The sequence below is a fragment of the Pseudomonas sp. H2_A10 genome (assembly GCF_054680085.1).
On the sequence record NZ_CP162821.1, the window covers coordinates 1,649,728 to 1,763,696 of the forward strand.

The window sequence follows — 113,969 nt, forward strand, 5'->3', positions numbered from 1 at the left end:
ATCAATGGCTGATGGTCGCGGCCCTGGATCTCGAAGTTCAGTTCGGTGCTCACTTCGACATCGGACGCACGCCCCGCGCTGGCGTAGCTCAGGTTACGCTGGGTTTCTTTCTCGTTGGCCAGGAACAGCTTGTAGGTCGCGCCGGTGTAGACGTGCACGCCGCTGCTTTTTAGGACCTGGCGCAATTGGGTGACAGTCTCGCTGTAGGCGTCGCGGGCGCTGACGTCCAGTTCCTTGATCGTCAGGTCGGTAGTGCCGGTGCCGCGCAGCTGGAAGCCGCAAGCGCTCAGCAGTACGGCCAGGCCCATAACCAGCAGGTTGCGTTTGATCATTTTGTTGCTCCCCTTGAAACCATGTGGGCCTTATCGAGGCCCTGAAGGCTTTGTTCGGCGCAGGGCTCAAGCCCTGCGCCCGATCCGATTAGCTAGCGACGATATTGACCAGTTTGCCAGGCACCACGATCACTTTGCGGATCGTCAGGCCTTCGGTGAAGCGCAGCACGTTCTCGTTGCAGCGTGCGGCCGCTTCGACTTCTTCGCGGCTGGCGCTGGCCGGCATGTCGATATGGCCACGCAGTTTACCGTTGACCTGGATAACCAGTTGCAGCGTGTCCTGTACCAGGGCGCTGTCATCCTGTACCGGCCAGCGCGCATCGATGACCGCGTCGCTGTGGCCCAGGCGGTTCCACAGTTCGTGACTGATGTGCGGCGTGATCGGCGCCAGTAGCAGGGTGACTGTTTCCAGGCCTTCCTGTACCAGTGCGCGGTCTTGTTCGGTGACCTGCGGGGCTTTTTCCAGCACGTTCATCAGGGTCATCACCTGGGCGATGGCGGTGTTGAACTTGTGGTTCTGGCCCACGTCCTGGCTGGCTTGCTTGATGGCCAGGTGAGTGCTGCGGCGAATGGCTTTCTGCTCGTCGTTCAGGGCCGCCACGTCCAGCTTGGCCGGCAGGCCCTGGCTGACATGGGCGTGCGCCAGGCGCCAGACGCGCTTGAGGAAACGGTGCGAACCTTCGACGCCGGAGTCGGACCATTCGGCGCTCATGTCGGGCGGCGAGGCGAACATCATGAACAGGCGGCAAGTGTCGGCACCGAACTGATCGATCATCGACTGCGGATCGACGCCGTTGTTCTTCGACTTGGCCATCTTCTCGGTGCCGCCGATTTCCACCGGCAGGCCGTCGGCGATCAGCTTGGCGCTGATGACCTTGGCTTTGCTGTCGCGCTCAAGTTGGACATCCGCCGGGTTGAACCAGGTGTAGGCGCCATTGGCTTCGCGGCGATAGTAAGTCTCGGCGATCACCATGCCCTGGGTCAGCAGGTTCTTGAACGGTTCGTTGGAGGTCACCAGGCCTTCGTCACGCATCAGCTTGTGGAAGAAGCGCGCGTACAGCAGGTGGAGGATGGCGTGTTCGATACCGCCGATGTACTGATCCACCGGCAGCCAATGGTCGGCCGCGGATTTCTCGACCAGGCCGCCCTCGTAGTGCGGCGAGGCGTAGCGCGCGTAGTACCACGACGACTCGACGAAGGTGTCCATCGTGTCGGTTTCACGCTTGGCCGGCGCGCCGCATTTCGGGCAACTGCACTCGTAGAACTCAGGCATGCGCGCCAGTGGCGAACCGGCGCCGTCCGGCACCACGTCTTCCGGCAGCACGACCGGCAGTTGGTCTTCCGGTACCGGCACGTCGCCGCAGGTGTCGCAGTGGATGATCGGGATCGGGCAGCCCCAGTAGCGTTGGCGGCTGATACCCCAGTCGCGCAGGCGGAACTGGGTGCGCGAGGCACCGAGGTTTTTCTTGATCAGCGCCACTTCGATGGCGTCGAAGGCACCTTGGAAGTCCAGGCCGTCGAACTCGCCGGAGTTGATCAAAGTGCCGTGCTCGCCGTAGGCGTCCTGCCACGGGGCCGGGTTGGTGTTGCCCGAGCTGGTACGCACTACCGATTTGATCGGCAGGTTGTACTGGGTGGCGAATTCGAAGTCGCGCTCGTCGTGGGCCGGTACGGCCATGACGGCGCCATCGCCGTAGTGCATCAGCACGTAGTTGGCGACCCATACCGGCAGTTTCTCCGCCGTCAATGGGTGCTCGACGAACAGCCCGGTCGGCAGGCCTTTTTTCGCTTGGGTGGCGACGTCGGCTTCGGCCACGCTGCCGCCTTTGCATTCGGCGATGAACGCGGCAAGCTCAGGGTTGTTCTGTGCGGCTTGGGTGGCCAGCGGGTGTTCGGCGGCCACGGCGACGTAGGTCGCGCCCATCAGGGTATCCGGGCGGGTGGTGAAGACCTTGAGGGCACCGGCCTCGCCGATCGAGTCGACGTTGTACGGGAACTGTACTTCCATGCCCTTGGATTTGCCGATCCAGTTGCGCTGCATGGTCTTGACCTGTTCAGGCCAGCCCGGCAGGTCATCGAGGCCCGACAAGAGCTCATCGGCGTAGGCGGTGATCTTGAAGTAGTACATGGGGATCTGGCGCTTTTCGATCACCGCGCCGGAACGCCAGCCGCGACCGTCGATCACCTGTTCGTTGGCCAGTACGGTCTGGTCGACCGGGTCCCAGTTCACGGTGCCGTTCTTGCGATAGATCACGCCTTTTTCGAACAGGCGTGTGAACAGCCATTGCTCCCAGCGGTAGTAGTCCGGCTTGCAGGTGGTCACTTCGCGGGACCAGTCCACCGCCAGGCCCAGGCTGCGCAGTTGGGTCTTCATGTAGGCGATGTTCTCGTAGGTCCACTTGGCGGGAGCTACGTTGTTTTTCATCGCGGCGTTTTCCGCCGGCATGCCGAAGGCGTCCCAACCCATGGGTTGCAGGACATTCTTGCCTTGCATGCGCTGGTAACGGGAAATCACGTCACCGATGGTGTAGTTGCGCACGTGCCCCATGTGTAGCTTGCCGCTGGGGTAAGGGAACATCGATAGGCAGTAGTAAGTCTCCTTGCCCGGCTGTTCACTGACTTCAAAGGACTTTTGCTCGTCCCAGAAGGTTTGGGCGGCATTTTCTATTTCACGGGGCTGATATTGTTCGTGCATGGCTACTTTTGAACTGAATAGGGGTGGCCTAATCCTCTTCGGAGCATTGTCCAGGTAGATCGACACCAAAAAGCGGCGCGTCCGTGCCCAAACCTTGCGGGAAGTGGAGTTACAGGAAGCGCCGTAGCATACATGACCCCACTCTATCGAGGGAAACCCTGATTGCGCGGTCGAGGCCGTCTGTCGCGGCGCCAGGCAGGCGCAGCCACGGGGACTACGCTGTTTATTGGGGAGCAAGTCTTTCTTCAATGAGGTGAGGGGATGGTTGAATCGCAGCGAACCGCAACGAAACCGGAAATCTACGAAGGATTGATCGACCGATTGGGTCGTGCATTGGATGCAGCGAGGACTGCGGGCCGATTGCGTGATGAGCGGCCTGTGGCGTTGGAACTGCGCGGGTTGAGCCGCGCGGAGCTGGAGTTGATCAAGGCTTATCTGGAACGCAACAAGCGCAGTGCGCCTCCCTGGGTGGCAACCCCGCCAGCCAAAGAGCCCACGCACTCTGCCAAGGTGGTGTGGCTCAAGGACTTGCCGGCCGGCCGTGGCCCGGAAACACTCCGGTCCGCCCGCTACAAGTAATTCACTCCCCGCGCAGCCGCACCCGCGTGTATGTCACTGTAAAGATTGTCGCTAAACCCCGTTACACCTTAGGCTTCGGGCATCTTTGGAGATGCCCGATGCCTATTCGTTACTTCATCAAACAACTGCTCCTGCCGCCCGGCATTCTTTTGCTGCTGCTGGCGTTTGCCTGGTGGTTTCGCCGCAGTCGCCCACGGTTGGCGGGCTGTTGCTTCGCCTTGGGCCTGGGCGGCATGTGGTTGGTCAGTTTGCCGGTGATGGTGGAGTGGGGCGCGCGTGCCCTGGAGACCGAGCCGCCATTGGCGCCCGAGCAGTGGGCGACACTGGCGCAGCGTGCCGACGCCATTGTGGTGCTGGGGTCGGGGCGCGAGCGTGGGGACCCGGCGTGGGGCAGCGACCAGCCTACCGGTGTCGGCCTGGAGCGCCAGCGCTATGCCGCGCGACTGGCCAAGGCCTCCGGGTTGCCGGTGCTCACCACAGGCGGCTTGCATTACGGTACGCCGCCCAGCGAGGCGCAGTTGATGGCGGTGTCGATGCAGGACGATTTCGGCGTGAGCGTGCGCTGGAAGGAAGAGCGCAGCCGCACCACCTGGGAAAACGCGCAGATGAGCGCTGAAATCCTATTGCCGGCGGGCGTCAAGCGCGTGGTGGTTGTGTCTCAGGCCTGGCACATGTCGCGGGCGGTTTGGAGTTTTGAAAAGGCTGGCCTCACCGTGGTGCCGGCGCCTGTGGGGTTCCTGGGCGTGGACAACGCCCGGCCGCTGGGCGGCTGGATGCCGGAGTTCAAGGCGGTGTGGCAGAGCGGGCAGTTGATCAACGAGGCGGTGGGGCAGGTGGGTTATCGGTTGTTCTATCGCTGACCCTACTGATTAAAATGCAAAAAATGTGGGAGGGGGTTTGCCCCCTCCCACATTGAGTCAGACAGTTTTGGCCATCCGGGCCGCCAGCAGCGCCCAGCCAAACAGCACCAGGCACACAATAATCAACGGCCACGAACGCCATTGCAGGTACGGCGTGAGGTCGTGCATCGGCACTACTTCGCCATACAGGATGCCGCGTTCGAACTGCGGGATCTGCGCCGTGATCTGCCCAAACGGGTTGATCAGCCCGGTCACGCCATTATTGGTGGCGCGGATCATCCAGCGGCCGGCCTCCAGCGCGCGCATCTGCGCCATTTGCAAATGTTGCAACGGACCGATCGAGCGGCCGAACCAGGTGTCGTTGCTGATGGTCAGCAGCAGGTCGCTCTGGGTCGAGAGGCTGGCGGCGAATTCCGGGTACACCACTTCGTAGCAAATGAACGGCGCGATCTGATAGCCCTTGGCCTGCAACATGGCCTGGTCAGCGGGGCCGCGGGCGAAGTCCGACATCGGCAGATCGAAGAAGGCGATCAGCCCGCGCAGCATGTCCTGCAGCGGTACGTACTCACCGAAAGGCACCAGTTTCTGCTTCAAGTAGGTGCCGTCGCCTTCACCCACCACGGTGATGCCGTTGAAGTAGCGCTTCTGATGATGCACTTCCTGGCGAATGGGTACCCCGGTGATCAGCGCGGTATGCCGGTCGGCGGCGAACTTGCCCATCATGCCCAGGTAGCCCTCTACCGATTCCTTGAGCACCGGCACGGCGGTTTCCGGCCAAACCAGCAGGTCGACGGGCTTGGACGTGAAGCTCATGTCGCGGTACAGGGCCAATTGCGCGTTGAGCTGCTGCGGGTCCCATTTCATGCTTTGTTCGACGTTGCCCTGAATGGCCGCCACGGTGAGTGGGGCGCCGGAAGGGCTGGTCCAGGCGTGATGCTTGAGGGCCAAGCCGATAGCCCACGGCGCAACCAACAGCACCAGGCCCGCACCGATAAAAGCATTGCGCTTGGCGGCCAGCAGGCGCGGCAGGTTGCACAGCAAGGCGGCCGTGAGTGCCAGGGCAAAGGAAATCAGCCACATGCCGCCCACGGGCGCCAGGCCGGTGAGCGGGCCATCGAGTTGGCTGTAACCGGAATACAACCACGGGAAACCGGTGAGGAACCAACCGCGAAAGGCTTCCTGGCCCACCCATAACGCGGCGAACGTCAGCGCATCCGCCAACGGCGCTTCATTGCGACGTAACCAGCGTGCCCATAACCAGGCTGGCAGGGCGAAGAACCAGGCGATGGCGGCGGTAAACAACAGCATCAAAAAGCCAGCCAGCAGCACCGAAGCGCCACCGAAGTGGTGAATGCTGTAGTAGATCCAACTGGTGCCGGCGCCAAACAGGCCGAAACCGAAACACCAGCCACGGCCAAGCGCCTGACGCGGGGTGAGTTCCCGCAAGCCCACGTAGAACAATCCCGCCGCCACCAGTGCAAACGGCCACAGATCGAACGGCGCCAGCGCCAGGGTGGTGATGGCGCCGGCCACCACGGCCAGCAAGTTACCGGGCCAGCCGGGTGCGATCAAACGGCGCATGTCAGTCCTTAGCGGGCAATAGGTGTCAGGCGAATCAAGTGGATCCTGCGGCTGTCCGCATTCAGGATGCGGAAGCGATAGGCGCCGATCTCGGTGGTTTCGTTACGCTTGGGCAGATGGCCAAACGCATTCATCACCAGGCCGCCAACGGTGTCGAACTCATCGTCGGAGAATTCGCTGTCGAAGAACTCGTTGAAGTTCTCGATCGGCGTCAGCGCCTTGATCAGGAAGTCACCGCTGGGCAGCGGCTTGATGTAGCTGTCTTCTTCGACGTCGTGTTCGTCTTCGATGTCGCCGACGATCTGTTCCAGCACGTCTTCGATGGTCACCAGGCCCGCCACGCCGCCGTATTCGTCGATCACAATGGCCATGTGATTGTGGTTGGCGCGAAATTCGCGCAGCAGCACATTCAGGCGCTTGGATTCGGGGACGAACGTGGCCGGACGCAGCAGGTCCTTGATGTTGAAGCTGTCACCGTTCTCCTTGAGGATCAGCGGCAGCAGGTCCTTGGCCAGCAGGACACCCATGACGTCGTCATGGCTTTCACCAATGACCGGGTAGCGCGAGTGCGCCGAGTCGATCACGGCCGGGAGGAACTCCCGTGGAGTCTGGGTCGCCTTGATGCTGATCATCTGCGAGCGCGGGACCATGATGTCACGCACTTGCAGGTCAGCCACCTGGATGGCGCCTTCGACGATGGCCAGCGCTTCGCTGTCCAGCAACTTGTTCTGATGGGCCTCGCGCAGCAGCTCCAGCAGCTCCTGGCGGTTTTTCGGCTCGTGGGCAAAAGCCTGGGTCAGTTTACCCAGCCACGACTTCTGCCCGTTGCTCGATCGGTCTTCGCTCATAGCGATTACTCTGAATCCTTTATCGTTACAGTTAGTAGGTGATGTTCAAGCTTCGTCAGCTGCATACGGGTCGGGATGACCCAGTTCTGCAAGCAACGTTCGTTCCAGTGCTTCCATTTCCTCGGCTTCCTCATCGTCTATATGGTCGTAACCCAAGAGATGCAAGCAACCGTGAATGACTAGATGAGCCCAGTGGGCTTCAAGTTCCTTGTTTTGCTCCTTCGCCTCACGCTCGACGACCGCGACGCAGATCACCAGATCGCCCAGCAAGGGAATGTCCAGTAACTCATCGGGTACGTCGGCGGGGAAGGACAGCACGTTGGTCGCGTAGTCCTTCTGGCGCCAGGTGTGGTTCAGTTCGCGGCCTTCGGGCTCGTCCACCAGGCGGATGGTCAGTTCCGAGTCGGCGCTGCGCTGGCGCAGGGCCAGCTCGCACCATTGGCGAAACTGCGCTTCGCTGGGGGCGGGCGCGTCGCTGGCCAGTTGCAGGTCTAGCTCAAGCATCGCGGCGAACGTCCTTTGACAGCCCGTCATCACGGTGTTCGAAGCGCTCGTAGGCCTCGACGATGCGCTGCACCAACGGGTGGCGCACCACGTCCTTGGGCATGAAGTGCGTAAAGCTGATGCCCGGCACGTCCTTGAGCACCTCGATCACCTGGCCCAGGCCCGACTTGGTGCCCTTGGGCAGGTCGACCTGGGTGATGTCGCCGGTGATCACGGCAGTGGAGCCGAAACCGATGCGGGTCAGGAACATCTTCATCTGCTCGACGGTGGTGTTCTGGCTTTCGTCGAGGATGATGAAGCTGTTGTTCAGCGTACGGCCGCGCATGTAGGCGAGCGGGGCGATCTCGATCACCTGGCGCTCGATCAGCTTGGCCACGTATTCGAAGCCGAGCATCTCGTAGAGCGCGTCGTAGAGCGGGCGCAGGTACGGGTCGATCTTCTGGGCCAGGTCGCCGGGCAGGAAACCGAGCTTTTCACCGGCTTCAACCGCTGGGCGCACCAGCAGGATGCGGCGTACTTGCTCGCGCTCCAGGGCATCGACCGCGCAGGCCACGGCCAAGTAGGTCTTGCCGGTACCGGCCGGGCCGATGCCGAAGTTGATGTCGTTGCCGAGAATTTCCTTGACGTAGCGCTGCTGATTCAAGCCGCGAGGGCGAATCATGCCTTTTTTGGTGCGCAGGGCCACGCTGGCTTCGGCCACGGGATTGTTGGCCAGGTCTTCCACGGCGGACTCTTGCAGGTACAAGTGCACCGTTTCCGGCGACAGTTCACTGCCTTTGGTCTCGCGATAGAGACGACGCAGCAGGTTCTCTGCGGACGTGGTGTGTTGGGGTTCACCAATAAGCTCGAACTGATTGCCGCGGTTGCGGATCTCGATGCTCAGGCGTTGTTCGATCAGACGCAGGTGCTCGTCGAACTGTCCGCACAGATTGGCGAAACGGCGAGCCTCAAACGGCTCGAGGAGAAAACGATGGGGTTCTACTATGGGTGCGTTCAAGGTCGCTTTTAGCCGCCCTTTGGCTGTTGATGTGAAAGAGAGAATAACGCCAGTGGCGCGGGTGCGAAAGCACTTACGTCATCGCAAGCTGCACGGTTCCAATGTGGGAGGGGGCTTGCTCCCGATAGCAATGGGTCAGTCAGTACATTTGATACTGACACACCGCTATCGGGAGCAAGCCCCCTGCCACACTGGATCACATTTATTGCACCAGCGAGCCGCGCAACGAGTGCGGTTGCGCCGCATCGATATGCACATCGGCAAACTGGCCGATCAAGGTCGGGTTGTCGCAGCGGAAATTGACGATGCGATTGTTCTCGGTGCGGCCCTGCAATTCACCGGGGTCTTTTTTGGAGTAATCGGTCACCAGAATGCGCTGGATCGAACCGACCATTTGTCGGCTGATCTCGAAGCCCTGCTGGTTCAAGCGATGTTGCAGCGCATTTAGCCGTTCCTTCTTCAGCGCCTCCGGTGTTTCGTCCAGCAGGTCGGCCGCCGGTGTGCCTGGGCGCTGGCTGTAGACGAACGAGTAGGAAAAGTCGAAACCAACGTCTTCGATCAGCTTCATGGTTTGCTGGAAGTCTTTCTCGGTTTCGCCGGGGAAGCCGACGATAAAGTCCGAACTGATGCAGATGCCCGGCACCGCTGCGCGTAACTTGCGCAGTTTGGATTTGTATTCCAAGGCCGTGTGGTTGCGCTTCATCGCCGACAGAATGCGGTCCGAACCCGATTGCACCGGCAAGTGCAGGTGCTTGACCAGTTCCGGTACCTCGGCGTGAGCCTGGATCAGGCTGTCGGAGAACTCCAGCGGGTGCGAGGTGGTGTAGCGAATGCGTTCGATACCGTCCACCGCCGCCACCACGCGGATCAGTTCCGCCAGGTCGGCCAGGCGCCCGTCATGGGTCTGGCCACGATAGCCGTTGACGTTCTGGCCGAGCAGGGTCACCTCGCGCACGCCGTTTTCGGCCAGGTGGATGATTTCCGACAGCACGTCGTCAAACGGCCGGCTGACTTCTTCGCCACGGGTGTAGGGCACCACGCAGAACGTGCAGTACTTGCTGCAACCTTCCATGACCGACACATAGGCGCTTGGCCCGTCGATGCGTGGCTCGGGCAAATGGTCGAATTTTTCGATTTCGGGGAACGAGACGTCAACCTGCGGCAGCTTGGTAACGCGGGCGGCGTCGATCATTTCCGGCAGGCGGTGCAGGGTTTGCGGGCCGAACACCACATCTACGTAGGGGGCGCGATCGCGGATGGCGGCGCCTTCCTGGCTGGCCACGCAACCGCCGACAGCGATCACCATGTCCGGGTTGGCCAGTTTCAGTTCACGCCAGCGACCCAGTTGCGAGTACACACGGTCCTGGGCCCGTTCGCGGATCGAGCAGGTATTGAGCAGGATCACGTCGGCATCTTCGGCGCGGGCGGTGACTTCCAGGGCCTGGTGTTCGCCCAGCAGATCAACCATGCGCGAGCTGTCGTACTCGTTCATTTGGCAACCGTGGGTTTCGATATAAAGCTTCTTGGCCATGGGAATCGTCAACTGGTGGTAAAGAACCGCGCATTATAGGGGGCATGCCCATTGGTTCCTAGCGTTGTGCATCGGGTGCCATGCTATAGTTCGCGCCCTCTTTTATATCCCCGATGTGTTATTCGCCCACCATGACCAAACGTGAAGCTCCAATCTACAAGGTGATTTTCCTCAACCAGGGCCAGGTGTTCGAAATGTACGCCAAGCAGATCTATCAAAGTGATCTGTGGGGCTTCCTGGAGGTGGAAGAGTTCGTCTTTGGCGAGCGCACCCAGTTGGTCGTCGACCCGGGCGAAGAAAAGCTCAAGGCTCAGTTCGAAGGCGTTGTGCGCAGTTTTGTGCCGATGCATTCAATTGTGCGCATCGACGAAGTGGAGCGCCTGGGCACGCCGAAAATCAGCGAGGCGCGGGGCGTGAGCAATGTCATGCCGTTTCCGATGCCGATGCCTGAGAAGTAAGGCTGGTGGGTCAGGGCAGGGGCGAGAAGGGCGAGCGCCCATCGGCGCTCTGCAATTCCTGCAGGTAGTTGCGGAAAATCTGCCCCAGCACCTGGGTCGCCACTTCCAGTTCATCGCGTTGCATGTGCTCGGCGACCTCGTCGGCGGTGTCCAGCGCGTCTTCGGCGCCGTTGACCGCGGCCATTTTCAGCACGATGTACGCCTGAACGTTATTGGCCGGTACGCCTTCACCTTTGAAGAACATGGTGCCGAGCTGGAACTGTGCCTGGGCGTGGCCCTGCAACGAGGCTTTCTCGAAGTAACTCAAGGCCTTGTTAAGGTCACGGGCGGGGTTTTTGCTGTCGTGGTAGTACTCGCCCAACTCGTATTGCGCCTGCGCATCCCCACCGTCGGCCTGCTTCTGGCACGCGCTCAGGGCTTCGGCCTGGCTGTCCGGCTGGGTATTGAGGGTGCAACGACCCATCGCTGGGATTAACAACGAGTTGCCGCCTGCTTGTGCATGTGCCAGCAGCGGCTGAAGGAGCAACAGGCAGCCCAGAACCAGGGTGCGGCCGGTGCGTTTCATGGGAATCGACTTACCTCTGACGGGGCACGCGGACCCTCGTAGGGTCCAATAAGCGCGCATTATGAAATAAGCAGGCCCCTGCTTACAAAGTCTTTACTCGTTTTTCTGCTGGTCAGGCAAGTTATCTGCCGGATTACAGGTGAATTCTCAGACAAATAGGGAAATATCTGTAAGCAAGGTAGCAAATTTGACACCGCATGGGCGGTGTCAAACCTGCGCGGCTGTTTATTTCAGGGCTGCGAACGCGCGTTCAGCGGCATCCAGAGTCAGTTTCAACTCGGCATCACCATGGGCGATTGACGTAAAGCCTGCTTCAAAGGCGCTTGGTGCCAGGTACACACCGCCTTCCAGCATCAGGTGGAAGAAGCGCTTGAACAGGCCGGCGTCGCTGGCCATTACGTCATCGAACGTGACGATATCGTCGGCGCCGCTGAAGTACAGGCCGAACATACCGCCGGCCTGGGTCGTGACGAACGGGATACCGGCTGCATCCGCACGTAGTTGCAGGCCGTCGAGCAGGCGCGTGGTGTAGTCGGTCAGCTCGGCATGGAAGCCCGGGCGGCTGATCAGGCGCAGGGTGGTCAGGCCGGCGGCCATGGCCAACGGGTTACCGGACAGGGTGCCGGCCTGGTAGACCGGGCCCAGCGGCGCGATGTGCTGCATGATGTCGCGCTTGCCGCCGAAGCAGCCGACCGGCATGCCGCCGCCGATGATCTTGCCGAAGGTGCTCAGGTCCGGCGTGACGCCGTAGTGCGCCTGGGCGCCGCCGAGGGCAACACGAAAACCGGTCATCACTTCGTCGAAAATCAGCACCACGCCATACTTGTCGCACTGCGCGCGCAGGCCTTCGAGGAAGCCCGGCGCCGGCGGTACGCAGTTCATGTTGCCGGCTACCGGCTCGACGATGATGCACGCCACCTCCTGGCCCACTTCGCTGAGCATCTGCTCGACGGCGCCGATGTCGTTGAAGGGCAGGGTCAGGGTGTGTTTGGCGAACGCCGCCGGCACGCCGGCCGAGCTTGGCACGCCCTGCGTCAGCGCGCCGGAGCCGGCTTTGACCAGCAGGCTGTCGGAGTGACCGTGGTAGCAGCCTTCGAACTTGATGATGCTGTCGCGGCCGGTGAAACCGCGCGCCAGGCGGATCGCGCTCATGGTGGCTTCGGTGCCGGAGCTGACCATGCGCACCATTTCCATCGACGGCACGATTGAGCACACCAGGTCAGCCATTTCGGTTTCCATGGCAGTCGGCGCGCCATAGGACAAACCGTGTTCCAACTGTTTGCGCACCGCATCGAGCACGTCCGGGTGGCTGTGGCCCAGGATCATCGGGCCCCAGGAACCCACGTAGTCCACATAGCGTTTGTCGTCTTCGTCGGTGACGTAGGCGCCTTCGGCATGTTTGAAGAACAACGGCGTGCCGCCGACGCTTTTGAACGCACGCACGGGCGAGTTCACACCGCCGGGGATGTGCTTCTGGGCATTGGCAAACAGGGTTTCGGAACGTGACATGTGCGGGCTCTCTAAACTGAATATTTAAGAAGGTCGTTAAAGGCGCGGGCGCGGCGCGTCACTTCCTGGGTGGTGTCGGCACCGAATAGGCCGTGCACCGCCGCGAGCAGGTCGGCGCCGTGGGCCACCAGGGGTTCGGCGTTCTCCAGGGTGACGCCGCCGATCACGCAGATCGGCAGGTGCAGGCGCTTGCGCGCATCGGCCAGCATTTCAACGGTGGCGGCCGGGGCGCCGGGCTTGGTCGTGGAATTGAAGAAGCGACCGAAGGCGACATAACTGGCGCCTTCCTGTGCGGCCTGCTCGGCTAGTTCGATCCGGCTATGACAGGTGGCACCAATGATCGCCTTGGACCCGAGCAGCGCACGGGCTGGCGTCAATGGGCCGTCGGTCTGGCCCAGATGCACGCCGACGCCCAGGCGCGCGGCCAATTCGGCGTCGTCGTTGATGATCAGCTGGGTTTTATAGCGCGCGCACAACTCCTTGAGCTTTTGCGCTTCACGCAGGCGCCGGGCGTCATCGCTGCTTTTGTCGCGGTATTGCAGCAGGGTCACGCCACCTTCCAGCGCCGCTTCGACGTAGGCGAGGAATTTGCCGGCCAACAGTTGGCTGTCGGTAATGGCGTAAAGGCCACGTAATTTCATCGTGCAGGCCTCTCGGTATCAGGAGCAGAAATCCAGTGGCAGGCGGCGCGGTACAAATTGGCCCTGCCCGAGTTGCTCGGCGTCACGCAGGGTGCGCCAAGTGTAGTTGAGCGCCGATTGCACCGCGCTGGCCAGGCTTTCGCCCTGGGCGATCCGCCCGGCCAGGGCGCTGGCCAACGTGCAGCCCGAACCGTGATAGCTGCCCGGCAGGCGCTGGCAGGTAAAGGTCTGGCGCGTGCCATCGCGGCTGTACAAGCGGTTATGCACTTCATGCTCATCGCCATGGCCACCGGTGATCAACAGGTGCTTGATAAACGGCAGCAGCTTGTCGGCGCATTCGTCCGCCGTGCCGTGCGGCAGTTCGGCAAGGATGCGCGCTTCGGGCAGGTTGGGCGTGGCGATCAGCGACAAGGGCAGCAGCCGCTCGCGCATGGCGTAACCCACTTCATCCTTGCCCAGGCTGCCGCCGCCGCCGGCCCGCAGCACTGGGTCGCATACCACCGGCAGGTGCGGGTGCGCCTGCAGCAGTTCGACCACGGTGTCGACCATCGCGGTGGAGCCGAGCATGCCCAGCTTGACCGCCGCCACTTCGGAGTCGCCGAGCACGGCATTGGCCTGGGCCAGCACCCACTCGCGGTCGAGCACGCGGAAATCGCTGACATTGACGGTGTTCTGCACGGTCAGCGCGGTGACGGCCGGAGCCGCGTGGCAACCCTGCGCGAGCAGGGCTTCGATATCTGCCTGCAAGCCGGCGCCACCACTGGGATCATGGCCGGAGAGACAGAGAACAACAGGGCGAGAGCTGTAGATATTCATGGTGCGCGAGCTTACCACCAAACGCTTTTTGCGTGGCTGTCGGGCGAAGGGGGATTTTTGACGGGAAATAGTGCTTTTGGATGCGCAATTAATCGTTACAGCGCTCTGTAAGCCTTGTACTAGAGCCTTTGTGGGAAATCTTCAATGGTGTCCAATGGCCTTTGCCGGCTATGCTAGAGTGGATCCAAACAACTTAACTGTATTGCCGGTGTACGTCTGCTCAAAAGGAATGGGGGCTTTTGACACGACCGGACAGGCCACGCTGGGGCTCTATGCGCTATTTGCTGATTTTATTGTTGTGCGGGCTACCGATGCTCGCCAGCGCCATCGAGTTCAACCAGGACACGCGCAGCCTGCCGCTGGGCCGAGCCATGCAAGTGCTCGAAGACCCGACCGATGCCCTCACCATTGCCCAGGTCAGCGCACCTTCCGCCGCCCGGCAGTTCAAGCCCCACGATAAAGACACGCTCAATGCCGGCTACTCGCGCTCGGTGTTCTGGCTCAAGGTCGACCTGCACTATCTGCCTCAGAACCGCGAGGCCCAGCGCACCTGGTTGCTGGAACTGGCTTACCCGCCGCTGGACCACCTCGACCTGTACCAGCCCGACAGCACCGGCACCTATCGCCTGGCCGGGCGCACCGGGGATGCGTTGCCGTTTTCGGCCCGTGAGATTCGCCAGAACAACTACCTGTTCAAGCTCGACTTCACCCCCGGCGAGGCGAAAACCGTTTACCTGCGCCTGCAAAGCGAAGGCTCGATCCAGGCGCCGCTGACCCTCTGGTCCAGCACGGCGTACCTTGAGCAACAGCCGTTGCGCCTTTACGTCCTGGGCCTGATCTATGGCGTGCTGCTGGGAATGCTGGTGTACAACCTGTTTATCTACCTCAGCGTGCGCGACACCAGCTACCTCTATTACATCTTCTATATCGCCTCGTTCGGCATGTACCAGTTGTCGGTCAACGGCGCGGCGGTGGAGTACTTCTGGCCGAACAACCCCTGGTGGGCGAATGCCGCGACGCCTTTTCTGATCGGTGCATCGGCGCTGTTTGGCAGCCTGTTTGCGCGCAGTTTCCTGCACACCGCGCAACACAGTCGCTGGATCAACCGCCTGCTGCTGGCGCTGGTGGCCTGCGGCGCGGTGGTGATGTTGCTGTCGCTAATGACCAGCTACGCACTGGCGCTGCGCCTGGCTACGGGCCTGGCGCTGGTCTTCACCCTGAGCATTTTTGTGGCCGCCATCAATGCCTGGTACTGCGGCCAGCGGGTGGCGCGCTATTTCATCATCGCCTGGTCGGCGTTCCTGCTGGGCGGGGTGGTGAACACACTGATGGTGCTGGGCTACCTGCCTAATGTGTTCCTGACGATGTACGCCAGCCAGATCGGCTCGGCGATTGAAGTGGCGCTGCTTTCCCTGGCCCTGGCCGACCGCATCAACGCAATGCGTGAACAACAGGCGCAGATTCTGCTCGACGCGAGCCAGAAGCTCGAAGTGCTCAACCAACAGTTGGCGCGCAGCAACCGGCTCAAGGATGAATTCCTCGCCACCCTGACCCACGAACTGCGCACGCCGATGAACGGGGTGATCGGCTCGTTGGAGCTGATGCAAACCGTGCCCCTGGACAGCGACCTGGCGCAGTACCAGCAAACCGCCGCCGGTTCGGCGCGGGACATGATGCGCATGGTCAACGGCATCCTCACCCTGACCGAATTGCAGGCCGGGCGCTTGAGTGCCCAGCCTCAGGTGTTCAGCCTGCGCGGCGTGCTCGACAGCCTGCGCCAGCAATTCAATGCCAGCGCCCAGAGCAAAGGCCTGGCGTTTTCCATCGACGTGGCCGATGAACTGCCGGACCGCGTGCGCGGTGACGCCGACAAGCTGCTTCAGTGTCTGGACTGCCTGCTGGACAACGCCTTCAAGTTCACCCACCAAGGTGCCGTGCGCCTGCGTGTGGTGGGCGTGCCGGAGAGTGATGGCGGCTTGCGCCTGAGCTTTATCGTCACGGACACCGGTATCGGTTTTGCCTTTCTCGACGAGGCCACGCTGTATCAGCGCTTCTTCCAGCTTGATGGTTCCACTACCCGCGAATACGGTGGCCTAGGTATCGGCCTGGCCATCTGCCGGCAACTGATCGAGTTGTTGGGCGGGCGGCTCACCCATCACTCCGAACCGCGCAAAGGCAGCCGGTTCCAGTTGGACCTGTGCGTCAGCCCGGTGGCGTCCGAGCCTAAACCCGCGCCCGATCACCAGCGCTCGCCCCAGGAGTGCACGGTGCTGTTGGTGGATGACAACAGTGTCGGGCAACTGGTGGTGCGCGGCATGTTGCTCAAGCTTGGTTACCGGGTGAAAACCGTGGACAGCGGCCCGAGTGCTTTAGGGGCGTTGCAGGCGGGCAATTTCGACGGCGTGCTGTTGGATATGCCTGAAGGTGATTTCTCGTTGTGCTGCCAGATCCGTGCACTGCCGGGCTGCGGCGAGCTGCCGGTGATCGCTGTGAGCCCATCGCTGAACGTGGCTGAGCGTGAGCACTGCGAGGGCATCGGCATCTCCGAGCGCCTCGCCAAACCCGTACGCTTCGACGCGTTGCAGAGGGTACTGGAGCGCCGGGTTCTGGCTGTAATGGAGGGTGAAAGCGCCGTCAATTCGGCGGGTATGCCACTTTTTTAAGCCAGGTTACGGTGCTTAACTGACCTTCAGGCCCCATCCAAACGCGGCCTTTTTTCCAGGAGGCCCGTCATGCACCCGCACCCGTTTGCCGAAACCCACGACGTCACCAACCAGCCGCCGTCCCTGGACGGCACCAACCTGTACCGCATCGATCTGCCCTTGCAAGACTGGTCGCGCCGCTTTGGTGCCGGCTGGGCAGAGCCACGCATCAATGCCTACGGTGCGCTGGCCGGTGGGCCGTTGATGGCGGCCGGGTTCCTGGCGAATCAGTACAAGCCGGTGTTCAGCAGCCATGACCGCTATGGCCATCGCATTGACCTGGTGGAGTTTCATCCGGCCTACCACGAGCTGATGCGCACCGCCGTCGAACACGGCCTGCCGTCGCTGCCCTGGGCCCATCCGCAATCCGGCGCCCACGTGGCTCGCGCCGCCCTGACGTATCTGCACAGCCAGGCCGAAGCCGGCACCGGTTGCCCGCTGACCATGACCTTCGCCTGCGTCCCGGCGCTGCGCCTGCAACCGGACCTGGCGAAGACCTGGCTGCCAAAAGTCCTCAGCACCGAATACGACCCGCGCAACGTCGGCATCGCCCACAAACCGGGCGCCACCATCGGCATGGCCATGACCGAGAAACAGGGCGGCACCGACGTGCGCGCCAACACCACCCGCGCCTATCCGGTAGGCGCGAGCGGCCCTGGGCAAGCCTATGAACTGGTTGGCCATAAGTGGTTTTGCTCGGCGCCGATGTGCGATGCGTTCCTGACCCTGGCGCAGACCGACAAGGGCCTTACCTGTTTCCTACTGCCCAGGCAGCGTCCGGATGACACTCGCAACGAGTTCTACATCCAACGCCTGAAAAACAAGCTCGGCAATTGCTCCAATGCTTCCAGCGAGGTGGAATTGCGTGGCGCACTGGCCTGGATGGTGGGTGAAGAAGGCCGTGGCGTACCCACCATCATCGAGATGGTCGCCATGACCCGCTTCGATTGCATGGTCGGCTCCAGCGCCTTGATGCGCCAGGCGTTGACCCAGGCCAGCCATCATTGTGCCCACCGCTCGGTCAGCGGGCGCGTGCTCAGCGAACAACCGCTGATGCAAAACGTGCTCGCCGACCTGGCGTTGGAAAGCGAGGCCTCGCTGGCCTTGAGCATGCGCATGGGGCGCGCCCTGGACCACTTGGGCGATGAGCGGGAAGCCAAGTTCGCCCGGTTGGTGACGGCGGTGGGCAAGTATTGGATCTGCAAGCGCGCGCCGGCGATGATCAACGAAGCTGCCGAATGCATGGGCGGTGCCGGCTACGTGGAGGACAGCATCCTGCCGCGCCTCTACCGTGAGGCGCCGGTGAATTCCACGTGGGAAGGTTCCGGCAATGTGCAGTGCCTGGACGTGTTGCGTGCGCTGTCGAAAGAGCCGGGCGTGCTGGAGGTGTTGTTTGTCGAGCTTGGTGATGGACACGGCGACAGGCAACTGGCGCGGCGTATCGAGCAGCTCAAGTCGGCGTTTATGGACACTCAGGATATTCAATACCGTGCACGCCAACTGACCGAGGATATTGCCGTGGCGTTGCAGGCCAAGTTGTTGCTGGAAGCCGGGAATGCGGCGGTCAGTGATGGGTTTATTGCCAGTCGGTTGGGCGAGTCGTCCGGGCGGGTGTATGGGGCGTTGCCGCGTGGTGTGGATGTGGCAGCCATCGTCGCCCGCTCAACCCCTCATTCACCTATGTAAACACGGTCCACATTGGATTGCATTCCAACTCTGCTGTTTCGGTGAGCCCTGGATACAGGCAAGATAAAGGCCTGCACGTCAGAACACAGGATGCTTACCGTGACCGAAGCTTTTGTTGTCGTTCAAACCGCCGAAGAAGCCGTGGACCGGCTGGCCGCTCTGCATGAGCGGGCCACCGGCGCGCTCAACCAGGCCCTCAAGCAATATCTCAAGGACCGCGTCGAACCCGACGCCGCGCAACGCGCACTGTTTCGCTACCCGGAACTGCGTTTGACCTACCACTGCCACGGCGAAGTCCCACAGACCACCCGGGCATATGCCAAGGTGCAATTGCCGGGCACCTACAGCGTTACCGTCACCCATCCGTCGGCGTTCCGTAAATATTTGCTGGAGCAACTGGTGCCATTGATGCACGACTTCACCGTGACGGTCGAAGTGGGCGTCAGCCAGCAGAACATTCCCTACCCGTACGTGGTGGAGCAGGGCGACGAACTGGCCGGTTCCGGCGTGACCGCTGCGACCCTGGCCCGCGTGTTCCCCAGCACCGACTTGTCGGCCGCCACCGATGGCATCGCCGATGGCCTCTATGACTGGGAAAACACCGACCCCCTGCCGCTGGCGTTGTTCGATGCGGCGCGCGTGGACTTTTCCCTGCGCCGCCTGGTGCACTACACCGGCAGCGACTGGCGCCATGTGCAACCGTGGATCCTGCTGACCAACTACCACCGCTATGTCGACCAGTTCATCCTGCATGGCCTGGAGCAACTGCGCAGCGACCCGCGGTTTATCCGCATGGTGTTGCCGGGCAACGTGGTGATCGACAAGAGCATGGACCACGGCGAAGCGTCGGCCATCGCCGCCGGCGTGGTCTGGCACCGCTACCAAATGCCGGCCTATCACCTGCAGGCCACTGATGGCCACGGCGTGACCCTGGTGAACATCGGCGTAGGCCCGTCCAACGCCAAGAACATCACCGACCACCTCGCCGTGCTGCGCCCACATTGCTGGCTGATGATCGGCCACTGTGGCGGCCTGCGCCAATCCCAGACCATCGGTGACTACGTACTGGCCCACGCTTATATGCGCCGCGACGGAATCCTCGACCGCGTGGTGCCGCCGAACATTCCGATCCCGGCCCTGGCCGAAGTGCAGATGGCGTTGCAGCAGGCGGCGGCGAATGTCACCGGCGAAAAAGGTGAAGAGCTGAAAAAACGTCTGCGCACCGGCACCGTGCTGACCTACGACGACCGCAATTGGGAACTGCGCTGGGCCCAGGAACGGCCGCTGATCAACCTGTCCCGCGCCGTGGCCGTGGACATGGAAAGCGGCACCATCGCCGCGCAGGGCTATCGTTTGCGTGTGCCGTACGGCACGTTGCTGTGTGTCTCGGATAAACCGTTGCACAGCGAGATCAAGCTGCCGGGTTCGGCCAACGCGTTCTATGAGCGTGCGGTGAGCCAGCACTTGAAGATCGGCATTGAAGCGGTGGACCTGTTGCGCACCGAACTCAACTCGCTGCATTCGCGCAAACTGCGCAGCTTCGACGAGCCCCCGTTCCGCTAAGCGGTTGGGATGGTTATTTAACGGTCAGGCCACTAGCATTGTCGGCCCTGACCGTTAGATGTTCCTTTGCCATGTCCCGTCCTGCTCGCCCTGATTCGCGCCGCCCTGGCGTGAAACCTCCGCACTCCGCTGCTCGTCGTGTCGCCAAGGCGCCGCCGGCCGAGCCCAAGCTGATCCTGTTCAACAAGCCTTTCGATGTGCTGACCCAGTTCAGCGACGAAGGCGGGCGGGCGACTCTCAAGGATTTCATCGATATTCCCGGCATCTACCCGGCGGGCCGTCTGGACCGTGACAGTGAAGGCCTGTTGTTGCTGACCAACGATGGCCAGTTGCAGGCGCGTATTGCCGACCCCAAGCACAAGTTGGCGAAAACCTACTGGGTGCAAGTCGAGGGCGAGCCGACGGAAGAACAATTGCAACGCCTGCGCGACGGCGTGCAGCTCAATGACGGCATGACCTTGCCCGCCGAAGCGCGGCCATTGGAAGAGCCCCAGTTATGGCCACGCAACCCGCCGGTGCGCTTTCGTAAAAGCGTGCCGACCCATTGGCTGGAGCTGGTGATTCGCGAGGGGCGCAACCGTCAGGTGCGGCGTATGACGGCGGCGGTAGGGTTGCCGACGTTACGCCTGGTGCGCGTGCGCATTGGCGATTGGTCGATCGAAGGCCTCGATCAGGGCCAATGGAAAGCCGTGCCGGCGCGCTTATAAGGCGCCGGACTCGATCAGGCCGATCACCACGCTCTTGATGATAAACGCGGCCACGCCCAGCCCCAGCACAAAAAACAGGATGAACGAACCAAAGCGCCCGGCCTTGGACTTCTTCGCCAGGTCCCAGACGATAAAACCCATGAAAATGATCAGGATCGTGACCAGGCCGGTCATCATCCATTCTTCGAAGAGGGCGGGGTCGATGTTGTCCATGGGCTATTCCGTTGGGGCAGGCGGCAAGTATAGGGCAGCGCTACAGGCGCAACATTGATCTGGATCGAAGCGCAATCCAAATGTGGGAGGGGGCAAGCCCCTCCCACATTTGACCTTCACTGATCTTAGGTGCGCAGGTGGGTCAGGGGAAGCTCGGTACTGTTGAGCACCTGGTTGAGCACAAAGCTCGACCGCACGCTGGTCACCCCCTCAATCCGCGTGAGGTGGCCCAGCAGCAGTTTCTGGTAGTGATCCATGTCCGGGACCACCACCTTCAGTTGATAGTCCGCATCCATGCCGGTCACCAGGCTGCACTCCAACACCTGGGGCAGGGTGCGGATGGCCGCTTCGAAGTTCTCGAAACGCTCGGGAGTGTGCCGGTCCATGCCGATCAGCACATAAGCCGTGAGGCTCAGGCCGAGCATCTTGCGGTCGAGCAGGGCGACCTGGCGGGCGATGTAGCCGTCGTCCTCCAGTTGCTTGACCCGGCGCGAGCAGGGCGACGGTGACAGGCCGATGCGTTCGGCCAACTCCTGGTTGGAGATCCTCGCGTCGCGCTGCAATTCCGCCAAAATACTCAGATCGTATCGGTCAAGCTTGCTCATTGGGTTAGCCTTTGTCGTAACTATTGCGATGAATTATCCATGAAGGGTTAAAAATTGCGCAAGCACTGTTTATTGACGCAATCTTCGCAATCCTCTGTCGGGCGCGGGCGGGTATCTTTATCAACAGAATCACCGCCTGGACAACAGTCCACGCAGCGCGCCCAATCAGGCCCGCTGCGGCCGCCACCCCAGCAGGGTTGAGCCGGCCTCCAGGCTGCACACTGTCCACCAGACGGCGTGAGGTGAGCCAACGTCAAAAGCGTTGAGCATGGACGAAGTTCTCAAGGGGTGGCCGACGGGTCGCCCCTTTTCTTTTGCCTTAAGAAAATACTTCTCGTGACTGATAACCTGTCTCAGAACCGGGCGAGGCTTTTCCAGTCTCATCTGTAAGCCCTAACCCGCAGTGAGGAAAAGCATGAAGCGCATCTGGCGTATGGCAGGTGTTGGTTTGCTGGTGGTCAGCGTCGGCGCGCAGGTAATGGCCGATGAGCGCGATAACGCACCTCGCGAGGGCCAAGGGCCGCAGGGCCAGCATGAGCGAGGTCCCGAAGGCGGGCGACGGCCGGAAAACGCGCCGCCGCGCCCCGAGAACAATCAGCCACGCCCGCAGAACCCTCACGGTGAACGCGCCGGCCAGTGGCAAGGTCGCCCGCAAGGCAATGAGCCGAGCCGGCCGGCACCGCAACCGCAACCGTCGAACAACCTGCCGATCCAGAGCCGGCCCGACACCGTGCGTCAGACCCAGGAGCCGCGCCAGGGTTACTACCGCGACATCCCCCGGCGCAATGACGACAACCGACATTGGGAGGCTGGCGGCCCTGGCCAGCGCCCCGGCAATAACGGCGGCGGTTTCAACAATGGCCGCCCCGATGACCATCGCTGGCCCGGTCGCCCCGACGGTCATGGCAATGGCTGGGGGCCGGGCCCGCAGTATCGGCCCGGCTATGTGGTGGATCGTTTCCCCGAGCGCAATTTCCGCGTGCCGTATCGCGGGCAGGACTACTTTTTTTCCGGCGGCTACTGGTACCGTCCACAGGGGCCGCGCTACGTCGTAGTGGCGCCGCCCTATGGCATCCGCGTGCATTACCTGCCGGACTATGCGCGTGAAGTGTGGGTGGGGGGCTCGTTGTTGTTTCTTGCCGCGGGTGCCTACTACGCCTACGAAGAAAGCTCCCAGCAATACGTGGTGGTGCAACCGCCGGCGCAAGTGCCGTCGGCACCGCCCGCGCCGCAAGGCAACGGCTATGACGTGGTGGCTTATCCCGCCAACGGCCAGTCACCGGCCCAAGTGCAGCAGGACGGTTACGACTGTTATCGCTGGGCCGTGCAGCAAAGCGGTTTCGACCCGCAGGCCGCCACGTACGCCCCGGACCCGGCGGTGGTGCAAACCTACCGCCAGGCCAGGGTAACTGCCTGAGCAGTCGCGGTTACCAGGTGCAGTATTAAGCCTTGTTGCCGGTGACCACTTCCCGTGGGTCGGCGTGTACCAGCACTTCGGCGCGCGGGTAGGCGTTGTGAATGGCATCGGCGGCCTGGTCGCTGATGCCATGGGCCACAGACAGCGTCAACTCGCCCGGCAACTCCAGGTGCAGTTGCACAAACCAATGGTTGCCCGACACGCGCGTGCGCAAGTCATGGGCACCCAATACCCCCGGCACGCCACGGGCCAGTTCGAGCATGTGCTGGCTTACGTCCGGCGGCAGTTCCTCATCCATCAGCACCGCGAAGCTTTCCTTGGCGATGTGGATCGCGCTCCACAAAATATAAGCCGCGATGCCCAGGCCGAACCAGGCGTCCACCTGATGCAAACCGATGGCGGCCAGTACCAGCGCCACCAGGATGCTGCCGTTGAGCAGCAGGTCCGAGCGATAGTGCAGCGAGTCCGCGCGCACGGCGTTGGAACCGGTTTCGCGGATTACCCGGTGTTGCAGCATCAGCAGCGCAACGGTCAGCACCAGCGAAAATACGATCACCCCGATGCTCAACCACGGCGCACCGACCGGTTGCGGGTTGTGCAACCGCTCGTAGGCTTGCAGCGCGATCAACACCGCACTGCCACCAATAAACAACGCCTGGGCCATGCCCGCCAGTGACTCCGCCTTGCCGTGGCCATAGCGGTGGTCATCGTCCGCCGGGCGTAGCGCGTAATGCACCGCCAGCAGGTTCAGCAACGAGGTCACGCCATCGAGCAGCGAGTCGGTCAGCCCGGCGAGCATGCTCACCGAGCCGCTGAACCACCAGGCGATCGCCTTGGTAATGATCAGCACACAGGCCACACCGACAGAGGCGCGGGTGGCCAGGCGCAGGAGCCTGGCGTGTTCGGGACTGCTGGTCATAAGCAGTCCTTACGCGGCAGGTTGCAGGCCCAGGGTGGCGAGTTGCTGCACGCTGCCCTTGAACTGGATCAGGCGCGGGTCGTCCAGCGGCAAGCTGTGGCCGGTTTCTTTCTGGATGATCGATTGCAGCTTGGCGTTGTCGACCTGGCCGTCGGCGCCGATGGCTTCGTGGAGTTTTTCCGGCGCGACTTGGGCGGTCTTGCCCGGCTCGAAATAAATCGCGCCGGTGGCGAAGTCGACGCCAAACGCAATCAGGCCTGGGATCACATAAAACAGCAGGCCTACGGCATCGAGCACGGCGATGGTCGGGTCGATTTTGCCTTCGATCTGGCCACGGCGGTCCGGGTAGAAAATCGAACCGCAGGCGGTGAGTTGGCTCAACAGGGTGACGGCTAAAACACCGCCGATAACACGGGAAGCGATACGCATGGAAACTCTCCTGAACTCGGTTGGTACGCGACTATATAACACTGACCTTGAGACCAGCGTCGGCATGCGGCAGTTCGCCGTTATACTCGCGGCTCTGCTTTGGAGCCAGTATGAATTCGTTGCCCATTGATGATGTTTTACCCGCCCTGCGTGACGCCTTGGCGAACCGCCATGAAGCCGTGCTGCAAGCACCGCCCGGCGCCGGTAAAACCACCCGCGTGCCCTTGGCATTGTTAAATGAGCCCTGGCTGGCCGGGCAAACCATCCTGATGCTCGAACCGCGCCGCCTGGCTGCCCGCGCCGCCGCTGAACGCCTGGCCAGCGAACTGGGGGAAAAAGTCGGTGAGACAGTGGGTTATCGCATCCGCCTGGATAGCAAAGTCGGCCCCAACACGCGGATCGAGGTGGTCACCGAAGGCATCCTCACCCGCCGCCTGCAGGACGACCCGGCGCTGGACGGCGTGGGGCTTTTGATCTTCGACGAATTCCACGAACGCAGCCTCGACGCCGACCTGGCGCTGGCCCTGAGCCTGAACGGCCGCGAGCTGTTTCGCGATGAACAACCGCTGAAAATCCTGCTGATGTCCGCCACCCTCGAAGGCGAGCGCCTGGCCAGCCTGCTGGATGACGCACCGATCCTGCGCAGCGAAGGGCGTATGTTCCCGGTGCAGATGCGCTGGGGCCGGCCGTACCAGCCGGGCGAATTCATTGAGCCTCGGGTGGTGCAGACCCTCCTCGAAGCCTTGCAAGACCAGACCGGCAGCGTGCTGGTGTTTTTGCCGGGGCAGGCCGAGATCCGCCGCGTCCATCAGCAACTGGCCGACGCGCTGGGTGATCGCCAGGATGTGCTGCTGTGCCCGCTGCACGGTGAACTGGACCTCAACGCCCAACGCGCCGCCATCGACCCGGCGCCGGCCGGCAAGCGCAAAGTGGTGCTCGCCACCAACATCGCCGAGACCAGCCTGACCATCAACGGCGTGCGCGTGGTGATCGACGCCGGGCTGGCGCGGGTACCGCGTTTCGACCCCGGCAGCGGCATGACCCGCCTCGACACCCAACGCATCTCCCGCGCCAGCGCCACCCAGCGTGCCGGCCGGGCAGGGCGTTTGGAGCCGGGGGTGTGTTATCGCTTGTGGTCCGAGGACCAGCACGAAGGGCTCGCCGCCTATGGCAGTGCCGAAATCCTCGCCGCCGACCTCGCAGGCCTGGCCTTGCAACTGGCGCGCTGGGGCGTCACGCCCGCGCAACTGGTGTGGCTGGATGTGCCGCCGGCCGCCGCGTATGCCCAGGCCCAGGATCTGCTGGTGCGCCTTGGCGCGTTGAATGAGGAAAAACTCACCGCCCATGGGCACAAAATGGCCGAACTGCCGGCGCACCCGCGTATCGCGCATCTACTGCTGCGCGGGCAGGCTTTGGGGCTGGCGGCAACGGCCTGTGACGTCGCCGCGTTGTTGGGCGAGCGCGATATTTTGCGCGGTGGCGGTGCGGATTTGCACAGCCGTCTGGCGCTGTTGTCTGGTGAAGAACGCGCACGCGGCACTCAAGGTGGCGTGCAACGGGCCAAGCAACTGGCGCGGCAATATCGCGGTTATTTGCGGGGCCAGGCCGTGCAGCCCGTGGCCGATCCTGACCACCCACGCTGGCTGGGCGCCTTGCTGGCACTGGCCTACCCGGACCGCGTCGCCCAGCAACGTCGTCCCGGTGGCGCCGAATATCGCTTGGCCAACGGCCGCGCGGCGCTGTTCGCCGAAGCCGACAGCCTGATGAAACAACCCTGGCTGGTGATCGCCGACCTCGGCAGCCGCCAGGGCCAGCGCGAAGAACGCATCTACCTCGCGGCGGATTTTGACCCGGCGTTGTTTGATACGGTACTCGCCGAGCAAGTGCGCAACGTCGATCAGCTCGATTGGGATGAGCGTGAAGGCGTGCTGCGCGCCGAGCGCCAGCGCAAAGTCGGCGAACTGGTACTCAGCCGCGACCCCCTTACCGGCCTCGACGAAAACGCCCGCAGCCAGGCGCTGGTCAACCTGGTGCGCCGCAAAGGCCTGGAACTGCTGCCCTGGACCCCCGAACTGCGCCAATGGCAGGCCCGCGTGATGCTGCTGCGCCAATTGGACGCGGGTAAAACCAGCGAATGGCCGGACGTCAGCGACAAGGCGTTGCTCGCCGGCCTGGAGCATTGGCTGATGCCCTACCTGGGCAAAGTCTCGCGCCTGAGCCATTTCGCCCACCTGGATATTTCCAGCTACTTGCACAACCTGCTGCCCTGGCCGCTGCCCCAGCGCCTGGACGAACTGGCGCCGCAGCATGTGAAAGTGCCGTCGGGGTCATCGGTGCGGGTGGACTACAGCGAACAGCCGCCGATCCTGGCGGTGCGCCTACAGGAACTGTTCGGGCTGGCGGATACCCCGCGCATTGCCGGTGGGCGCCAGGTGGTGAAGCTGCACCTGCTGTCGCCGGCGCGGCGGCCGGTGCAGGTTACCCAGGATCTGGCGAACTTCTGGCGCAGTACCTACGCTGAAGTGAAGAAGGATCTGAAGGGGCGGTACCCGAAACATTATTGGCCGGATGATCCGCTGATCGCAGAGCCGACTGCCAGGATCAAACCCCGAAAGCCGTAACGCCAAAGATCCAAAAGTGGGAGGGGGCCTGCTCCCAATAGCGGTGTATCAGTCACTGCATTGTTGACTGAACCATTGCTATCGGGAGCAGGCCCCCTCCCACTTTTGGTTGTGTGTTGTTTGCTATTGCGCGGCGGGCAACAGGAACCGGGCAATCACCGGCAGATGGTTGGAGATACGCAAGGTATCCTCCTGCCGCACCTTGGTGTCCACCCGTTTGATCCGCGGGCTGTAGAACAGGTAATCCAAGGTGCGATCCGGGCCGTCCAGGCTTGGGTCATTGGGGAAGTGCGTCAGCCATTTTTCGCGATCGATACCGCTGGACTGGCTGTTGCTCGGGATCATCGGGTATTTATCCCACAGCAGGTGCAGCTCGCTGTCCGGCGAATACTGCCCGCGTTTGCTGGCGTCCAACCGCAGGAATTGGCCCAGGGGCAGCAGGTTGAAATCGCCGCCGATCAGCCAGGGCGTACCGCGGCCTTCGAATTTATCCAGCAGCTTGACCGTGGTTTTCACCTGTTCCTGCACCGCGCTGCGCCCCGGCGCGCCAGCGTCCAAACGGGTGTTGAGCACCGCCAGTTGGCCGCCGTCGCTCAGCGGCAGGTAGGTCAGCAGCAAGGCCGGCTTGGGTTGGAATTGGCGGCTGATCAGGTTGGCCTCCGGTGCCGGCAATTGCAGGCGCTCGGCGTGTTCGATCTGGTAACGGCTCAGGGTCGCGAGTTTGCGTCCGACGCTGCCGAAGATATGCAGGTCGGGCACAAAATCGGCCTTCCAGTCGAACGCCTGGGCGCTGCAGGGGTAGAGGTCGACCAGGCGCTCTTGCAACAGGGCAAGCTGGTCCTGGTAGTGGGAGGGCTTGGCGTTTTCGTCGAGTTCCTGCAACAGCAGAATGTCGGGCTGTTCGTCGCGGATCACCCGTGCCACTTCGTCCAGGCTCACGGCCATGTCTTCCACGGTGGGGCGATCATCGGGGCCGCTGCCGTCGGCGGTGTCGTACCAAAACACATAGTTCTTGCCGGCCAGATATTGCACGTTCCACGTCATCACCTTGAGCGCCTGCCCCGGCAGCAGGGTCGGCGCACGCGGCGCGACGCAGCTTACCGGCAAGGTCTCCTTGGCGGCGGGGCGCCAGGTCAGGCTGTAGATAAGGGCGGTGAGCAGGCCTGCGATGATCAACAGGCCCAGCAAGGTGATGCGCAATAAACGGGTCATCGGCTCGGCTTATGGCGTTTCAGGAATGGCACGGAGCATATCACCGTGCGTCGGCATCGCCACCGATCAACATGAATAAACGGAACAACACCACACTGGTAAACAATTGCAGGAAGCTGTGGGCGCTATCCATCAACAGGCCCAGCCATGGCGCCGGGTTGGGATAGGCCGCGACGCTGGCGCCCTTGAGCAGCCACAGCGGGGTCATCACGCACAGCAGGCACACCAGGATTCGCCAGAAATGCCCGCGTGTCAGGCGAAAGCTTTCCTTCATCGCCTCCAGCGCCGACAGGCCGCGCAGCACCAGTAAATACTCGGCAAACGCCAGCACCACCATCAGCCACAGGCCCGGCAGCAAATACATCGACAAGCCCAGCAGGATCAGCAGGGTGCTCATGGCCGTCAACACCGCAAAACGCGGCCACAGCGTGAGCGCCATGGCCCATACGTCTTTGGTACGCGGCGACTCGCCACGGGTGCGCGCGTCGAGGAACAGGATCAAGGCGCCGGTGTACAGCGGGTACACCAATAACCCCACCACCACGCTGTAACCCGGGAAGGCATCCGGGCCGAGCGTGTGGTCGAGTACCTGTTGCAACAGGGCCTCGAGGATCACCAGCGGCAGGCACAACTGCACGATGGCGCCCAGGTTATGCCGGGTAAAACGGAAGGAGTCGCGCAATACATCTAACGGATTCATCGGGTTCATCGCTGGCTTAAAAGCAAGGGCGACACTTTAACCGATCAGGGTCTGTAGGGCGCAAACGTAAACCTTGCGTAAAGACCATTGAAACAACTCGTAACACCCCCATAACTAGAGCGCACCTGGCCTGATCACAGGCAGGACCACGATTTTTACCGGCAATCTAACGAGGTCGCCATGAACAGCGAAGAGCAAACCCTGATCGATGGACTGTTTTCACGGTTGCAGCAAGCCGAAACGGACTCAGCCCCCCGCGACGCCCAGGCCGAAGCGCGGATCAAGGAGCACATGACTCGCCAACCCGCCGCCGGGTACTACATGACCCAGTCGATCCTGGTGCAGGAACACGCACTCAAAAGCCTCGACGCGCAGAACAAGCAACAGGCGCAACAGATCGAGCAATTGCAGCAGGAGCTGCAGCGCGCCAGATCCCCGCAGGCGGCCGCGCCAAGCGGTGGCGGTTTTTTGTCGAGCATCTTTGGCGGTGGCTCGCGAGAGGCGCAACCTGCGCCGAGCAACGCGGGAGGTGGCTGGCGTGAACCGGCGCGGCCGGCATTCAGCCAACCCGCACCGCAGCAGAACTATCAGCAACCGCCGCAACAACCGGCCGCCGCCGCGCCCGTGGGCAGCGGTTTCCTCGGCGGTGCGATGAAAACCGCCGCCGGTGTGGCCGGCGGTGTGTTGCTGGCCGAAGGCATCAGCAGCCTGTTCCATCACAACCAGCAGCCGCAGGTGGTGGAAGAAATCATCGAACAACCGGCACCGGCCAGCGACCAGGGTGGCTGGGGCAATGACGACCAGAAGTTCGCCGGTAATGACAGCTGGGGCGCCAACAACTCGGACAGCTTCGCCGACAGCGACTATTCCGACGACTCATCCTCCTTTGGCGACGACGATTCCTTCGTCTGACCCTCCCCACGCCCGGTGCGCTTCGTCGCGCCGGGCTGATTTTTCCCGGAAACCTTCTCGCGGCTGGCATACTGGCACCCTTTCCGGGCGCTGGCGCCTGGCTGTCATGGGGAAGTGCGGTGAAAAAAATTGCAGTGTTCGCCGATGTGCAAAACCTCTATTACACCGTGCGCCAGGCCTATGGCTGCCACTTCAATTACGCGGCCCTGTGGGCTGACATCAGCGCACGCGGGCAAATCGTCGAGGCGTACGCCTATGCCATCGACCGAGGCGACAGCAAGCAGCAGCAATTCCAGCAGATCCTGCGCAACCTGGGCTTTACGGTAAAACTCAAACCGTATATCCAGCGTGCCGACGGCTCGGCCAAGGGCGACTGGGACGTGGGCATCACGCTTGACATCATGGACGCCGCCGACCATGTCGACGAAGTGGTGCTGGCCTCCGGCGACGGTGATTTCGACATGCTGCTCGAACGCATCATCCAAAAGCATGGCGTACACGCCGTGGCCTACGGCGTGCCGGGGCTCACGGCCAATTCATTGATACGCGCCGCCAGCCGCTACGTGCCGATCGAAGGCGCGCTGCTGCTCAAGTAAGCGCTGCGGCTCAATCAATCGTTAACGGAGTTGAAACAGGTTTGGAACGTATAGCGGTCATCGACTTTGAAACCACCGGCATCACCCCGAGCAGCCACTGCCGGGCCACGGAAATTGGCGTGGTCATCCTTGAGCGCGGGCAAATCGTTGATCGCTACCAGAGCCTCATGAATGCCGGCGTACGCGTGCCGGGCTTTATCGAACAACTCACCGGCATCAGCAACGCCATGCTGCGCAGCGCGCCGTCGGCCGAGCGGGTGATGAACGAGGTCAACGAATTCGTCGGCACCACGCCGCTGATGGCGCATAACGCCGCGTTCGACCAGAAGTTCTGGGACTTTGAGCTGGGCCTGATCCGCCGCACCCGCCTGCAAAAATTCGCCTGCTCGCTGCTGCTGGCCCGGCGCCTCATGCCGGCGGCACCGAACCACAAACTCGGCACCCTCAACACCTACGCCAAACTGCCCCACACCGGCCAGGCTCACCGGGCGCTGGCGGATGCGGAAATGGCCGCCAACCTCACCGCGCACCTGGCCCGGGAACTGCGCCAGACCCACGGCCTGCGCGAGCTGTCCCACGATTTGCTATGCACCTTGCAGAAAGTGCCGGCGGCGAAGATCAATGAGCATTTGAAGAAACATCGCGGGTTCTGAGCCAGCCACGACCTCAAGAACACTGGAGGTCCAAATGTGGGAGGGGGCTTGCTCCCGATAGCAGTGTGTCAGGCAATGTATTTGTCACTGACCCACCGCCATCGGGAGCAAGCCCCCTCCCACATGAAGTTATGCGGCGCCTATCGAGGCTGCGCACAGCCCAAGGCTTGGTCCACCACGCCTTTGGCCATCTCCACCAAATGCATCACCGCCCGCTGCGGCGCCTTCATCACTTCACCCGAGGCATGCGCCGCTTCCACCGCGCAATGCAGCAAATCCGCCGCATGGGCGAGGGCGTCTTCCAGGCTCAGGTTGTCATTCAGGATGAAGGTCGGCGCATCCGGGGCGCACGCTTTGCGGTAATAGTCGATGGCACGGCGATGGAGCAGGGCGTCTTCGCTGGGGAAGTCGGCGTTGGGCTTGGGTGGATCGGGGGTGATTTTGACCATGTTGAAACTTCTCCGTCAGTTAAGAAGCTGCAACCGTTCGCTTGCACACGAATTAGGGTGGCAGCAGTACGCGGGTGTGCAAGACCGAGACGGAGTCCGGTAGATCCGAAGACCTCCCGCGTACAGCTGCCATGACACTTAGCGCCTGAGATAAACCCAGGCGTAGAGAGTTAAGGCTATGCGTATTACCGTCGTCGGACTTGCACGTCCGATCACCGAAAACTCGATGACGGAGCGAGACTAGCTACCGAATCCGACGGAAACAAGGCCGTGGAATTCTCTCGGAAACGTCCCGCAAATGAAAGGGATTGGTCTTGCTGGCCATCGAAACACTGCGCGGTGGATGGCTTTTTTATGTGTCGTCAGAACAGTCAGTAGGTTAAGTCCTGCACTGCTATCGGAGCCTTCCGTTTTTTTAATCGAGGGCGATTTCAACAGACCTTTTGAAGGAGTTCACAAGTGTGGGAGGGGGCTTGCTCCCGATCGCGATCGCTCAGCCACCACTTTTCCCATTGCCCTCCAACTGCCCCAACGGCACGCGCCGTTCTATCGCGCTCGACAAAATAATCGAAGTTTTGCTGAAGCCGAACTTGGCTATCCGGTTGATCAAATTCTCAAGCTCAGGCATCGAGCCCACCGCGGCTTGCATGATCACGCACGGGTCGCCGGTTACCCGGTGGCATTCGGTCAGTTCGGGGATTTCGGCGAGGGCGTCGTAGACCTTTTGGCTGCCATGATTGGTCAGCCGCAGTTCAATCACGCATTGAATCGGCAACCCCACTTTGGATAAGTCCACCTTGGCCTGGTACCCGGTGATCACCCCACTGGCCTCCAGCTTGGCCACGCGCTCGGCCACGGCGGGGGCGGAGAGGTTTACCGTGCGGGCCAGTTGCGCATAGGAGGCGCGGCCGTCTTCGAGCAGGGCGCTGAGGAGCATACGATCGTATTTGTCCATAATAAGGCTCCAATTGCGCGTGGCTTTCGAAAGCACGGGTTATAGCCTTCATAACCATGCTTTGAAAAGTGTATGGGCGGTTTAAACAGGTTTTGTAACTTATGTTTATTCTCCTTCGTTTCTAGAATAAGCCTCCCACTCCTGCCATAGAGCCGCCCAATGCCTGGCCCACGTCGCTTTCCCTTACCGTTGATCGCCGCCTTTTTTGCGCTGTATGTGATCTGGGGTTCCACCTACCTGGTGATTCGCATCGGCGTGGAATACTGGCCGCCGCTGTTGCTAGCGGGTATCCGGTTCTGCACGGCGGGGGCGTTGATGTACGGCTATCTCAGATGGCGCGGCGTGCCGGCGCCGACCTGGCCGCAATGGAAGGCTGCCGGGATGATCGGCATCTTGCTGCTCACCTTCGGTAATGGCGCGGTCAGCGTGGCCGAACACACGGGCGTGTCATCCGGGGTGGCCGCGCTAGCGGTGGCGACGGTGCCGCTGTTCACCTTGCTGTGCGGGTACTTCTGGGGCGCGCGTAATACGCGCCTGGAATGGGCCGGGGTGATCCTGGGCATTGTCGGCATTGCCATGCTCAACATGGGCAGCACCTTGCAATCGAGCCCGATGGGCGCCGCGTTGCTGTTGTTCGCGGCGGCCTCCTGGGCGTTCGGCTCGGTATGGAGCCGGCATTTGCCGCTGCCCCAGGGCGCCATGGCCAGCGCGGCGGAGATGCTGGTGGCCGGTGTGGCACTGTTGATCGGCAGCGCGGTGTCCGGTGAACACCTGCAGGCCATGCCGCCGCTGGAAGGCTGGCTGGCGCTGGCCTACTTGACGGTGTTCGGTTCGATCATCGCCTTCAACGCCTATATGTACCTGCTCAAGCACGTGCGCCCGGCGGCGGCGACCAGCTATGCCTATGTGAACCCGGCGGTGGCAGTGTTGCTGGGGATCGTGTTCGTGGGCGAAACCATCGGCGTGGAAGAAGCCCTGGCGATGCTGGTGATCATCAGCGCGGTGCTGCTGATCAGCCTGCCGCAGTGGCGCAAGCCGAAGCCGGAAATAAGGTAAACTGCGGCGCAATTGCGACCTTGCGCTGAATTTTCCTACGGTAACTACATGACTTTCGCCACCCTTGGCCTGATCGAACCCTTGCTGCGCGCCCTTGAGACGCTTGGCTACCAGACCCCGACGCCGGTGCAGGCGCAAGCCATTCCGGCGGTGCTGGCCGGTCGCGACCTGATGGCCGCGGCCCAGACCGGCACCGGCAAGACCGCCGGTTTCGCCTTGCCGCTGCTGCAACTGCTGACCATGGAAGGGCCGAAAGTCGCCGCTAACTCGGCGCGCGCGTTAATCCTCTGCCCCACCCGGGAGCTGGCCGAGCAAGTACACGCCAGCGTCGCCGAATACGCGCAACACCTGCCGCTGACCACCTACGCGGTGTACGGCGGCGTGAGCATCAACCCGCAGATGATGAAGCTGCGCAAGGGCGTCGACATTTTGGTCGCCACGCCTGGCCGCCTGATCGACCTGTTCCGCCAGAACGCGCTGAAACTCAACCAGCTGCAAACCCTGGTGCTGGATGAAGCCGACCGCATGCTCGACCTGGGCTTTTCCGAAGAGCTGGCGAACATCTATCGCATGCTGCCGAAAAAGCGCCAGACCCTGCTGTTCTCCGCGACCTTCTCCGACGACATCCGCCTGTTGGCCGGGCAGATGCTCAACGACCCGCTGAGCATCGAAGTCAGCCCGCGCAACGTCGCCGCCAACACCGTGAAGCAATGGGTGGTGCCGGTGGACAAGAAGCGCAAGCCGGAGTTGTTCGTCCACCTGATGCGCAAAGGTCGCTGGAAGCAGGTGCTGGTGTTCGCCAAGACCCGCAACGGCGTGGATGCGCTGGTGGACAAGTTACAGGGCTTGGGCATCAACGCCGACGGCATCCATGGCGACAAACCCCAGGCGACCCGCCAGCGTGCCCTGGACCGTTTCAAGGCCAGCGAAGTGCAGATCCTGGTAGCCACCGACGTAGCCGCCCGTGGCCTGGATATCGAAGACCTGCCGCTGGTGGTCAATTTCGACCTGCCGATCGTCGCCGAAGACTACATCCACCGCATCGGCCGTACCGGTCGTGCGGGCAACACCGGTGAGGCGATTTCCCTGGTGTGCGCTGATGAAGTGAACATGCTGTCGGCCATCGAGATGCTCACTCGTCAGACCCTGACCCGCAAAATGGAAGCCGACTTCGAACCGGAACACCGCGTGCCGGACACCGATGCCAGCGGGCAAGTGGTGAAGAAGCCGAAAAAACCGAAGAAGCCTAAAACCTCCGGTGGCGGCGGTAAGCGCAACCTGGGCAAGTGGGTGGACAGTGGGGACGCCGCGCCGGTGGAGCCGTCGATCAAGCCGGTGCGCAAGGTGCCAGTGTTTAATACCGGGCCGCGTAAGAAGAAGTGATTTTGCGGTGTGGCTGATGGCTTCATCGGGGGCAAGTCGAACCGTCGCACCGCCCCCGATGTCGGACTTGAGTTCACCGAAGTCTCAAGGGTTCAACCACTCCAACATCCCCCGTCCAGCCGCCCGCCCGCTGGCAAAGCACCCCGTCAGCAAATACCCCCCAGTCGGCGCCTCCCAATCCAGCATCTCCCCCGCACAAAACACCCCCGGCAATTGCTTGAGCATCAACCGCTCATCCAGCGCCTCAAACGGCACGCCACCGGCGGTACTGATCGCCTCATCTATCGGCCGCGTCTTCACCAGCCTCAACGGCAACGCCTTGATATCCACCGCCAACTGCGCCGGATCGTTGAAGTGCTCAGCCGGCGTCAGTTCGCGCAACAACGCGGCCTTGACCCCATCCAACCCCAACTGGCTGTGCAAATGCTTGCTCATCGACCGCGAGCCACGCGGCTTGGCCAGGGCGGCCCGGACCTTGTCCAACGGTTTGCTCGGCAACAAATCGATATGCACCGTCGCCGAACCGTCGCGGTTGATCGTCTCGCGAATCGGCGCCGACAGCGCATAGATCAGGCTGCCTTCGATGCCCGTGGCGGTGATGACACACTCGCCCAGTCGAGGCGCGTCGTCCCCCAGGCCGATGGCGACGTTCTTCAACGGCGCGCCGGCGAATTTGCTGACCATCAGTTCGCTCCAGGCAGACACGTCGAAGCCGCAATTGCTCGGCTGCAGGCGAACATAGGGCACGCCTTTGCCCTCCAGCAGGTTAAGCCACGCCCCGTCGGAGCCCAGGCGCGACCAGCTGCCACCGCCCAACGCCAACAGCACGGCAGCGCTGTGGACAACTTTTTCGCCGTCCGGGCTGTGGATAAGTAAACCGCCCTCGGCATTCCAGCCCACCCAGCGATGCCGGGTGTGGATAACCACGCCCTGGTCGCGCAGGCGTTTGAGCCAGGCACGCAACAGCGGGGCGGCTTTCATATCGGTAGGAAATACGCGGCCGGAAGTGCCGACAAAGGTTTGGATGCCCAGACCATGGATCCATTCGCACAATGCCTGGGCACCAAACCCACGCAGCAACGGCGCCATCTGCGGTGCGCGTTCGGCGTAGCGCGACACAAAAGCCGGGTAGGCTTCGGAGTGGGTGATGTTCATGCCGCCCACGCCGGCCAGCAGGAACTTGCGCCCCACCGAAGGCATGCCGTCGTACAGGTCCACGCGCACCCCGGCCTGGCTCAAGACTTCGGCGGCCATCAGCCCGGCTGGGCCGCCGCCGATAATAGTGACGTGTGGAGGTGCGGTGTGAGGCATGGGCAAGGCTACACGGGCTGTGAATAAGCCGAGCATTCTACCGGACGGAGCGGCGGCTGCCTGATCAAAAAATGTACACTTTCCTACAAGCCTTATGGCGGCTCGCTCTCAGCCGCTTACGCTCAAGTTATCCACAGGCCGTTCCACAGCCATTGTGGGTAACGCTCACAGCTCAATGACAACCTGATGACGTCCACACCCGTTGCGCGCTGTGGTGCAGGATGCCGTGGCGGCGCGCCAGGGCGGGGCGGTCCTTGCTGTAGCCGCCGCCGATCACGCCCATCACCGGAATGTCGCGGCCCAGGCAATGGCGCATCACGCTTTCATCGCGGGCGGCCACGCCGGCGTCTGTCAGTTTGAGGTAGCCCAGGGCGTCGTCTTTATGCACATCCACACCGGCGTCGTACAGCACCAGGTCGGGCTGGTAGAGCGGCAGCAGGTAGTTGAGGGCATCGTCGACCACCTTGAGGTAGTCGGCGTCGCCCATGCCCATGGGCAACGGGATGTCCCAGTCGCTGTGGGCCTTGCGTGCCGGGAAGTTCTTTTCGCAGTGCAGCGACACGGTGATCGCCTCCGGCGTGTCGTGCAGGATGCGTGCGGTGCCGTCCCCTTGATGCACGTCGCAGTCGAAGATCAGCACGCGGTTGACCCGGCCGCTGGCCAGCAGGTAGCGGCTGATCACCGCGAGGTCATTGAAGATGCAAAAGCCCGCCGGGTAATCGTAATGCGCGTGATGGGTACCGCCCGCCAGGTGACGAGGCCAGGCCGTGTTCCAGCGCCTGCTCGGCGGCCAGTATCGAACCGCCCACCGCTCGTACGGTGCGCCGGGCCAGGGCTTCGCTCCAGGGCAGGCCGAGGCGGCGCTGGTCTTCGCGGGACAACTCGCCGCTCATGTAGCGCTCGATATACCCAGGTTCATGGGCCAGGGCCAGAATGTCCGCCGGGCATAGCGGCGGGCGCAGCAGTTGGCTGTCCTGGGTCAGGCCGCTGTCCACCAGGTGGTCGCGCAACAGGCGAAATTTGTCCATGGGGAACCGGTGGTCCGGCGGGAACTCGGGGCTGTAGTCGTCGTGGTAGATCAATGGCAAAGGCATGGGATTTTCTGACGGGAAACTGCGAAGGATCTTACCAGCGCTGTACACTCACGCACATGGCAAGGGGAGGGGACCCATGGAGCCGATACTCGAATTGGAAAGCGCGCGTCTGGTGCTGCGCCCATGGCGCGACACCGACTTGCCGGAGTTTGCGCGCATGTGCGCCGACCCGCAGGTGATGCGCTATTTCCCGGCCAAGCTCAGCCACCTGGAAAGCGCTGCGCTGATCGGGCGGATCCGCGGCCACTTCGCCGAATACGGCTTTGGCTTTTGGGCGTTGCAGCGTAAGGACACGGGTGAGTTCATCGGCCTGACCGGTTTGCAGAACGTCAACTTTGAAGCCGGCTTTACCCCGGCAGTGGAAATTGGCTGGCGCCTGGCTCGCGAGCATTGGGGCCTGGGTTACGCCAGTGAGGCGGCCTGGACCGCACTGCGCTGTGGTTTCGACCGTTTGCAGTTGGATGAAATTGTCGCCTTTACCACGGAGGCCAATCAGCCCTCACAAAAAGTCATGCAGGCCATCGGTATGCATTACGATCCGCAGGCAGATTTTGCACACCCCAAGGTCGCAGCCGATGACCCGCTGCGCCCGCATGTTTTGTACCGCATCACCCGCGCCCAATGGTTGGACACGCTGCACGGATAAGCAGCCCGGAATGCCCCATAGATTGTAGGAGTTGCTCTATGAGCCAAGTATTGGAAGATCTGGTGGACTTGCTGACCCTGGAGCCGATCGAGGAAAACCTCTTTCGCGGCCGCAGCCAGGACCTGGGTTTTCGTCAACTGTTCGGCGGCCAGGTGCTCGGCCAGTCGTTGTCGGCGGCCAGCCAGACCGTCGAAGAAGCACGCCACGTGCATTCGTTGCACGGTTATTTCCTGCGCCCCGGCGATGCGGCGTTGCCGGTGGTGTACTCGGTGGACCGCGTGCGCGATGGCGGCAGTTTCAGCACGCGCCGCGTCACGGCGATCCAGAAGGGCCACCCGATCTTCACCTGCAGCGCATCGTTCCAGTACGACGAAAAAGGCTTTGAGCATCAAACCACCATGCCCGTGGTGGTCGGCCCGGAAAACCTGCCGTCGGAGCTTGAGCTGACCCAGCAGCGCGCGCACCTGATCCCCGAGCACATGCGCGAAAAGCTGCTGTGCCCCAAGCCGATCGAAGTGCGCCCGGTCACCGAAAAAGACCCGTTCAACCCGCAGCCGTCCGACCCGGTCAAATACGTGTGGTTTCGCGCCGACGGTGCGCTGGCCGACACGCCGGCGCTGCATAAATACCTGTTGGCGTACGCCTCGGACTTCGGCCTGTTGACCACCTCGCTACTGCCGCATGGCAAGACCGTGTGGCAAAAAGACATGCAGGTCGCCAGCCTCGACCATGCGCTGTGGTTCCACGCCGACCTGCGCGCCGATGACTGGTTGCTGTATGCCATGGACAGCCCGTGGGCCGGCAATTCCCGCGGATTCTCGCGTGGCAGTGTGTACAACCGCGCCGGCCAACTGGTGGCATCGGTGACCCAGGAAGGGTTGATTCGCCATCGCAAGGATTGGGCATGAGCCTGAGCGACGTTAAGCACTGGGTATTTGATATGGACGGCACCCTCACGGTGGCCGTGCATGACTTTGCGGCCATCCGCGTGGCGCTGGAGATACCGCCCGAGGACGACATCCTCACCCATCTGGCCGCATTGCCCGCCGATGTTGCGGCGGCCAAGCATGCCTGGTTGCTGGAGCATGAGCGTGAGTTGGCGCTGGGCTCGGTGGCGGCCACTGGCGCGGTGGAGTTGGTGCGCGAATTGGCCAGTCGTGGGTATCGCCTGGGGATTCTGACGCGCAATGCGCAGGCATTGGCGCATGTGACGCTGGAAGCGATTGGCCTGGCAGAGTGTTTTGCCATCGACGACATACTCGGCAGAGAGGATGCGCCGCCCAAGCCCGACCCGGGTGGGTTGTTGAAACTGGCGGCCGCGTGGGACGTGGCGCCGAGTGAGTTGGTGATGGTCGGCGATTACCGTTTTGACCTGGATTGCGGTCGGGCGGCGGGCGCCCGCACGGTGCTGGTCAACCTGCCGGACAACCCCTGGCCGGAGTTGGCGGATTGGCATGCACCAGACTGCACGGTACTGCGCCGAATGATTTAGCCCAGTCAATAAAGATCAAATGTGGGGGCAAGCCCCCTCCCACATTTTGAGCCGGTTTCTTCAGGGGTTATTGGGGAACAGCGCCTTTTGCCCCTCCGGCGAGGTAAACATCCTATCCCCGTCATGCCCCACCCCCGGCACTTCCACCAGCTTCTGGCGCAGTTGCGGATGGCGCAGCGTGAGATAGTCAAAGTAGTGGTGTCCGCGAATCAATCGATACGCGCCCTGGGTCTCGGCTTCGCAGCCTTTGTCCAGCGCCGGGTGGTTGGGGTTGGTGTCTTGCTGGCCCAGCAGGTAGGTGATGTCCCGTGACACATAGACCTGTTCCAGATGTTGCGGGCTCTGGCCATGGGCGTAGGCGGGCAGGTGCTGCATGCCGTACTTCCAGTCGTTGAAACCCGGGCACAGGGTTGCGTCGAACTGGACCGGGCGTTGCGGGCTGAAGTAGGCGTAGGACGAAGGGTTGGCCACCACATAGCGCAGGCGGATGCCTTCGGCTTGCAGAGTCGGGTGGTCGTGACCGGTGAGGGCGAAGCGCTGGACGACTTGCCCGCCGCCGGAATGCCCGGCCACTACGATTTCCTTGAGCGCCGGGAACAGTGTGCGGTTGCCCAGGTGCTTGATGAGTTGGTCCAGCACGCCGTAAGAACTGAGTTGGCCAGGGCCGACCGACGGCTCGCCAGCCATCCAGCTGTTGCCGTTCCAGCGCAATACCTGTTGACCCAACGCGTGGCGCCTCACATCGGCGTTGTTGAGAAACTGCGGTGCAATCACCAGGGTCGCGGCGCCAACCCCCGCGTGTTCAGCGGCCTCCTTGCCGCTTTGCAGGTAGGTCTGCGCATTGCGCAAGCGGCCATGCACGATGATCAACGCGCGGGTCACGCGGGGCAGCGGCTGGCGCCAGTCCTGGCTCAGGCCCAGGCTGAGGTCGCCGACCTGCAGGTGGAACCGCTCGGGGCTGACCACCGCGACGCCATGCTCGGCGGCCAGGGTTGAACACGAGACCAGAACCCCCAGCAGCACACCCCATGGTTTATTCATTTAAAGGCTCTTGGCGGCAAACGTATCGCATTGAGTGATCTGGCCCTGGGCGAAGCCGGTCTTGAACCAGCGCACCCGCTGCGCCGAAGTGCCGTGGGTAAACGAGTCCGGCACCACGCGGCCCTGACCCTGCTGTTGCAAATGGTCATCGCCAATGGCGTTGGCCGCGTTCAGGGCTTCTTCGATGTCGCCGGGCTCCAGCCAGTTCAAGCGTTTTTGCGCGCGGTTGGCCCACACGCCGGCAAAGCAGTCGGCTTGCAGTTCCTGGCGTACCAATAGGCCGCCGTCGCCTTGCATCTGTCGGCCTTGCTGGCGCGCGGCCTGGATCTTGGACGAGATGCCCAGCAGGGTCTGCACGTGGTGCCCCACTTCGTGAGCGATCACGTAAGCCTGGGCAAAGTCGCCGGCGGCCTGGAAGCGTTGCGACATTTCCCGGAAGAAGTCCAGGTCCAGGTACACCTGTTGATCCGCCGGGCAATAAAACGGGCCAGTGGCCGAGGTGGCGCCACCGCAGGCGGAATTGACCCGGCCACGGAACAGGATCAGTTTCGGGTTCTTGTAGGCCAGGCCGTTTTCCTGGAACACCTGGGCCCAGGTGTCTTCAGTGTCGCCCAGCACCGCACGCACGAAATCGGCCTGCTCATCGTTGGCCGGCGGCGCCTGGCGCGTCTGTGTGCTGACCGACGGCGCCTGTTCCATCTGGCCGGTCAATTGGCCGAGGATCTGCAGCGGGTCCTGGCCGGTCAGCCAGCCGATGCCGACGATCAGCACAATCGCCGTGAGGCTCAGGCCCTTGCCGCCACCAAAGCGCATGCCGCCACCACCGCCGCCACTGTCATCCCGCGCATCCACCACGTTGTCGCTGCGTCGGCCTTTTTTCCATAGCATGGGGCAATCCTCTTGATGAACGGTCCTACAAAGTTATGGGTGGAGTATGGCCGTTATTAGCGGCAATACCCTTCACCGGTGTTCACGATCAAACAGTCTTTTTTATCGGCCAGCCACTTCAGGCCGGTGGCTTCGCCGTCGCCGGCCCGCAGCAGTTGTGGGCCGTCCGGGCGTACGAAGGCGATGCCCTCTTCATTGGCTTCACCCTTGAAGGTGCCGCTGTCGGTGGCGTCGAGGCCGTATTGCATGGTGAGCCGATAATGGCCACGGCCGATGGCGTCGTCCTTGGCGATGGTCAGGTTCAGGCCTTCGACGCCAACCCATTGGCCGACCCACTTATCGGTGGGCGGGTGTTCCGGTACCAGGGTGGCTTGTACCGACGCCGGCGCGGGTTTTGGCGCGTCCTTGGCTTGCTCGTTACAGGCGGTAAGCAGGGCAAGGGCAGACACAACAAAGAAGATTTTTTTCATAGCAAAGCCTTGGTTGAAAAGTGTGCAGCGCGGGGGCGGGCGTGCAGGGTTGGACTCGAATCCGCTGATTTAGTGCGCTGTTCGCCCGGTGTTTGGTTATGCTCTTGGGGCAGACTCCGGCCCGGCTGCTAGATTACCGGGTTAGCGCTACCTCGTTCAGTGCTCAGTGTTCCGCTCGCCACGCAAGAGAATTCCATGACTGTCAGTACCCCACTTTCCGGCGTCAACCACCCCTTTAAAGGCATCCTGCTGATTGTGCTGGCGACGTTCCTGTTTTCCAGCCACGACGCCTTGTCCAAATACCTGGCCGGGTTCTACCCGATCGTGATGGTGGTGTGGGCGCGGTATGTGGTGCACACCTTGCTGATGGCCGGCATCTTCCTGCCGCAATCGGGCCTGCGCGTGCTGCGCAGCAAACGGCCCGGTATGCAGGTGGTGCGGGCGTTGTGCCTGTTGGGCACCAGTCTGTTTTTTACCAGCGCCTTGCATTACATCCCCCTGGCGGAAGCCACGGCGGTGAACTTCCTCGCACCGATCCTGGTGACGGCTCTCTCGGTGCCGCTGCTGGGCGAACACGTCACGCGCGGCCAATGGCTGGCGGTGATCTGCGGGTTTGTCGGCGTGCTGGTGATCATCCATCCCGGCGGCGAGCTGTTCACCCCGGCGGTGCTGCTGCCATTGTGTTCGGCGATGTTCTTCTGCTTTTACCAGTTGCTCACACGCATCCTCAGCCAATACGACACGCCCACTACCAGCAACTTCTTTGCCGGGCTGTGCAATACCCTGGTGATGAGTGCGATGGTGCCGTTCTTCTGGCAGGTGCCGACGCTGTGGCACGGCGTGTTGATGCTGGCGCTGGGCACGTGCGGGATGACCGCGCACTTGATGCTGACCCAGGCGTTCCGCTTTGCGGCGCCGGCCTTGCTGGCGCCGTTCGGCTATTGCCAGATCGTGTTTGCGGGGTTGTTGGGCTGGCTGGTATTCAGCCATACCCCCGACATGACCACGGTGGCCGGTATCGGGGTGATCTGCATGAGCGGGTTGGCCGCTGCCTGGCAGCAGCGGCGTCGTTGAATTACACGTCTACCGAAGGAATCTTGCGCGGCGCCATGAAGTACATCCACGTCAGCGCAATGAAGTACATCGCCGGAATCAGGGTGAACAACACGGTGTAGTTGTTGTTGGTCACGGTGAGGATATGGCCGACGATCTGGGTCATGAACATGCCGCCGATGGCCGCGCACATGCCGCCGAAGCCGAACACCGTGCTCATCATGTGCTTGGGCGTGTAGTCCATCACCAGGCTCCAGATGTTGGCCGTCCAGGCCTGATGCGCGCCGATGGCCAGGGAGATCGCAAATACCGCGACCCACAGTTGGCTGGAACCGGCCGCCATGATCACGCCCACGATGCAGCAGGCAAACAGCAGCATCGATAGCAGCCGCGCCTTGATTGGGTTCATCCCGCGGCCGATCAGGAATGACGACAGGATGCCACCGCCCACACTGCCGAAGTCGGCGGTCAGGTAGATGATGATCAGCGGGATGCCCATTTGGGTCACGTTGATGCCCAGGTTGTATTGCTGGTTCAGGAACGGCGGCAGCCAATACAGGTAGAACCAGAACACCGGCGCGGTCAGCGCATAGGCGATGGCGAACGCCCAGGTGCCGCGCATGCGCAGGATGCGGCTGAACGGGACGCCGGGTTGTTCCGGCTCGGCGTGCTGTTGCACGTAGTCCAGTTCCGATTGTTTGACGGTTGGGTGCTCTTCCGGGTTGTAGTATTTCAGCCCCCAGAACACCAGCCAGATCGCGCCGAGCGATGCCATGCACAAGAACGCCGCCTGCCAGCCCCACACATGCAGGATCAACGGCAGCAGCATCGGCGTCATCATCGCGCCGACGTTGGTGCCGGCGTTGAAGATACCGGTGGCCACCGCGCGCTCACCCGCCGGGAACCACAGGCGTGTGGTCTTGACGCAGGCCGGGTAGTTGGCGGCCTCGGTCAGCCCGAGGATAAAGCGGCACACCATAAAGCCGACGGCCGAGGTGGCCAGGCCGTGGGCGCCGGTGGCCAGGCTCCACAGCAGCACCGCGCAAAAGAACACGCGTTTCACGCCGACGCGGTCGATCAAGCGGCCTTGCAGCACAAAGCCGATCGCATAACCCACCTGGAACCAGAAGTTGATGTTGGCGTAGTCCATCGCCGTCCAGCTCATTTCTTTGGCGAGGATAGGTTGCATCACGCCCAACGCGGCGCGGTCGATGTAGTTGAGGGTGGTGGCGAAAAACACCAGGGCCAGCATGCCCCAGCGGGTTTTGCCTACGGCCATGGCGCCGCGGATCTTGTCGCCGATGCCGGCGTGCGGGGTGCCGGGGCGCGAGGCCAGGGCGGAGTTTTGCAGAGGCATGTGGTTGTACCCGTTTTTTGAAATTTTTATGGTGTGTTCTGGGTCTTTTTCTTACAGGTAGAAGCGAAGTCGATGGTGCGCAGTGGCTAAAAAATCGTCAATTCGCTATGGGGCATTGTGTTCGATAATCGCACTGAAAACTAACCGGTTCGTACATTTTAATTGCTGCGCGTAGGCTGGCGGCGAATAATTTGCCACAAACAACAATTGCCGGGAGTCGCCCATGCAACGTTCCATCGCCACTGTGTCCTTGAGCGGCACCCTGCCGGAAAAGCTCGAAGCCATTGCCGCCGCCGGGTTTGATGGGGTCGAGATCTTTGAAAACGACTTGTTGTATTACGACGGCAGCCCGCGCGAAGTTAAGCAAATGTGCGCCGACCTGGGTATCGCTATCACGCTGTTCCAGCCGTTCCGCGACTTTGAAGGCTGCCGACGCGACCGCCTGGCGCGCAACCTGGAGCGCGCCGAGCGCAAGTTCGACCTGATGCAGGAACTGGGCACCGACCTGGTGCTGGTGTGCAGCAACGCCGCGGCGGATTCGGTGGGCGATGAACGTATTCTGCTCGACGACCTCAGCCTGTTGGCCGAACATGCCGGCCGCCGAGGTTTGCGCATCGGCTATGAAGCGCTGGCCTGGGGCAGGCATGTGAACACCTGGCAGCAGGTGTGGAACCTGGTGCGTCAGGTCGATCACCCCAGCCTGGGCGTGTTGCTCGACAGTTTCCACACCTTGTCGCTCAAGGGCGACCCGAGTGCCATCGCCCAGATCCCCGGCGATAAGATCTTCTTCGTGCAAATGGCCGACGCGCCGATCCTGGCCATGGACGTGCTGGAGTGGAGCCGGCATTTTCGCTGCTTCCCTGGCCAGGGTGAATTTGACCTGGCGGGCTTCCTCGCGCCGATCATCAAGAGTGGCTACACCGGGCCGTTGTCCCTGGAAATTTTCAACGATGGCTTCCGCGCCGCGCCGACCCGCGCGAATGCCGCCGATGGCCTGCGATCGCTGCTGTACCTGGAAGAGAAAACCCGCGAACGGCTGGCCGAGGAGCAGCCCGCCGCGCCGCTGGATATCCTCTTCGAAACCCCGGCGGCCAGCGAGTACGACGGCATTGAGTTTCTTGAGTTCGCCGTGGATGAAAACCTTGGCGCCAAGCTGACCCATTGGCTGGAGCGTCTGGGTTTCGTCAAGGCCGGGCAGCACCGTTCCAAGAGCGTGAGCCTGTTGCGCCAGGGCGATATCAACTTGATCCTCAATTGCGAGCCCTATTCCTTCGCGCATAATTTTTTCGAAGCCCATGGGCCGTCGTTGTGCGCCACCGCCATCCGGGTCAAGGACAGTGCCAAGGCCCTGGAACGAGCGGTGGCCTACAAGGGCCAGCCCTATCGTGGCCTGGTCGGGCCCAACGAACTGGAACTTGCGGCCGTGCGCGCGCCGGATGGCAGCCTGATTTACCTGGTAGACCAAGGCGAAGGCGGGCTGTACGACACCGATTTCAACCTGCAACCGGCCGCGACCGATGGCGGTGGCCTGCTGCGCATCGACCATATGGCCATGGCCTTGCCGGCCGACAGCCTCGACAGTTGGGTGCTGTTCTACAAGAGCCTGCTGGATTTCGAAGCCGATGACGAAGTGGTGCTGCCCGACCCGTATGGCCTGGTTAAAAGCCGCGCATTGCGTAGCCGCTGCAGCTCGATTCGCCTGCCCCTGAACATCTCCGAGAACCGCAACACCGCCATTTCCCACGCGCTGTCGAGCTATCGCGGCTCTGGCGTGCACCATATTGCCTTCGACTGTGCGGATATTTTCGCCGAGGTGCGCCGCGCCAAAGAGGCCGGCGTACCGCTGCTGGACATCCCGCTCAACTACTACGACGACCTGGCGGCGCGTTTCGACTTTGACGATGAGTTCCTCAGCGAACTGGCGTACTACAACGTGTTGTACGACCGTGACGCCCAGGGCGGTGAGTTATTTCACGTGTACACCGAACCGTTCGAAGGGCGGTTTTTCTTCGAAATCATCCAGCGCAAGCACGGCTATGCCGGCTACGGAGCGGCCAACGTGGCCGTGCGTCTGGCGGCGATGGCCAAATCGCGCAGCGGTGCCTTGCGCCAGGCGCGTTTATAACGGCGAGTCGAGCGCTTCCTTCGGCAGGCGCCGCGGCCCATAATCAGCGCCTGCACAACAATGGCCGTGAGCGCACCATGACCTCGAGTCCCGAACTCCCTGCGGTGTCAGACGCACCGCGCAAGAGTCGTAAGAACAACCCGGAAAAGACCCGCGAAAACATACTCCAGGAGGCTATTGCGGAGTTTGTCCAGCAGGGCCTTTCCGGGGCTCGGGTGGACGCCATCGCCGAGCGCATTCACACCTCCAAGCGCATGATCTATTACTACTTCGGTAGCAAGGAGCAGCTGTACGTCGAGGTGCTGGAGAAGCTCTACGGCGATATCCGCAATACCGAAACGCGCATGAACCTCACCGCGCTTGAACCGCGTGAGGCGATCCGGCGGTTGGTGGAATTCACCTTTGATCACCATGACCAGAACGTGGATTTTGTGCGGATCGTCAGCATCGAAAATATCCACAATGCCGAGTACGTGAAGCGCACCGACACGATCAAGGCGATGAACAGCAAGATCCTGGAAGGGCTGGGGGAGACCTTGCGCCGCGGGGCTGAAATGGGCGTATTCCGGGAAGGGCTGGAGCCGTTGGATGTGCACTTGCTGATCAACTCATTCAGCTTTTACCGGGTGTCCAACCGCCACACGTTCAGTGAGATCTTTCAGATCGAGCTGTCGGATGAGGCGGTTAAACAACGGCATCGCGAGATGATCTGTGAGTCGGTGTTGCGGTACCTGCAGGCCTGAATTCACCGCAGAACCTCATGTGAAAACTGGCTCAAAATGTGGGAGGGAGCAAGCCCCCTCCCACATTTGGATTTGGTTTCTACAGTCAGGTATTCATGCTCTTGAAGTGCGCCAACATCCGTTGCGCATCCGCCACCTCGCCACTGAACAACTCAAACGCCTTCACCGCCTGGAACACCGCCATGTTGCCGCCATCCAGCGTGCGGCAACCCAGGGCGCGGGCGTTGCGCAGCAGTTCGGTTTCGAGTGGGAAATACACGATTTCCGCAACCCACAATTGCGCCCGCAAGAAGGCTGCCGGCACCGGCATACCGGGCAGTTTGGCCATGCCCATTGGCGTGGTGTTGACCAGGCCATCCGCCTCGGTCAGGGCGTTTTCCAAATCCTGACCCACTTGCGCGCGGCCGCTGCCGAAACGCTGGGCGAGGTTATCCACAAGCTCGCGGGCACGCTGGGCATCCACGTCAAAAATACTCAAGTGCTCCACGCCTTCGGCCAGCAGTGCATGGGCCACCGCCGCGCCCGCGCCACCGGCGCCCATCTGCACCACGCGCCGGCGCGGCGCATCACTCAGGTTGCGTCGAAACCCTTCAGCAAACCCCAGGCAATCGGTGTTGTGGCCGATGCGTTTGCCGTCTTTGAACACCACCGTATTCACCGCGCCAATGCCCCTGGCTTCGTCGGACAGTTCATCGAGCAACGGCAGGATCGCCTGTTTGCACGGGTAGGTAATGTTCAGCCCGGTAAAGTGCATCTGCTCGGCGGCGCGTAGGAGGTCGGGCAGGGCGTTGATGTCCAGGCCCAGGGGCTCAAGGTCGATGAGACGGTACAGGTAACGCAAGCCTTGGGCGTCGCCTTCCTGTTCATGCAGGGCTGGGGTGCGGGAGGCTTGGATACCGGCGCCGATCAGGCCGGCGAGGATGCGCGATTTCATTGAGCTGAACCCTTGAGCAACCGGCTGAAATGTTCCAGGGCCAGGTGGTAACCATGGCTGCCAAAGCCTGCGAGCACTGCCTTGGCGATGGGCGACACGAACGAGTGATGACGAAACGCCTCACGTGCATGCACGTTGGATAAATGCACTTCGATCACCGGCACTTCACTGGCCACCAGCGCATCGCAGATCGCTACCGAGGTGTGGGTCCAGGCCGCCGGGTTGATCACGATGCCGGCGCAACGTTCGCGGGCGCCGTGGATCCACTCGAGCAATTCACCTTCGTGGTTGGTCTGGCGAAATTCGATCTTCAGCCCGAGTTTTTCGGCGCTGCGCCCGCACAGGGCGGCGACGTCGGCCAGGGTTTCGTGGCCATAGGTGGCGGGCTCGCGGGTGCCGAGCAGGTTGAGGTTGGGGCCGTTGAGCACCAGCACGATAGGCGGCATCAGATGTATCTCCACAGGTCTTGTTCGTTGTGGGGATAAAATGTACTGAATGGTTAATTTGGTCAATTAAAGGCGGCGGATGTGTTCGATTATCGAACCTTTAATCAGCCGCCGGAACAGCGCCGCTCTCACATGTCGGGCGGCGGTGTGCGTCGGGTTTATCGCCGGGTCAGCAACACCCCGGATTCCATATGGTGCGTCCATGGGAACTGGTCAAACAGCGCACAGCGGGTAATGCGGTGCGTGTCATGCAGTTGCGCGATGTTCGCCGCCAAGGTTTGCGGGTTGCAGGAGATGTACAGGATGTTGTCGAAGCGTCGGGTCAGTTCGCAGGTGTCCGGGTCCATGCCGGCGCGTGGCGGGTCGACGAATACGCTACCGAACTCGTAACTCTTCAGGTCGATGCCGTGCAAGCGCCGGAAGGGGCGCACGTCGTTGAGCGCTTCGGTGAGTTCTTCGGCGGAGAGGCGCACCAGGTTGACGTTACCCACCGCGTTTTCATCGAGGTTGCTCAAGGCTGCGTTGACCGAAGTCTTGCTGATTTCGGTGGCTAGCACTTTGCGTACGCGGGTCGCCAGCGGCAGGGTGAAGTTGCCGTTGCCGCAATACAGCTCCAGCAAGTCATCCGGGCGCTCGCCCAACGCTTCGTAGGCCCAGTTGAGCATCTTCTGGTTTACCGTGCCGTTGGGCTGGGTGAACGCGCCTTCAGGTTGGCGGTAGCTGAAGGTGCGCCCGCCAACCTCGAGTTTTTCCACCACGTAGTCGTGGCCGATCACATCGCGCTTGCCCTTGGAGCGGCCGATGATGCTCACGTTCAGGTCGGCCGCGAGTTTGTTCGCCGCCGTGTGCCAATGCTCATCCAGCGGGCGGTGATAGCACAGGGTGATCATTGCGTCGCCCGCCAGTGTGGTGAGGAACTCCACCTGGAACAGCTTGTGGCTCAGGGCGGCGCTGGCCTGCCAGGCGGCCTTGAGCTGCGGCATCAATTGGTTGATGCGCTGGCTGGCGATGGGGAGCTCTTCGATCAGGATCGGCGTGCGCTTGTCGTCCTGGGAAAACATCGCGTAGTGGCGCTCGCCGGCTTCGCGCCACAGGCGGAACTCCGCCCGCAGGCGAAAGTGCTGCAGGGGCGAGTCGAATACCTGCGGTTCGGGCGCGTCGAACGGTGCCAGCAGGTCACGCAGGCGCGTGACCTTGTCTTGCAGTTGCGCGGTGTAGTGTGCGGCGTCAAAAGTCATGCGTTGAACCAGCCCAGCTTGATCACAAACAGAATCGACAGAATCACCAGCGCCGGGTTCAGCTCACGGTAGCGGCCCGAAAGCAGCTTGATGGCGGTCCAGGCGATGAAACCGAAGGCGATGCCGTTGGCGATGGAGTAAGTGAAGGGCATCGCCAGGGCGGTGATCACCACCGGCGCGGCCACAGTAATGTCATCCCAGTCGATTTCGGCCAGGCCCTGGGTCATCAGCACCGCCACGAACAGCAGCGCCGGCGCGGTGGCGAAGGCCGGTACGCTGGCGGCCAGCGGCGAGAAGAACAACGCCAGCAGGAACAGGATCGCGACCACGATGGCCGTCAGGCCGGTTCGGCCACCGGCACTCACGCCCGCGGCGGATTCGATGTAACTGGTGGTGGTCGAGGTGCCCAGCAGCGAGCCGGCCATGGCGGCGGTGCTGTCGGCGATCAGCGCACGGCCCATTTTCGGCATGTGGCCGTCCTTGCTCATCAGGCCGGCGCGCTTGGCGACGCCGATCAGGGTGCCGGAGTTGTCGAACAGATCGACGAACAGGAAGGCGAAGATCACGCTGACCAGGCCGATATCCAGCGCGCCCTTGATATCCAGCTGCAGGAAGGTCGGGGCCAGGGAGGGTGGCATCGAGGTCACGCCGCCGAACGGGGTCACGCCCAATACGATGGAGGCGATGGTGACCGCGAGAATACCGATCAACACCGCACCGCGCACGGCCAGGGCTTCCAGTGCGACGATCAGCACGAAACCGAGGGTGGCGAGGATGGGGGCGGCTTTTGTCAGGTCGCCCAGGCCAACCATGGTGGCCGGGTTGCTGACCACGATCTGCGCGTTGTGCAGTGCGATCAACGCGAGGAACAGGCCGATACCGGCGGCAATCGCCGAGCGCAGGGGCAGGGGGATGGCGTTGATGATCCACTCACGGATACGGAAGATCGACAGCAGGAAGAACAGCACCGCCGAAATAAAGACCGCCCCCAACGCCACCTGCCAGGTGTGGCCCATGTGCAGCACCACGGTGTAGGTAAAGAAGGCGTTGAGGCCCATGCCCGGCGCGAGCGCAATCGGGTAGTTGGCGATCAGGCCCATCACGGTGGAACCGATGGCGGCCGCCAGGCAAGTCGCGACGAACACCGCGCCCTTGTCCATGCCGGTTTCGCCGAGGATGCTCGGGTTCACGAACAGGATGTAGGCCATGGCCAGGAATGTCGTGATACCCGCGAGGATCTCGGTGCGCACGTTGGTGTTGTGTGCCTTGAGTTGAAACAGCTTTTCCAGCATGCCGGCTCCCTGTGACGCTATTTTGCGTCGTGATTTGTTGACCTCTAAGTCAAAGCACAAACTGCGCCAAGCGCCTGTGGTTTCAGAGAGGATCGGAAAAAGCGGCGCATCATACCAGCAGCCGAGGCTGTGTGGCGCATGGCCTTGAGGCATACTGCGCCGACGTTCAACAGCGGGTCATCGACAGCATGAAAAAAGCCAACGCGTGGAGTCTAGCCCTGATCCCTTGTCTCGGCCTGTGGCTGGGCGCGGCACCAGCGTGGAGCGCGACTGCACCGGCCTTGAGCGAGGTGCGCGTGTTCAAGGTCGAATCGGCGCGGTGCACGGAAACCATCCCGGAGCGCGCCGGCAGCACCCAGATGTGCACCCACCGTGGGCCTACCAAGGTGTCGGTGATGGAGGTGGGCCTGGGCAACAACCCGGTCGGCCTGTTCAACGGCGCGGTACTCAACGGCCAGCGCACGGCGGTGTGCCAGGTCGGTAACATCAGCCAGGCCTGCAATGGCGCGGGCACCTTGATGGGCTACATCTATGTGTTTGACCTGGACGTCGAGGCCCAGGGCTGGTTCGAATACAGCAACTCCTCGATCAACCCCCCGCGCAACACCCTGAAAACCCAGCTCAATATCCACTGATCAATCAGCTTGAACGCTCAAAACCCCGGGAAGTCGTACCCCTTGAGACGGCGGTTTCCCTGAACGCCGCGGACGTACACCAATCGTGAGGTGTTTATGAGCGCGACCCCCAATGGCGCGGCGGCCCAACCGTTCGTCGCCCACTCGATACGCTTGAGCTTGAATGGCCAGGATCGCCAATTGGACGTCCTGCCCTGGACCACCTTGCTCGACCTGCTGCGCGAACAACTCGACCTGGTCGGCAGTAAAAAGGGCTGCGATCACGGCCAATGTGGCGCCTGCACCGTGTTGCGCGACGGCAAGCGCATCAATGCCTGCCTGACCCTGGCGGTGATGTGCGATGGCGCCGAGCTGACCACCATCGAAGGCCTGGCCAACGGCGACCAACTGCACCCGATGCAGCAAGCCTTCATCAAGCATGACGCCTTCCAATGTGGCTACTGCACCCCCGGCCAGATCTGCTCCGCCGTCGGCCTGGCCAATGAAGGCCGTGCCCACGACACGGCGCAAATCCAGGAATTGATGAGTGGCAACCTGTGCCGCTGCGGCGCCTATTCCAATATCCGCGATGCCATTGAAGATGCCCTGGGAGGTGAGCGATGAATCCCTTCCATTACAGCAAGCCCGTTAATGTGCAGGAAGCTGTGCACCTGAGCAGCGGTGTGTCGCGCTTCATCGCCGGCGGCACCAACCTGCTGGACCTGATGAAAGAGAACATCAGCCACCCTGAGCACCTGATCGACATCACTGGCCTGCCGCTGCATGACATCCAGCAAACCGCCGACGGCGGCCTGCGCATCGGCGCGCTGGTGAGCAATGCCGACCTGGCCTGGCACCCCTTGATCGAACAGCGTTACCCCTTGCTGTCCCAGGCCATCCTGGCCGGGGCGTCGCCGCAACTGCGCAATATGGCCAGTACCGGTGGCAACCTGTTGCAACGCACCCGTTGCTATTACTTCTATGACGCCACGGTGCCCTGCAATAAGCGCGAGCCCGGCAGCGGCTGCCCGGCGCGCAGCGGTTTGAACCGCATCCATGCGATCCTCGGTGCCAGCGAGCAGTGTGTGGCCACTCACCCATCGGACATGTGCGTGGCCCTGGCGGCGCTGGAGGCGCGAGTGCATGTCGAAGGCCGCGCCGGCGCCAGGGTGATCGAGTTCGCCGACTTCCACCGCTTGCCCGGCGATGCACCGCAACGCGACAACCAATTGGCCGACGATGAACTGATCACCGCCATTGAACTGCCCGCCGATCAGTTGGCGCGGCACAGCCATTACCTCAAGGTCCGCGATCGCGCCTCCTATGCCTTCGCCTTGGTTTCCGTCGCCGCCGCGCTTGAACTGAACGGCGATGTGATCACCGATGCGCGCCTGGCCCTCGGCGGCGTGGCCCACAAACCCTGGCGTGACCGCGCAGTGGAAACCGCGTTGATCGGCCAGGCCGTCAGCCGCGAAACCTTCAGCAACGCCGCTGATGCCTTATTGCAAGACGCCGAGCCGCTGGAACACAACGGCTTCAAGATCAAGCTGGCGCGCCGCGCAATCATTCGCGCCTTGAGCGACGCCGCCGTCGCAGGAGAACAGCCATGAGTGCCATCGGCAAACCCCTGGACCGTGTCGACGGTGTGCTCAAGGTCACGGGCCAGGCGCGTTATGCAGCGGAATTTCCCGAAGACGGCCTGCTGCATGGCAGCGTGGTGTCCAGCAGCATTGCCAAAGGCCGGGTAACCCGTATCGATGCTTCAAAAGCCCTGGCACTGCCGGGTGTGGTGGACGTTATCCATCACCTCAACCGGCCGACAATCGCCAGCTACGACGACGCTTTTGCCGACGCCGATGCCGCCGATGGCTCGCCGTTTCGCCCGCTCTACAACGACCGCGTGCTCTACAGCGGGCAGCCGTTGGCCCTGGTGGTGGCAGACAACCTGGAACTGGCCCGGCATGCGGGCTCCCTGGTCGAAATCGAGTACGACCGCGACGCCTTCGAGACGGACCTGCTCACCCAGCAGGAGCGGGCCCACCCCTCACCGCAAACGCCGCCCGCGCCGCGCGGCAACTTCCAGGCCGAGTGGGCCGGCGCGGCCATCAGCCTCGATCTGCACTACAGCACGCCCATCGAACACCACAACCCCATGGAACCCCATGCCAGTACCGTGCTGTATCAGCCGGACGGCACGTTGCATATCCATGAAAAAACCCAGGGGCCGCAGAACTGCCAGGCCTATGTGCAAAAAGTCTTCGGCCTGGATAAAAGCCAGGTGCGCGTCTTCGCCGCGTTTGTCGGCGGTGCGTTCGGCTCGGGCCTGCGCCCGCAGTACCAACTGCCGCTGGCGGTGATGGCCGCGCTGGTGCTCAAGCGTTCGGTGCGTGTCACCCTCACGCGCCAGCAGATGTTCACCTTCGGCTACCGCCCACGCACCTTGCAGCGCCTGCAAGTGGGCGCGGCGGCCAACGGTCGGTTGCTGGCGCTGGGGCACACGGCGATTGGCCAGACCTCGCGCTTCGAAGACTTCAGCGAGCACGTGGTGGAGTGGAGCGGCATGCTCTACCACTGCGACAACGTGCAACTGACCTACAAACTGGTGCCGCTGGACGTGTTCACGCCGCTGGACATGCGCGCACCCGGCGCCGCCCTGGGGTTGATCGGCCTGGAATGCGCCATGGATGAACTGGCCTGCGCCCTGGCCATCGACCCGGTGCAACTGCGGCTGATCAACTATGCAGAGCGCAACGGCAACGAAGACAAACCCTGGTCGAGCAAAGCCCTGCGCGAATGCTACCGCGAGGGCGCCGAGCGGTTCGGCTGGAAGCAGCGCAACCCGGAACCGCGCAGCATGCGCGATGGCCGCCAGTTGATCGGCTGGGGCATGGCCGGCGGCGTGTGGGAGGCCATGCAAATGAAGGCCAGCGCCAAGGCGCGTATCGACACTGAAGGCAAACTGACGGTCAGCAGCGCGACCACGGATATCGGCACCGGTACCTACACGGTGATGACCCAGATTGCGGCGCAAGCCAGCGGTGTGGCCATGGGTGATGTGAGCTTCCTGCTCGGCGATTCCTCACTGCCCACCGCGCCGCTGCAGGGCGGCTCGTTTACCGTGTCGTCGGTGGGCACCGCCGTGCAGCAAGCCTGCGAAGCGTTGACGGCCAAACTGCTGGGCATCGCTCGGCAGACGTACCCGGTATTTAAGGAGGCCGAATCTGTGCGCTTTGAAGACGGCCAACTGCATACCGGTGATGTGAGTGTGTCGCTGGCGCAACTGGTCAAGGACAGTGGTCAAGCGACGCTGGAGGCACAGGTGGACAGCCAGCCCGACAAAAAACGCGAGGGCTATGCCACCGCCACTCATTCGGCGGTTTTTGTGGAAGTTCGCGTCGACGAAGACCTGGGCACTATCAAGGTCAGCCGGGTGGTCAGCGCGATTGCCGCCGGGCGGGTGGTCAATCCGAAAATGGCGCGCAGCCAGATCCTCGGCGGCGTGGTGTGGGGCATCGGCATGGCGTTGCATGAAGAAACCCAGGTCGACCACCGTTTGGGGCGCTACATGAACCACAGCCTGGCCGAGTATCACATCCCGGTGAATGCCGATATCGGCGAGATTGACGTGGTGTTTGTTCAAGAGCACGACGAGATCGTCAACGCCCTGGGGTCCAAGGGCGTGGGGGAGATCGGCATTGTCGGCGTGGCGGCGGCGGTGGCGAATGCGATCTACCACGCCACCGGCAAGCGGGTGCGGGAGTTTCCGATCACGTTGGATAAGGTGCTCTGAAAACACCGCACAACCCTTGTGGGAGGGGGCTTATTACCCAATAAGGTCGCGTGGTGACGCTCAGACTTTGGCTTCTTCCACCGGCACATGCATCCGGTCCCGATTCGCCAGCGTCGGAAACAGTTTGATCCACACCCCGGTCACCACCAGCGTACCGATGCCGCCCATCACCACCGCCGGCACGGTGCCGAACCAGTGCGCGGTGATGCCGGATTCGAACTCGCCCAATTGATTGGAGGCGCCGATAAACAGGCCGTTGACCGCACTGACCCGCCCGCGCATTTCGTCCGGTGTTTCCAGTTGCACGAACGACGCACGGATAACCATGCTGATCATGTCCGCCGCGCCCAGCACCACCAGCACCGCGAGGGAAAACCAGAACGAGGTGGACAGGCCGAAGGCAATGGTCGCCACGCCGAACACGCCGACGGCGGTGAACATCACGCGGCCCACCTGGCGGTCGACCGAGAAGCGCGCCAGCCACAATGACATCAACAACGCGCCCACCGCCGGTGCCGAACGCAACAGGCCCAGGCCCCAGGCGCCGGTCAGCAGGATGTCCTTGGCGAACACCGGCAGCAGCGCGGTGGCGCCGCCCAGCAGCACGGCGAACAGGTCGAGGGAAATCGCCCCGAGGATGTCGGGGCGGCTGCGGATAAAACGGATGCCGGCCAGCAGCGAATCCAGGGTCGCCTTGCCTTTGTTCAGCGGGGTCTGGCGGGCGGGCAGGTTGAGGGTCAGCAGGCAGGCGATGAGGTACAGCGCCACCGTGGGGCCATACACCCAGACGCTGCCGAACGCATAAAGCAAACCGCCGAGGGCCGGGGCCACGATGGTTGCCAGTTGCTGGGCTGATTGCGACGAAGCCACGGCCCTGGGGAACAGCGCGCTGGGCACAATGCTCGGCAGCAGCGCCTGGGTGGTGGGCATTTCGAACGAGCGTGCGGCGCCGAGCACGAAGGCCAGGATAAAAATCATCTCGCGGGTCACATTGCCGGTCAGGCCGCCGATGGCCAGGGACAGCGCGATCAACGCCTGCACGGTCTGGCAGATGGCCGCGACTTTGCGTCGCTCATAGCGATCGGCCACATGCCCGGTGTGCAGCATGAACAACACGCGGGGCACAAATTCCACCAGGCCGACCAAGCCTAGGTCCAGCACGTTGCCGGTCAGTTGGTAAAGGTTCCAGCCGATGGCCACGGTTAGCATCTGGAAGCCGCTGGCGGTGAAGATCCGCGCCAGCCAGAACGCGATGAAAGGGCGGTGGTGACGCAACAGCAACGCGGGTTCACTAGGCATCGGGAGTTCAGGTCAAGGCGGGAGGGAATGGCCAGATTAGCATCAAGCTGTAACAAATAGTTGCAAAGACTGATTCGATGAAAGCCCCCATGAGGCAAGCTGTCACGCGGCAAAAGACCACATAACTGCACACACAAAATGGGACTACTCTTTGAGCAATGCTTGATCCAGATCAAAACCTTCAGAGGAACTGATCGGGCGGCCGCAAGGCCAGAATCCCTACGTGGCTGGTTTAAAAAAGAAACGAATTGAAATTCGCCACACTCCATATCCGTGGGGGCAGTGGGTGCAGGCTCCCGCCAGCAGCCGGTATTACCTGACAGAGGAAAACTTATGTTCGGTTTGGAGGCGCTAGATCTCGCCCGAATTCAATTTGCGTTCACCATCTCGTTTCACATCCTGTTCCCGGCGATCACTATCGACCTGGCCAGCTACCTCGCGGTGCTGGAAGGGTTGTGGCTCAAGACCCGCAACGACACCTACCGTGACCTCTACCATTTCTGGTCGAAGATATTTGCCGTCAACTTTGGCATGGGCGTGGTCTCGGGCCTGGTCATGGCCTATCAGTTCGGCACCAACTGGAGTCGCTTCTCGGACTTTGCCGGCGCTGTCACGGGGCCACTACTTACCTATGAAGTGCTGACGGCCTTCTTCCTCGAGGCCGGTTTCCTTGGCGTGATGCTGTTCGGCTGGAACAAGGTGGGGCGCAAGCTGCACTTCTTCTCCACTGTGATGGTGGCTGTCGGTACGTTGATTTCCACGTTCTGGATCCTCGCGTCCAACAGCTGGATGCAGACGCCGCAAGGTTTCGAAATCATCGACGGCCGGGTGATTCCTACCGATTGGCTGGCGGTGATCTTCAACCCGTCGTTCCCCTACCGCCTGATGCACATGGCCACGGCCGCTTTTGTGGCCACCGCGTTCTTTGTCGGTTCCTCGGCGGCCTGGCACTTGCTGCGCGGCAAGGACAACCCGGCGATCCGCAAAATGCTCTCGATGGCGATGTGGATGGCCCTGATCGTGGCGCCTATCCAGGCCGTGATCGGTGACTTCCACGGCCTCAATACCCTTGAGCACCAGCCGGCGAAAATCGCGGCGATTGAAGGTCACTGGGAAAACAAAGGCAATGAGCCCACGCCGCTGATCCTGTTCGGCTGGCCGGACATGCAGGCCGAAAAAACCAAATACGCGGTGGAAATCCCGTACCTGGGCAGCCTGATCCTGACCCACTCGCTGGACAAACAGGTGCCGGCGCTCAAGGAGTTCCCGCCTGAGGATCGCCCGAATTCGACCGTTGTGTTCTGGTCGTTCCGGGTCATGGTCGGCCTGGGCTTGCTGATGATCTTCACCGGGCTGTTCAGCTTGTGGCTGCGTCGGGGCGACAAGATGTACACGTCCAAACCGTTCCTGTACCTGGCGTTGTGGATGGGGCCGTCCGGCCTGATCGCGATTCTTGCCGGTTGGTTCACCACCGAAATCGGCCGCCAGCCGTGGGTGGTCTACGGGCTGATGCGCACAGCGGATGCGTCCTCCGGGCATAGCCTGGCGCAGATGACCATCACCCTGGTGTTGTTCGTGGTGGTGTACTTCGCGCTGTTCGGCGCCGGCTTGGGCTACATGATGCGCCTGGTGCGCAAAGGCCCGGTGATTCACGAAGGCAGCGAGTCGACCCACGGTGGCCCTGGCCAGAAACGCACACCGGCGCGTCCGTTGTCGGCTGCCGACGATGGCACCGACCAAGACCACGACCACATCCAGCACAAGGAGCATTGAGATGGGTATTGATCTTCCGCTGATCTGGGCTGTGATCATCATCTTCGGGATCATGATGTACGTGGTCATGGACGGCTTCGACCTGGGCATCGGCATCCTGTTTCCATTCGTGAAGGGCAAGACCGACCGCGACGTGATGATGAACACCGTGGCGCCCGTATGGGACGGCAACGAAACCTGGCTGGTATTGGGCGGCGCGGGGTTGTTCGGCGCGTTCCCGCTGGCCTACTCGGTGGTGTTGTCGGCGCTGTACCTGCCGTTGATCCTGATGTTGATCGGGCTGATCTTCCGGGGTGTGGCGTTCGAGTTCCGCTTCAAGGCCAAGGACCACAAGCGGCACCTGTGGGACAAGGCGTTTATCGGCGGCTCGATTGCCGCCACCTTCTTCCAGGGCGTGGCGCTGGGGGCGTTCATTGACGGCTTCCCGGTGGTCAACCGGCAGTTCGCCGGCGGCTCGCTGGACTGGTTCACACCGTTCACGATGTTCTGCGGCGTGGCGCTGATCGTGGCGTATGCCTTGCTCGGCTGCACCTGGCTGATCATGAAGACCGAAGGCAAGTTGCAAGAGCAGATGCACAACCTGGCGCGGCCGTTGGCCTTCGTGGTGTTGGCGGTGATCGGCATCGTCAGTATCTGGACCCCGTTGTCGCACCCGGAAATCGCTTCGCGCTGGTTCACCCTGCCGAACCTGTTCTGGTTCCTGCCGGTGCCGCTCCTGGTGCTGGTGACCATGTACGGGCTGGTTCGCGCCGTGGCGCGCAATGCGCACTACACGCCGTTCCTGCTGACGCTGGTGCTGATCTTCCTCGGCTACAGCGGGCTGGGCATCAGCCTGTGGCCGAACATCATTCCGCCTTCAGTGTCGATCTGGGACGCCGCCGCGCCGCCGCAAAGCCAGGGCTTCATGCTGGTGGGCACCTTGTTCATCATCCCGTTCATCCTGGGCTACACCTTCTGGAGCTACTACGTGTTCCGCGGCAAGGTCACCCATGAAGACGGTTATCACTAGGAGGGTCGTCGCATGTCCGGCAAACCTACGTTGCACGATATCGAACAGGCCGAGAAACAGCCGTTGTGGCGGCGCCTTGGGTGGCTCGCGATGATCTGGACCGGCAGTGTGCTGGCCCTGTTTATTGTCGCCAGCCTGATGCGCATGTTTATGAATGCGGCCGGCCTGACCACGCATTGACATCCCGATCCGGGCCTCGCGGCCCGGTTTTCCAACCCTGCCGTTCGCGAGATCGGCAGGGTTTTTTTATTTGCGTGCCTTGAGGATGACGAATTTCGGCGTCGCGGCCACCTGCTCGACACCCCGGAACAGGCGCGCCAGCTTGCTGTGATAACCCAGGTGACGGTTGCCGACGATATACAGCGCGCCTCCGACCACCAGCGCTTCGCGGGCTTGCTGGAACATGCGCCAGGCAAGGAAGTCACCCACTACCTGCTGCTGGTGGAACGGTGGGTTGCACAGCACCACGTCCAGGGACTGCGGTTCCTGGCCGGCCAGGCCATCGCCGGCGCGGACCGTCACCGCGCGGTCGCCCAGCGCGGCCTGCCAGTTCTCGGCGGCGGACTGCACGGCCATATACGACTCGTCCAGCAAGGTGTACTGCGCGTCAGGGTTGTACAGCGCGCTGGCAATCGCCAACACGCCGTTGCCGCAGCCCAGGTCCGCCACGCGCGCGTTGCCCAGGCCCTTGGGCAGGTGCGGCAGGAACGCGCGGGTGCCGATGTCCAGGCCTTCGCGGCAGAACACGTTGGCGTGGTTGAGCAGTTCGATGGCGGGGGTTTCCAGGGTATAGCGCGTCGGGTAGGGCGAGACCGCCGCCGGCCGATCCGCAAGGGGCGCGATCAGCAGTCGTGCTTTCTTCACGGCCAATGAAGCATGCATCGGCCCGATATAGCGCTCCAGCAATTCACCGGCCGCCCGTGGCAGATGCTTGACCATTGCCCCGGCAATCACTTCGGCGCCCGGTGCCAGTTGGCCTTGCAGGCGGATCAGTTGCTCCTCCAACAACGCCAGGGTCTTGGGCACACGGACCAGCACGCGGTCGAAAGGGCCGGTGGGGGTTTGGCTGGCAGGTACGAACGTCACGGCATCAAACGTCTTGCCGTTGCGTACCAGGTTTTTCTCCAGCCCTTGCGCGGCGAGGAATGAGTCGCCACTGGACGTCACCTGCACCCGACCTGCCAGGCTGGCGGCCAGGGCGCCGAAGCTGTCGTTGAGCACCAGCACGCGGGTTGCCGCATCAGGCTGTTGTTCGGCCAAGTGGCTGAGCAAGTACTCATCGGCGGCATCGAAGGCTTGCAGCGGATCGTTATGCTGTTCGGGCTGGCGGATCAGATCGAGCTGGGCGAAGGGGCTTTGGAGCAGGGGCATGGCGGGGGAAACTCTGGGTAATCGAACCATCCGGGGGAACGGCGGCGCGAGATTGCTAACTGCGTCATCACCCGGAACTGGTCGAGAATGTTACGTTTTTTCCGCAAGGATTACATGAGGCGTTTAAAGAAACCCGGCCTTCGCTGCCACCATGACGGCGGCAATCTTATTATTGACGCCCAGCTTTCGCATCGAACTGCAGTTGTGAAAACCGACGGTACGTTCAGACAAACACAAAATCTTGGCGATCTCGCCCGCGGTCTTGCCCAATGCCGACCAACGGAGCACTTCGATCTCACGCGGCGTCAAGTTACCGCAGGGCTTATCAGCGGGTTCGTTCGTGTATTTGTGCGCTACAACGGTGTGCATTGCGTGGCACAGCCACAGGGCATTGCCGGCTTTTTCGTAAAGCTCCTCCGGGGTGATCTCACGTTTACTTCGGCCCAGCGTCAGCATACTGAACACGCCCCTTGGCCCGTGCAGCGGTTGGGTCCACCCCAAGTGCACACCATGGGTCTTGGCCAATGCCCACAGATTAGGAGCGCCGTTGAAAGAGGTTTCGTGCCAGACGAAAGGCAGTACGGAGCGCTGGCAGTGGGCTACAACCGGGTCGTCGTCAGAGAAGGCTGCTTGTTTATAAAGGTGGTTCCACTCATCTGGATAGTTGTTTTTTTCAAACAGATTTTTTGGGTGCGTAAGTTGATGGGTACTCATCTTAAAGGAACAGAATTGGAAGCCGAGCGCGAATGTCTCGTTGATAACCATTTCAAAAACATCGGTGATCTGGTCTTCCTCTTCCTGTCTTGGGAGCCGTGTGTTGCGCCAGTTGACCATCTATAACTCTCCATGAATGTCTGTGTGACTTGGGTACGTCCTGAATCCCAACGAAGCACGGAAATGATTGTAGGATAACGGCTACTTGTTGGTGGGAAAAAAGTTTATCTCCCCGCAGTATTTAAAAAATCTGATTTTGTACAAGGTGTTTTGTTTTGTATAAGAGGGTTTAGGCATCAGTAAAAATTTTATTTAATTTAAGGCGTTGTAAGTGATGCCAAATTGATAGCTAGTTAAAGCATTTACGTCATCTGGCGGTATAGGCCGGCCCATTAATAGCGAAATGATTAGTTGATTTTAAACAAGGTTTTTGCGGTGAATTCCCGCAAAAAAATAAAGGTTTTTACAACGTATCAGCGCGTAAAAGATGCGGGGCCGCAATACCGCACAAATCACCGGTGTTAGCCGGTGCGACTTTGAGGGACACTAGGGCTCTGTGCAAAACGGAGTTCCCCATGACGGCCAGTGCTGAAAAATTCACCCGCCAGACATTGCTCGATGTGCAATCGCTGACCCCCAGCCTGTTTACCCTGCGTACCACCCGCGATCCGGGTTTTCGGTTTACCGCCGGCCAGTTCGTGCGCCTGGGTGTGACCAAGGCCGACGGCACTACGGTGTGGCGCGCCTATTCCGTGGTGTCTTCACCCTTTGATGAACATTTGGATTTCTTCTCGATTGTGGTTCCAGGAGGCGAGTTCACCAGTGAGCTGAGTCGCCTGCGGGTAGGCGACACGCTGATGGTGGAACGCCAGGCCACGGGCTTCCTGACCCTGAACCGCTTCGTGGACGGCCGCGACTTGTGGCTGCTGGGCACCGGCACCGGGGTAGCGCCATTTCTTTCGATCCTGCAGGACTTCGAGGCCTGGGAAAAATTCGAGCGCATCATTCTGGTGTACAGCGCCCGGGAAGCCAAAGAGCTGGCCTATCAATCGTTGATCAACGAGCTGGGGCAGCGTGAGTACCTGACCGAGTACGCACATAAGTTGACCTACATACCGATTGTCACCCGTGAACAGCATCCGGGCGCGCTGAATGGGCGCATTACCGCGTTGATTGAAAATGGCGAACTGGAACGCGCAGCCGGCGTTGAACTGACCCCTGAGCATTCCCGCGTGCTGATTTGCGGTAACCCGCAAATGGTCGATGACACCCGCCAGTTGCTCAAACAACGTGACCTGCAACTGAGCCTGAGCCGCCGCCCAGGGCAAGTGGCGGTGGAAAACTACTGGTAATAAAAAAGGCGCCTGCAAACAGGCGCCTTTTTTGCTAGCTCAGGCGGATTAAAGCGGTTTGTCGTTCTGTGCCTTGAGCAGGTCGCGAATCTCGCCCAGCAGCACCTCTTCCTTGCTCGGCGTCGGCGGCAGGCTTGGCGCCACGGCTTCTTCGCGCTTGAGGCGGTTGATGGCCTTCACGCCCATAAAGATCGCAAACGCGACAATCACGAAGTCGATCACGCTCTGGATAAACTTGCCGTACGCCAGCACCACGGCGGGCGCATCGCCCTGGGCCGCTTTGAGCGTCACCGCCAGGTCACCGAAATCCACGCCGCCGATCAACAGGCCAATCGGGGGCATCACCACGTCGCCTACGAACGAGGAAACAATTTTGCCGAAGGCGGCGCCGATGATGATACCGACGGCCATGTCGACCACATTACCTTTGACCGCGAAGGCCTTGAACTCACTGATCACGCCCATAGGTTATTCCTTGTTACAGATGAGAAGGGTGGAGCCCAGTGTAAGTCAGACGTAGCAGGCTTGCCCGACACAACTGTTAACACTGTTAGTTTTTATCGACACATTAAATCGCAAATAGTTTGCAAAGTGCCATCAATCGCGCGCGGAATACCCGTCATTTCAGTGGGTTACTACACTATTTTCTCAATCGCCCTGGTGGGCTATTTCTATTTATCTTCTGACTCGCGGGTCACTAGCCTCTGGCAAGCACAACTGAATGTGCATTAAAAAAACCAGAGGAAACCTCGATGAACAAGTCAATGAGCCGCGGGCCGTTGCTGGCGCGTCACGTAGTGGCGCTGGCGACCGCCAGCCTGCTTTCCCTGTCGGTGCAGGCCGCCAACCTGACCCGCGATAACGGCGCCGCGGTAGGCGACAACCAGAACTCGCAAACCGCCGGCGCCAACGGCCCGGTGCTGCTGCAAGACGTGCAGTTGATCCAGAAACTGCAGCGCTTTGACCGCGAGCGTATCCCGGAGCGCGTGGTGCACGCACGTGGCACCGGTGCCCACGGTACCTTCACCGTCACCGATAACCTCAGCGACCTGACCAAGGCCAAAGTCTTTGCCGCCGGCGAAGCGACCCCGGTATTCGTGCGCTTCTCGGCCGTGGTGCATGGCAACCACTCGCCGGAAACACTGCGTGATCCACGCGGCTTCGCCACCAAGTTCTACACCGCCGAGGGTAATTGGGACTTAGTGGGTAATAACTTCCCGACGTTCTTTATCCGCGACGCCATCAAGTTCCCGGACATGGTCCACGCCTTTAAACCGGACCCCCGCACTAACCTGGATGACGACTCCCGCCGTTTTGACTTCTTCTCCCATGTTCCCGAGTCCACGCGTACGCTCACCGAGTTGTATTCCGATGCCGGCACGCCTGCCAGTTATCGGGAAATGGACGGCAACGGCGTACATGCCTACAAGTTGATTAACGCCAAGGGCGAAGTGCACTACGTCAAGTTCCATTGGAAGAGCCTGCAGGGCATCAAGAACCTTGACCCAAAACAAGTCACCGAGGTACAGGGCCGTGACTACAGCCATATGACTAACGACTTGGTCACGCACATCAACAAGGGCGACTTCCCCAAGTGGGATCTGTATGTGCAAGTGCTCAAACCTGAAGACTTGGCCAAGTTCGACTTCGACCCGCTGGACGCGACCAAGATCTGGCCGAATGTGCCCGAGCGCAAAGTCGGGCAAATGGTGCTGAACCGCAACCCGGCGAATGTGTTCCAGGAAACCGAGCAAGTAGCCATGGCCCCCGCCAACCTGGTGCCGGGTATCGAGCCGTCGGAAGACCGCCTGCTGCAAGGCCGGGTGTTCTCCTACGCCGACACGCAGATGTACCGCCTGGGTGCCAATGCGTTGCAATTGCCGATCAACGCCCCACGGGCCACCGTCAACAATGGTAACCAGGATGGCGCGATGAACGTCGGCAAAACCACCACGGGTGTGAATTACCAGCCAAGCCGCCTGATGCCGCGCGAAGAGCCGCAAGCCGCGCGATACAGCCAGTCGGCGCTGGTGGGCAGTACCCAGCAGGCGAAGATCCAGCGCGAGCAGAACTTCAAGCAGGCCGGTGACCTGTACCGCTCCTACAACCAGAAGGAGCGCCAGGACTTGATCGACAACTTCGGCGGCTCCCTGGCCACCACCGATGACGAGAGCAAGCACATCATCCTGTCGTTCCTCTACAAGGCAGACCCGGAGTACGGCACGGGCGTGACCAAGGTTGCCAAGGGTGACCTGGCGCGCGTGAAGGCGCTGGCTGAAAAACTGACGGACTGACCCGTTGGTTCCGGTCGACGCCCAAGGGGGCGTCGACCTCTGACAGGAGAACCCTATGCGTATTTCTATCGGTTTATTGATGGCCATGCTGGCCCTTGTCGCCCATGCCGAGCCACCCGAGCCAGCGGCACTCAAGGCACAGCTGCAGGATTATTACTTCGACGCCGCCCGCCGTGGCGACGTCGACATGCTCAATACCTTTATCGAGGCCGGCTACAGCCTCAACGTCCAGGACGACAAGGGTTATACCGCCCTGATCCTCGCCGCGTACCACGGTGAAGGCGCCTATGTGGACCGCCTGCTCGCCGCCGGCGCCGATGCCTGCGTGCAGGACAATCGCGGCAATACGGCGTTGATGGGCGCAATCTTCAAGGGCGAGCTGAAAATCGCCCGGCGCCTGCTGGCCACTGACTGCAACCCCGACCAACGCAACGGTGCCGGGCAGACGGCAGCCATGTACGCCGGCTTGTTCAAGCGCGTGGAGTTGCTCGACGCCTTGAAAGCCAAGGGCGCTGACCTGAATGCCGAAGACCCGGTCGGCAACAGTGCTTCACGATTGGCCGGCGGTGAAATCCGGACCCCGGCGTCGCGCTGAGCTATCATCGCGGTTTTTCGGTTGGAGGTTCTCAAATGGCAAAGGCCAAGCGCATGTACGGCTGCACCGAGTGCGGCGCGACCTTTCCCAAGTGGGCCGGCCAGTGCGGCGAGTGTGGGGCCTGGAACACGCTCACCGAAACCATGATCGAGAGCGGCGGCGCGGCAGCCCCTACCGGCCGTGCCGGCTGGACCGGGCAACAGGCGCAGATCAAGACCCTGGCCGAAGTCAGCGTCGAAGAGATCCCAAGGTTTTCCACCGCCTCCGGCGAGCTGGACCGGGTGTTGGGCGGCGGCCTGGTGGACGGTTCGGTGGTACTGATCGGCGGCGACCCCGGTATCGGCAAATCCACCATCCTGCTGCAAACCCTGTGCAGCATCGCCAGCCGCATGCCGGCGCTGTACGTCACCGGCGAAGAGTCCCAGCAGCAAGTGGCCATGCGCGCGCGCCGCCTGGGCTTGCCCCAGGATCAACTGCGGGTCATGACCGAAACCTGCATCGAAAGCATCATCGCCACGGCCCGCATCGAAAAACCCAAGGTCATGGTGATCGACTCGATCCAGACGATTTTCACCGAGCAACTGCAATCGGCGCCCGGCGGCGTGTCCCAGGTGCGCGAGAGTGCGGCGCTGCTGGTGCGTTATGCCAAGCAGAGCGGCACGGCGATCTTCCTCGTCGGCCATGTGACCAAGGAAGGCGCGTTGGCCGGGCCACGGGTGTTGGAGCATATGGTCGATACCGTGCTGTATTTCGAAGGCGAATCCGACGGCCGCTTGCGCTTGCTGCGGGCGGTGAAGAACCGCTTCGGCGCCGTGAACGAGTTGGGCGTATTCGCCATGACCGACCGGGGGCTGAAAGAAGTCTCCAACCCGTCGGCGATTTTTCTGACCCGTGCCCAGGAAGAAGTCCCGGGGAGCGTGGTGATGGCAACGTGGGAAGGTACCCGGCCGATGCTGGTGGAAGTGCAGGCGCTGGTGGATGACAGTCACCTGGCCAACCCTCGCCGGGTAACGCTTGGCCTGGATCAGAACCGACTGGCAATGTTGCTGGCGGTATTGCACCGGCACGGCGGCATTCCTACCCACGACCAGGATGTATTCCTCAACGTGGTGGGCGGGGTCAAAGTGCTGGAAACCGCTTCCGACCTGGCCTTGATGGCAGCGGTGATGTCCAGCCTGCGTAACCGGCCGTTGCCCCACGACTTGCTGGTGTTTGGCGAGGTTGGCCTGTCCGGCGAAGTACGCCCGGTACCCAGCGGCCAGGAACGCCTCAAGGAGGCCGCCAAGCACGGCTTCAAGCGCGCCATCGTGCCCAAGGGCAATGCGCCGAAGGAGGCGCCGGCGGGCTTGCAGATTATTGCGGTAACACGCCTGGAGCAGGCATTGGATGCACTTTTCGAATGAATCAGGAAGGCACGCTATGCAACGTTTGAACTACCGGGCAATCGCTGCCCTGTGTGTCGCCCTGGCCGTATCGCCGGCCATGGCGTGGGCGGCTGAACTGCCCGCGGGTTATCGCCTGGCGCAAAAACTGTCGATGGAAGATGGCAGCGCGTTGCAAGTGCTGGAAGACCAGCGCATCAGCGCGCAGATGCATAAAGACAGCTGGGGCAGCGGGCTGGATGCGGACTCGTTCGACGACACCGCCGATCTGCTGGAGAACCCGCTGCTTGAGGCGCAAGTACGCCTGGTATCGCCTGCCGGTGATGTGATCGCACACCAGAACCTGGGCTATCCGTTGGCCAAGGTCAAGAAAGCGCCGCTTAAAGGGCAGCCTGAACCTGTGTATTTTCTGACCATCGACCAGACCGCGCCGATGGGCAGTTACAGCGGGCCTGCCACCCAATTGCTGCTGCCGGCCAAACAGCAACTCAAACCGGTGAATTACACCGGCGCCGACGGCAAGGTCGAGCCCTTGACCCTGGCGCGAACCGGCAAGGCCGAGTGGAAGGTCGTGAGCGCCAGCGGCGGCGCGGATGAACTGTTGCAGGTGTCGTCCTTCATGGACGGCGAGGGCGAGGACGATTTTGCCACCCGATACGAGACCTATCGTTTTGTCGATGGGCAATGGCGGGGCGTGTCCAGCCAGAAAAAAGGCTATTGGGACACGGAAAGCGAGTTTCCCGCGCGTAAGGCGTTTCCCTGAGCCATCACACGTGCAGCAACGCGCCGAGTTCCCGCTCTAGCTCTTGCTGATCACCCAGGTTCAACTCGACCAGCCGCCGCAGGTGGCCGATCGAGTCCAGATCGATTTCCTTGCACTCAAAGCCTAATTGGCCGTGGTCGTCGTGGGTCAGTTTTACCCGCATCTTTATATGCGCCTTCGGGTCCAGGCGGATGTCGACTTCGAAGGGGAGTGCGTTATTGCCTTTCCAGGACTCGGGCCGTTTTATCGCCAAGCCTTTCAGCGACAGATCCAGCAATTTAACCGGCCATTCCTGGCCGTTTTGTCGAACTTCGGTCTTGGCGTCAATCGCAATCCGGCGGAAACAGCGGCGGTCGGACGGGTGATCGGTCATGGTGAAACCCTCGATGGATAGAAGCAGTGTAGCCCTGCGCCATCACTTAGCCTTTATTTCGGCTTTTTTTGCCGTTGCAAGGCTCTAGACCAACGTAGGGGGGTGGCCTTTAAAGCCAACAGCGCTAAACTCCGGATGCTGTCCTTTCTGTCCACCCTGGCTGGAATATAAAAATGAAAAATAATAATAGCCTGCTACGCCACCTACCCTGGCTGGTGCTGGCAATCGTAGGAGCGTGCGCCCTTGGCGTAGTGGCATTGCGCCGCGGCGAGGCGATCAACGCCTTGTGGATTGTGGTTGCCGCAGTGGCCATCTACCTGGTTGCTTATCGCTACTACAGCCTGTTCATCGCGAATAACGTGATGCAACTCGACCCACGGCGGGCCACCCCCGCAGTGATCAATAACGACGGTCTGGACTATGTGCCGACCAACAAACACATTCTGTTCGGTCACCACTTTGCGGCGATTGCCGGCGCAGGCCCGTTGGTCGGCCCGGTACTGGCGGCGCAAATGGGCTACCTGCCCGGCACGCTCTGGCTGATCGCCGGCGTGGTGCTGGCCGGTGCGGTGCAGGACTTCATGATCCTGTTCCTGTCCACCCGTCGCAACGGCCGTTCCCTGGGGGACATGGTTCGCGAAGAGATGGGCCGCATTCCGGGCACCATCGCGCTGTTTGGCTGCTTCCTGATCATGATCATCATCCTCGCGGTGCTGGCGCTGATCGTGGTCAAGGCCCTGGCCGAGAGTCCATGGGGCATTTTCACGGTGATGGCGACCATCCCGATCGCGATGTTCATGGGCATTTACATGCGCTACATCCGCCCGGGCCGCATCGGTGAAATTTCGGTCATCGGCGTGGCGTTGCTGCTGGGTTCGATCTGGCTGGGCGGGCAGATTGCCGCTGACCCGGTCTGGGCCAAGGCGTTCAGCTTCACCGGGATCCAGATCACCTGGATGCTGATCGGCTACGGTTTCGTCGCGGCAGTGCTGCCGGTCTGGCTGATTCTGGCACCGCGTGACTACCTCTCCACGTTCCTGAAAATCGGCACCATCATTGCCCTGGCAATCGGCATCCTGGTGACCATGCCCGACCTGAAAATGCCGGCGCTGACCCAGTTCATCGATGGCACTGGCCCGGTGTGGAAGGGCGGCCTGTTCCCATTCCTGTTCATCACCATCGCCTGCGGCGCGGTCTCGGGCTTCCACGCGCTGATCTCCTCGGGCACCACGCCCAAGTTGCTGGCCAGTGAAAGCCATGCCCGCTATATCGGTTATGGCGGCATGTTGATGGAGTCGTTCGTCGCCATCATGGCGATGGTTGCCGCGTCGGTGATCGAGCCTGGCGTGTACTTCGCCATGAACAGCCCTGCGGCGATTGTCGGGACCGACGTGGTGACCGTGGCGCAGACCGTCAGCAACTGGGGCTTTGCAATTACCCCTGAGGCGTTGTCGGCCGTGGCCCATGACATCGGTGAAACCACCATCCTGGCACGTGCCGGCGGTGCGCCGACATTGGCCGTGGGTATCGCGCAGATCCTGCACAGTGTGCTGCCGGGTGAAAACACCATGGCGTTCTGGTACCACTTTGCGATCCTGTTCGAAGCGCTGTTCATCCTGACCGCCGTTGACGCCGGCACCCGTGCCGGTCGCTTCATGTTGCAGGACCTGCTGGGTTCCTTCGTGCCGGCGCTCAAGCGCACCGAATCCTGGACCGCCAACCTGATCGCAACGGCCGGTTGCGTGGCGATGTGGGGCTACCTGCTGTACCAAGGCGTGATCGACCCACTGGGCGGCATCAACACCTTGTGGCCGCTGTTCGGTATCTCCAACCAGATGCTGGCGGGTATCGCGCTGATGCTGGCGACCGTTGTGCTGATCAAAATGAAGCGCCAACGCTACATCTGGGTGACCATGCTGCCGGCGGTCTGGCTGCTGATCTGCACCACCACGGCGGGCTTCATCAAGCTGTTCGACGCTAACCCGGCGATCGGCTTCCTGTCGCTGGCCAAGAAGTACAGCGATGCCCTGGCAGGCGGCCAGATCCTGGCGCCGGCCAAGAGCATCGACCAGATGCAGCACGTGATCTGGAACGCCTACACCAACGCAACGCTGACGGCGCTGTTCCTGTTCGTGGTATTCAGCATCCTGTTCTATGCGCTCAAGGTCGGTGTCGCCGCCTGGGGCAACAAAGAACGCACGGATAAAGAAGCCCCGTTCCAGGCCGTACCGGACGCTTGATCGAGGATTGCAGCCATGTTCAATGACATCAGTCGCCTCGGTAAATACCTCGGTCAGGCCGCGCGCCTGATGGTCGGCATGCCCGACTACGACACTTACGTCGAGCATATGCAAACCAAACACCCGGACAAACCGGTGATGGACTACAAGGCGTTCTTCCGGGAACGCCAGGAAGCCCGTTACGGTGGCAAGGGTGGGCCCAAGTGCTGCTGACCCGATAGTTCGGGCCAGTGGTGATCTATTGTGGGAGGGGGCTTGCTCCCGATAGCGGTGTGTCAGTGACAGATAACTGCCTGACACACTGCTATCGGGAGCAGGCCCTCTCCCACATTTGTTTTGTGTTTCTTCAGTCATAAGGAGAACTGTCTTTGTCCTCTCCCATCCCCGTCACCGTCCTCAGTGGCTTCCTCGGCGCCGGCAAGACCACCTTGCTGCGCCACCTGCTCAAAGCCGAGCACGGCCTTAAAATCGCCGTGATCGAAAACGAATTCAGCGACGCCGGCATCGACACCCAACTGTTGGGCGCAGAACCGGTGCAAGTCATGACCCTGTCCAACGGTTGCGTGTGCTGCACCATCCACACCGACCTGACCAAAGCCCTTTACCTGCTGCTGGAGCGCCTGGACAGCGGTGAAATTGCCTTCGACCGCCTGGTCATCGAATGCACCGGCCTGGCTGACCCCGCTCCCGTGGCCCAGACCTTTTTCATCGATGAAGACCTGCGCGAGCGTTACATCCTCGACGGCATCATCACCCTGGTCGATGCGGCCCACGCCGAGCATCACCTGACCCAAACCATCGCCCAGGCGCAGATCGGTTTCGCCGACCGCCTGCTGGTCAGCAAACGTGATCTGGTAGACGACGCGACCTTCGACGCCCTCAGCGAACGCCTGACGCGTATCAACCGTCGCGCGCCGATCCGTGTGGTAAACCACGGCAACATCGACCTCGCCGAGTTGCTCGATGTGCGCGGCTTCAACCTCAACGCCGGCATGAGCCTGCGCCCGGTGAGCAAGGCGCCGTCCATCGACCGTATCTCCAGCCTGGTGCTGCGCACCAACCAACCGCTGGATATCGACCGCCTCAGTGAATTCATGAACGAGTTGTTGGAAGGCCACGGCAAGCAACTGCTGCGCTACAAGGGCGTGCTGAACATTGCCGGGGAGGATCGGCGCATGGTGTTCCAGGGGGTGTTGAAGCTCTATGGCTTCGACTGGGATACCGAATGGGCCGAAGGCGAGACGCGGGAAAGTGTGATTGTGTTTATTGCCGATGAATTACCGGAAGACAAGATTCGCCAAGGCTTTGCCAAGGTCTACCAGTCCTGATTTGGGGATTGCATTTCAAACGGGCATAAATAAAAAAGCCCGGCTCAAGAGCCGGGCTTCTTATTCAGGCAGCTACTATCAAGCGCCGTACACCGGCAGCTTTTTGCAAATGGCCTTGACCTTCTCACGGACCGCGTCGATCACGGCTTCGTTGTTCAGGTCTGCCAGGATGTCGCAGATCCAGCCGGCCAGTTCCTTGCACTCTGCTTCCTTGAAGCCACGAGTGGTCACGGCCGGGGTGCCGAAGCGCAGGCCCGAGGTGACGAACGGCGAGCGTGGGTCGTTTGGCACGGAGTTCTTGTTCACGGTGATGAAGGCTTTGCCCAGGGCAGCGTCCGCATCTTTACCGGAAATGTCCTGCTTGATCAGCGACAGCAGGAACAGGTGGTTCTCGGTACCGCCGGACACGACATCAAAGCCGCGCTCGATAAACACGCCGGCCATGGCCTTGGCGTTCTTCACCACTTGTTGCTGGTAGGTCTTGAACTCAGGCTGCAGGGCTTCCTTGAAGCAGATCGCTTTAGCGGCGATCACGTGCTCCAGCGGGCCACCCTGGGCGCCAGGGAATACGGCGGAGTTCAGCTTCTTCTCGATCTCGGCGTTGGCGCGCGCCAGGATCAGGCCGCCACGTGGACCGCGCAGGGTCTTGTGCGTGGTGGTGGTGACCACGTCAGCGAAAGGCACCGGGTTCGGGTAGACGCCAGCGGCGACCAGACCGGCCACGTGGGCCATGTCGACGAACAGGTAGGCGCCGACTTTGTCGGCGATTGCGCGAAAGCGCGGGAAATCCAGGATCTGCGAGTAGGCCGAGAAACCGGCCACGATCATTTTTGGCTTGTGCTCGACCGCCAGGCGCTCGACTTCGTCGTAGTCGATCAGGCCGTTGGCATCGATACCGTATTGAACGGCGTTGTACAGCTTGCCGGAGGATGAAACGCTGGCGCCGTGGGTCAGGTGACCGCCGTGGGCCAGGCTCATGCCCAGGATGGTGTCGCCGCCTTGCAGCAGGGCCAGGTACACCGCGCTGTTGGCTTGGGAGCCGGCGTGCGGCTGGACGTTGGCATAATCGGCGCCGAACAGCTCTTTTGCACGGTCGATGGCCAACTGCTCAACCACGTCGACGTACTCGCAACCGCCGTAGTAGCGCTTGCCTGGGTAGCCTTCGGCGTACTTGTTGGTCAGAACCGAACCTTGAGCCTCCATGACCGCAGGGCTGGTGTAGTTTTCCGAAGCGATCAGCTCGATGTGCTCTTCCTGGCGCACGGCTTCTTGCTCCATGGCGGCGAAGAGATCGGCGTCGTACTTGGCAATGGTCAAATCACGGCTGAACATGGCGGTCCTCAAGGATCGGGGGCAGAAAAGGAGGGCATTCTAACCCAATGGGTTTTAGATGGCATATGAAAGGACATCATGTCGCGGACAAGTGGGGCTCATCTGGGGGTGGGCGGTGACTGTGCCGGCCTCATCGGGAGCAAGCCCCACCACAGCAGCATGTCAGTCGAACATGAACAGCGCGTCATTGCTGAACTGCGCCTCGAACCGATTCGCCGGCATCGGTCGCCCAAACAGGTAGCCCTGTACTTCATCGCAGCCATGCTCGCGCAGGAAGTCCAGTTGTTCATGGGTTTCCACACCCTCGGCGATCACCGCCAGGTTCAGGCTGTGGGCCATGGCGATAATCGCGCGGGCGATCTGCGCGTCCTGCTCGCCGGACGGCAGGCCGTCGACGAAGGTACGGTCGATCTTCAAGACGTCGATAGGGAACTGCTTGAGGTAGTTGAGCGAGGAATAACCGGTGCCGAAGTCGTCCACCGCGATGCTCAGGCCCAGGTTTTTCAGGCTGTCGAGGATGTGCATGGCTTCGTTGACTTCGCGCATCAGGATGCTTTCGGTCAGCTCCAGTTCCAGGCACGCCGGCGGCAGGCCGGTGTCTTTGAGGATAGTGGCGATGCGCGTGCCCAGTTGCCCGTCGGAGAACTGCCGCGCCGAGATGTTCACCGACACTTTCGGCACGCGGACCTTGTTCTGATGCCAGGTCTTGAGCTGGCGACAGGCTTCGCTGATCACCCAGTCGCCGACATCCACGACCAGGCCCAATTCTTCCAGCACCGGGATAAAGTCCCCCGGCGGCACCAGCCCGCGCCGTGGATGGCGCCAGCGCAGCAAAGCCTCGGCGCCGGTGAGGCGTTTGCCGTCGCCGCTGAACTGCGGTTGGTAATAAAGCACGAATTCGTTCTGGTCCAGGGCGTGGCGCAGGTCGCTTTCCAGCTCCAGGCGTTCCAGGGCGCTGGCGTTCATGTCGGCCTGGTAGAACTGGAAGTTGTTCTTGCCGCGCTCCTTGGCGTGATACATCGCGGTGTCGGCGTTTTTCATCAGTTGGCTCAGCTCGTTGCCGTCCTGGGGGCTGAGGGCGATGCCGATACTGGCGGTCACGAAGAATTCGCGGCCTTCGAGCACGAAGGGTTTTACCAGGCTGGCGAGGATCTGCTCGGCCACGTGAATCGCACGGTTCAGCGCCATCTCGCGGCTCAGGCGCGGTTGCAGCAGCAAGGTAAACTCGTCACCCCCCATGCGCGCCACCGTATCGTCTTCGGCCACGCAGCCGAGCAGGCGGGTGGCCATTTCCTTGAGCATGCGGTCGCCGGCGGCGTGGCCCAGGGAGTCGTTGATCGGCTTGAAACGGTCGAGGTCGAGGAACATCAGCACCACCCACGACTTCTGCCGCTCCGCCGACTGCAACGCGGTGTGCAGGCGGTCCTGGAACAGTGTGCGGTTGGGCAGGTGGGTCAGGGCGTCGTAATACGCCAGGCGGTGGATGCGTTGTTCGCTGGCCTTGCGCTCGCTGATATCACTGAAAAAGCACACGTAGCTGGCCAAATCGCCTTCATCGTCGAACACGGCGGTAATGCCGACCCAGGCAGGGTAGTGCTCGCCATTGCGGCGCTTGAGCCACACTTCGCCTTCCCAGGTGCTGTGCTGGTGCAGTTGTTTGAGCACGTAGCGCAAGTGCGCTTCCTGTTGCTCGTCAACGGTGAGCATGTTCGGCAATTGGTCGAGTACGTCACTCACCTCATAGCCGCTGACCCGGCTGAACGCCTCGTTGGCCTGCACGATATAGCCCGCCGGGTCGGTGATCAGGATCGCCGACGTGGAGTGCTCGAATACCGTGGCCGCCATGCGCAGGTCTTTTTCGGCCCGGCGTTGCTGGCTGATGTCGCGGCCTACCCCCAGGATGCCCTCGAAGGCGCCGTGTTCATCCCACACCAGCACCAGGCGCAACTCGATCGGTACTTTACGACCGTCGGCGCGCAAGCAATCGAACAGGAACAGTTGGGTCTGCACGTCATCGCGCAGCTTGTTCAGCGCCTCGATATCGCCCAGCGCACGGCTGACTTGCTCCACCAGGCTATAAATGCCGGCCAGTTGCTTTGGGTTGGCGATGATCGACTGCCAGCCGTTCTTGAACACCCAGTCCACGTCATACCCCAGCACGGCATTCACCGACGGGCTGATGTAGTTGAGCGCCAACTGGCTGTCGGTGGAGCAGATCACGTCGCTGATGCTTTCGGCCAGCATGCGGTAACGCTGTTCACTGTCGCGCAGGGATTCGCTGGCTTCGATCTGGTCGGTGATGTCCTTGGCCACGCCGATGATGCGCGTGACTTGGGTGGTCGTGTCCCGCGCCAGGGCCTGTTCGCGAATATCGAAGCGTCGCCATTGATTGTTGCGATGGCGAAAGCGCAACTGGCATTGCAGTTGGGCGCTATAGCCGGCCTGGCGCTGTTGCAGGCGCAAATCGTGGTAGTGCTCGGCATCTTCGGGGTGCAGTAGGATTTCCCAGAAGTACTCGCCCATTTGCTGCAGTTCGGCCTTTGTGTAGCCGAGGGTGTGCCCGAGGTGGTGGTTGCTGAAAATCATGCGCTGGCTGATCACATCCTGTACGTACAGGTGGTCGGGCACTGTGCGTACGACGTCCGACCAGAAACCTTCACGCTCGACCAGCGACAGTTCGATCAGCTTGCGGCTGGTGATATCGCTGATGCTGAGGATCACCGCATTGAAGTCGTCTTGCTGCTCCGGCAGGCGCATGACCAGCCACAGGTATTGCTCGTTGCCGGCGATGTCCTTGCACTGGATTTCCAGCTCCAGCTGGTTCTGGTGAGTGCGCACCGCTTCGAGTATCTGATGGCCGATGGACGTGGCATTGTCCGGGCAATCATTGATAAGCCGTTCCCAGGCGTCTTCGCAGGACGACACGTTCAGCAGGCGCACCGCCACCTGGTTGACCTCGGTGATGCGCAATTCCTTGAGCAATTGCTTATGCCCATCGGGATGGTCCTGCAACCACAGACGCAGTTGCTCACGGGTCTGCATGTACGGCTTGTCAAAAAAGCTGTTCAGGCCCGAGAGGTCAAGTACACAGAGGGCGACGCCGGTGCCTTCGAAAATATCCTGGTAGCGCCGGCGGCCTTCGTGCACTTGGCGTTGGCGGCGGCGCATGTTCAGCAGCACGATCACCGGGATCAGCGAAAAAGCCAGGCCTAGCAGGCACTTGCCGATAAACGCCGGCAACAGTTGCTCCAGCACGGCCGTACGGTCGAACATCCCGCGCAGTTGCCAGTCGCTTTTGCTTAACGGGGTGACCAGCACGCTTTTATTCAGGTCGTCCGGGGTCAGGGCCCCGTCCCATTGCATCGGCATGCCGCTGTCACGGCTGACTACGCGGTGGTTCAGGCGGTTCTCGATGGCCCACATCGGCCGCTGGCCCTGACTGTCCTGGCGGGTCAGGTTGGCCAGGTAGGCGGGTGCCAGGCGCAGCGCCCAGTACACCCGCGAGCCGCCGCTGGGCTGGTGCAGGAGCAGATAAATGAGGGTGCCGTCGTCGTTGTTGCTCAGGTAATAGGACTGGCCGTGGCTGCGTTGAACCAAGTTTTCGAGCCAGGCGCCGTCCTGGCTGTCGGTGGCGCTGTCGCTGATGATCGCGCCGCTGGGGGCGAGCAGGGCGATACTGCGCAGCTCCGGCAGCGAGCGCTGCAAGGTGCGCATCAAGGCTTGTTGCTGTTCGTTGTCGCGCGGCGGTTCGAGCATCGGGAGCAGGTTGAGGGCGATTTTTGCGCTCAGGGCCATATTCAGGCTGATCTGCTCCGCCAGGTCGGCGCTGTAGTCGATGGTGTATTGCTGCTGGTTTTTCTGGTTTTGCTGCAGTTGATCCAGCAGTTGCCAGAACAATAACGCGAGCAGCATGAGGACGAGCGTCGCCAACGCGCCTTTGAGGGTGCCGTGCAGGGGCGCTCCCGGCGCTATATGAGCGGCGCGCAGAGGAGTGGGCGGCGTGACTTTGGACAAGCTGTGATCCTGCGGTTTGGCTGGATTGGCGCGCGACGTGCACTATAAGCCGGACGCCCAAAGGGCGGCTAGCATGCCTTGAGTTGTGGCAAAGTGCCAGTCCCGCTCGGCTGGACTGACCAAGCGCATTCAGGTAGCTTTGCCGGTTACGCGGGGCGTTCCAGCCCCAAACATTCAGGCCTTTTCCGCTCGCTGGCATTGATGATAGTCAAAGGCCCGCGCGGCGCATGGTCTGGCACGGGCTTCGCCCGCTCAATTCATCCGTCACTGACGCTAGGTTCACCATGGCTCAATACGTCTTCACCATGCATCGGCTGGGCAAAGTTGTCCCACCGAAGCGGGAAATCCTGAAAAACATTTCATTGTCCTTCTTCCCCGGCGCCAAGATCGGTGTGCTCGGCCTCAACGGTTCGGGTAAGTCCACGCTGCTGAAAATCATGGCCGGCGTCGACACCGAGTTCGAAGGCGAAGCCCGTCCGATGCCCGAACTGAACATCGGCTACCTGCCCCAGGAGCCGCAGCTGGATCCGGCCAAGACCGTGCGTGAAGTGGTCGAAGAGGCCGTCAGCGTGATCAAGGACGCCCAGGCTCGCCTGGATGAGGTCTACGCCGCCTACGCCGAGCCGGATGCCGATTTCGACAAGCTGGCCGCCGAACAAGCCAAGCTCGAAGCCATCCTGCAGGCCGGCGACGGTCATAACCTGGAGCGCCAGCTGGAAGTTGCCGCCGACGCGCTGCGCCTGCCGGCGTGGGACGCCAAGGTCGAACACCTGTCCGGTGGTGAAAAACGTCGCGTGGCCCTGTGCCGCCTGCTGCTGTCGGCTCCCGATATGTTGCTGCTCGACGAACCGACCAACCACTTGGACGCCGATTCCGTCGCGTGGCTGGAACATTTCCTTCACGACTTCCCAGGCACCGTGGTTGCGATCACGCACGACCGCTACTTCCTGGACAACGTTGCCGGCTGGATCCTCGAACTCGACCGCGGCGCCGGTATCCCTTACGAGGGCAACTACTCCGGTTGGCTGGAAGCCAAGTCCGACCGTCTGGCCGCCGAATCCAAGCAGCAATCGGCCCACGAAAAAGCCATGAAGGAAGAACTGGAATGGGTGCGCAAAGGCGCCAAGGCCCGCCAGTCCAAATCCAAGGCCCGTCTGCAGCGCTTTGAAGAAATGCAGTCGCAGGAATTCCAGAAACGCAGCGAAACCAACGAGATCTACATCCCGGCCGGCCCGCGCCTGGGTGACAAGGTCATCGAATTCAAAAACGTGTGCAAAGGCTATGGCGACCGCGTGTTGATCGACAACCTGTCGTTCTCCATGCCAAAAGGCGCGATCGTCGGCGTTATCGGCGGTAACGGTGCGGGTAAGTCCACGCTGTTCCGCATGCTGATGGGCAAGGAAACGCCGGACTCCGGCAGCATCGAGATCGGCGAAACCGTGCAACTGGCCTGTGTGGACCAGAGCCGCGACGACCTCGACGGCAGCAAGACCGTGTTCCAGCAGATCTCCGATGGCTCCGACCAGATCCGCATCGGCAACTATGAAATCCCGTCGCGCACCTATGTCGGCCGTTTCAACTTCAAGGGCGGCGACCAGCAGAAGTTCGTCAAGGACCTGTCCGGCGGTGAGCGCGGCCGCTTGCACCTGGCGCTGACGCTGAAAGAGGGCGGCAACGTGTTGCTGCTCGACGAACCGTCCAACGACCTCGACGTGGAAACCCTGCGTTCCCTGGAAGAAGCCCTGCTGGACTTCCCGGGCGCCGCCATTGTGATCTCTCACGATCGGTGGTTCCTTGACCGCGTCGCGACCCACATCCTGGCGTACGAAGACGACTCCCAAGCGGTGTTCTTCGAAGGCAACTACACCGAGTACGAAGCCGACCGTAAGAAGCGCCTGGGCGAAGCGGCTGCCCAGCCGCACCGCGTACGCCACAAAAAACTGGCCTGATCCGGCTGGTTTGAAACAAGCGGAGCCTTCGGGCTCCGTTTTTTTTGGGTGTTTTCAGGAATACCGCGTTCAATTCATTCGCGAGCAAGCCCCACATTTGATCGCGTTCCAACCTTGAAATGCAGTCGAATGCGGGAGGGGGCTTGCCCCCGATAGCGATCTACCTGTTGGTGCATCCCTCAGATTTTAAATCCTCTTTTAAGTGCATAAACCGCCAAAAAACTGGATACAGTTATATCCAATGCACCATTTAAATTCACAAAAGCGACATTTTGCCCTGTCGCGGTGCGACATGAATTGATAAAGTCCGGCCCAATCTCACTTAAAAACAATCAATTTGCCGAGACTGTTCATGACCGAATCCGTCGAATCCTTCCTCGCCCGCCTCAAGAAACGCGACCCAGACCAGCCGGAATTCCACCAGGCTGTTGAAGAAGTCCTACGCAGCCTGTGGCCGTTTCTCGAAGCCAATCCGCATTACCTGACCTCGGGCATTCTGGAACGCATCTGCGAGCCGGAACGCGCAATCACCTTCCGAGTGTCATGGGTGGATGACCACGGCAAGGTCCAGGTCAATCGCGGTTTCCGGATCCAGATGAACAGCGCCATTGGCCCGTACAAGGGCGGCCTGCGTTTCCACCCGTCGGTAAACCTGGGGGTGCTGAAATTCCTCGCGTTCGAGCAGACCTTCAAAAATTCCCTGACCTCGCTGCCCATGGGCGGCGGCAAAGGCGGCTCGGACTTTGATCCAAAAAGTAAAAGCGATGCCGAAGTCATGCGCTTCTGCCAGGCGTTCATGAGCGAGTTGTACCGCCATATCGGCGCAGACGTGGACGTACCCGCCGGTGATATCGGCGTTGGCGCTCGCGAAATCGGCTTTCTGTTCGGCCAGTACAAGCGCTTGAGCAACCAGTTCACGTCTGTGCTCACCGGCAAAGGCATGACCTACGGCGGCAGCCTGATCCGTCCGGAGGCCACCGGGTTTGGCTGCGTGTACTTCGCCGAAGAGATGCTCAAGCGCAATGGCCAGCGCGTTGAAGGCAAGCGCGTGGCGGTGTCCGGCTCCGGCAACGTGGCGCAATATGCCGCACGCAAGGTCATGGACCTGGGTGGCAAAGTGGTTTCACTGTCTGACTCCGAAGGGACGCTGTACGCCGAAAGTGGTTTGACCGAAGAGCAATGGTCGGCCCTGCTGGCACTGAAAAACGTACAGCGCGGCCGCATCAGCGAACTGGCCGAGCGTTTCGGCCTGGAATTTCGCAAAGGCCAAACGCCTTGGGAGTTGGCGTGCGATATCGCACTGCCGTGCGCTACCCAGAACGAGCTGGACGCCGACGCCGCCCGCACGCTGTTGCGCAACGGCTGCATCTGCGTGGCCGAAGGCGCCAACATGCCGACCACGCTTGAGGCTGTGGATATCTTTATCGAGGCGGGCATTCTGTTCGCACCGGGCAAGGCGTCCAATGCCGGTGGTGTGGCCGTCAGTGGCCTGGAAATGTCGCAGAACGCCATGCGTTTGCTGTGGACCGCCGGGGAGGTGGACAGCAAGCTGCATAACATCATGCAATCTATCCACCACGCCTGCGTGCACTACGGCGAAGAAAACGGCCGGATCAATTATGTGAAGGGCGCCAACATCGCAGGCTTCGTGAAAGTGGCCGATGCAATGCTGGCCCAAGGCATCGTCTAGGCTTCGGCGTCGATGCGCAGCACTTCGATCAACTGATCGCCGACGGGGCGCTTCCACAGCACCTCGTCACCGACCTGGGCGCCCAGCAAGGCGCGACCCAGGGGCGAACCCCAATTGATCAGGCCGGCGCCGGCGTCCGCCTGGTCTTCACCGACCAACTGGATGCGCTGCTGCTCATCCTGTTCGTTGGCAAAGGTTACCCAACTGCCAATCCGGACCTTGTCGGTGGCGGTGACCGGCGCGACTACCTGGGCGCTCTGCACCCGCTGGTTGAAATAGCGCAGGTCCCGCTCAAGGTCGGCCTGGCGCTGTTTATCGGCCTGCTCGCCCTTGGCGGATTCGGCGCCGTATTCAGACTGCAGTTGCGCAACCTTGGCCTGTAACTGCGCCAAACCCTGCGCGGTCAGGCGATTGGGTTGCTCACTGACCTGGCGCTCCACCGGCTGATCGGCCTGAGCGGCGGCGTTGTCTTCATTCACAAAAGCTCGGCTCATGGTGTTCTCCCTCTCTGGAGCTTGGGCCATGGTCGCCGCGCTTTAGTTTCGATGGATGTCTGAAAGCGACCTATTGCGAGCGATAGGCCCGCGCCGCATCGCGATCCTTCTCTTGCTGCCAGGCGCGTTCGCGGTCATCCCAGTGGTTGTTCTTGTAGTCGCGCAGTTCCTCGTTTTCGCGCATGGCCTTGCACTGGCGGAAACCGTCCTCCCAGCCTTCGGCGTATAGCCGGTCCTTCAGGTAACGCGGCACGTTCTTGCGAAACGTCCCGCTAATCACCCCGGCAGCCTGGCGACCGCTGCTGCAACCGTCGTCAAAGCCATCGGCAAAAGCGGGTGGATAACCGCGGGCGAGTAATTCCTGATGGGTGGACTGGCAACCCGACAATCCCACCACCGCACACAGCAATACCGCATACCGCCACATGACATACTCCCTGGCCGTTTCACGGCTGATAAGGGAAGTTTAGAAGGGGATTTGTCGGGAGGGTGTGAAAGGAAGGTGAGAGAGGCGTGTGTTAAAGGGGGCTGCCGGGTTTCTAAGTCATAGGTTCGCTAACCTGCGTACAGCTGCCAGCCGCGTGGGCCGGCATTATCTTTGTGGCGAGCGGGCTTGCCCTGCGCGGGGCAAGCCCGCTCACCACAGGTTTGCTGTTTGTTTGGGTGTTTGGTCTTCAGTCGTAGTAGCCAACCGTTTTTTTCAGTTGGTCTGCGTACTCGTAAATTTCATCGATGGATGAAATAGCGTGTCGGGTTTCATTTTTTTCTTTGTCGAATATCCCGAGGTACTTCTGACTCCGATTGAAGTGAAGGCGACAAATCGGCTTACGGTTGTTGTCGTCCAGCAAAATCCCAAAGTAACTTTGGGTGTCTCGCTGAACTATTCGCTTGGCATCGACGACTGATCTCACCACTGCCCTGACGATGTGATAACCCTCCAACTCTTCGAGTGTCGTCAGTATCTTGTCTTCTGATTCGTCGCGATCCTGCGTATCAGAATTTGCGCTGTTTGCCACGGGCATCGCCGCTAGGGTCGGTTGAATTACGCCGCTCATGGCTGACTTGAGTCGATCATTGATTTGATCATTCAGAAACTGCGCCAGCGCCTTCCGAGTCAGTTCAAAAAATTGCTCACGTACTTTCTGCGTGATGACACCGTCATACACGCGGGATGCGAAGAATTTCACAAACTCGTCTTCTGGTTTGCTGACCTGAGCGCTGATGATTTTCTTGAGTTGGCTGACGTACTTCAGCTCTCCGGCTGCATTGATGATTGAGTCTACGTCGAATGCTGACTTCGTAAGCTTGATCAATTCCGGTACGGAATATTCGTCAATATCCAGCAAGTCCAGTTCCAAAAATGGCTTTTCGTCCATTTTGTTGGGGGCATCCAGATCGGTAAAGAATCGGTAGACCTGGCCGTTCGTGAGGATGGAGATCCTTGCGCTTGTCACATGGAAGTATCGAAAAAGCTGAGAGGCATGATTGATACTCAGGGACTCTCCGATTTTTTTGCATTCGATGAGTATCTGAACCTCACCGTTTTTCATAATGGCGTAATCAATTTTTTCGCCTTTTTTAGTCCCTACATCGCAGATGAACTCAGGCGTCACTTCTTGGGGATCAAACACGTCGTACCCCAGAACCGTATTGATGAAAGGCATTACGAAAGCATTTTTTGTAGCTTCTTCTGTTTGAATAGCGGTGCCTTGTAACCGAACTTTTGCGGCCAGGCTGGTGAGCTTTTCAAAAAAATCCATAGCAAGCCTCTACCTATTCAGATCCGTGGATAGACGTGGTGGCAATTTGATTGCTACCCGAGACTAGCCAAAAATCCTCATAAAGCGAGGCGAGTTAAAGTAAGTGTGCAGTCATTAGAAAAAGCTAAAAAACGAGCTGAGGTTTCCTGCTTATTAATCAGTGGTTTGAAGATACCCGCAGGTTTTATACGCCAGCGAATAAATTTGCCAATTCTTACTCCGCTCGCCCGAGCGCCGCATGCTCAGCCAACTCCTGCTGGATAAACGCTGCAATCATCGCCCGATACACCTGTTCGGTAACGTCCGGATTGGCGCCCAGCGTGTGCGACAAGTCCCGCACCTTGGCGATCACCTGTTCGACCCGCTGCGGCGCCTTGACACCATCGGTGTCCTTTTTGAAGCGGGCGGCTTGGGATACGTAGTGGCCACGCTCAGCCAGCAGGCTGACGATTTGCTGGTCGAGTCGGTCGATATTGTCGCGGACTTCTTCGAGACTGCTGCAGTTAACGGCCATGTTGGTTGAACTCCTTGAGATAAAGCTGAATAAATGCAGGCCAAATGTGGGAGGGGCACCCTCCCACATTTTGGGTCCTGGTCTGGCTGTGGTCAGTAGTGATACCACTTCACTTCAAGCATCACCTCATTGACTGGCGTCGATAAGTGGCTGTACTCGCGCTGTGCGCTCAGGCGCAGGCCCAGGTTGCGGGACAATTCCCATTGTTGGTTCAGGCTGATGCTGCGGCGCACTTCGCCATTGGTGAAGAAGTCGCCCTTGGCTTCCAGGCTCAGGTTGCCCAGCGGGTTTTTCCACAGCACGCCAGTGTTGAAGCCAGCAGCGGGGGAGATGGCTTCGCTGAAGTCATTGTTGTGCTCCACCCGCACGGTGCCGAGGGCGAAGCCGAGCATGTCGTCGCTCAGTTGCCAGGTGCCGCCGGCGCCGCCATTGACGTGCGCCACCAGGGTTTCGTCGTCGTGTTTGCCCGGTACGCGTTCCAGGCCGCCGGTGACTTGCCATGACCAGGGTTGCAACAGGGCGTTGCGTGGCGTCAGGGAGCGGATGGTGGCCAGGTCCAGTTGTTGCAGTTGCCAGTGGTTGCCTTCGTACTGGCGCAACTTCATTTGCAGGATTTCGATCTGCGCACCGAGGGGGAAGCCTTCGGCGTTGTCGTTGAGGTCGTGATAGGCCATGCGCAGGCCGTATTCGCCAAAGGCTTTGTCGCCCCGGGTGCCGATGCCGGCTTGCCAGGTACGGGATTCATGGCCGTTTTCCGGCAGGCCGGGGGGCGTGATCTCAAGGTCCGGCGCGGGGTTTTGGTTGATCGCGCGTAAGAGTTCGAAGCTGCGCTGGGAGCGTGCGGTGTCGCGTTCCAGGCCATTGGCGCGGTAGCGGCCCAGGCGATAGGCGGCGTCGATGATCAGCGCCTGGCGGTCGCGAGGCAGGGCTTTGAATGCGGGCTCTTGCAATTGGTTCTGGTCGTCGCTGACCTTCAATACCCATTGTTGCTCGTCGCTGTCCAGCGGTTTGGCGCGCTCCAGCAGTTCGCGCTCGCGGGAAGGCCGGTAGTCGATTTTCTCGACCAGCCCCGCATCTTTAACGGCTTTGACCGTGTCGGTAGGAATGGCGGTCAGCGGGAACTGTTCGGTCAGGCGCAGGCCTGGGCGGGCTACTTGCAGCAGCTCCAGCAGGCGGTAGGAGCAGTTTTCGTCGAAGAAGAAGTAGTCGAACTGGATTTGCTTGAGCTCCCACACGTGCTCGACCATGCGCTCGGTTTCGACTTGGGTGAGGTTGAGGCGGTATTCCCACAGGTCGCGGTTTTCGAGGCTACGGTATTCGGAGAGTTTTTCCTGGTAGGGCACCAGCGCGAACAGGCCGGGATAGCCGCCCATCAGGCCTTTCCAGGCGTAGAGGATGCTGTTGTCCGAGCCTTCAATGTACGCGCCGAAGTTGATCGCGTAGCTGAGCAGCGCCGTATTGTTGCTTTGCACGTCGGCCTGGTCGATACGCAGCAGGGTGTGGCCGAACATCGATGACGGGCTGTTGAGGTAGGCCGCCGGGAAGATCATCACCGCGCTGTGGGGGGCGACGTCCTTGAACCATTGCTTGAATTCCTTGCAGTCCACGGCCGGCAGGTCGGCCAGGTGCAACTGGTCCTTGAGCCAGCGGGTACGTGCGGGGTAGACGCATTGGGCATGTTTTTCACCCAGGCTGGCCGGCGCATAGAGGGCGTCAACGGTGGCCTTGAGCTCCGCATCCGGGTGGTGGGCACCATCGGCTGCGAGGAAGAATTTCTGCTCGCTGACATAACTGCGCCAGCCTTTTAGCTTGCCGGCTTCGTAATGGCCCAGCGACAGCCAGAACGGATCATTGGCCAGTTGCTGCAAACGTTGATCATCAAGATGCGGTGCCGCGTACAGCGGGGCGCAGGCGAAGAGTGCCATCCAGGCAAAGCGTTTGAGCATAGGGGCAACTTAAGTCGGATATTTAGACAGACCCAAAGGGGAGGCGGGCCCAAAAATAAAACCCGCGCCTCGGGAGGCGCGGGCAGGTCGAGCTTAAGCCTGGGTAGCGTATTTCGCCAGGCGGGCATCGCCTTTGAGTACAGCCAGTGTGTTGTTGTGCACGTCTTCAGCGGTCACGTCGGCCTTGCTGAAGATTTGCTGGAAGTGTTCGTGCGCCACGGCCGCGAAGTGCGCGCGATCTTCCGGTGCAACGCCCAGTACCACGGCGTAGGTGGTCAGTGCTTCGCCATTACCCTTGGCCATGTCTTCGGACAGCTCGTTCATCATGCCATTCATGGCAATCCAGGACTTGCCGCCGTAGGTCAGCGCGCTGTTGGTGCTGCAACCGTTGGTGCCCGAGGTCATGCCGAAGGTGGCGTTACCCGAAGTGCCGTTGGTGGTGGAAGCCAGGAAGTGAGCCGGAGTACCGCGCTGGCCTTCGAACAACATGTTGCCCCAACCGCAGTTCGGGCCACCTGGTGATTCTGCCATTGCATTGAGGGAGACAACGGTGAAGAGAGTACCGAGAAGGATCCGTTTCATAGCTTTGTTCTCTTTGTGTGCAAACCAATGGACAAGGGTTCAGGCACTTCATAGCGCCCTAGGGATCGGTTATTAGTCCAACCCGCGCAGTTTGGAGTTTAGGCAGGTTCCAAGGGTTCCGTGGGTTTTTATAAAACAATCAGCATTGTCGCGATTTTTTGTAGGACGCGTCCCGTACCTGTGCTTTCCCTACGGCGCGCCTTGCCAGAGCGCGCAAGGGGGAGCCAGAATGCCGTCATCTGCCCCGCCTGATGTAAGGAAGCCCGATGCCTGATCCTGTTGCTGCCAGCTTGCGCCTAGCGCCCGAAGCGCTGACTCGCCCTTTCTCCGCTGAACAGTTCAGCTTCTCGACCACCAATGAATTGGAGCCCTTTCGCGGTGTGCTTGGCCAGGAACGCGCGGTTGAAGCGTTGCAGTTCGGTGTGGCGATGCCACGCCCCGGTTACAACGTGTTTGTCATGGGCGAGCCGGGCACTGGCCGCTTTTCGTTCGTCAAACGTTACCTGAAGGCCGAAGGCAAGCGCCTGCAGACCCCGGCGGACTGGGTCTACGTGAATAATTTCGATGAGCCTCGCGAACCCCGCGCCCTGGAATTGCCTGGCGGCGCGGCGGCGGCGTTCATCGCAGATATCAATGGCCTGGTCGACAACCTGGTGGCGACGTTCCCGGCCGCCTTCGAGCACCCGACCTATCAACAGCGCAAAAGCGCCATCGACCGTGCCTTCAACCAGCGTTACGACAAGGCCCTGGACGTGATCGAACGGCTGGCCCTGGAAAAAGACGTGGCGCTGTACCGTGACAGTTCCAACATCGCGTTCACGCCGATGCTCGACGGCAAGGCGCTGGACGAGGCTGAGTTCTCGCAGCTGCCGGAAGTGGATCGCGAACGTTTCCACACGGACATCTCCGAGCTGGAAGAGCGCCTCAACGAAGAGTTGGCCAGCCTGCCGCAGTGGAAGCGCGAGTCCAACAACCAACTGCGCCAGTTCAACGAAGAAACCATCACCCTGGCCCTGCAACCTTTGCTGGCGCCGCTGTCGGAAAAATACGCGGAAAACGCCGCAGTCTGCGGTTATCTGCAAGCCATGCAGGTGTACCTGCTCAAAACCGTGGTCGAGCAATTGGTGGACGACGCCAAGACCGACGCCCAGGCGCGCAAGCTGCTTGAAGAGCAATACTGCCCGAGCCTGGTGGTGGGCCATGCGGTCAACGGCGGCGCACCGGTGGTGTTCGAACCGCACCCGACCTACGACAACCTGTTCGGCCGTATCGAGTACAGCACCGACCAGGGCGCGCTCTACACCACTTACCGTCAGTTGCGCCCGGGCGCCTTGCACCGTGCCAATGGCGGTTTTCTGATTCTTGAAGCCGAAAAAATGCTCAGCGAACCGTTTGTATGGGACGCGCTCAAGCGCTCCCTGCAATCGCGCAAGCTGAAGATGGAATCGCCACTGGGCGAGCTGGGCCGCCTGGCCACCGTCACCCTCAACCCGCAAATGATTCCGTTGCAGGTCAAGGTGATCATCATCGGTTCGCGCCAGTTGTATTACGCATTGCAGGACGCCGATCCGGACTTCCAGGAGATGTTCCGGGTGCTGGTGGACTTCGACGAAGACATCCCGATGGTGGACGAGAGCCTGGAACAGTTCGCCCAGTTGCTTAAAACCCGCACCTCGGAAGAAGGCATGGCGCCGCTGACTTCGGACGCAGTGGCGCGGTTGGCCACGTACAGCGCCCGGCTGGCCGAGCACCAGGGGCGCTTGTCGGCACGCATTGGCGACCTGTTCCAACTGGTCAGCGAGGCGGACTTTATCCGCCACCTGGCGGGCGATGACATGACCGACGCCGGCCACATCGAGCGCGCGCTCAAGGCCAAGGCCACGCGGACCGGGCGCGTGTCGGCACGGATTCTCGATGACATGCTCGCCGGGGTGATCCTGATCGATACCGCGGGTGCGGCCGTCGGCAAATGCAACGGGCTGACGGTACTGGAGGTGGGCGATTCGGCGTTCGGCGTGCCGGCACGCATTTCCGCCACGGTGTACCCCGGCGGCAGCGGTATTGTCGACATCGAGCGCGAGGTTAACCTCGGCCAGCCGATTCACTCCAAGGGCGTGATGATCCTCACCGGTTACCTGGGCAGCCGTTATGCCCAGGAATTCCCGTTGGCGATTTCGGCGAGTATCGCGCTGGAGCAGTCCTACGGGTATGTGGATGGTGACAGTGCGTCCTTGGGCGAAGCCTGCACGCTGATCTCGGCGCTGTCGAAAACGCCGCTCAAGCAGTGTTTTGCCATCACCGGCTCGATCAACCAGTTTGGTGAAGTGCAGGCGGTGGGTGGGGTCAACGAGAAAATCGAAGGCTTCTTCCGCCTCTGCGAAGCGCGCGGCTTGACCGGCGAGCAAGGGGCGATCATCCCCCAGGCCAACGTCGCCACGCTGATGCTCGATGAGAAGGTGTTGCAGGCCGTACGCGCCGGGCAATTCCACATCTACGCGGTACGCCAGGCGGACGAGGCCTTGAGCCTGCTGGTGGGTGAACCTGCCGGCGAGCCGGATGCCGAGGGGCAATTCCCCGAAGGCAGCGTCAACGCGCGGGTGGTTGAGCGTTTGCGTGCGATTGCCGAGATGATCAGCGAGGAAGACTTGAAGGAGGCGGAGAAGGAGTTGGCGCAGCAGGCGTTGGCTGAGGCCAAGCCGAGCTGACGTGTGGTAAGTAGGATCTGTAGAACGAAGCAGATCCCAATGTGGGGGGCTTGCTCCCGATGGCGGTGGGTCAGCCAGCTTATGGGTAGCTGGTACACCGCTATCGGGAGCAAGCCCCCTCCCACAATGGATTGTCAGTGCCTTCAGACCTGTGGCCGCCATAAAATTGACTCGATTCCGGTGGCCGCCACCGTTGGTCTCTAGCGCCTTGGTTTGTTGTGTTTTTCTTCTATTCTCTGTTTTAGGGATATCCACAGGAGTCGCTGGATAGAAACAGCCTCGCCATTGGCCGGGGTTGAACACCGATCTACCGAGGGGCGCCGCCATGTCGCGCAACCTTTGCCTTACCCGCCAGTGCTTTGGCCTGGTCACCCGTATCGAATGTTCCATTCGCCCGCTCGCGGGGGATACCGGCATGTGGACCTTATTGTTTGCCGCCGGCATGTCCGGTGAACAGCCGTCCACCATCAAGTCCCAAGGCCCGTTTCATGGGCCGATTGCGGCGCAGACCATTCTGGAATCAATCGTCGACAGCCTGACCCTGCATGGCTACGAGCTGGCGGGCGATCCGCAGATCTGGTGCCTGCACATGCAGGCCCACCTGCGACAGCTCAACGGCAACCATGAGCAGCTTGCGCTGTAGGTCGGGTCATTTGCCCTCGGGCTTGTCCAGCTTGACCTCGAAGCCGTATTGCACGGTCGTCAGGTCGGTGCGCTGGTAGCTTTCCAGCACCGTCGGCTTGCCATAGAAATAATGCACGTCAAACATCGCCGTGCCGTACTCCTGCGCACGGTGGCTGACGCCGAGGATTTCCTTGAGGTAATGGCCGCTGGCGTCCTTGGCGTAGAAGCGCCAGCTGTCGGCGGGGAATGCCTTCTGGTCGACGATCAGCGCGTTGTCCTTGAGCGACAGGCCCTTGGGCAGCTTGGCCACGTCAATCTCGCCTTTCTCGATGGTCGCCAGGAACAGCGGGATCGAGCCCACCACGAACGCCGGGTTTTCCGGGAACAGGTTGAGGTCGTAGGTGAGCGTGCCGCGCGCCGGGGTCAGCTCGTAGGCTTCGCTGGGCAATTCGATGGGCTCGCCGCGTTCGCCCTTGTCGTCGGCGGTAAAGAACGTCACTGGCGATTCGCTGCTGTTGCGCTCGGCGCCCACCAATTCGTCGTTGAAGGTGAAGGGGTGATCGAAGGTGATATGCGCGGCACTGGCGTCTTCGACGGACTGGGTGATCGTCACGCTGTTTTTCAGTTGTTCCTCGCTGAGCGTGGCGCCCTTGAGCCAGTTGGCGGCGCCGTCGTCGTACACGGTGACTGGCATCGGCAAGGCTTGTACGGTTTTTTGCAGGCTGTTCTTGTCGAAACGCAGTATCGGCAGGTCGAGGTCCTTGCGGGTGACGGAGGCTGTGGAAAAGTCCAGCACGTTGACCTGCACGCTATCGATCAGGCCATTGAAATATACCTTGGCGTAATGGCTGCCCTGTTTGTGCTCGAAGGCTTTTTGTTCGTCGATAAGCTGTTTTTCGAAGGCTTCGGACCAAGTGTTCTGTTTTTGCATCTCGGCCAATTGTTTCTGGTAAAACGCCACCTGCGCGGCGCTTTCATTGATCGAGCCCGAACGTGTGAGGAATTGCCCGGTGCTATCGCGTGCCTGTACCAGCAACGGGTTCGGCGAATCGTCGCCCACTTGCGGAGCGAGCGGCTGGCTGTTGGTCAGTTCGATTTCGGCGTAGTTTTTTTCCAGGAGCAGCAGGTTGACGGTGATATTGCCCTCGGTGCGCTTATGGCCCACGTCTTTTTTCGACAGGTCGAACGTCAACACCCTGCCCGGCGCGATCACTTCCACGCGGCCCTTGAGGCTCACAGGCTGAGGCTGGCTCTTGTTTTCGGTTTCGAGGCCATCGATGAACGGATAGGTCACCGTCAGGTCATCGGGGTTGGTCAGGTTGGAGCTGCTGGGGCTCAGTTGGATACCTGGGTCGGTTTCCGACCATTCCGGCTGGAAGGGGATGACTTTGTTGTTGCTCAACGTGACCGATTGCCACTCCAGGCCATGGGGGAAGGGGAATTGGTCGGGCATGTTGAAGCTGAACGGGAAGACCGGCTGCAAATCCGTCAGGTAGTCGGAGTGAGAGGTCTTGCGCAGCACGAACAGGCCATTGATGTAGGTGTCCACCAGCGCTTGCGGCGTGGGGTAGTGCTTGAGCAGGGCCAGGGTGTCGTCGCCGTACTCGGCCTCAATGGGCTTGGTGGCGAGCTTGGCCTGGGCCCGCTCCAGCAATAACAGCGAGCCGCCGAGGTCGGCGATGGCGTCGCGCAGCTTGGGGTCCTGGATGCTGTCGAGGGATTGTTCGAACTTGGCGGTTTTCTCTTCGAGGGTCGTCTGTTTCTGCTCATCACTGGGGGAGCAACCGCTGCCCATCAGCAACGCCGCACACAGGCCAACACCGGCCAAGGGGGAGCGCACATCCATCATCTGAGTTTTTCCTGTCCGACGTCATCGAGCCGAGTTGATGGGCTCGACACTAGCAGAAAAATTCTCTTACAGAAGCCGCCTGGGTCAGTTTTCTCGCGGTTACAGGTGACTTGTGGCGGCTGGTATACTCGCCGCCATTTCTAGCCAAGCTGTGTGAGACCCCCATGGAACGCTTTATCGAAAATACTATGTACGCTTCACGCTGGCTGTTGGCGCCGATCTACCTCGGCTTGTCCCTGGACTCTGCTGATCCTGGCATTGAAATTCTTTCAGGAAATCATCCACGTTCTGCCGAATGTGTTCAGCATGCTGGAGGCGGACGTCATCTTGCTGCTGCTGTCGTTGATCGACATGGCGCTGGTCGGTGGCTTGCTGGTGATGGTGATGATTTCCGGCTACGAGAACTTCGTCTCGCAGCTGGATATCGATGACAACAAAGAGAAACTCAACTGGCTGGGCACCATGGACTCTTCGTCGCTGAAGATGAAAGTGGCGGCCTCCATCGTGGCGATTTCCTCGATCCACTTGCTGCGCATCTTCATGGATGCCAAGAACGTCGATCCGCAGCACCTGATGTGGTACGTGATCATCCACATGACCTTCGTGATCTCCGCGTTCGCGATGGGCTACCTGGACAAACTCACCAAGCACTGATGCCTTGCGCCGGCCCTACTGCTCGACGAAGTAGTAGGGCTGGCGGTTGATCGCCATGTGCTTGATCACCTTCACCTGGGGATTCAAGCCGTTGGTGTGGTCCAGCAGCGCAACGTTGCCGGGCTTGGCCGCCAGGTAACGGTGCAGCTCGGGTTCTGTCTGCAGCATCTTCAAATAGCCCTGCATGTAGAACACGCCGGCGCCGGCGATGCGTTCATTGGGCTGGAACAATACGACTTCTTTGCCTTCGGCTTGCAGTGCCTGGATCTGGCGGATGACCGGCACGAATGACTGGCGCACATCAGCCTTGGGCGCAAACCAGAAGGCAGCGATCAGGTAGCTGGCAATGGCCAGGGTGAACACGCCGCCCACCAGAGGTCGGTGGTGTTTATACAGGGCGGGTTTGTGCTCTTTGAGCCATTGCAGCAGTACCCGTGCATATTCGGCGGCCAACACGGCGGCGGCCGGGGCCAGCGTCATCAGGTACACCGTGCGCTTACTGGACGCCAGGGTCAGCAAGGTGAATTGCGCCACCAGCCATACGCTGAAAAACAGGTGATAGCGATTGCGCGCCAGGCTTTTACGCAAATGCCACAGCCCCAGGTACACCAGGATGTTCCAGGGCAGGAACGCCTCCGGCAGTTTGGCGATGTAGTAGTAGAACGGCTCGTAATGCCCGGCTTCGACAAACGAGCCGCTGAACCGGCCGACGCTGTTGGTCCACAGTACTTCGCCTACAGCCTGCATGCCGCCACGTTGGTACAGGAAGCACAGCCATATCAGCAGCGGCACCAATGCCAATAGGGTGCACAGCGCGGGTTTGAGCCAGTTGCCGATGCGCAGGCGTTTGTCCATCACGCTGGTAGCGGCCAGGTACACAAAAATCACAATGCCCGGCATGGCCAGCCCCAGCACACCTTTGCTTAGCGTGGCGATCGCCATCCCGACGGTAAACAGCGCCCAATGGCCCATGTTGGGGCCTTCGCGGTCCGGCCGCACCGCCTGATAGAACGCCAGCAGCGCAGTGGTCACGCCGAGGCTGAGCAACGAGTCCTCACCCACGCCGCGCACGTTGCTCCAGTAACTGGCCATGGTCGCCAGGATCAAGGCTGCGCTGAACGCCAATGTCTGCGGCCGGCCGAACCTGCGCAGCATTGCGTAGAGCAGCATTACGCTGAACAACCCGGCAAACGCCGACGCCAGGCGCACAGCCCAGGTGGTGCCGCCAAACAGGCGAATCGCCCCGGCATCCAGCCACAGGCTCAAGGGCGGCTTTTCCAAAAAAGGCTCGCGAAATAACTGTGGCACCACCCAGTTATTGTCCAGATGCATGGCCATGGCGATCCCGGCGACGCGGGCTTCGGTGGAGCCTTGCAGGTCGTGGCTACCTAGGGCGAAAAAAAATAAAAGACCGGCGAGCAGAAACAATAAAGAGGCGGGGCGTGTCATGGGTTGTGGCTACCGAGGCAGTGGGCCGCTCGGGGGAGCGGCCGTGGCATTCGGCTAGTATCTGTCGGCGTTTCTGAATGTTTCGTGAACGAGTGTAGGGTTTTTGTATTCAGGTATTCACGGCGCCTTCAAGCTGGGCAGCGCGGCTTTACCCTCGGCTGTCAACACGGCTGCCAATTGCTCCCAGGTAAAGCTCAGTTCGTTGTCGCACCCGTCACCGTTGGCGGGTGTCGACAGCTGCAATCCTTGGGTATTGAAGCTCAGGTCGAACGTGGAATAGCTGTTGATCGCCGGGCATCCCTCGTCGGTGGTGGTTTGTTTGGCCAGCCATGTCTTGAACGGGGTCGACAGCTTCACTTCGCCGGAATAGGCGTCATACCACTGCTGGTGCCCGCCCAGCCACGTCCAGGGGTCAACCGCTTCGCCGGTCTGCAGGTTCCAGGAATGCTGCCCCCAACTGATGCCCCGGGCGCCCATGCCCGCGGTCCAGCGGTAGAACTTCACGGTGATCCACTGCGACGACCAATACGTCGGCTCAACCGTGATTTCACTGGTGAGGGCCGAGCCGTTTCGTCCCAGATACTCGCGACGCTCGCGCAAATAGTCGGCCTGATCGTCGTCGTTGACCGCCAGCGCCGCGAGTTGCCGATTGATTTTCTGCACCGCCGGGCCATCACCCTCAAGCTTGAGCGTGACTCGGGCGCCTTGGGTCTTGAGCACGTAGCGGTGACCGCCGAAGGATTTTTCCTGCGTCTTGACCGGCAGAGGCGCCGCTTCCAGGGCGGCGTTATAAGCATCGCTGCCGCAGCCGTCGTTTGGCGTACCGACGCGTTTCAGGGTAATCGGCAGCGGTTTGCCGCCTTGCGTTTTACGCCAAGCGCCCGCCAGCGTATCGCCGGAGCGATTATCCAGCGTCCAGAACCCGGTATCGCCTTCCTCCACCCACGGCGCGCTGTCGCTGGCTTGGGTCAGTTGAATGGGGGTGAGGATGCGTTGGTAGTAATAACTGCCGTGCTCCCCGTCAGCTCCGTTGAAACAGGCGGTAATGGCGGATTTGCCCAGCGTGCCGGTCCAGACGCCGGCGAGGTCGGCGGCGTTGGCGAGCAAAGGTGTGCAGGCAAGAGCGATAGCAGCGACGGGCTTGAACACGGGTATCTGACTTCCGGTTGTCTGATGGGGCGCTCAGGGTAATGGGAAGTCGGGTGGAGTCCAAGTGGTTGCGCCTGCGTGGCGGTCAGTGCGCGCCGGTTAACACCTTAGGCTTTGACTTTAAAACGCCCCAACCCCTGCTGCATTGCATTGGCCCGCTCTGACAGGTTCCTGGCCGCGATCGCGCATTGCTGGGAGTTGGCCTGGTTTTGCTGGGTGACCTCGTCGATCTGCTCCAGCCCAATACTCGCCTGTTGCAAGCCGGACGCCTGTTCGCTGGACGCCTGATAGATCAGTGACACCAGACTTGAGACGGTGCCGGTGCCGGTGACAATGTTGCGCAGCGAGTCGGCGGTGCGGCCGGCGATGATCATGCCGCGTTGCGTCTTGGTCGACGAGTCGGCAATCAGCGCTGCGGTCTGTTGTGCCGCCTCGGCACTGCGTGCCGCGAGGCTGCGCACTTCATCGGCCACCACGGCAAAGCCGCGGCCCAGCTCCCCGGCACGTGCGGCCTCGATCGCGGCGTTCAACGCCAGCAGGTTGGTCTGCGCGGCAATGTTGTCGATGGTGGTGATGATGGCGGTAATGTCTTTGCCCGAATTATCGATCTCGGCCATGGTCGCGATCAGTTCGCTCATCAGCTTGTCACTTTCCCCCGCGTCGGCGCGCGCCGCCTGGGATTGTTCGTCGGCCTTTTTGGCATTGGCGGCGTTGTCGGTGGTCTGCGCCGCCATTTGGGTCATGACGGCACTGATTTCAGTGATCGACGACGCCGAATTGGATGCGCCGTCGGACAGCGACTGGCTCAACTGCGTGACCTGTGCAGAGCTGCCGGTGATTTGCGTGGCGCTGGCCTGCACTTGGGAAATCAAGGTGTTCAGGTTGCCGACCATTTTTTCCAAGGATTTGCCCAGCGTGTCATTGGGCGAGGACAGACGTACCTCCAGGTCCAGATCACCCTCGGAAATGCGTTCGGCCACGCGCACCTGGCGTTGCAGGCTTTCCGACATATCGTTCAGGGCAAAGGACAATTGGCCGACCTCATCTTCAGACGTTTGCACCAGCCGACGCGAAAAGTCGCCCAGGCTGATGTTAGCGGCCAGGTGGGCGGCTTCACGAATCGGGCCGACGATTTTGGCGGTAGCCAACCACAGGGTAAGCAAAGCCAGCATGGAGATGGCGATGCCCACCGCGACCTGCCAGATGCTGCTGTTGACGCCGCGCGATTGCAATTCTTGCTCCAGAGCCAGGGCCTGGCTCATGACGACCGCCTTGGGCAGGTGGATCACGATGGCCCACGGCTTGTCGGTGCGGCCCAGGTTGATGGGCATCTGCACCTCGATTTCCTGGGTGCCCTGGTTGATTTGGCTGTCGCCCTGGCCTTTTTGAACATTGGCCAACACCTTCTCCCAAGCGTCGGGCAGCAAGGCTTTGAGCGGCTGGCCGATCAGTTCCGGCCGTTTGCTGTCGGCCACCACCAGCCCTTGATGGCTGAGGATCGATACGGAGCCGTTGCCGCCATAAAGGTCGGCGGACATCTGCTCGCTGAGTTTCTGGATAAACGAGATATCGAAGTCAGCACCGACCACGCCGTAGAACTTGCCATTGGCGGTGATCGGCACCGACAGGGTGGTCAGCCATACATTCTTGCCTTGCACCACGTAGGGGAGGGGGTCGAGTACGCTTTCTTTCAGGGTATCCCGGGGGCCTGAGTACCAGCCGCCCTTCAACACACCGTTGGGGTGGCGGGCATCGGAGTCATATTCGACCAGTGGTTGCACGGCGATATGACCGTCTGAACTGCGTGTCCAATAAGGGGTGAAGCGGCCAGTCAAGGGGTTGTTACCGCCCTCGTTATTACGAAAGGCTTGATCCTGGCCGTCCAGTGCGTCGGGCTCCCAGCAGGAGTACGTGCCGTTGAAGTCGGGGTTGTCCTTGAGCACGCTGAGCAACATTGTGTTGATTGAGTCCCGACCCAATACCAGCGGGCTTTGGGCGCTTTTGCCCGCGCCCAGCGTATTGGCCAGTGTGCGTGCCGAGTCCAGCGCGTTTTGCAGCTTCGCCTGGATGGCGGTGGCACGAGACTCTGCCAGATTCTGCACTTCGCGGATGGTGGCGGTTTCAATCAATGCCGATACTTGCGTGCCCACATAGGCTTCGTTGGCCTTTGAGGAATACAGCCCATATAACACCAGACTTGCGCAGGAAATAAACAGGCAGAGTCCGGCCGTAAAACAGATTCGAGTCTGCAATGATTTGAATTTCATGATGTTTTCGCCCACGCTCATAACGACCAAAATAATCGGATGTCGACATTCCAGTGTCTTTGTATTCGCACGGCTTATTGGATCATCGGCTGCTTTGGCATTGGCATGCTGTACAGCGCTGTAAGTTGCTTAACGCGTTTTGGGTGCGGCGTCGTCGAGCCATAAACGCTCGGTATTTTTGAAACCATAACGTTGCGGCGCTACCCGCGCAATAATACGATCGTGTTGGTTGGGGGTGCCCAGGTCTATTATTTGGTAGGGGATATAGACATTTAAAGCCGGCAGGAAAAACACTTTGATTTTTGGCGTCAATAATGAGTCGGCATGTTGTTCTATCACTACACCGATACCGCCGCTTTGCAATTGAACGATAGAACCGACGGGGTAAATACCCACGGACTTTAAAAACGCGCGGAATACGTCATCGTCAAAATGCCCTTCCCATGTCGACATTTGTTGAATAGCCACGGCAGGGTCCCAGCCCTGGTTGTACGAACGGTCCGAGGTAATTGCGTCGTAGACATCGCAGACCGCGGCCATCCGAGCCACAAGGCTGATCTGGTCGCCAGCCAACTGATGGGGGTAGCCGGTGCCGTCGATTTTCTCGTGGTGATGCAGGCATACATCCACGACCATCTCGCATACTTGCGCGGTGGCCAGCAATGTTTTTTCCCCTTCAAGCGGATGCGTTCGCACCACCTGTAATTCGTCATCGCTCAAGCGGCCGGGCTTGTTGAGAATGGCACCGGGAATCGCCATTTTGCCGATGTCGTGCAGCAGTCCGGCCAGCCCGACCTTGCGAATCAGGGCGGTGGGCAGGCCTAACTGATTGCCCAGGGCGATCATCAACGCACACACCGCGACCGAATGCATGTAGGTGTAGTCATCGATGCTTTTCAGACGTGCCAGGCTGATAAAGCATTGGGATGGCGTGCAATGGAGCTTGAAATATCGTCGACCAATGCGCCGATATGCTCCAACTCCAACGCCCGGTCCATGCGGGCATGGCCGAACATTTCGACCACCGCGGACTTGGCGCGACCACAAATCGCCTGCGCGGCGATCAGTTCGTCTTTCATGGACGTTAGAGGAGCCAAGGTGGCCGGTTCTGCCGGGTCAGAGGCGGGTTGAACATCACACTCCTGGGTACACGGTGCCTCCACGCGATCTCGCCAAAATGGCTTCGCCTCGCCGGCAGCCCGATCATTGGGTCCATTGCACTTCAACATGGTATGCCCTCTGCTGATGGTCTTCTTATTACGCGTCTAGAAGAGGATGCGCGCGCCTCGGATATTGGTGACTCCACAAATATCGTTATTAGACTTTGGTAGTAGAGAGAATGTGGGGCAACGAATAACCTCCCAGGCCTGCTTAAACAGCACTGATATCGTAATGACATTAGCATGGGTGTGGGTATTTGAAATGCATTTGAAAACAAAATAACGAGGGGGTTTATCGTTAAAGCGATGGGTGGTTTGTGTTTGTCTATCCAGTTGATGGGGTGGAATAGATAGTTCGCTAACTTGCTAGTTGGATGTTGAGAATGATTAAGGTTGAAAGGGGGTTGTAATAAGTTTGCGAGGGGGGCGTTTTTTGTGGTTCGCAATGCGCCATGTTTTGGACTTATGGCGCTAAGGAGCTTGCTGAGCGTAGGCACTGTGATATCCGCGAGTGGTGTGGTTTTCAAGCGGGGAAAACATGCAGAGTGAGTGAGACACCAAATGTCTTCGGTGCAGGCTGGGGTGACGGCGTTTTTTCAACTTGAACCCGGTCGTGGCGACATTCTCGAATCTGTCTTCGGCCTCCGACAGACTGGCTTGCCTCGGCGCCTCGCGGTGAGCTTTGGGGGCAGTGCCTTGCACCAGCGGTCCACATGCCCAAAATGGGACGCCAAAATGCCTAGAGTTTAAAAAACCTAGAAAGCTCCCATAAGCGCTGAAGCCCCTGTATTTATTGGATTTCAGGCACCAAAAAAGACGTCCGTGGACGTCTTTAGAGCCGGGGGGATTTGAATTTGTTCGGTAGCCTATTGATTTATAGAATTAATATCGGATCTGATTTCTTGTTGGAATACCAATTGGAATACGACACTCCACTACCACACGTTTGCATCGATCTGAGCAGCATGTTTCGTAGCCATGATTGACAGTGAATTGCCCAACGCTGTCGGTGGCGACACGCTTAGTCGGACAGAAGTGGTTATAGGATGATATTAGGCCCGGCGTCTAGTGAGTCGAAGCACGGCTATCTTCAGCGCTCCTCTGTATTGTGGGGCAATCGTAGATCATTTGATCCTTTTGATGTCATGATGTCATCATGTGCAACTAATGGGCTTAGAAGAATGCCAGAGCGTATTTTCATTTACTGTGATGAATCAGGGGCTAAAGGATATGCTGATCAGCAAGAGACTTTTCCAGGTGAAACTGGAGTATTCGCTGGCATTTTGATTCCCGAGCAGCTTCATACGGACCTAGCGCAAAAATTTAACGCCATTGCACTGAAATTCAAGCCTGCTTTGGGAAAGCTTCATATAGCCGATTTACCTAAAGAGCAAAAAGGTGCTTTGAGGAAAGCGCTGTTCGATGAGATCCAAGCAGCAAATTTACCTTGCTTCTGGTACGCAATTCATGTTGCTGGTCTGAATGAGTTTTACTCTAATCAGCTTCAGGCTTCCCGGGACCACAGAGCGGCAATGATTGCACGGCGTACCAGTCCGGCTCGAGTCAAAACGGGTAGCGTTCGCGAAGAGTTACCTTCAATGCATGTGGAGCTTTTTGGAGGCTTCTATGCCCATATAGCAGCGTTTCTTCTCGAGCGTGATCGAAAGAATGTTGAGCTGGTAGTATGTACCGACCAATTAGATGCTCCTCTTGTGAAACAGTTTCAACAAATCGCCGTAGAGCTGCTTGATACGAACCCAAAGGTTACAATTGTCACTGGGTATGACACTCTGAAAAAAGAAATTGGTTTACAGAAAAATATCTTCAACTACGGAATATCCAGCTGAAATGCAAATACCAGAAATAATTGGCAGTCTCAACATTCAGCCAGTACCTGAAGATAATGGCCTGATCCTGGCGGCCGATGTTCTAGCAAATAGTCTTAACTATCTATTTAAAAAACGCACAGAAGCCGAGCTATATACTTCACTTAACAATCGAGAAGCTGTAGTGCGTCACCCCTTATTTACCCATCTGGATGCGTTTCAGCAATGGGGGAGTGGAGATATAATTGGTGACGGATTATACCGGCATCCTAAAGCCCCAAATTCGTAATAAAAATTAGCTAAGCATTAAAGCTGACGCCGAATAACCGACGTCAGTCATCGCAAGTTATACGCCCTCTTTATCCTGCGAAAGCTGCTGAGAAACCCATGGCTGAGAGTGGCCAGAAAAGGCTCCGAGTGTTTTTTGCGTAGTAGTAGCTTCGACCTCAGCCAGCGCCTGTTGTTGAGTGCTTCCCTCGTTTCTCAACACGATAGTTGTAGTGTGCTGGCGTTGTTCCAGCATTATTCCATCCGCGGCAAGTGTTGTTGTTTGGGTAGATTGATTGTGGTTATAATACGTGCCGGTATCAAAAGTCGCCTCACGAATCCCCAAAGATTGCAAAGCCTCTATCATCTGCTGACCTTGCTTAACCGCATCGTCTAAGCTGACGCCATTGACTTGTAAGTCAGAAAAAGGAACTACTTGCTGTTCGCTCATGCTGGCACCATTTTTATATGTTAATTATGAATTAGAACTGCTTGAAATTTAATCGATTCTTTGCGTGGCTTCAGTTTCAACTATCAGAGCAATCAGCCTGCTAGTAAGTCCGATAAGCTTCAAAGCAGATTCCTCGGACAGCGCAGCGTCTAGGAAGCGGCTCCGCTTATCGTATACCTGCCGAGTATAGCGTGCTTTTGCAGGGTGGCGAACAGCCATCTTGGCTTGGGTTCGTACTTGTTTCCTCTGGGAAGCCTCCTGCCTAGTGCAAAAAAAAGCGTCAACTAGCGCAACACCGATCCCCCCAGAGCGCGTCCAGTCCAGCGAGCGTATTTCCCCTGCGGACAACGCGTTTGTGCGATGTCGTCTTGGCGCTAGGTCTGTCGGATCGAGAACGCTTGCCCACGATCCGCCTCTGCAATCTGAACCGCAGCTAAACCGATGCGTCTGCTCCGCTTAGCTTTGGCTGCTGCGGGTCGCCATAGAAGGGAGTCGACCCAAGCTGTGTGAAAACGAATTTGAGAAAATCGGGCTAAGTCGCGTTTTTTGGTGGGGTTGGATTTCCATAAGGTGGGTTGTTGTAACGCGACTTGGCCTTTTGGTTTTTACCACCGCGGGGATAGTTGCTCGTTGTTGATGGGCACTAGTATTACCAGCGGACGCTCAATGAGTAATTCGCCATGCACGATTAATTGTTAGCTGCCCAAGAGCATTTGACGGTATGCGCCTTCGAGATCGAGCGCCAGGTCGGTGATGGTGGCGTCCGGCGATGCGAGGGTTCGCTGGCTTGGATCTGCAGGGTTTCAGGATCAATGTCTTGATCGATCGTGAAGAGAGTCTGAAGAGGGTCGCGGGGGGATTGGGGCATATTCAAGGTCACACACTATTTAAGGAGCTGCTGCCCCTTGCTGTCAAACGGGATAGGGTGCCAGCTGTACGCGGCTTGACAGCCCGGAAGTATAGGAGCTAGGCGTACAGAGGATGCCCCTCGCGCAGTCGCCATGAGTGAGAGGGAACATGCAACGCATGCTGCAAAATCAAGGGATGTGAAAAGTTACACTTTGGGGTCTGTCAATACGGTCGCTGATGAGCAGCGACCGAGGGCGGTTAGCGATGTGTTAGCGCGTGCGCCAGTTCATTCCCATCAAAATGGCGTCAAGGACGATGGAGCTAAGCATCGAGTGGATACGAGATCGAGCTCAATAGCACGAACGCCGAAAAAGGGGGGAAAGACCTCGCCAGGCGCCCAAAACCATGCGTCTAGAGTAGGTAGCTTTCTCCATATGAAGGAGGCTCTATTCCCGGGTGTGGAGCCTGGCTCAGCGAATGGTAGGCAGAGAAGGCTAGCATTTTGACCTACCGAAGCTCACCATAAATCATGTTGATTTGTTTGTTAAATCGACATGCCTTGTTTGTGTATAGGAACATAAACATGCTAAATTCCTAAGCATGACCAGTCCATTTTCCTATACGTTTCCAGCCATACGGGGTGTGCAAGCCGGACGGGAGTTTTACGTCTCCATGTGCCCACTACGCTTACTCGGAAGGCTCTTCGTTTTTGACAACGAAGAATTAATGCCTGAGCTGCGGGCTCAGAGATCTATCAACCGTACGCGAATTCCCGAAATTGCCCGCTATATCCTGGCTAATACCGATAGTTATACTTTTTCGGCTATTACGGCTTCTGTAGACGGCAAAGTCGATTTTGAACCAATTGGTACCAAGGATACTACCCATTTTCGAATGGGAACGTTAACTGTTGATATGGACGCTAAGTTCATAGTCAACGATGGGCAACATCGTCGCGCTGCGATAGAGCAAGCCCTAGAGGAGCGGCCGGAATTAGGTGACGAGACAATCGCAGTTGTGTTTTTCCATGATCGTGGCTTAGAGCGGTGTCAGCAGATGTTTGCTGATTTAAATAGACATGCAATTAAGCCCTCACCCTCCCTCAGTGTTCTATACGATCATCGAAACGCAGCGGCTAGCGTGACTAAACATCTCGGGCTTACTTCGCGAGTTTTCCGAAACTTGGTCGAATCTGAGCGGTCCTCCCTTTCCAAGCGATCTCGTAAGCTTTTTACTTTAAGTGCTTTGAATTTTGCCGTTCTTGAAATGCTTAGTGCTAAAGATCTCGAGGACTTTTCTTGGGCTTCGAAGAGATGCAGTGAGTTTTGGGAGGTTGTTGGCGAGCAAATACCCGAATGGACCCATGTACGCGAAAGCCGTATGACCGCCGGTGAAGTGCGTCAGGATTTCATTCATTCACATGCAATTGTTTTACAGGCACTTGGGCGCGTTGGAAAGTTTGTCTATCGTACTGATGATGGCCGGCCAGACCTAAAGTTAGCTCTAAAAAAATTACGCGATATCGATTGGTCGCGTACGAATATTGCAACTTGGGAGGGGCGCGCCATGATAGGTGGGCGTATGGCTAAGAACAGCCAGAATATTACGCTAACATGCAATCAGATAAAATGCTCGCTTGGATTGGGTTTGACACCTGAGGAGCAAATTATAGAAAACGCCTTCATCGCCGCGCGTCAGACCATAAGCTAATTACCGGAAATTATCATGACCACGCCTCCCGAGGCCATTATCTCAGAAATACAATCGCTCTATCGTTCCGACTCCCTACCTTGGATTGTCGGTTACAGCGGTGGTAAGGACTCCACTGCTTCATTGCAACTAATCTGGAAGGCGGTCGCGGCGCTGCCAGCAGAACAGCGCACTAAAGAGATTCACGTAATTAGTACTGACACTCTTGTGGAGAATCCAGTAATTGCGGCATGGGTTCATTCGTCGTTGACTCGGATGAAGGCCGAGGCTGAGCGTCAAGGTCTACCGATTCGCCCCCATCGACTGACTCCAAGTATTGAGCACCGTTTCTGGGTCAATTTGATAGGAAAAGGGTATCCAGCTCCACGAAATAGGTTTCGCTGGTGTACTGATCGTCTAAAGATTAGCGCTTCCACCAAGTTTATCCAAGAACTTTCAGAAGCTAACAGCGAGGCGATTCTCGTGTTAGGGCAAAGGCGTGGTGAGAGCCAGGCTCGTGACAAAGTTATGGACCATTACAATGGCAGCACTCGCGATCGTTTAAGTCGTAATAACGATCCTAAGTTGTCACGGGTGTGGGTCTATTTGCCTATAGAAACTTGGACTAGTGACGACGTCTGGATGTATGTTCTTACAGATGAAAATCCATGGGGTATTGATAACCAGGATTTATTTGATATTTATAAGGGTGCTACTCCGGACGCTGAGTGCCCAGTTGTTGTCGATAAATCGACTCCAAGTTGCGGTGACAGTCGTTTTGGTTGCTACGTGTGTACCATGGTCTCGCAAGACAAGTCGATGCATGCGATGATTCAGAACGACGACCAGAAGTCATGGATGAAACCTATACTGGATTTTCGCAATAAATATTTGAGTATCCAAGACTGGGATAAGCGCGATTTCAAGCGTATGAACGGTCGAGTTAAACTTATGGGTAAAGGAGAAACCTCAGAGCTAATTCACGGCCCATATTTACAAGATTATCGCGCTAAGTTACTTGAGGAGCTACTTCGGACTCAGCTCGCGTTGCGGAGCGCTAATGTACCAGGGCACGACCAAATTGAGCTGATCTCTATTGAAGAAATCGATGCCATACGCCGTATCTGGGTCGAGGAGAAAGGAGAAATTGAGGATTTAGTTCCAAAAATCTACGAGCGCGTGCTTCAAGAGTGCTATCCCGGTCGAGCGATGGAGCAACATCCGCTTGAGCCAGAAGATCTAGCACTGCTAAGCGATATAGCTAGTGAAATTGATACCGAGGCTGGCGGAAGACTATATCAACTGGCGCGAAATCTTTTGGCTGTTCAGTACCAGGCAATGCAAAGCCAAAAGCGCTCGCATCATTTAGATAGGCTAGAGGAAGTCTTAAAAGCAAATGCGTTTCGCACCGAAGATGAGGCTTTGATGTTCGCAAGAAGTAATATCGAGGACAGTCAAGAAGAGCCGAATAGCGGTGAGGAACTAGAGCTTATCCCGCTCACAGCGGTAGAGGTGGAAGAAGAGTAAGTATGGCGAAGTTATCCATTAATCATATTTCGATTGAAAACCTGGGGCCCTTTCGTGAGCGGCAAAACTTCGACCTAAGTGTTTTGCCTGGCCGACCTGTTATTTTGCTCAAGGCGCTCAACGGTAGTGGAAAAACTACGCTGCTTACCTCGTTGCAGATCGGGCTATACGGTTATAAGGCCATCAATATAGCGCGTCGTGCCGAGTACGAACAGCTTATAGCCGGACTGCAGCGTAGAGATGCCACAGGGCCAGCGCGAATTGAGATGCAGCTTAGCGTTGAAGTGGGACACAATATTCAAGCGCTAACGATCCGTCGAGAGTGGCATCCAAAAGAAAAAGGATTTCGCGAGCTGTTTCGAGTATTCGCCGGTCATCAAGAAGATTTAGTTCTTGCAGAAGATTGGGATGAATTCATTAACGGAATTTTGCCTGTAGAGTTAGTACATCTCTTCTTCTTTGATGGTGAGAAGATTGAAGCGCTGGCGAATCCGGAGCGTCTACCTGCGCTTTTGCGTCGGGCGACTGAAGTATTTCTAGGTCTGGGTGGTATTGATGCCTTGGCCGGGGATCTAAAAGCGGTCGAGCGACGCGCTAGCAAGAAAATGTTTTCTGCAGATGCCACCGGTGATGGCGACCAGGCTCTCGACTTTGAGTTGGAGCTCAAAGACCTTGAGCAGCGTATTGAAATGCTCTCACAACGGCAAGCACAAGCCAGAACCAACCTCGACGAAGCGCAGCGTAAGCTTGAGAATTTTTCAATTGAAGCTCAGAGAAGTGGTTTAGTCGCCTATCAACAAGCCGCTGAGTTACGTGCACGTTTAGCGGTATGCGAGCAAGACCACGGGCGAGCACGTGCTTCGCTAGTAACAGCTCTGGAAGACCCAATATTACCCTTGGCCTGGCTAGAGCCGCTCTGGGGGGCCTACAAAGAGCATTGGCAGAAGGATCATCAAGCGAAGTACAACCATATGCTCATCGAAGAGTTCGTAAAGCGAGACCAACGTATTCTTGAGCGGTTAGCACTTGATGCGCCGAATATTAAATCAATAACAGCTGAGTTTTTCGCCTCTGATCTAAAAGGTTTGCGATATGACAAGTCTCACATACCGATGTTGCTTTCGGGTGGAGAGCCAGCGGAAATTGAGTCCCAACTCCATCAAGCCAAGCAGCGTCTGAAAGAAGCAAAAGAGATTGTCGCCGCGGCTCAGAGAACGCTGGAGAAGGCTCAAGATGCGGTGCATCAGATTCCTGCAAATGAACAACTTAGTACGGTATTCGAAGCAATGCAGCAGCACACTCAAAGAGTGGCCGCCGCAGAATGGCAGTTACAAGAGTTAAGCCGCGAGCTAACAGAGGCGCGCAATAAACAGACGCATTTTGAGCAGCGTCACCAAGCAGCTTCCGCCCGTGCCAGAGCGGAGCTAAAAGAAAGCACATTCCATCTTAAAGCATTGGAAGCGGCAGATCGTGCAAAAGTGGTTTTGGCCGCGTTCCGGGAGAGACTACTTGCATCTAAGGCACAGTGGCTTTCGGAGATGATTACCTCAGAGTTCAAACAGTTGCTTCGAAAGCGAAATCTTATTTCGCGAGTACTGGTTGAAGCAGACACTTACGCCGTTTCTATCGAGGATGTTAACGGACATACACTACCCATGGAGCGCTTGTCTGCAGGAGAACGGCAGATTTTGGCTATCGCCGTGCTTAGCGCCTTGATCAGAGAGCGGAAGGGGCGTTTTCCTGTAATTGTTGACACGCCTTTAGCGCGCTTAGACCGTAATCATCGGGAGGCTCTGGTTCATAACTTTTTTGCTAAGATCTCGCATCAAGTAATGGTTCTTTCTACAGACGAAGAAGTCGAAGGTACTGTACATACTGCACTCGAACAGCATATGAGTCGGGAGTATTCATTAACTTTCGATGATGAAAGCCGCCGCAGTATCGCCAGTATAAATAGTCAACAGTTTCAGCTAGATACCCTATGATAATCGATCGAGTTCGCTTAACTGCAGCTGCAAAGATACAACTATCAACGTTGAAAAGACGTTATAGTCTAGAGCATAACAATACAATTTGTAGGTATGCACTTTGTATGTCTCTTGCTACACCGGGTAAGTTGATCCAAGAAGAGCTATTATTCCTAGGGGGGGTCGAGATCGATTGGAAAATTTTGACTACTGGAAATGAAGATTTTTACATTAATTTGGTAAAAGTTTGGTCTAAAATTAATTCCGAGCCGTTCGATGATGAAAGCATAAAAAGGTTCGTGACTCTACATATCCATAGAGGGCTTTCATTTCTTTCTGGGCGATCTGAGCGCTTGGAGTTCATGCTTGAGTAAGGTAGGCCGCCTTTTGCAAGGCGGCAACTTTGAATACAGGTGCCAGGATAGCTGCGGTACATAAGGGAATGTATTGTAGCTTTCTAGTTTATTCGATACTTTTTATGAACGGAATATCGTTAAACCATGGGTGTTGGTAACGAATGTTCTGGTGGATTGTAGTCAGTGCATCTTGTATAGCATCTCTGACTGTGCGGTTATCCGCGACCTGTAGACTCCACTCAGCACGCCAAAATTCTTCTGTTTGTGTTTTCAGAATATTTCTAACTGTATTGGTTACAGACTCTGGCTCCGCCATATTGATGTCGTTGCCTGGGTATCCAGACAAAAGATTTATCGCGTCTGTTATGTAGCGAGTTAGGCACACTATCCCGACTTTACTGACAAGTTTTTTTTCATTAGGAAAGCAGTTTGGCCAAGTGTTTTTTATAACGTCCCAGATCGTTATAAAAAAATCATACGCCGCGTCCTCGCTAGAAAGTTCCTGTATATTTTTAGATTGAATATAAGCGATCGATGTTTCGATTGCGGATGGGACAACCTTTCGATCGTCCTCCGGCATACTAGGTAATGCTATTATACCTTTGAAAGGACTCTCATCTAAATCGTTCGCGAGACCGACGTAGCTAAGTTGTGGGCTCAGAGAAAGTCTAGAGGTTTTCAACCGGTTTTCTAAATCTATTTTATCTTCTTCTTTCGTCAATCTTAGGGTGAGCGCACGAATATGGTCTGGCGCGACCTTCGTAACTTTATTGTTGATGATAATAAATTGAAAAGCTCGCTCTTCTGAAGTTGCATCTAAAATGGCAACGATTGGCACGCGCGAGTTCTCGTCGAAAGCATTCAGTCCGCACAGTCTATGCTGGCCATCAATGACAAGGATGTTCTCTTTTTCAGCAACGTTGATAACTATATTGCCGCCATCTATCCGGCATGCATTACTTGATATTGTAAGTACAATAGCAGTCGGAATTGTATTTCTGGTATCGCTCTCAAGAAACTTTTTTATCGCTCTGACTTTGCTGTCTTTAAGGGGGCGTTGTATGCCGTCGGTATTGTCGGGTGTGAGCGTCGGGATAGTGCTCCATAAAACCACATCTTTTACAGGTGCCTCAAACAAGCAAAATGTTGGAGCGTTTCCATCATTACGTTGCGAGAACGTTAGGCAGTTATAGTTCATACCGCATCTCTCCTTTTAATTTGAAAATTAAAGAAGTCCACGGCGTCATCTCTATCGATGGCGCTGACTTCGTTAAAGTTAAAGCTTCCGATTGCAAGTGCAGCATCTTTTAATGTTTTTTTGTAATTGCTCGCATATTCAAACATCTCTCTGCGGTGTTGAGCTATTTTTACTTTCTTTTTAATGCTCGTCAGTTCATCCGCCGATGGCTCAGGCTTCAAAGTGAATGAGTGTATGTGGGCGTTCTGCCACAAAATCATGCTTCCTTTCTCTCCGTTGCAAGGAGGGCAGGCGGGCAATAGATTTTCTACGGTGCTATCTCCGCCAAAGCTTTGCGGCCAGATGTGTTCCAACTCCATTTTGTCGAGTGGGTTCTGAGTTTTCTCGTACACCGGCGTTCCGCACATATAGCAATAATTAACTTTGGTTATAGTGAACTGACTACGGACAGAAGATATGATTGCCTTTCTTGATGTTTTTTCAGCCTCTAAGGCTAGCGAAGCCAATCGATCTAAACTGACACCAGATGGGCTCCGGGGTATTTCTAAAGATCTCAAAAAATAATGGGTCATTAACTTGTGATGTTCTTTTTCAGACTCAACATCACTGACGACTCTATTGGCCTTTTTTATAATTCTGGATAGTAAATTTGCTGCTAATATTCCTGCATAATAGGAGGACAGTTCGTGTTGCCGACCTCCTATTTGAAGTGCTTCCAAATTTGATATTTGGGTGAGGTTCTTACGACCTATCAAACTATTATTGATATAATCAAAAAGCATCTCTCCGGCAGTCACCGGCCTAAATTTATAGTCCATGTTTCATCAGTCCGTGATCGTGCTACGGTGGTAGGTTCAAGCATGTGCCGCGTATAGCTTAAATTGTTTTCGGGTGTTTTTCTATTACCCAAGCGTATTTTGTAGCCCAAGCGCGCTCTGCAGGTCACGAAAGCTGATTCAGTTCTTTGCGGCTACTCGCTGGATTCGGAACGAGATATGAGACCAATTCCCCTAGCCCGAATGGCGTTTGGTGTTTAACGTGGCTACTCTAGCGACCAGTTTTTCGGCTGCGAAGTTCACAAGTTCTTACTCACAGGTCCACTTGGGCTGCTTTAGTAGCTGTTTTACTGCAGTTCAATCATTCCAGATTTTGCTGTAACACACATTCACTAGGGGCAGCACTGCTACCAGTCGCGGGTGAAATCTTACAAGTAGATCAGCAGCGTTAGAGCTAAAAAGTCGTATGGAGAAAAATGTATGCAGCTGAATAAGTTAAACCAGTGCTTGCGTCTGAGTGGCCGCCCCTAAAGGAGTACGGCCTGATCAGAACTTTCTTTATACCTGTTGTATTCGCCTAGTAGCAGTTCAATTGCATGCTTGGCATACGAGTCTACATCGAACCCTAAATTTATCCGCAAGGACCGGGAGCTCGGTCTAGATAATAGCTTTTTTATTCCGCCGAATTTGTTTCCGTTTAGCAAATACTCTCGGTGGATAGCTTCTTCAATGGCAACTCGAGCGTACTTTCTTTTTTCATACTCTTCCTCTTCTATTACACCGCAGTAAAGACCAATATAAACAAAATCTTCATCGTAATCAGGGCAAGAGGTATTTTCTAACTCTATTCTCAGCTTCTCAGAAAAAGAGCTATTGGCCTTGCTGAGATGGCTTCCCCATCTGGAAGTGGGCATGTTGCCGGTCTCACCAATATAGGCATGATCGGCTGTAAGGATCATATAAAGATAAGATCTCCCCCGGCTACCCCAGACGGTCCCGCAATGCGTGATTAGTCCTCCGACGTGTTTTCCCATGTCCAATCCTGCAGAAATTGATGTACATTACTGTGGAAACGACGAAATATCCGCTCTAAATCATTTTGTGCAACACTGGTTTCGTATGAAAAGACATTACTCTCAGCTAATGCCGAAGCGAAAATTAAGGCCTCTGCTGTTAGTCGTTCTTTAGAACCATCTTCAAAGCGGTTTAGGTAAACATCATAGAATGGGTGATTTTTGTTAATACAAACAAAAACTCCTTCCTTCGAGTCAAAATATGGTTTCCACACCTGACCGAAAGGAATCTTATTAGAGTATCTGATTTTTTGAAAGTCTGTTTCCAAGGAGAGTATGTCACCATTCTCTTCTTTTTCAGAGGCTATCTTGTCAAGGGCGAGTTGCGCCTCTTCATTTTTCTTTTCCTGCCTTGAAATCGTTTCGGGGTCTACTTCGCCTTTGCCCATCTGCTGAGGATCATCCTCGGGCACGTCTCTTACCGACTGACTAAAGGTTTCTCCCTCTCCCCTCTTAACGTTAATTTTCTCGTGGCAAGCTGCGCGAATTTCTTTTGCGGTTCGGATTGCCTTAGAGATAATTGCTTCAAGGTTATAAATTTGCTCGTCGTCAATTTCTAGGCGTTGCTTCGAAACGTCTACATGCAGAACGTCATCGTGTACATCTTGGATTTCGAATCTGATCCGAATATTAATATCGTCTTTTGTAATTAACGGTTTGCCTGTCGCTCGCTCCAGGCCGTCTCCCCACCTGATAAGCCTACCATTCCTATATATGAAGAAGCCGCTGTTTTCGCGCGATACTCCGTAGCTTTTTACAATTAACTTTTTATCAATAGAGAGCGGAGATTTTTCGTCTGCCATTCGGGCTTGCGGGAATGCTACTGCTTGAATTTTTATGGCAGGTAGGGGGTTATTATCTTTGTCGCGCAACGAATCCCAGTCCTCATCTAAGATCAAGTATGGGCTATAATAGTCGTAGCTATCAAGCGACCAGCCGGTGTTTTTACTTGCCAATTCGGTAAATAATAAGTCCTTGGCTTTTATCTCTTCGTATACTCCTTTGTTATCACTCAAAGAAGTGCGAATTCTGATTTTTAATGGTTTGGCGTTTTCCTTGAGAAATGAGTAGTAAACAACACCCAGCCGCTCTTTTAATTTGGTTAGAGTAGTGCCAGGCGAGGATTGATTAACGTTTTCACATCCTGCAATTTCTACAATAGTTCCAGTAGAGCCACTTACTTCGCTCGAAAATTCTAATTGTTCAGCTCTTGTTAGGGGCTGTCTTAGCAAAGCAAGCCTATTCTCTTTTTCAATTTCTTTGAGATCGAACGTATACTTGTCAGAAATGACACCATCTTTTTTACTAGTTATTGATATTTTGCTTCCGAGTGAGAGTCCCGCAGATTTTAGGCCCATTCCATATTTTGACAGGCTGTTCTTCCCGTAGTTTCTTTTGGAGCCCAATGTGAAGGCATTTACTATCTCTTCATGCGACATGCCTTTACCGTCATCTATTATTTTATAGCTAGATACGCTATTCCTATTCTTAAGCGTCTTACCAGGTCTCAATTCGATTGAGATTGAAATAATTGAGGCTTCTGCTGTAACAGAGTTGTCTATAATGTCCATTATAGCTGTGTATGGCTCGTAGCCAATTTTCGCGATTGCCTCACAAACGCGGATGGCATCAAAGCCTACACTGACTGATATCGCACTCATTTTAGCACTCCTTCGTTATATCCATTCTTGCCTTTGTTTGCTAGAAACGTCGCCCTAAATATCATTATCTAAACGATAAGATTGACTTTCTTGGAATGACTAATTGTACTTTAAGCTGCTTACATAAAGACGTACGGGCTTTTTCTTCTGTCTGAGATGCCTAAGGTTTGTCATATTTACGTCTCGAATAACCTTGATGAAGCTATCTTTACCCCGAAGGCATCATTTCGCAAGCTCAAAAATTGAGGATATACGCATTTTGGTTACGAATACGATAACGGTTTGGCTGTCGCAATTGCCTGCTTGGAAAGCCGTGCGCTTTTGCCCCCGCTGACATGCTCGCGGCCTAGGCGTTTTTTTTGAGGATCGCTGAATTGCATGTGAGTTGAGTGTCATCATGCCAGTTAAACACATCCTATTTCCACCCGCGCGGCATTTGGTAGCTACGAGGTTGGTTTCCTGCACCAGACAGACGCTGATGGTGAAGCGAAATATGCTAGGTGGGCGCTTAAACCATTTTTTAATGGCGAGCAATTTGGTTTCTAGCATTAGTTTGGAAGATCCTACCATGATAATACTGTAGAGAAATCTATTATAGCTTTTGAAGTGTGACGGGTTAAGTTGAAGTTAATAATTGTTGCAAATGTTCATAACGATGTGTTTGATTATGTGAGCCGTTCTGCTACGACATTTCTGAAAATGACATCAACAATTTACTGTTGCCGTAAAAGATTCAGAGCGTAACCTTAGACGGTGACTGGTGAGTTTGGATAAAATTCACCAGTTGAGAACAATGGTATACTTAATGCCCCTGGCGTTGACCCATATCAAGCGATACGGTTTTAAATCAAAAAACAGTGATAGGAGGCTAACGGTCTACTCTTTATTAATTTATAGATCGCCCGCGTGCTCAAAGTCTATGAGATAGTTGTCTCCGATTACAGCGCGAGGTGTCATATAGGCTACACGACCAGCATTATCTTTTAACCTTACTGGCTTGCCAATCGATAAGTCTACAGCTCCTGGGGCCCCGCTGTTTCCAGAGAGTTCTTTCAAGTGGACATATAATCGATGAATACCCCCCTCAATTTCGTCATGCACGAATGCCAGCTCGCCCTTAAGACCCGCTAGGCTCACCCAAGATTCTCCGCATATCATTGATCTAGAACGAGGGTCTCCATTCAGTACAACTAATAAGTTTTCATCAGGCAGAGTCACTACCGTTGAGTTGAAAGAGCCATGAGCCACAAAAATCACTACATTCTTGAGCGTGGGAAGAGCTACTTCTACAATTCCATTCGCTGTCTTCGCTGCCGCTAAAGTAATACCTTCGCTATCAATGAAGCGCAAAGACACCCCACTCAACATATCGCCTTTCTCGTCATGAACCTTGATACGTACCAATTTGGGTTTGTGTTCAATTTTATGCGACGGAATTATTAGGGATAATGTTTCCGACAAGGCTTTCAATGTTGCTTCGGTCATTTCAGCCCTGAGCGTTTCGATCTTAATGGGTTCGTCTGCTCCATTTTCGATGAATTCATAACATTTTTTCCAAATGAGGTTAATAAAGCCTGCTTTATTTCGCCATTCAAGTATTATGCGCCCTTGCAGATTCACAGCTGGAAAGGATTCACAATTCAGATCAAGTATCAAAATTATAAAAGCCAGCCTATCTTGATCGGCCGGTACCTCTACCCTAAGCTCCAAAAATCCACACTTGGGGTTTTTGTTTATAGTGGTGGTGATTCCTAGTGACTTTTCTATTAGGTTTTTTAAATTAGACAATGGAGAGTTAAGATAGTCGGATAACCGATTCGTCAGTGATCGGATCGCTTCATCACGAACCTTTTGAGATTTAGCAGCACGCGCTCGAGAGTGCTGCCATTGCTCGATTGCAGCAATGTGCTCTTTGAAATCTATATTAATGGGCATAGAAATCTCAACTTTGGGAGCCAACCAGGCTCGAAGTTCCTCTCCAACTAGCTTCATGCTGGGTCGCCTTGAAGGCTCAAACGCCGTCGCCGAGGCGATCAAACGGTCGAGCTCAATGACACCCCTCTCTCCTGATAGATAGGAGCCTATCCTGAATGCGCTGTGATCGAGATCGTAACTGCCGGGTAATGGATAATGTTGGCCTGTTGCTATGACCCATAATGACTTTGCAAGCGAGAACACGTCTGCGCAACGCTCGTCGGCGTTTCCTGGATCGTTGAGCATTTCCGGGGCTAGGTAGTAGATAGGCCCAATCTTTCTGCCCCCGCCGGTGACCGCCTTCTTGCCCTGAAAGGTCGCTAGACCAAAATCACCGACAGCCCAGCCCCCGTCATAGAAGAAGAGGTTGTCAGGTTTGATGTCGCGATGAGAGACCTTCAACTGGTGCATTGCTGCTAGCGTTTCAGCGTAGGCGGCAAATGCCTGGACAACCGTGCGAAGCCCTGACCTATCGCTTAACTGGTCAGTTAACAGC

General features: G+C 59.0%; 97 protein-coding genes and 4 pseudogenes (2 of these 101 only partly in view). 46 read left to right on the forward strand and 55 right to left on the reverse strand.

All coding sequences use genetic code 11. The features are described 5' to 3' along the window. Both AB4O23_RS07630 and leuS read right to left on the reverse strand, forming a co-directional pair. Positions 1 to 332 carry the 5' portion of an LPS-assembly lipoprotein LptE gene (locus tag AB4O23_RS07630; RefSeq protein ID WP_017528930.1) on the reverse strand. The gene continues 274 nt to the left of window position 1, outside the view, so only the first 332 of its 606 coding nucleotides appear in the window; it begins with the start codon at positions 330 to 332; the stop codon falls past the left edge of the window. Between the two features lie 88 nt (positions 333 to 420). Beyond that, positions 421 to 3,027 carry a leucine--tRNA ligase gene (leuS, locus tag AB4O23_RS07635; RefSeq protein ID WP_217855443.1) on the reverse strand — a complete coding sequence of 869 codons (2,607 nt, stop codon included), beginning with the start codon at positions 3,025 to 3,027 and terminating at the stop codon, positions 421 to 423. A gap of 261 nt (positions 3,028 to 3,288) precedes the next feature. On the opposite strand from leuS, the gene AB4O23_RS07640 reads away from it, so the two are divergent. Then, positions 3,289 to 3,606 (forward strand): hypothetical protein, encoded by a 318-nt coding sequence (locus AB4O23_RS07640; protein WP_460062771.1) that lies wholly within the window; start codon positions 3,289 to 3,291, stop codon positions 3,604 to 3,606. 98 nt (positions 3,607 to 3,704) lie between these two features. Then, positions 3,705 to 4,466 carry a YdcF family protein gene (locus AB4O23_RS07645; RefSeq protein ID WP_065876737.1) on the forward strand — a complete coding sequence of 254 codons (762 nt, stop codon included), beginning with the start codon at positions 3,705 to 3,707 and terminating at the stop codon, positions 4,464 to 4,466. A 57-nt stretch (positions 4,467 to 4,523) separates the two neighbouring features. On the opposite strand, the gene lnt is transcribed toward AB4O23_RS07645, so the two are convergent. From lnt to miaB, 5 genes are all read right to left on the reverse strand, one after another. After that, the gene (gene lnt / locus AB4O23_RS07650; RefSeq protein ID WP_460062774.1) at positions 4,524 to 6,047 is read right to left on the reverse strand and encodes an apolipoprotein N-acyltransferase; all 1,524 of its coding nucleotides are present in this window, start codon (positions 6,045 to 6,047) and stop codon (positions 4,524 to 4,526) included. Positions 6,048 to 6,055: 8 nt separating this feature from the next. Beyond that, positions 6,056 to 6,895, reverse strand: a complete 840-nt coding sequence (locus AB4O23_RS07655) for an HlyC/CorC family transporter (RefSeq protein ID WP_017528925.1) — start codon at positions 6,893 to 6,895, stop codon at positions 6,056 to 6,058. A gap of 45 nt (positions 6,896 to 6,940) precedes the next feature. Next, positions 6,941 to 7,399, reverse strand: a complete 459-nt coding sequence (gene ybeY / locus AB4O23_RS07660; RefSeq protein WP_017528924.1) for an rRNA maturation RNase YbeY — start codon at positions 7,397 to 7,399, stop codon at positions 6,941 to 6,943. Further along, positions 7,392 to 8,396 (reverse strand): PhoH family protein, encoded by a 1,005-nt coding sequence (locus AB4O23_RS07665; protein ID WP_003176276.1) that lies wholly within the window; start codon positions 8,394 to 8,396, stop codon positions 7,392 to 7,394. The genes ybeY and AB4O23_RS07665 overlap by 8 nt, the downstream gene beginning before the upstream one ends. Before the next feature lie 202 nt (positions 8,397 to 8,598). Continuing rightward, complete coding sequence (gene miaB, locus AB4O23_RS07670; RefSeq protein WP_017528923.1) at positions 8,599 to 9,927, reverse strand: tRNA (N6-isopentenyl adenosine(37)-C2)-methylthiotransferase MiaB; 1,329 nt, start codon at positions 9,925 to 9,927, stop codon at positions 8,599 to 8,601. Positions 9,928 to 10,058: 131 nt separating this feature from the next. Here miaB and AB4O23_RS07675 point away from each other — a divergent pair, with 131 nt between their 5' ends. Next, complete coding sequence (locus AB4O23_RS07675; protein ID WP_003236992.1) at positions 10,059 to 10,385, forward strand: DUF1820 family protein; 327 nt, start codon at positions 10,059 to 10,061, stop codon at positions 10,383 to 10,385. Between the two features lie 10 nt (positions 10,386 to 10,395). Here AB4O23_RS07675 and AB4O23_RS07680 read toward each other — a convergent pair whose 3' ends face one another. From AB4O23_RS07680 to AB4O23_RS07695, 4 genes are all read right to left on the reverse strand, one after another. After that, the gene (locus AB4O23_RS07680) at positions 10,396 to 10,950 is read right to left on the reverse strand and encodes a tetratricopeptide repeat protein (protein WP_017528921.1); all 555 of its coding nucleotides are present in this window, start codon (positions 10,948 to 10,950) and stop codon (positions 10,396 to 10,398) included. A 225-nt stretch (positions 10,951 to 11,175) separates the two neighbouring features. Further along, a complete protein-coding gene (gene hemL / locus AB4O23_RS07685; protein ID WP_065876738.1) occupies positions 11,176 to 12,459 on the reverse strand; it encodes a glutamate-1-semialdehyde 2,1-aminomutase in 1,284 nt (427 codons plus the stop codon). Positions 12,460 to 12,470: 11 nt separating this feature from the next. Next, the gene (thiE, locus tag AB4O23_RS07690; protein ID WP_065876739.1) at positions 12,471 to 13,100 is read right to left on the reverse strand and encodes a thiamine phosphate synthase; all 630 of its coding nucleotides are present in this window, start codon (positions 13,098 to 13,100) and stop codon (positions 12,471 to 12,473) included. A gap of 18 nt (positions 13,101 to 13,118) precedes the next feature. Next, on the reverse strand, positions 13,119 to 13,916 hold the full coding sequence (locus AB4O23_RS07695; protein WP_017528918.1) for a hydroxymethylpyrimidine/phosphomethylpyrimidine kinase: 798 nt from the start codon (positions 13,914 to 13,916) through the stop codon (positions 13,119 to 13,121). Positions 13,917 to 14,188: 272 nt separating this feature from the next. Here AB4O23_RS07695 and AB4O23_RS07700 point away from each other — a divergent pair, with 272 nt between their 5' ends. The 4 genes from AB4O23_RS07700 (at position 14,189) to AB4O23_RS07715 (ending at position 20,574) form a co-directional block, all read left to right on the forward strand. Then, a complete protein-coding gene (locus tag AB4O23_RS07700; RefSeq protein ID WP_068935241.1) occupies positions 14,189 to 16,579 on the forward strand; it encodes a hybrid sensor histidine kinase/response regulator in 2,391 nt (796 codons plus the stop codon). 69 nt (positions 16,580 to 16,648) lie between these two features. Continuing rightward, a complete protein-coding gene (locus AB4O23_RS07705; RefSeq protein ID WP_065876741.1) occupies positions 16,649 to 18,304 on the forward strand; it encodes an acyl-CoA dehydrogenase family protein in 1,656 nt (551 codons plus the stop codon). 90 nt (positions 18,305 to 18,394) lie between these two features. Then, positions 18,395 to 19,867: an AMP nucleosidase gene (gene amn, locus AB4O23_RS07710; RefSeq protein WP_003176267.1), complete on the forward strand. Its 1,473-nt coding sequence runs from the start codon at positions 18,395 to 18,397 to the stop codon at positions 19,865 to 19,867. A gap of 71 nt (positions 19,868 to 19,938) precedes the next feature. After that, entirely contained in the window at positions 19,939 to 20,574 is a 636-nt protein-coding gene (locus AB4O23_RS07715; RefSeq protein ID WP_017528914.1) for a pseudouridine synthase, read from the forward strand. On the opposite strand, the gene AB4O23_RS07720 is transcribed toward AB4O23_RS07715, so the two are convergent. Together AB4O23_RS07720 and AB4O23_RS07725 are read right to left on the reverse strand one after the other, a co-directional pair. Further along, positions 20,569 to 20,778 (reverse strand): DUF2788 domain-containing protein, encoded by a 210-nt coding sequence (locus AB4O23_RS07720; RefSeq protein ID WP_025999909.1) that lies wholly within the window; start codon positions 20,776 to 20,778, stop codon positions 20,569 to 20,571. The two genes, AB4O23_RS07715 and AB4O23_RS07720, sit on opposite strands and share 6 nt — an antisense overlap. A 134-nt stretch (positions 20,779 to 20,912) precedes the next feature. Continuing rightward, complete coding sequence (locus AB4O23_RS07725) at positions 20,913 to 21,392, reverse strand: Lrp/AsnC family transcriptional regulator (protein WP_003194418.1); 480 nt, start codon at positions 21,390 to 21,392, stop codon at positions 20,913 to 20,915. A 415-nt stretch (positions 21,393 to 21,807) separates the two neighbouring features. Between AB4O23_RS07725 and AB4O23_RS07730 the strand changes: the two are divergent. Continuing rightward, a pseudogene (locus tag AB4O23_RS07730) lies at positions 21,808 to 22,838 on the forward strand (DUF6515 family protein). Here the strand turns inward: AB4O23_RS07730 and AB4O23_RS07735 are convergent. Continuing rightward, on the reverse strand, positions 22,835 to 23,728 hold the full coding sequence (locus tag AB4O23_RS07735) for a cation diffusion facilitator family transporter (protein ID WP_017528911.1): 894 nt from the start codon (positions 23,726 to 23,728) through the stop codon (positions 22,835 to 22,837). The pseudogene AB4O23_RS07730 and the gene AB4O23_RS07735 sit on opposite strands and share 4 nt — an antisense overlap. Before the next feature lie 9 nt (positions 23,729 to 23,737). Beyond that, positions 23,738 to 24,157 carry a hypothetical protein gene (locus AB4O23_RS07740; protein ID WP_017528910.1) on the reverse strand — a complete coding sequence of 140 codons (420 nt, stop codon included), beginning with the start codon at positions 24,155 to 24,157 and terminating at the stop codon, positions 23,738 to 23,740. 110 nt (positions 24,158 to 24,267) lie between these two features. Here AB4O23_RS07740 and hrpB point away from each other — a divergent pair, with 110 nt between their 5' ends. Next, positions 24,268 to 26,778, forward strand: a complete 2,511-nt coding sequence (gene hrpB / locus AB4O23_RS07745) for an ATP-dependent helicase HrpB (RefSeq protein ID WP_460062782.1) — start codon at positions 24,268 to 24,270, stop codon at positions 26,776 to 26,778. 123 nt (positions 26,779 to 26,901) lie between these two features. On the opposite strand, the gene AB4O23_RS07750 is transcribed toward hrpB, so the two are convergent. Together AB4O23_RS07750 and AB4O23_RS07755 are read right to left on the reverse strand one after the other, a co-directional pair. Next, positions 26,902 to 27,990 (reverse strand): endonuclease/exonuclease/phosphatase family protein, encoded by a 1,089-nt coding sequence (locus AB4O23_RS07750; protein ID WP_017528908.1) that lies wholly within the window; start codon positions 27,988 to 27,990, stop codon positions 26,902 to 26,904. A gap of 40 nt (positions 27,991 to 28,030) precedes the next feature. Beyond that, a complete protein-coding gene (locus AB4O23_RS07755) occupies positions 28,031 to 28,690 on the reverse strand; it encodes a YciC family protein (protein WP_017528907.1) in 660 nt (219 codons plus the stop codon). A 180-nt stretch (positions 28,691 to 28,870) separates the two neighbouring features. On the opposite strand from AB4O23_RS07755, the gene AB4O23_RS07760 reads away from it, so the two are divergent. From AB4O23_RS07760 to AB4O23_RS07770, 3 genes are all read left to right on the forward strand, one after another. After that, positions 28,871 to 29,602, forward strand: coding sequence for a DUF2076 domain-containing protein (locus tag AB4O23_RS07760; RefSeq protein ID WP_065876747.1), 732 nt, complete (start codon positions 28,871 to 28,873; stop codon positions 29,600 to 29,602). A 119-nt stretch (positions 29,603 to 29,721) separates the two neighbouring features. Further along, a complete protein-coding gene (locus AB4O23_RS07765; RefSeq protein WP_017528905.1) occupies positions 29,722 to 30,198 on the forward strand; it encodes a LabA-like NYN domain-containing protein in 477 nt (158 codons plus the stop codon). Positions 30,199 to 30,239: 41 nt separating this feature from the next. Then, complete coding sequence (locus AB4O23_RS07770; RefSeq protein WP_017528904.1) at positions 30,240 to 30,851, forward strand: 3'-5' exonuclease; 612 nt, start codon at positions 30,240 to 30,242, stop codon at positions 30,849 to 30,851. A gap of 140 nt (positions 30,852 to 30,991) precedes the next feature. Here AB4O23_RS07770 and AB4O23_RS07775 read toward each other — a convergent pair whose 3' ends face one another. Together AB4O23_RS07775 and AB4O23_RS07780 are read right to left on the reverse strand one after the other, a co-directional pair. After that, positions 30,992 to 31,300, reverse strand: coding sequence for a DUF3077 domain-containing protein (locus AB4O23_RS07775; protein WP_135196724.1), 309 nt, complete (start codon positions 31,298 to 31,300; stop codon positions 30,992 to 30,994). A gap of 493 nt (positions 31,301 to 31,793) precedes the next feature. Further along, positions 31,794 to 32,255: an Lrp/AsnC family transcriptional regulator gene (locus AB4O23_RS07780; protein ID WP_017528902.1), complete on the reverse strand. Its 462-nt coding sequence runs from the start codon at positions 32,253 to 32,255 to the stop codon at positions 31,794 to 31,796. 159 nt (positions 32,256 to 32,414) lie between these two features. Here AB4O23_RS07780 and yedA point away from each other — a divergent pair, with 159 nt between their 5' ends. Together yedA and AB4O23_RS07790 are read left to right on the forward strand one after the other, a co-directional pair. Beyond that, complete coding sequence (yedA, locus tag AB4O23_RS07785; RefSeq protein ID WP_135196725.1) at positions 32,415 to 33,311, forward strand: drug/metabolite exporter YedA; 897 nt, start codon at positions 32,415 to 32,417, stop codon at positions 33,309 to 33,311. Between the two features lie 48 nt (positions 33,312 to 33,359). Continuing rightward, positions 33,360 to 34,694 carry a DEAD/DEAH box helicase gene (locus tag AB4O23_RS07790; protein WP_017528900.1) on the forward strand — a complete coding sequence of 445 codons (1,335 nt, stop codon included), beginning with the start codon at positions 33,360 to 33,362 and terminating at the stop codon, positions 34,692 to 34,694. Positions 34,695 to 34,778: 84 nt separating this feature from the next. Here the strand turns inward: AB4O23_RS07790 and AB4O23_RS07795 are convergent, their stop codons facing one another. Beyond that, positions 34,779 to 36,005, reverse strand: coding sequence for a TIGR03862 family flavoprotein (locus AB4O23_RS07795; RefSeq protein WP_135196726.1), 1,227 nt, complete (start codon positions 36,003 to 36,005; stop codon positions 34,779 to 34,781). A gap of 172 nt (positions 36,006 to 36,177) precedes the next feature. Further along, positions 36,178 to 37,099, reverse strand: a pseudogene (locus tag AB4O23_RS07800) (histone deacetylase family protein). Between the two features lie 76 nt (positions 37,100 to 37,175). On the opposite strand from AB4O23_RS07800, the gene AB4O23_RS07805 reads away from it, so the two are divergent. Genes AB4O23_RS07805 through AB4O23_RS07815 form a run of 3 tightly spaced genes read left to right on the forward strand, consistent with a single transcriptional unit; the run spans position 37,176 to position 39,237 of the window. Then, a complete protein-coding gene (locus tag AB4O23_RS07805; protein WP_017528897.1) occupies positions 37,176 to 37,745 on the forward strand; it encodes a GNAT family N-acetyltransferase in 570 nt (189 codons plus the stop codon). 38 nt (positions 37,746 to 37,783) lie between these two features. Next, positions 37,784 to 38,653 carry an acyl-CoA thioesterase II gene (tesB, locus tag AB4O23_RS07810; RefSeq protein ID WP_017528896.1) on the forward strand — a complete coding sequence of 290 codons (870 nt, stop codon included), beginning with the start codon at positions 37,784 to 37,786 and terminating at the stop codon, positions 38,651 to 38,653. After that, positions 38,650 to 39,237 (forward strand): HAD family hydrolase, encoded by a 588-nt coding sequence (locus tag AB4O23_RS07815; protein WP_065876751.1) that lies wholly within the window; start codon positions 38,650 to 38,652, stop codon positions 39,235 to 39,237. Before tesB ends, AB4O23_RS07815 begins: the two co-directional genes overlap by 4 nt. 60 nt (positions 39,238 to 39,297) lie before the next feature. Here AB4O23_RS07815 and AB4O23_RS07820 read toward each other — a convergent pair whose 3' ends face one another. Genes AB4O23_RS07820 through AB4O23_RS07830 form a run of 3 tightly spaced genes read right to left on the reverse strand, consistent with a single transcriptional unit; the run spans position 39,298 to position 41,636 of the window. Continuing rightward, positions 39,298 to 40,278: an alpha/beta hydrolase gene (locus tag AB4O23_RS07820; RefSeq protein ID WP_460069938.1), complete on the reverse strand. Its 981-nt coding sequence runs from the start codon at positions 40,276 to 40,278 to the stop codon at positions 39,298 to 39,300. Next, positions 40,279 to 41,166, reverse strand: coding sequence for a KPN_02809 family neutral zinc metallopeptidase (gene ypfJ, locus AB4O23_RS07825; protein ID WP_017528893.1), 888 nt, complete (start codon positions 41,164 to 41,166; stop codon positions 40,279 to 40,281). Positions 41,167 to 41,222: 56 nt separating this feature from the next. Beyond that, entirely contained in the window at positions 41,223 to 41,636 is a 414-nt protein-coding gene (locus tag AB4O23_RS07830) for a membrane lipoprotein lipid attachment site-containing protein (protein ID WP_017528892.1), read from the reverse strand. A gap of 195 nt (positions 41,637 to 41,831) precedes the next feature. Here AB4O23_RS07830 and AB4O23_RS07835 point away from each other — a divergent pair, with 195 nt between their 5' ends. Beyond that, positions 41,832 to 42,710: a DMT family transporter gene (locus AB4O23_RS07835; RefSeq protein ID WP_017528891.1), complete on the forward strand. Its 879-nt coding sequence runs from the start codon at positions 41,832 to 41,834 to the stop codon at positions 42,708 to 42,710. A 1-nt stretch (position 42,711) separates the two neighbouring features. On the opposite strand, the gene AB4O23_RS07840 is transcribed toward AB4O23_RS07835, so the two are convergent. Then, complete coding sequence (locus AB4O23_RS07840) at positions 42,712 to 44,046, reverse strand: MFS transporter (RefSeq protein WP_460069936.1); 1,335 nt, start codon at positions 44,044 to 44,046, stop codon at positions 42,712 to 42,714. Between the two features lie 223 nt (positions 44,047 to 44,269). On the opposite strand from AB4O23_RS07840, the gene quiC reads away from it, so the two are divergent. Then, a complete protein-coding gene (gene quiC, locus AB4O23_RS07845) occupies positions 44,270 to 46,171 on the forward strand; it encodes a 3-dehydroshikimate dehydratase QuiC (RefSeq protein ID WP_068935225.1) in 1,902 nt (633 codons plus the stop codon). Between the two features lie 77 nt (positions 46,172 to 46,248). Next, on the forward strand, positions 46,249 to 46,914 hold the full coding sequence (locus AB4O23_RS07850) for a TetR/AcrR family transcriptional regulator (protein WP_017528888.1): 666 nt from the start codon (positions 46,249 to 46,251) through the stop codon (positions 46,912 to 46,914). A gap of 85 nt (positions 46,915 to 46,999) precedes the next feature. On the opposite strand, the gene AB4O23_RS07855 is transcribed toward AB4O23_RS07850, so the two are convergent. The 4 genes from AB4O23_RS07855 to AB4O23_RS07870 form a co-directional block, all read right to left on the reverse strand. Further along, a complete protein-coding gene (locus tag AB4O23_RS07855) occupies positions 47,000 to 47,848 on the reverse strand; it encodes a shikimate dehydrogenase (RefSeq protein WP_460085085.1) in 849 nt (282 codons plus the stop codon). Then, the gene (aroQ, locus tag AB4O23_RS07860; protein WP_460062793.1) at positions 47,845 to 48,294 is read right to left on the reverse strand and encodes a type II 3-dehydroquinate dehydratase; all 450 of its coding nucleotides are present in this window, start codon (positions 48,292 to 48,294) and stop codon (positions 47,845 to 47,847) included. The genes AB4O23_RS07855 and aroQ overlap by 4 nt, the downstream gene beginning before the upstream one ends. A gap of 158 nt (positions 48,295 to 48,452) precedes the next feature. Next, positions 48,453 to 49,532, reverse strand: coding sequence for a tRNA (uridine(54)-C5)-methyltransferase TrmA (gene trmA / locus AB4O23_RS07865; RefSeq protein WP_460062795.1), 1,080 nt, complete (start codon positions 49,530 to 49,532; stop codon positions 48,453 to 48,455). Continuing rightward, a complete protein-coding gene (locus AB4O23_RS07870) occupies positions 49,529 to 50,824 on the reverse strand; it encodes an NCS2 family permease (protein WP_017528884.1) in 1,296 nt (431 codons plus the stop codon). Before AB4O23_RS07870 ends, trmA begins: the two co-directional genes overlap by 4 nt. 188 nt (positions 50,825 to 51,012) lie before the next feature. On the opposite strand from AB4O23_RS07870, the gene AB4O23_RS07875 reads away from it, so the two are divergent. The 4 genes from AB4O23_RS07875 (at position 51,013) to AB4O23_RS07890 (ending at position 55,228) form a co-directional block, all read left to right on the forward strand. Then, positions 51,013 to 51,459 carry a DUF4879 domain-containing protein gene (locus AB4O23_RS07875; RefSeq protein WP_116079184.1) on the forward strand — a complete coding sequence of 149 codons (447 nt, stop codon included), beginning with the start codon at positions 51,013 to 51,015 and terminating at the stop codon, positions 51,457 to 51,459. A gap of 96 nt (positions 51,460 to 51,555) precedes the next feature. After that, entirely contained in the window at positions 51,556 to 52,062 is a 507-nt protein-coding gene (locus AB4O23_RS07880) for a (2Fe-2S)-binding protein (protein ID WP_017528882.1), read from the forward strand. Further along, positions 52,059 to 53,048, forward strand: a complete 990-nt coding sequence (locus tag AB4O23_RS07885; RefSeq protein ID WP_068935223.1) for an FAD binding domain-containing protein — start codon at positions 52,059 to 52,061, stop codon at positions 53,046 to 53,048. Before AB4O23_RS07880 ends, AB4O23_RS07885 begins: the two co-directional genes overlap by 4 nt. Continuing rightward, positions 53,045 to 55,228 (forward strand): xanthine dehydrogenase family protein molybdopterin-binding subunit, encoded by a 2,184-nt coding sequence (locus AB4O23_RS07890; protein ID WP_460062799.1) that lies wholly within the window; start codon positions 53,045 to 53,047, stop codon positions 55,226 to 55,228. The genes AB4O23_RS07885 and AB4O23_RS07890 overlap by 4 nt, the downstream gene beginning before the upstream one ends. Positions 55,229 to 55,288: 60 nt before the next feature. Here the strand turns inward: AB4O23_RS07890 and AB4O23_RS07895 are convergent, their stop codons facing one another. Beyond that, positions 55,289 to 56,527: an MFS transporter gene (locus AB4O23_RS07895; RefSeq protein WP_017528879.1), complete on the reverse strand. Its 1,239-nt coding sequence runs from the start codon at positions 56,525 to 56,527 to the stop codon at positions 55,289 to 55,291. 333 nt (positions 56,528 to 56,860) lie between these two features. Between AB4O23_RS07895 and AB4O23_RS07900 the strand changes: the two genes are divergently transcribed. The 3 genes from AB4O23_RS07900 to AB4O23_RS07910 are packed head-to-tail and all read left to right on the forward strand — an operon-like array spanning position 56,861 to position 59,489. Next, the gene (locus AB4O23_RS07900; RefSeq protein ID WP_460150427.1) at positions 56,861 to 58,300 is read left to right on the forward strand and encodes a cytochrome ubiquinol oxidase subunit I; all 1,440 of its coding nucleotides are present in this window, start codon (positions 56,861 to 56,863) and stop codon (positions 58,298 to 58,300) included. 1 nt (position 58,301) lies between these two features. Beyond that, positions 58,302 to 59,309: a cytochrome d ubiquinol oxidase subunit II gene (gene cydB / locus AB4O23_RS07905; protein ID WP_017528877.1), complete on the forward strand. Its 1,008-nt coding sequence runs from the start codon at positions 58,302 to 58,304 to the stop codon at positions 59,307 to 59,309. A gap of 12 nt (positions 59,310 to 59,321) precedes the next feature. Next, on the forward strand, positions 59,322 to 59,489 hold the full coding sequence (locus AB4O23_RS07910) for a DUF2474 domain-containing protein (protein ID WP_116079121.1): 168 nt from the start codon (positions 59,322 to 59,324) through the stop codon (positions 59,487 to 59,489). Between the two features lie 66 nt (positions 59,490 to 59,555). Here the strand turns inward: AB4O23_RS07910 and AB4O23_RS07915 are convergent, their stop codons facing one another. Then, complete coding sequence (locus tag AB4O23_RS07915) at positions 59,556 to 60,680, reverse strand: methyltransferase (RefSeq protein WP_460062804.1); 1,125 nt, start codon at positions 60,678 to 60,680, stop codon at positions 59,556 to 59,558. 123 nt (positions 60,681 to 60,803) lie between these two features. Continuing rightward, a complete protein-coding gene (locus AB4O23_RS07920) occupies positions 60,804 to 61,514 on the reverse strand; it encodes a helix-turn-helix transcriptional regulator (protein WP_017528874.1) in 711 nt (236 codons plus the stop codon). Between the two features lie 455 nt (positions 61,515 to 61,969). Here AB4O23_RS07920 and AB4O23_RS07925 point away from each other — a divergent pair, with 455 nt between their 5' ends. Then, a complete protein-coding gene (locus AB4O23_RS07925; protein WP_460150429.1) occupies positions 61,970 to 62,746 on the forward strand; it encodes a ferredoxin--NADP reductase in 777 nt (258 codons plus the stop codon). Between the two features lie 48 nt (positions 62,747 to 62,794). Here AB4O23_RS07925 and mscL read toward each other — a convergent pair whose 3' ends face one another. Continuing rightward, a complete protein-coding gene (gene mscL / locus AB4O23_RS07930; protein WP_017528872.1) occupies positions 62,795 to 63,211 on the reverse strand; it encodes a large-conductance mechanosensitive channel protein MscL in 417 nt (138 codons plus the stop codon). 287 nt (positions 63,212 to 63,498) lie between these two features. Here mscL and katB point away from each other — a divergent pair, with 287 nt between their 5' ends. The 4 genes from katB to AB4O23_RS07950 are packed head-to-tail and all read left to right on the forward strand — an operon-like array spanning position 63,499 to position 67,780. Next, positions 63,499 to 65,040, forward strand: coding sequence for a catalase KatB (gene katB, locus AB4O23_RS07935; protein ID WP_065876763.1), 1,542 nt, complete (start codon positions 63,499 to 63,501; stop codon positions 65,038 to 65,040). A 55-nt stretch (positions 65,041 to 65,095) separates the two neighbouring features. After that, a complete protein-coding gene (locus tag AB4O23_RS07940) occupies positions 65,096 to 65,635 on the forward strand; it encodes an ankyrin repeat domain-containing protein (protein ID WP_460062809.1) in 540 nt (179 codons plus the stop codon). A 35-nt stretch (positions 65,636 to 65,670) separates the two neighbouring features. Further along, complete coding sequence (radA, locus tag AB4O23_RS07945; RefSeq protein WP_017528869.1) at positions 65,671 to 67,038, forward strand: DNA repair protein RadA; 1,368 nt, start codon at positions 65,671 to 65,673, stop codon at positions 67,036 to 67,038. Positions 67,039 to 67,054: 16 nt separating this feature from the next. Continuing rightward, a complete protein-coding gene (locus AB4O23_RS07950) occupies positions 67,055 to 67,780 on the forward strand; it encodes a hypothetical protein (protein WP_083221644.1) in 726 nt (241 codons plus the stop codon). Between the two features lie 4 nt (positions 67,781 to 67,784). Here the strand turns inward: AB4O23_RS07950 and AB4O23_RS07955 are convergent, their stop codons facing one another. Beyond that, positions 67,785 to 68,153: a PilZ domain-containing protein gene (locus AB4O23_RS07955; RefSeq protein WP_065876765.1), complete on the reverse strand. Its 369-nt coding sequence runs from the start codon at positions 68,151 to 68,153 to the stop codon at positions 67,785 to 67,787. A 173-nt stretch (positions 68,154 to 68,326) separates the two neighbouring features. Between AB4O23_RS07955 and AB4O23_RS07960 the strand changes: the two genes are divergently transcribed. The 3 genes from AB4O23_RS07960 (at position 68,327) to yjiA (ending at position 71,721) form a co-directional block, all read left to right on the forward strand. After that, entirely contained in the window at positions 68,327 to 70,393 is a 2,067-nt protein-coding gene (locus tag AB4O23_RS07960) for a carbon starvation CstA family protein (RefSeq protein WP_017528866.1), read from the forward strand. 15 nt (positions 70,394 to 70,408) lie between these two features. Beyond that, positions 70,409 to 70,606, forward strand: coding sequence for a YbdD/YjiX family protein (locus AB4O23_RS07965; protein WP_003194308.1), 198 nt, complete (start codon positions 70,409 to 70,411; stop codon positions 70,604 to 70,606). A 155-nt stretch (positions 70,607 to 70,761) separates the two neighbouring features. Further along, positions 70,762 to 71,721 (forward strand): GTPase, encoded by a 960-nt coding sequence (gene yjiA / locus AB4O23_RS07970; RefSeq protein WP_065876766.1) that lies wholly within the window; start codon positions 70,762 to 70,764, stop codon positions 71,719 to 71,721. 78 nt (positions 71,722 to 71,799) lie between these two features. On the opposite strand, the gene glyA is transcribed toward yjiA, so the two are convergent. Both glyA and AB4O23_RS07980 read right to left on the reverse strand, forming a co-directional pair. Further along, positions 71,800 to 73,053, reverse strand: coding sequence for a serine hydroxymethyltransferase (gene glyA / locus AB4O23_RS07975; protein ID WP_017528864.1), 1,254 nt, complete (start codon positions 73,051 to 73,053; stop codon positions 71,800 to 71,802). Positions 73,054 to 73,215: 162 nt separating this feature from the next. Continuing rightward, positions 73,216 to 77,067 (reverse strand): bifunctional diguanylate cyclase/phosphodiesterase, encoded by a 3,852-nt coding sequence (locus tag AB4O23_RS07980; protein WP_065876767.1) that lies wholly within the window; start codon positions 77,065 to 77,067, stop codon positions 73,216 to 73,218. 284 nt (positions 77,068 to 77,351) lie between these two features. On the opposite strand from AB4O23_RS07980, the gene ettA reads away from it, so the two are divergent. Further along, positions 77,352 to 79,016, forward strand: coding sequence for an energy-dependent translational throttle protein EttA (gene ettA / locus AB4O23_RS07985; RefSeq protein WP_017528862.1), 1,665 nt, complete (start codon positions 77,352 to 77,354; stop codon positions 79,014 to 79,016). 352 nt (positions 79,017 to 79,368) lie between these two features. Next, on the forward strand, positions 79,369 to 80,706 hold the full coding sequence (gdhA, locus tag AB4O23_RS07990) for an NADP-specific glutamate dehydrogenase (RefSeq protein WP_017528861.1): 1,338 nt from the start codon (positions 79,369 to 79,371) through the stop codon (positions 80,704 to 80,706). Here gdhA and AB4O23_RS07995 read toward each other — a convergent pair. The 6 genes from AB4O23_RS07995 to AB4O23_RS08020 all read right to left on the reverse strand — a co-directional run bounded on the left by AB4O23_RS07995 (position 80,703) and on the right by AB4O23_RS08020 (position 86,002). Continuing rightward, the gene (locus AB4O23_RS07995; protein ID WP_460150430.1) at positions 80,703 to 81,200 is read right to left on the reverse strand and encodes a GreA/GreB family elongation factor; all 498 of its coding nucleotides are present in this window, start codon (positions 81,198 to 81,200) and stop codon (positions 80,703 to 80,705) included. The two genes, gdhA and AB4O23_RS07995, sit on opposite strands and share 4 nt — an antisense overlap. A gap of 70 nt (positions 81,201 to 81,270) precedes the next feature. Continuing rightward, a complete protein-coding gene (locus tag AB4O23_RS08000) occupies positions 81,271 to 81,627 on the reverse strand; it encodes a hypothetical protein (protein ID WP_017528859.1) in 357 nt (118 codons plus the stop codon). A 247-nt stretch (positions 81,628 to 81,874) separates the two neighbouring features. After that, on the reverse strand, positions 81,875 to 82,960 hold the full coding sequence (locus AB4O23_RS08005) for a type I restriction endonuclease (RefSeq protein ID WP_068935211.1): 1,086 nt from the start codon (positions 82,958 to 82,960) through the stop codon (positions 81,875 to 81,877). Between the two features lie 214 nt (positions 82,961 to 83,174). Then, positions 83,175 to 83,474, reverse strand: coding sequence for a chorismate mutase (locus AB4O23_RS08010; protein WP_068935209.1), 300 nt, complete (start codon positions 83,472 to 83,474; stop codon positions 83,175 to 83,177). A gap of 92 nt (positions 83,475 to 83,566) precedes the next feature. After that, on the reverse strand, positions 83,567 to 85,420 hold the full coding sequence (locus AB4O23_RS08015; RefSeq protein WP_017528857.1) for an Lnb N-terminal periplasmic domain-containing protein: 1,854 nt from the start codon (positions 85,418 to 85,420) through the stop codon (positions 83,567 to 83,569). 93 nt (positions 85,421 to 85,513) lie between these two features. Next, positions 85,514 to 86,002: a DUF3015 domain-containing protein gene (locus AB4O23_RS08020; RefSeq protein WP_017528856.1), complete on the reverse strand. Its 489-nt coding sequence runs from the start codon at positions 86,000 to 86,002 to the stop codon at positions 85,514 to 85,516. Between the two features lie 266 nt (positions 86,003 to 86,268). On the opposite strand from AB4O23_RS08020, the gene AB4O23_RS08025 reads away from it, so the two are divergent. Both AB4O23_RS08025 and AB4O23_RS08030 read left to right on the forward strand, forming a co-directional pair. Next, positions 86,269 to 88,707, forward strand: a complete 2,439-nt coding sequence (locus AB4O23_RS08025) for a Lon protease family protein (protein WP_017528855.1) — start codon at positions 86,269 to 86,271, stop codon at positions 88,705 to 88,707. 325 nt (positions 88,708 to 89,032) lie between these two features. Next, on the forward strand, positions 89,033 to 89,350 hold the full coding sequence (locus AB4O23_RS08030; RefSeq protein WP_017528854.1) for a PA4575 family protein: 318 nt from the start codon (positions 89,033 to 89,035) through the stop codon (positions 89,348 to 89,350). 6 nt (positions 89,351 to 89,356) lie between these two features. On the opposite strand, the gene AB4O23_RS08035 is transcribed toward AB4O23_RS08030, so the two are convergent. Continuing rightward, positions 89,357 to 91,180 (reverse strand): hypothetical protein, encoded by a 1,824-nt coding sequence (locus AB4O23_RS08035; RefSeq protein ID WP_137220308.1) that lies wholly within the window; start codon positions 91,178 to 91,180, stop codon positions 89,357 to 89,359. A 164-nt stretch (positions 91,181 to 91,344) separates the two neighbouring features. On the opposite strand from AB4O23_RS08035, the pseudogene AB4O23_RS08040 reads away from it, so the two are divergent. Further along, a pseudogene (locus AB4O23_RS08040) lies at positions 91,345 to 91,834 on the forward strand (TIGR00645 family protein). A 15-nt stretch (positions 91,835 to 91,849) separates the two neighbouring features. On the opposite strand, the gene AB4O23_RS08045 reads toward AB4O23_RS08040, so the two are convergent. From AB4O23_RS08045 to AB4O23_RS08070, 6 genes and pseudogenes are all read right to left on the reverse strand, one after another. Then, a complete protein-coding gene (locus tag AB4O23_RS08045; RefSeq protein WP_068935206.1) occupies positions 91,850 to 93,283 on the reverse strand; it encodes an ArnT family glycosyltransferase in 1,434 nt (477 codons plus the stop codon). Positions 93,284 to 93,400: 117 nt separating this feature from the next. Further along, on the reverse strand, positions 93,401 to 94,432 hold the full coding sequence (locus AB4O23_RS08050; protein WP_460062823.1) for a hypothetical protein: 1,032 nt from the start codon (positions 94,430 to 94,432) through the stop codon (positions 93,401 to 93,403). Positions 94,433 to 94,539: 107 nt separating this feature from the next. Further along, a complete protein-coding gene (locus AB4O23_RS08055) occupies positions 94,540 to 95,442 on the reverse strand; it encodes a methyl-accepting chemotaxis protein (RefSeq protein ID WP_460150527.1) in 903 nt (300 codons plus the stop codon). A 42-nt stretch (positions 95,443 to 95,484) separates the two neighbouring features. Further along, positions 95,485 to 96,720 (reverse strand): annotated as a pseudogene (locus AB4O23_RS08060) (cache domain-containing protein); the annotation flags it as partial. Between the two features lie 108 nt (positions 96,721 to 96,828). Beyond that, entirely contained in the window at positions 96,829 to 97,545 is a 717-nt protein-coding gene (locus AB4O23_RS08065) for an HD-GYP domain-containing protein (protein ID WP_460062825.1), read from the reverse strand. A 50-nt stretch (positions 97,546 to 97,595) separates the two neighbouring features. Further along, positions 97,596 to 97,778: a hypothetical protein gene (locus AB4O23_RS08070; RefSeq protein WP_460089356.1), complete on the reverse strand. Its 183-nt coding sequence runs from the start codon at positions 97,776 to 97,778 to the stop codon at positions 97,596 to 97,598. Positions 97,779 to 99,040: 1,262 nt separating this feature from the next. On the opposite strand from AB4O23_RS08070, the gene AB4O23_RS08075 reads away from it, so the two are divergent. Together AB4O23_RS08075 and AB4O23_RS08080 are read left to right on the forward strand one after the other, a co-directional pair. Continuing rightward, on the forward strand, positions 99,041 to 99,706 hold the full coding sequence (locus AB4O23_RS08075; RefSeq protein WP_460069928.1) for a hypothetical protein: 666 nt from the start codon (positions 99,041 to 99,043) through the stop codon (positions 99,704 to 99,706). Position 99,707: 1 nt separating this feature from the next. Further along, on the forward strand, positions 99,708 to 99,974 hold the full coding sequence (locus tag AB4O23_RS08080; RefSeq protein ID WP_460069927.1) for a hypothetical protein: 267 nt from the start codon (positions 99,708 to 99,710) through the stop codon (positions 99,972 to 99,974). Positions 99,975 to 100,031: 57 nt separating this feature from the next. Here the strand turns inward: AB4O23_RS08080 and AB4O23_RS08085 are convergent, their stop codons facing one another. Beyond that, a complete protein-coding gene (locus tag AB4O23_RS08085) occupies positions 100,032 to 100,403 on the reverse strand; it encodes a hypothetical protein (protein WP_338478538.1) in 372 nt (123 codons plus the stop codon). 1,521 nt (positions 100,404 to 101,924) lie between these two features. Between AB4O23_RS08085 and dndB the strand changes: the two genes are divergently transcribed. The 4 genes from dndB to dndE are packed head-to-tail and all read left to right on the forward strand — an operon-like array spanning position 101,925 to position 106,809. After that, positions 101,925 to 102,962: a DNA sulfur modification protein DndB gene (gene dndB / locus AB4O23_RS08090; RefSeq protein ID WP_460063911.1), complete on the forward strand. Its 1,038-nt coding sequence runs from the start codon at positions 101,925 to 101,927 to the stop codon at positions 102,960 to 102,962. Positions 102,963 to 102,977: 15 nt separating this feature from the next. Beyond that, positions 102,978 to 104,468 carry a DNA phosphorothioation system sulfurtransferase DndC gene (gene dndC, locus AB4O23_RS08095; RefSeq protein WP_122679008.1) on the forward strand — a complete coding sequence of 497 codons (1,491 nt, stop codon included), beginning with the start codon at positions 102,978 to 102,980 and terminating at the stop codon, positions 104,466 to 104,468. A gap of 2 nt (positions 104,469 to 104,470) precedes the next feature. Next, positions 104,471 to 106,453: a DNA sulfur modification protein DndD gene (gene dndD / locus AB4O23_RS08100; RefSeq protein ID WP_460089354.1), complete on the forward strand. Its 1,983-nt coding sequence runs from the start codon at positions 104,471 to 104,473 to the stop codon at positions 106,451 to 106,453. Then, positions 106,450 to 106,809 carry a DNA sulfur modification protein DndE gene (gene dndE / locus AB4O23_RS08105; RefSeq protein WP_122679006.1) on the forward strand — a complete coding sequence of 120 codons (360 nt, stop codon included), beginning with the start codon at positions 106,450 to 106,452 and terminating at the stop codon, positions 106,807 to 106,809. The genes dndD and dndE overlap by 4 nt, the downstream gene beginning before the upstream one ends. 88 nt (positions 106,810 to 106,897) lie before the next feature. On the opposite strand, the gene AB4O23_RS08110 is transcribed toward dndE, so the two are convergent. The 5 genes from AB4O23_RS08110 to AB4O23_RS08130 all read right to left on the reverse strand — a co-directional run. Next, positions 106,898 to 107,989, reverse strand: coding sequence for a DGQHR domain-containing protein (locus AB4O23_RS08110; RefSeq protein WP_122679005.1), 1,092 nt, complete (start codon positions 107,987 to 107,989; stop codon positions 106,898 to 106,900). Further along, the gene (locus AB4O23_RS08115; RefSeq protein ID WP_338478533.1) at positions 107,986 to 108,807 is read right to left on the reverse strand and encodes an HNH endonuclease; all 822 of its coding nucleotides are present in this window, start codon (positions 108,805 to 108,807) and stop codon (positions 107,986 to 107,988) included. Before AB4O23_RS08115 ends, AB4O23_RS08110 begins: the two co-directional genes overlap by 4 nt. Positions 108,808 to 109,292: 485 nt before the next feature. Continuing rightward, entirely contained in the window at positions 109,293 to 109,799 is a 507-nt protein-coding gene (locus tag AB4O23_RS08120) for a hypothetical protein (RefSeq protein WP_338478532.1), read from the reverse strand. Continuing rightward, positions 109,775 to 111,499: an ATP-binding protein gene (locus tag AB4O23_RS08125; protein ID WP_338478531.1), complete on the reverse strand. Its 1,725-nt coding sequence runs from the start codon at positions 111,497 to 111,499 to the stop codon at positions 109,775 to 109,777. The genes AB4O23_RS08120 and AB4O23_RS08125 overlap by 25 nt, the downstream gene beginning before the upstream one ends. Positions 111,500 to 112,390: 891 nt before the next feature. After that, a protein-coding gene (locus AB4O23_RS08130) for a serine/threonine protein kinase (protein ID WP_460105819.1) crosses the window boundary here: on the reverse strand, positions 112,391 to 113,969 show its 3' portion. 260 nt of this gene lie beyond the right edge of the window; the window shows 1,579 of its 1,839 coding nt (coding positions 261-1,839); its start codon lies beyond the right edge, outside the window; it ends in the stop codon at positions 112,391 to 112,393.

What these genes read in the sequence shown, in the direction of transcription:
- AB4O23_RS07855 (WP_460085085.1), bottom strand. Translation starts at nt 47,848, where the DNA reads ATGAAATCGCGCATCCTCGCCGGCCTGATCGGCGCCGGTATCCAAGCC.
- AB4O23_RS07790 (WP_017528900.1), top strand. Translation starts at nt 33,360, where the DNA reads ATGACTTTCGCCACCCTTGGCCTGATCGAACCCTTGCTGCGCGCCCTT.
- AB4O23_RS08000 (WP_017528859.1), bottom strand. Translation starts at nt 81,627, where the DNA reads ATGTGGCGGTATGCGGTATTGCTGTGTGCGGTGGTGGGATTGTCGGGT.
- leuS (WP_217855443.1), bottom strand. Translation starts at nt 3,027, where the DNA reads ATGCACGAACAATATCAGCCCCGTGAAATAGAAAATGCCGCCCAAACC.
- dndB (WP_460063911.1), top strand. Translation starts at nt 101,925, where the DNA reads ATGTGCCCACTACGCTTACTCGGAAGGCTCTTCGTTTTTGACAACGAA.
- AB4O23_RS07735 (WP_017528911.1), bottom strand. Translation starts at nt 23,728, where the DNA reads ATGACCAGCAGTCCCGAACACGCCAGGCTCCTGCGCCTGGCCACCCGC.
- AB4O23_RS07940 (WP_460062809.1), top strand. Translation starts at nt 65,096, where the DNA reads ATGCGTATTTCTATCGGTTTATTGATGGCCATGCTGGCCCTTGTCGCC.
- lnt (WP_460062774.1), bottom strand. Translation starts at nt 6,047, where the DNA reads ATGCGCCGTTTGATCGCACCCGGCTGGCCCGGTAACTTGCTGGCCGTG.
- AB4O23_RS07890 (WP_460062799.1), top strand. Translation starts at nt 53,045, where the DNA reads ATGAGTGCCATCGGCAAACCCCTGGACCGTGTCGACGGTGTGCTCAAG.
- hrpB (WP_460062782.1), top strand. Translation starts at nt 24,268, where the DNA reads ATGAATTCGTTGCCCATTGATGATGTTTTACCCGCCCTGCGTGACGCC.
- AB4O23_RS07655 (WP_017528925.1), bottom strand. Translation starts at nt 6,895, where the DNA reads ATGAGCGAAGACCGATCGAGCAACGGGCAGAAGTCGTGGCTGGGTAAA.
- AB4O23_RS07760 (WP_065876747.1), top strand. Translation starts at nt 28,871, where the DNA reads ATGAACAGCGAAGAGCAAACCCTGATCGATGGACTGTTTTCACGGTTG.
- AB4O23_RS07705 (WP_065876741.1), top strand. Translation starts at nt 16,649, where the DNA reads ATGCACCCGCACCCGTTTGCCGAAACCCACGACGTCACCAACCAGCCG.
- AB4O23_RS07840 (WP_460069936.1), bottom strand. Translation starts at nt 44,046, where the DNA reads ATGCCTCTGCAAAACTCCGCCCTGGCCTCGCGCCCCGGCACCCCGCAC.
- AB4O23_RS07695 (WP_017528918.1), bottom strand. Translation starts at nt 13,916, where the DNA reads ATGAATATCTACAGCTCTCGCCCTGTTGTTCTCTGTCTCTCCGGCCAT.
- AB4O23_RS07680 (WP_017528921.1), bottom strand. Translation starts at nt 10,950, where the DNA reads ATGAAACGCACCGGCCGCACCCTGGTTCTGGGCTGCCTGTTGCTCCTT.
- AB4O23_RS07700 (WP_068935241.1), top strand. Translation starts at nt 14,189, where the DNA reads ATGCGCTATTTGCTGATTTTATTGTTGTGCGGGCTACCGATGCTCGCC.
- katB (WP_065876763.1), top strand. Translation starts at nt 63,499, where the DNA reads ATGAACAAGTCAATGAGCCGCGGGCCGTTGCTGGCGCGTCACGTAGTG.
- AB4O23_RS08055 (WP_460150527.1), bottom strand. Translation starts at nt 95,442, where the DNA reads ATGTCGGAAAGCCTGCAACGCCAGGTGCGCGTGGCCGAACGCATTTCC.
- dndE (WP_122679006.1), top strand. Translation starts at nt 106,450, where the DNA reads ATGATAATCGATCGAGTTCGCTTAACTGCAGCTGCAAAGATACAACTA.
- AB4O23_RS07870 (WP_017528884.1), bottom strand. Translation starts at nt 50,824, where the DNA reads ATGCTGGAAAAGCTGTTTCAACTCAAGGCACACAACACCAACGTGCGC.
- AB4O23_RS07795 (WP_135196726.1), bottom strand. Translation starts at nt 36,005, where the DNA reads ATGCCTCACACCGCACCTCCACACGTCACTATTATCGGCGGCGGCCCA.
- AB4O23_RS08065 (WP_460062825.1), bottom strand. Translation starts at nt 97,545, where the DNA reads ATGATCGCCCTGGGCAATCAGTTAGGCCTGCCCACCGCCCTGATTCGC.
- AB4O23_RS07740 (WP_017528910.1), bottom strand. Translation starts at nt 24,157, where the DNA reads ATGCGTATCGCTTCCCGTGTTATCGGCGGTGTTTTAGCCGTCACCCTG.
- mscL (WP_017528872.1), bottom strand. Translation starts at nt 63,211, where the DNA reads ATGGGCGTGATCAGTGAGTTCAAGGCCTTCGCGGTCAAAGGTAATGTG.
- AB4O23_RS08110 (WP_122679005.1), bottom strand. Translation starts at nt 107,989, where the DNA reads ATGAACTATAACTGCCTAACGTTCTCGCAACGTAATGATGGAAACGCT.
- AB4O23_RS07885 (WP_068935223.1), top strand. Translation starts at nt 52,059, where the DNA reads ATGAATCCCTTCCATTACAGCAAGCCCGTTAATGTGCAGGAAGCTGTG.
- AB4O23_RS07995 (WP_460150430.1), bottom strand. Translation starts at nt 81,200, where the DNA reads ATGAGCCGAGCTTTTGTGAATGAAGACAACGCCGCCGCTCAGGCCGAT.
- dndD (WP_460089354.1), top strand. Translation starts at nt 104,471, where the DNA reads ATGGCGAAGTTATCCATTAATCATATTTCGATTGAAAACCTGGGGCCC.
- AB4O23_RS07640 (WP_460062771.1), top strand. Translation starts at nt 3,289, where the DNA reads ATGGTTGAATCGCAGCGAACCGCAACGAAACCGGAAATCTACGAAGGA.
- AB4O23_RS07955 (WP_065876765.1), bottom strand. Translation starts at nt 68,153, where the DNA reads ATGACCGATCACCCGTCCGACCGCCGCTGTTTCCGCCGGATTGCGATT.
- miaB (WP_017528923.1), bottom strand. Translation starts at nt 9,927, where the DNA reads ATGGCCAAGAAGCTTTATATCGAAACCCACGGTTGCCAAATGAACGAG.
- AB4O23_RS07780 (WP_017528902.1), bottom strand. Translation starts at nt 32,255, where the DNA reads ATGGACAAATACGATCGTATGCTCCTCAGCGCCCTGCTCGAAGACGGC.
- trmA (WP_460062795.1), bottom strand. Translation starts at nt 49,532, where the DNA reads ATGACTTTTGACGCCGCACACTACACCGCGCAACTGCAAGACAAGGTC.
- AB4O23_RS08115 (WP_338478533.1), bottom strand. Translation starts at nt 108,807, where the DNA reads ATGGACTATAAATTTAGGCCGGTGACTGCCGGAGAGATGCTTTTTGAT.
- AB4O23_RS08010 (WP_068935209.1), bottom strand. Translation starts at nt 83,474, where the DNA reads ATGGCCGTTAACTGCAGCAGTCTCGAAGAAGTCCGCGACAATATCGAC.
- hemL (WP_065876738.1), bottom strand. Translation starts at nt 12,459, where the DNA reads ATGTCACGTTCCGAAACCCTGTTTGCCAATGCCCAGAAGCACATCCCC.
- AB4O23_RS08070 (WP_460089356.1), bottom strand. Translation starts at nt 97,778, where the DNA reads ATGAAAGACGAACTGATCGCCGCGCAGGCGATTTGTGGTCGCGCCAAG.
- AB4O23_RS08045 (WP_068935206.1), bottom strand. Translation starts at nt 93,283, where the DNA reads ATGACACGCCCCGCCTCTTTATTGTTTCTGCTCGCCGGTCTTTTATTT.
- AB4O23_RS07850 (WP_017528888.1), top strand. Translation starts at nt 46,249, where the DNA reads ATGACCTCGAGTCCCGAACTCCCTGCGGTGTCAGACGCACCGCGCAAG.
- AB4O23_RS08020 (WP_017528856.1), bottom strand. Translation starts at nt 86,002, where the DNA reads ATGAAACGGATCCTTCTCGGTACTCTCTTCACCGTTGTCTCCCTCAAT.
- ypfJ (WP_017528893.1), bottom strand. Translation starts at nt 41,166, where the DNA reads ATGCTATGGAAAAAAGGCCGACGCAGCGACAACGTGGTGGATGCGCGG.
- AB4O23_RS07875 (WP_116079184.1), top strand. Translation starts at nt 51,013, where the DNA reads ATGAAAAAAGCCAACGCGTGGAGTCTAGCCCTGATCCCTTGTCTCGGC.
- AB4O23_RS07725 (WP_003194418.1), bottom strand. Translation starts at nt 21,392, where the DNA reads ATGAGCAAGCTTGACCGATACGATCTGAGTATTTTGGCGGAATTGCAG.
- radA (WP_017528869.1), top strand. Translation starts at nt 65,671, where the DNA reads ATGGCAAAGGCCAAGCGCATGTACGGCTGCACCGAGTGCGGCGCGACC.
- AB4O23_RS07645 (WP_065876737.1), top strand. Translation starts at nt 3,705, where the DNA reads ATGCCTATTCGTTACTTCATCAAACAACTGCTCCTGCCGCCCGGCATT.
- AB4O23_RS08035 (WP_137220308.1), bottom strand. Translation starts at nt 91,180, where the DNA reads ATGATGGATGTGCGCTCCCCCTTGGCCGGTGTTGGCCTGTGTGCGGCG.
- AB4O23_RS07820 (WP_460069938.1), bottom strand. Translation starts at nt 40,278, where the DNA reads ATGAATAAACCATGGGGTGTGCTGCTGGGGGTTCTGGTCTCGTGTTCA.
- AB4O23_RS07815 (WP_065876751.1), top strand. Translation starts at nt 38,650, where the DNA reads ATGAGCCTGAGCGACGTTAAGCACTGGGTATTTGATATGGACGGCACC.
- AB4O23_RS07950 (WP_083221644.1), top strand. Translation starts at nt 67,055, where the DNA reads ATGCAACGTTTGAACTACCGGGCAATCGCTGCCCTGTGTGTCGCCCTG.
- amn (WP_003176267.1), top strand. Translation starts at nt 18,395, where the DNA reads ATGCTTACCGTGACCGAAGCTTTTGTTGTCGTTCAAACCGCCGAAGAA.
- thiE (WP_065876739.1), bottom strand. Translation starts at nt 13,100, where the DNA reads ATGAAATTACGTGGCCTTTACGCCATTACCGACAGCCAACTGTTGGCC.
- ettA (WP_017528862.1), top strand. Translation starts at nt 77,352, where the DNA reads ATGGCTCAATACGTCTTCACCATGCATCGGCTGGGCAAAGTTGTCCCA.
- AB4O23_RS08120 (WP_338478532.1), bottom strand. Translation starts at nt 109,799, where the DNA reads ATGGGAAAACACGTCGGAGGACTAATCACGCATTGCGGGACCGTCTGG.
- AB4O23_RS08075 (WP_460069928.1), top strand. Translation starts at nt 99,041, where the DNA reads ATGCCAGAGCGTATTTTCATTTACTGTGATGAATCAGGGGCTAAAGGA.
- AB4O23_RS07960 (WP_017528866.1), top strand. Translation starts at nt 68,327, where the DNA reads ATGAAAAATAATAATAGCCTGCTACGCCACCTACCCTGGCTGGTGCTG.
- AB4O23_RS07675 (WP_003236992.1), top strand. Translation starts at nt 10,059, where the DNA reads ATGACCAAACGTGAAGCTCCAATCTACAAGGTGATTTTCCTCAACCAG.
- ybeY (WP_017528924.1), bottom strand. Translation starts at nt 7,399, where the DNA reads ATGCTTGAGCTAGACCTGCAACTGGCCAGCGACGCGCCCGCCCCCAGC.
- cydB (WP_017528877.1), top strand. Translation starts at nt 58,302, where the DNA reads ATGGGTATTGATCTTCCGCTGATCTGGGCTGTGATCATCATCTTCGGG.
- AB4O23_RS08015 (WP_017528857.1), bottom strand. Translation starts at nt 85,420, where the DNA reads ATGCTCAAACGCTTTGCCTGGATGGCACTCTTCGCCTGCGCCCCGCTG.
- AB4O23_RS07925 (WP_460150429.1), top strand. Translation starts at nt 61,970, where the DNA reads ATGACGGCCAGTGCTGAAAAATTCACCCGCCAGACATTGCTCGATGTG.
- AB4O23_RS08030 (WP_017528854.1), top strand. Translation starts at nt 89,033, where the DNA reads ATGTCGCGCAACCTTTGCCTTACCCGCCAGTGCTTTGGCCTGGTCACC.
- AB4O23_RS07805 (WP_017528897.1), top strand. Translation starts at nt 37,176, where the DNA reads ATGGAGCCGATACTCGAATTGGAAAGCGCGCGTCTGGTGCTGCGCCCA.
- AB4O23_RS08025 (WP_017528855.1), top strand. Translation starts at nt 86,269, where the DNA reads ATGCCTGATCCTGTTGCTGCCAGCTTGCGCCTAGCGCCCGAAGCGCTG.
- yedA (WP_135196725.1), top strand. Translation starts at nt 32,415, where the DNA reads ATGCCTGGCCCACGTCGCTTTCCCTTACCGTTGATCGCCGCCTTTTTT.
- gdhA (WP_017528861.1), top strand. Translation starts at nt 79,369, where the DNA reads ATGACCGAATCCGTCGAATCCTTCCTCGCCCGCCTCAAGAAACGCGAC.
- AB4O23_RS07835 (WP_017528891.1), top strand. Translation starts at nt 41,832, where the DNA reads ATGACTGTCAGTACCCCACTTTCCGGCGTCAACCACCCCTTTAAAGGC.
- AB4O23_RS07750 (WP_017528908.1), bottom strand. Translation starts at nt 27,990, where the DNA reads ATGACCCGTTTATTGCGCATCACCTTGCTGGGCCTGTTGATCATCGCA.
- AB4O23_RS07900 (WP_460150427.1), top strand. Translation starts at nt 56,861, where the DNA reads ATGTTCGGTTTGGAGGCGCTAGATCTCGCCCGAATTCAATTTGCGTTC.
- AB4O23_RS07880 (WP_017528882.1), top strand. Translation starts at nt 51,556, where the DNA reads ATGAGCGCGACCCCCAATGGCGCGGCGGCCCAACCGTTCGTCGCCCAC.
- aroQ (WP_460062793.1), bottom strand. Translation starts at nt 48,294, where the DNA reads ATGCCGCCTATCGTGCTGGTGCTCAACGGCCCCAACCTCAACCTGCTC.
- quiC (WP_068935225.1), top strand. Translation starts at nt 44,270, where the DNA reads ATGCAACGTTCCATCGCCACTGTGTCCTTGAGCGGCACCCTGCCGGAA.
- AB4O23_RS07830 (WP_017528892.1), bottom strand. Translation starts at nt 41,636, where the DNA reads ATGAAAAAAATCTTCTTTGTTGTGTCTGCCCTTGCCCTGCTTACCGCC.
- tesB (WP_017528896.1), top strand. Translation starts at nt 37,784, where the DNA reads ATGAGCCAAGTATTGGAAGATCTGGTGGACTTGCTGACCCTGGAGCCG.
- dndC (WP_122679008.1), top strand. Translation starts at nt 102,978, where the DNA reads ATGACCACGCCTCCCGAGGCCATTATCTCAGAAATACAATCGCTCTAT.
- AB4O23_RS07775 (WP_135196724.1), bottom strand. Translation starts at nt 31,300, where the DNA reads ATGGTCAAAATCACCCCCGATCCACCCAAGCCCAACGCCGACTTCCCC.
- AB4O23_RS07910 (WP_116079121.1), top strand. Translation starts at nt 59,322, where the DNA reads ATGTCCGGCAAACCTACGTTGCACGATATCGAACAGGCCGAGAAACAG.
- AB4O23_RS08125 (WP_338478531.1), bottom strand. Translation starts at nt 111,499, where the DNA reads ATGAGTGCGATATCAGTCAGTGTAGGCTTTGATGCCATCCGCGTTTGT.
- glyA (WP_017528864.1), bottom strand. Translation starts at nt 73,053, where the DNA reads ATGTTCAGCCGTGATTTGACCATTGCCAAGTACGACGCCGATCTCTTC.
- AB4O23_RS07715 (WP_017528914.1), top strand. Translation starts at nt 19,939, where the DNA reads ATGTCCCGTCCTGCTCGCCCTGATTCGCGCCGCCCTGGCGTGAAACCT.
- AB4O23_RS07895 (WP_017528879.1), bottom strand. Translation starts at nt 56,527, where the DNA reads ATGCCTAGTGAACCCGCGTTGCTGTTGCGTCACCACCGCCCTTTCATC.
- AB4O23_RS08080 (WP_460069927.1), top strand. Translation starts at nt 99,708, where the DNA reads ATGCAAATACCAGAAATAATTGGCAGTCTCAACATTCAGCCAGTACCT.
- AB4O23_RS07915 (WP_460062804.1), bottom strand. Translation starts at nt 60,680, where the DNA reads ATGCCCCTGCTCCAAAGCCCCTTCGCCCAGCTCGATCTGATCCGCCAG.
- AB4O23_RS08005 (WP_068935211.1), bottom strand. Translation starts at nt 82,960, where the DNA reads ATGGATTTTTTTGAAAAGCTCACCAGCCTGGCCGCAAAAGTTCGGTTA.
- AB4O23_RS07920 (WP_017528874.1), bottom strand. Translation starts at nt 61,514, where the DNA reads ATGGTCAACTGGCGCAACACACGGCTCCCAAGACAGGAAGAGGAAGAC.
- AB4O23_RS08085 (WP_338478538.1), bottom strand. Translation starts at nt 100,403, where the DNA reads ATGAGCGAACAGCAAGTAGTTCCTTTTTCTGACTTACAAGTCAATGGC.
- AB4O23_RS07965 (WP_003194308.1), top strand. Translation starts at nt 70,409, where the DNA reads ATGTTCAATGACATCAGTCGCCTCGGTAAATACCTCGGTCAGGCCGCG.
- AB4O23_RS07755 (WP_017528907.1), bottom strand. Translation starts at nt 28,690, where the DNA reads ATGAATCCGTTAGATGTATTGCGCGACTCCTTCCGTTTTACCCGGCAT.